Annotated in this window: 87 protein-coding genes, 4 tRNA genes and 2 pseudogenes (2 of these 93 cut by a window edge); 66 read left to right on the top strand and 27 right to left on the bottom strand. The window is 71.9% G+C overall.

Going from position 1 to position 115,343, the window contains the following annotated elements:
- The 5 genes from pepN (ABD371_RS06140) to pepN (ABD371_RS06120) form a co-directional block, all read right to left on the bottom strand.
- On the bottom strand, positions 1-1,674 hold the 5' portion of the coding sequence (gene pepN / locus ABD371_RS06140; RefSeq protein WP_344473562.1) for an aminopeptidase N. Its footprint begins 900 nt before the window's first position; only the first 1,674 of its 2,574 coding nucleotides appear in the window; the start codon lies at positions 1,672-1,674; its stop codon lies beyond the left edge, outside the window.
- Between the two features lie 164 nt (positions 1,675-1,838).
- A complete protein-coding gene (locus ABD371_RS06135) occupies positions 1,839-2,867 on the bottom strand; it encodes an aspartate-semialdehyde dehydrogenase (protein WP_344473560.1) in 1,029 nt (342 codons plus the stop codon).
- 220 nt (positions 2,868-3,087) lie between these two features.
- Positions 3,088-6,417 (bottom strand): S8 family serine peptidase, encoded by a 3,330-nt coding sequence (locus ABD371_RS06130; protein WP_344473558.1) that lies wholly within the window; start codon positions 6,415-6,417, stop codon positions 3,088-3,090.
- Positions 6,418-6,628: 211 nt separating this feature from the next.
- Positions 6,629-7,627, bottom strand: coding sequence for a hypothetical protein (locus tag ABD371_RS06125; protein ID WP_344473556.1), 999 nt, complete (start codon positions 7,625-7,627; stop codon positions 6,629-6,631).
- Between the two features lie 277 nt (positions 7,628-7,904).
- Positions 7,905-10,487: an aminopeptidase N gene (gene pepN / locus ABD371_RS06120; protein ID WP_344473554.1), complete on the bottom strand. Its 2,583-nt coding sequence runs from the start codon at positions 10,485-10,487 to the stop codon at positions 7,905-7,907.
- A gap of 244 nt (positions 10,488-10,731) precedes the next feature.
- On the opposite strand from pepN (ABD371_RS06120), the gene ABD371_RS06115 reads away from it, so the two are divergent.
- A complete protein-coding gene (locus tag ABD371_RS06115; RefSeq protein WP_344473552.1) occupies positions 10,732-11,373 on the top strand; it encodes a mycothiol-dependent nitroreductase Rv2466c family protein in 642 nt (213 codons plus the stop codon).
- Between the two features lie 169 nt (positions 11,374-11,542).
- On the opposite strand, the gene ABD371_RS06110 is transcribed toward ABD371_RS06115, so the two are convergent.
- From ABD371_RS06110 to ABD371_RS06100, 3 genes are all read right to left on the bottom strand, one after another.
- The gene (locus ABD371_RS06110; protein WP_344473550.1) at positions 11,543-12,178 is read right to left on the bottom strand and encodes a superoxide dismutase; all 636 of its coding nucleotides are present in this window, start codon (positions 12,176-12,178) and stop codon (positions 11,543-11,545) included.
- A 152-nt stretch (positions 12,179-12,330) separates the two neighbouring features.
- Entirely contained in the window at positions 12,331-13,764 is a 1,434-nt protein-coding gene (locus ABD371_RS06105; protein WP_344473547.1) for an FGGY family carbohydrate kinase, read from the bottom strand.
- Positions 13,765-13,842: 78 nt separating this feature from the next.
- On the bottom strand, positions 13,843-14,856 hold the full coding sequence (locus tag ABD371_RS06100) for a 2-hydroxyacid dehydrogenase (protein ID WP_344473545.1): 1,014 nt from the start codon (positions 14,854-14,856) through the stop codon (positions 13,843-13,845).
- Between the two features lie 301 nt (positions 14,857-15,157).
- Between ABD371_RS06100 and ABD371_RS06095 the strand changes: the two genes are divergently transcribed.
- Together ABD371_RS06095 and ABD371_RS06090 are read left to right on the top strand one after the other, a co-directional pair.
- Positions 15,158-16,534, top strand: a complete 1,377-nt coding sequence (locus ABD371_RS06095) for an FGGY-family carbohydrate kinase (RefSeq protein WP_344473544.1) — start codon at positions 15,158-15,160, stop codon at positions 16,532-16,534.
- Positions 16,531-17,142, top strand: coding sequence for a histidine phosphatase family protein (locus ABD371_RS06090; RefSeq protein WP_344473543.1), 612 nt, complete (start codon positions 16,531-16,533; stop codon positions 17,140-17,142). The genes ABD371_RS06095 and ABD371_RS06090 overlap by 4 nt, the downstream gene beginning before the upstream one ends.
- Before the next feature lie 23 nt (positions 17,143-17,165).
- On the opposite strand, the gene ABD371_RS06085 is transcribed toward ABD371_RS06090, so the two are convergent.
- Positions 17,166-18,596 carry an amino acid permease gene (locus ABD371_RS06085; protein WP_344473541.1) on the bottom strand — a complete coding sequence of 477 codons (1,431 nt, stop codon included), beginning with the start codon at positions 18,594-18,596 and terminating at the stop codon, positions 17,166-17,168.
- 389 nt (positions 18,597-18,985) lie between these two features.
- On the opposite strand from ABD371_RS06085, the gene ABD371_RS06080 reads away from it, so the two are divergent.
- The 3 genes from ABD371_RS06080 (at position 18,986) to ABD371_RS06070 (ending at position 21,195) form a co-directional block, all read left to right on the top strand.
- Positions 18,986-19,570, top strand: a complete 585-nt coding sequence (locus ABD371_RS06080) for a biotin transporter BioY (protein ID WP_344473539.1) — start codon at positions 18,986-18,988, stop codon at positions 19,568-19,570.
- A 127-nt stretch (positions 19,571-19,697) separates the two neighbouring features.
- Complete coding sequence (locus ABD371_RS06075) at positions 19,698-20,183, top strand: ribose-5-phosphate isomerase (protein ID WP_344473537.1); 486 nt, start codon at positions 19,698-19,700, stop codon at positions 20,181-20,183.
- 202 nt (positions 20,184-20,385) lie between these two features.
- On the top strand, positions 20,386-21,195 hold the full coding sequence (locus ABD371_RS06070) for an Fpg/Nei family DNA glycosylase (protein ID WP_344473535.1): 810 nt from the start codon (positions 20,386-20,388) through the stop codon (positions 21,193-21,195).
- 16 nt (positions 21,196-21,211) lie between these two features.
- On the opposite strand, the gene ABD371_RS06065 is transcribed toward ABD371_RS06070, so the two are convergent.
- On the bottom strand, positions 21,212-22,441 hold the full coding sequence (locus ABD371_RS06065; protein WP_344473533.1) for a GNAT family N-acetyltransferase: 1,230 nt from the start codon (positions 22,439-22,441) through the stop codon (positions 21,212-21,214).
- A gap of 220 nt (positions 22,442-22,661) precedes the next feature.
- Between ABD371_RS06065 and ABD371_RS06060 the strand changes: the two genes are divergently transcribed.
- Complete coding sequence (locus ABD371_RS06060) at positions 22,662-23,807, top strand: SpoIIE family protein phosphatase (RefSeq protein ID WP_344473531.1); 1,146 nt, start codon at positions 22,662-22,664, stop codon at positions 23,805-23,807.
- A 6-nt stretch (positions 23,808-23,813) separates the two neighbouring features.
- On the opposite strand, the gene ABD371_RS06055 is transcribed toward ABD371_RS06060, so the two are convergent.
- Entirely contained in the window at positions 23,814-24,914 is a 1,101-nt protein-coding gene (locus ABD371_RS06055) for a lytic polysaccharide monooxygenase (RefSeq protein ID WP_344473529.1), read from the bottom strand.
- 618 nt (positions 24,915-25,532) lie between these two features.
- On the opposite strand from ABD371_RS06055, the gene ABD371_RS06050 reads away from it, so the two are divergent.
- Positions 25,533-25,928 (top strand): ATP-binding protein, encoded by a 396-nt coding sequence (locus tag ABD371_RS06050; protein ID WP_344473527.1) that lies wholly within the window; start codon positions 25,533-25,535, stop codon positions 25,926-25,928.
- Between the two features lie 11 nt (positions 25,929-25,939).
- On the opposite strand, the gene ABD371_RS06045 is transcribed toward ABD371_RS06050, so the two are convergent.
- The 4 genes from ABD371_RS06045 to ABD371_RS06030 all read right to left on the bottom strand — a co-directional run bounded on the left by ABD371_RS06045 (position 25,940) and on the right by ABD371_RS06030 (position 28,908).
- Positions 25,940-26,572 carry a TetR/AcrR family transcriptional regulator gene (locus tag ABD371_RS06045; protein ID WP_344473525.1) on the bottom strand — a complete coding sequence of 211 codons (633 nt, stop codon included), beginning with the start codon at positions 26,570-26,572 and terminating at the stop codon, positions 25,940-25,942.
- A gap of 66 nt (positions 26,573-26,638) precedes the next feature.
- Positions 26,639-27,013, bottom strand: a complete 375-nt coding sequence (locus tag ABD371_RS06040) for a peptidase inhibitor family I36 protein (RefSeq protein WP_344473523.1) — start codon at positions 27,011-27,013, stop codon at positions 26,639-26,641.
- Positions 27,014-27,132: 119 nt separating this feature from the next.
- The gene (locus ABD371_RS06035) at positions 27,133-27,642 is read right to left on the bottom strand and encodes a GNAT family N-acetyltransferase (RefSeq protein WP_344473521.1); all 510 of its coding nucleotides are present in this window, start codon (positions 27,640-27,642) and stop codon (positions 27,133-27,135) included.
- Positions 27,643-27,747: 105 nt separating this feature from the next.
- Entirely contained in the window at positions 27,748-28,908 is a 1,161-nt protein-coding gene (locus ABD371_RS06030) for a cation:proton antiporter (protein ID WP_344473519.1), read from the bottom strand.
- A gap of 254 nt (positions 28,909-29,162) precedes the next feature.
- Between ABD371_RS06030 and ABD371_RS06025 the strand changes: the two genes are divergently transcribed.
- The 3 genes from ABD371_RS06025 to ABD371_RS06015 are packed head-to-tail and all read left to right on the top strand — an operon-like array spanning position 29,163 to position 32,956.
- Entirely contained in the window at positions 29,163-29,999 is an 837-nt protein-coding gene (locus ABD371_RS06025; RefSeq protein WP_344474089.1) for an ABC transporter ATP-binding protein, read from the top strand.
- Complete coding sequence (locus tag ABD371_RS06020; RefSeq protein WP_344473517.1) at positions 29,999-32,455, top strand: ABC transporter permease; 2,457 nt, start codon at positions 29,999-30,001, stop codon at positions 32,453-32,455. The genes ABD371_RS06025 and ABD371_RS06020 overlap by 1 nt, the downstream gene beginning before the upstream one ends.
- Before the next feature lie 48 nt (positions 32,456-32,503).
- Entirely contained in the window at positions 32,504-32,956 is a 453-nt protein-coding gene (locus tag ABD371_RS06015; RefSeq protein WP_344473515.1) for an HD domain-containing protein, read from the top strand.
- Here the strand turns inward: ABD371_RS06015 and ABD371_RS06010 are convergent.
- Positions 32,943-34,085, bottom strand: a complete 1,143-nt coding sequence (locus ABD371_RS06010) for an acyltransferase family protein (protein ID WP_344473513.1) — start codon at positions 34,083-34,085, stop codon at positions 32,943-32,945. The genes ABD371_RS06015 and ABD371_RS06010 overlap by 14 nt on opposite strands.
- Positions 34,086-34,551: 466 nt before the next feature.
- Between ABD371_RS06010 and ABD371_RS06005 the strand changes: the two genes are divergently transcribed.
- A complete protein-coding gene (locus ABD371_RS06005; RefSeq protein ID WP_190122663.1) occupies positions 34,552-34,746 on the top strand; it encodes a hypothetical protein in 195 nt (64 codons plus the stop codon).
- 163 nt (positions 34,747-34,909) lie between these two features.
- Here ABD371_RS06005 and ABD371_RS06000 read toward each other — a convergent pair.
- A tRNA-Gly gene (locus ABD371_RS06000) sits at positions 34,910-34,980 on the bottom strand.
- A 177-nt stretch (positions 34,981-35,157) separates the two neighbouring features.
- Here ABD371_RS06000 and ABD371_RS05995 point away from each other — a divergent pair.
- The 5 genes from ABD371_RS05995 to clpX all read left to right on the top strand — a co-directional run bounded on the left by ABD371_RS05995 (position 35,158) and on the right by clpX (position 40,030).
- A tRNA-Pro gene (locus tag ABD371_RS05995) sits at positions 35,158-35,234 on the top strand.
- 202 nt (positions 35,235-35,436) lie between these two features.
- Positions 35,437-36,849, top strand: a complete 1,413-nt coding sequence (tig, locus tag ABD371_RS05990; protein WP_344473511.1) for a trigger factor — start codon at positions 35,437-35,439, stop codon at positions 36,847-36,849.
- Between the two features lie 278 nt (positions 36,850-37,127).
- Positions 37,128-37,733 (top strand): ATP-dependent Clp protease proteolytic subunit, encoded by a 606-nt coding sequence (locus tag ABD371_RS05985; RefSeq protein WP_344474087.1) that lies wholly within the window; start codon positions 37,128-37,130, stop codon positions 37,731-37,733.
- A 181-nt stretch (positions 37,734-37,914) separates the two neighbouring features.
- A complete protein-coding gene (locus ABD371_RS05980; protein WP_190122665.1) occupies positions 37,915-38,574 on the top strand; it encodes an ATP-dependent Clp protease proteolytic subunit in 660 nt (219 codons plus the stop codon).
- A gap of 169 nt (positions 38,575-38,743) precedes the next feature.
- The gene (gene clpX, locus ABD371_RS05975) at positions 38,744-40,030 is read left to right on the top strand and encodes an ATP-dependent Clp protease ATP-binding subunit ClpX (protein ID WP_190122666.1); all 1,287 of its coding nucleotides are present in this window, start codon (positions 38,744-38,746) and stop codon (positions 40,028-40,030) included.
- A 74-nt stretch (positions 40,031-40,104) separates the two neighbouring features.
- Here the strand turns inward: clpX and ABD371_RS05970 are convergent, their stop codons facing one another.
- On the bottom strand, positions 40,105-41,184 hold the full coding sequence (locus ABD371_RS05970) for a hypothetical protein (RefSeq protein WP_344473507.1): 1,080 nt from the start codon (positions 41,182-41,184) through the stop codon (positions 40,105-40,107).
- Positions 41,185-41,322: 138 nt separating this feature from the next.
- Between ABD371_RS05970 and ABD371_RS05965 the strand changes: the two genes are divergently transcribed.
- The 11 genes from ABD371_RS05965 (at position 41,323) to ABD371_RS05915 (ending at position 56,741) form a co-directional block, all read left to right on the top strand.
- Complete coding sequence (locus ABD371_RS05965) at positions 41,323-43,944, top strand: valine--tRNA ligase (protein WP_344473505.1); 2,622 nt, start codon at positions 41,323-41,325, stop codon at positions 43,942-43,944.
- Between the two features lie 136 nt (positions 43,945-44,080).
- A complete protein-coding gene (gene folC / locus ABD371_RS05960; protein ID WP_344473503.1) occupies positions 44,081-45,592 on the top strand; it encodes a bifunctional tetrahydrofolate synthase/dihydrofolate synthase in 1,512 nt (503 codons plus the stop codon).
- A 1-nt stretch (position 45,593) separates the two neighbouring features.
- Positions 45,594-45,944 carry a DUF4233 domain-containing protein gene (locus tag ABD371_RS05955; RefSeq protein ID WP_344473501.1) on the top strand — a complete coding sequence of 117 codons (351 nt, stop codon included), beginning with the start codon at positions 45,594-45,596 and terminating at the stop codon, positions 45,942-45,944.
- A 103-nt stretch (positions 45,945-46,047) separates the two neighbouring features.
- Positions 46,048-46,461: a nucleoside-diphosphate kinase gene (gene ndk, locus ABD371_RS05950; RefSeq protein ID WP_344473499.1), complete on the top strand. Its 414-nt coding sequence runs from the start codon at positions 46,048-46,050 to the stop codon at positions 46,459-46,461.
- Between the two features lie 250 nt (positions 46,462-46,711).
- Complete coding sequence (locus ABD371_RS05945; RefSeq protein ID WP_190122856.1) at positions 46,712-47,731, top strand: rod shape-determining protein; 1,020 nt, start codon at positions 46,712-46,714, stop codon at positions 47,729-47,731.
- A gap of 165 nt (positions 47,732-47,896) precedes the next feature.
- Positions 47,897-49,000, top strand: a complete 1,104-nt coding sequence (gene mreC / locus ABD371_RS05940) for a rod shape-determining protein MreC (protein WP_344473497.1) — start codon at positions 47,897-47,899, stop codon at positions 48,998-49,000.
- Positions 49,001-49,013: 13 nt separating this feature from the next.
- Positions 49,014-49,682 carry a rod shape-determining protein MreD gene (gene mreD / locus ABD371_RS05935; RefSeq protein WP_344473495.1) on the top strand — a complete coding sequence of 223 codons (669 nt, stop codon included), beginning with the start codon at positions 49,014-49,016 and terminating at the stop codon, positions 49,680-49,682.
- The gene (mrdA, locus tag ABD371_RS05930) at positions 49,679-51,904 is read left to right on the top strand and encodes a penicillin-binding protein 2 (protein WP_344473492.1); all 2,226 of its coding nucleotides are present in this window, start codon (positions 49,679-49,681) and stop codon (positions 51,902-51,904) included. Before mreD ends, mrdA begins: the two co-directional genes overlap by 4 nt.
- A 9-nt stretch (positions 51,905-51,913) precedes the next feature.
- Complete coding sequence (gene rodA / locus ABD371_RS05925; protein WP_344473490.1) at positions 51,914-53,116, top strand: rod shape-determining protein RodA; 1,203 nt, start codon at positions 51,914-51,916, stop codon at positions 53,114-53,116.
- Positions 53,117-53,177: 61 nt separating this feature from the next.
- A complete protein-coding gene (locus tag ABD371_RS05920; RefSeq protein WP_344473488.1) occupies positions 53,178-54,704 on the top strand; it encodes a CYTH and CHAD domain-containing protein in 1,527 nt (508 codons plus the stop codon).
- 105 nt (positions 54,705-54,809) lie between these two features.
- On the top strand, positions 54,810-56,741 hold the full coding sequence (locus ABD371_RS05915) for a TIGR03960 family B12-binding radical SAM protein (protein ID WP_344473486.1): 1,932 nt from the start codon (positions 54,810-54,812) through the stop codon (positions 56,739-56,741).
- A 45-nt stretch (positions 56,742-56,786) separates the two neighbouring features.
- On the opposite strand, the gene ABD371_RS05910 is transcribed toward ABD371_RS05915, so the two are convergent.
- Positions 56,787-57,524: a recombinase family protein gene (locus ABD371_RS05910; protein WP_344473484.1), complete on the bottom strand. Its 738-nt coding sequence runs from the start codon at positions 57,522-57,524 to the stop codon at positions 56,787-56,789.
- Positions 57,525-57,920: 396 nt separating this feature from the next.
- Here ABD371_RS05910 and ABD371_RS05905 point away from each other — a divergent pair, with 396 nt between their 5' ends.
- The 8 genes from ABD371_RS05905 (at position 57,921) to ABD371_RS05870 (ending at position 72,139) form a co-directional block, all read left to right on the top strand.
- On the top strand, positions 57,921-58,550 hold the full coding sequence (locus tag ABD371_RS05905; RefSeq protein ID WP_344473482.1) for a hypothetical protein: 630 nt from the start codon (positions 57,921-57,923) through the stop codon (positions 58,548-58,550).
- A gap of 200 nt (positions 58,551-58,750) precedes the next feature.
- Positions 58,751-59,554, top strand: a complete 804-nt coding sequence (locus tag ABD371_RS05900) for a TIGR03936 family radical SAM-associated protein (protein ID WP_344474083.1) — start codon at positions 58,751-58,753, stop codon at positions 59,552-59,554.
- A 276-nt stretch (positions 59,555-59,830) separates the two neighbouring features.
- Positions 59,831-64,000: an Rne/Rng family ribonuclease gene (locus ABD371_RS05895; RefSeq protein ID WP_344473480.1), complete on the top strand. Its 4,170-nt coding sequence runs from the start codon at positions 59,831-59,833 to the stop codon at positions 63,998-64,000.
- A gap of 317 nt (positions 64,001-64,317) precedes the next feature.
- The gene (locus ABD371_RS05890) at positions 64,318-65,436 is read left to right on the top strand and encodes a DegT/DnrJ/EryC1/StrS family aminotransferase (protein ID WP_344473478.1); all 1,119 of its coding nucleotides are present in this window, start codon (positions 64,318-64,320) and stop codon (positions 65,434-65,436) included.
- A gap of 71 nt (positions 65,437-65,507) precedes the next feature.
- The gene (locus ABD371_RS05885) at positions 65,508-66,476 is read left to right on the top strand and encodes a Gfo/Idh/MocA family protein (RefSeq protein ID WP_381733366.1); all 969 of its coding nucleotides are present in this window, start codon (positions 65,508-65,510) and stop codon (positions 66,474-66,476) included.
- A gap of 109 nt (positions 66,477-66,585) precedes the next feature.
- Entirely contained in the window at positions 66,586-68,214 is a 1,629-nt protein-coding gene (locus tag ABD371_RS05880) for a glycosyltransferase family 2 protein (RefSeq protein WP_381733363.1), read from the top strand.
- Positions 68,215-68,218: 4 nt separating this feature from the next.
- Positions 68,219-69,502: a nucleotide sugar dehydrogenase gene (locus ABD371_RS05875; RefSeq protein ID WP_344473476.1), complete on the top strand. Its 1,284-nt coding sequence runs from the start codon at positions 68,219-68,221 to the stop codon at positions 69,500-69,502.
- Between the two features lie 36 nt (positions 69,503-69,538).
- Positions 69,539-72,139 (top strand): glycosyltransferase, encoded by a 2,601-nt coding sequence (locus ABD371_RS05870; RefSeq protein WP_344473474.1) that lies wholly within the window; start codon positions 69,539-69,541, stop codon positions 72,137-72,139.
- Positions 72,140-72,168: 29 nt separating this feature from the next.
- On the opposite strand, the gene wecB is transcribed toward ABD371_RS05870, so the two are convergent.
- On the bottom strand, positions 72,169-73,275 hold the full coding sequence (gene wecB, locus ABD371_RS05865; RefSeq protein WP_344473472.1) for a non-hydrolyzing UDP-N-acetylglucosamine 2-epimerase: 1,107 nt from the start codon (positions 73,273-73,275) through the stop codon (positions 72,169-72,171).
- Between the two features lie 166 nt (positions 73,276-73,441).
- On the opposite strand from wecB, the gene ABD371_RS05860 reads away from it, so the two are divergent.
- On the top strand, positions 73,442-75,055 hold the full coding sequence (locus ABD371_RS05860; RefSeq protein WP_344473470.1) for a glycosyltransferase family 4 protein: 1,614 nt from the start codon (positions 73,442-73,444) through the stop codon (positions 75,053-75,055).
- Here ABD371_RS05860 and ABD371_RS05855 read toward each other — a convergent pair.
- Complete coding sequence (locus ABD371_RS05855; RefSeq protein WP_344473468.1) at positions 74,959-75,636, bottom strand: acyltransferase; 678 nt, start codon at positions 75,634-75,636, stop codon at positions 74,959-74,961. The two genes, ABD371_RS05860 and ABD371_RS05855, sit on opposite strands and share 97 nt — an antisense overlap.
- Before the next feature lie 274 nt (positions 75,637-75,910).
- Between ABD371_RS05855 and rplU the strand changes: the two genes are divergently transcribed.
- The 11 genes and pseudogenes from rplU (at position 75,911) to ABD371_RS05800 (ending at position 89,905) form a co-directional block, all read left to right on the top strand.
- Complete coding sequence (rplU, locus tag ABD371_RS05850; protein ID WP_190122684.1) at positions 75,911-76,231, top strand: 50S ribosomal protein L21; 321 nt, start codon at positions 75,911-75,913, stop codon at positions 76,229-76,231.
- Between the two features lie 14 nt (positions 76,232-76,245).
- Positions 76,246-76,503 carry a 50S ribosomal protein L27 gene (gene rpmA / locus ABD371_RS05845; protein ID WP_190122685.1) on the top strand — a complete coding sequence of 86 codons (258 nt, stop codon included), beginning with the start codon at positions 76,246-76,248 and terminating at the stop codon, positions 76,501-76,503.
- A 157-nt stretch (positions 76,504-76,660) separates the two neighbouring features.
- The gene (gene obgE / locus ABD371_RS05840; RefSeq protein ID WP_344473465.1) at positions 76,661-78,100 is read left to right on the top strand and encodes a GTPase ObgE; all 1,440 of its coding nucleotides are present in this window, start codon (positions 76,661-76,663) and stop codon (positions 78,098-78,100) included.
- A 341-nt stretch (positions 78,101-78,441) separates the two neighbouring features.
- Positions 78,442-80,583: a glycosyltransferase family 4 protein gene (locus ABD371_RS05835; RefSeq protein ID WP_344473463.1), complete on the top strand. Its 2,142-nt coding sequence runs from the start codon at positions 78,442-78,444 to the stop codon at positions 80,581-80,583.
- A gap of 207 nt (positions 80,584-80,790) precedes the next feature.
- Entirely contained in the window at positions 80,791-82,293 is a 1,503-nt protein-coding gene (locus ABD371_RS05830) for a D-ribitol-5-phosphate cytidylyltransferase (protein WP_344473461.1), read from the top strand.
- A gap of 215 nt (positions 82,294-82,508) precedes the next feature.
- Positions 82,509-84,623, top strand: coding sequence for a hypothetical protein (locus ABD371_RS05825; protein ID WP_344473459.1), 2,115 nt, complete (start codon positions 82,509-82,511; stop codon positions 84,621-84,623).
- A 143-nt stretch (positions 84,624-84,766) separates the two neighbouring features.
- Positions 84,767-85,894 carry a glutamate 5-kinase gene (gene proB / locus ABD371_RS05820; protein ID WP_344473457.1) on the top strand — a complete coding sequence of 376 codons (1,128 nt, stop codon included), beginning with the start codon at positions 84,767-84,769 and terminating at the stop codon, positions 85,892-85,894.
- A 133-nt stretch (positions 85,895-86,027) separates the two neighbouring features.
- Positions 86,028-86,627, top strand: a complete 600-nt coding sequence (locus tag ABD371_RS05815) for a hypothetical protein (RefSeq protein ID WP_344473455.1) — start codon at positions 86,028-86,030, stop codon at positions 86,625-86,627.
- Positions 86,628-86,709: 82 nt separating this feature from the next.
- Positions 86,710-88,008 (top strand): glutamate-5-semialdehyde dehydrogenase, encoded by a 1,299-nt coding sequence (locus ABD371_RS05810; protein WP_344473453.1) that lies wholly within the window; start codon positions 86,710-86,712, stop codon positions 88,006-88,008.
- A gap of 117 nt (positions 88,009-88,125) precedes the next feature.
- Positions 88,126-88,655: pseudogene (locus ABD371_RS05805) on the top strand (SCO2584 family spore wall biosynthesis protein).
- Positions 88,656-88,771: 116 nt separating this feature from the next.
- Positions 88,772-89,905 (top strand): SCO2583 family membrane protein, encoded by a 1,134-nt coding sequence (locus tag ABD371_RS05800; protein ID WP_344473451.1) that lies wholly within the window; start codon positions 88,772-88,774, stop codon positions 89,903-89,905.
- A 23-nt stretch (positions 89,906-89,928) separates the two neighbouring features.
- Here the strand turns inward: ABD371_RS05800 and ABD371_RS05795 are convergent, their stop codons facing one another.
- A complete protein-coding gene (locus ABD371_RS05795) occupies positions 89,929-91,017 on the bottom strand; it encodes a M48 family metallopeptidase (RefSeq protein ID WP_344473449.1) in 1,089 nt (362 codons plus the stop codon).
- Positions 91,018-91,318: 301 nt separating this feature from the next.
- Between ABD371_RS05795 and ABD371_RS05790 the strand changes: the two genes are divergently transcribed.
- From ABD371_RS05790 to ABD371_RS05730, 13 genes and pseudogenes are all read left to right on the top strand, one after another.
- Positions 91,319-91,480, top strand: a complete 162-nt coding sequence (locus ABD371_RS05790) for a hypothetical protein (protein WP_190122696.1) — start codon at positions 91,319-91,321, stop codon at positions 91,478-91,480.
- Positions 91,481-91,527: 47 nt separating this feature from the next.
- Positions 91,528-92,151, top strand: a complete 624-nt coding sequence (gene nadD / locus ABD371_RS05785) for a nicotinate-nucleotide adenylyltransferase (RefSeq protein ID WP_344473447.1) — start codon at positions 91,528-91,530, stop codon at positions 92,149-92,151.
- Between the two features lie 19 nt (positions 92,152-92,170).
- A complete protein-coding gene (locus ABD371_RS05780) occupies positions 92,171-93,844 on the top strand; it encodes an LCP family protein (protein ID WP_344473445.1) in 1,674 nt (557 codons plus the stop codon).
- A 131-nt stretch (positions 93,845-93,975) separates the two neighbouring features.
- Positions 93,976-94,407 (top strand): ribosome silencing factor, encoded by a 432-nt coding sequence (gene rsfS, locus ABD371_RS05775; RefSeq protein ID WP_344473443.1) that lies wholly within the window; start codon positions 93,976-93,978, stop codon positions 94,405-94,407.
- Complete coding sequence (locus ABD371_RS05770; RefSeq protein WP_344474077.1) at positions 94,404-95,060, top strand: histidine phosphatase family protein; 657 nt, start codon at positions 94,404-94,406, stop codon at positions 95,058-95,060. The genes rsfS and ABD371_RS05770 overlap by 4 nt, the downstream gene beginning before the upstream one ends.
- A 150-nt stretch (positions 95,061-95,210) precedes the next feature.
- Positions 95,211-95,283 (top strand) — tRNA-Ala (locus ABD371_RS05765).
- 268 nt (positions 95,284-95,551) lie between these two features.
- Positions 95,552-95,785, top strand: coding sequence for a hypothetical protein (locus tag ABD371_RS05760; RefSeq protein WP_190122700.1), 234 nt, complete (start codon positions 95,552-95,554; stop codon positions 95,783-95,785).
- A gap of 204 nt (positions 95,786-95,989) precedes the next feature.
- Positions 95,990-96,062, top strand: a tRNA-Ala gene (locus tag ABD371_RS05755).
- Between the two features lie 339 nt (positions 96,063-96,401).
- Positions 96,402-99,269, top strand: coding sequence for a leucine--tRNA ligase (gene leuS, locus ABD371_RS05750; RefSeq protein WP_344473440.1), 2,868 nt, complete (start codon positions 96,402-96,404; stop codon positions 99,267-99,269).
- Positions 99,270-99,426: 157 nt separating this feature from the next.
- Entirely contained in the window at positions 99,427-100,194 is a 768-nt protein-coding gene (locus ABD371_RS05745; RefSeq protein ID WP_344473438.1) for a hypothetical protein, read from the top strand.
- 112 nt (positions 100,195-100,306) lie between these two features.
- Positions 100,307-101,152 (top strand): DegV family protein, encoded by an 846-nt coding sequence (locus ABD371_RS05740; protein WP_344473436.1) that lies wholly within the window; start codon positions 100,307-100,309, stop codon positions 101,150-101,152.
- Positions 101,153-101,283: 131 nt separating this feature from the next.
- Complete coding sequence (locus ABD371_RS05735; RefSeq protein ID WP_344473434.1) at positions 101,284-102,279, top strand: helix-hairpin-helix domain-containing protein; 996 nt, start codon at positions 101,284-101,286, stop codon at positions 102,277-102,279.
- Positions 102,276-104,837, top strand: a pseudogene (locus ABD371_RS05730) (ComEC/Rec2 family competence protein); the annotation flags it as partial. The gene ABD371_RS05735 and the pseudogene ABD371_RS05730, both read left to right, overlap by 4 nt.
- 36 nt (positions 104,838-104,873) lie before the next feature.
- On the opposite strand, the gene ABD371_RS05725 reads toward ABD371_RS05730, so the two are convergent.
- Positions 104,874-105,335 (bottom strand): pyridoxamine 5'-phosphate oxidase family protein, encoded by a 462-nt coding sequence (locus tag ABD371_RS05725; RefSeq protein ID WP_344473432.1) that lies wholly within the window; start codon positions 105,333-105,335, stop codon positions 104,874-104,876.
- Positions 105,336-105,436: 101 nt separating this feature from the next.
- Between ABD371_RS05725 and ABD371_RS05720 the strand changes: the two genes are divergently transcribed.
- Complete coding sequence (locus tag ABD371_RS05720) at positions 105,437-106,246, top strand: arylamine N-acetyltransferase family protein (RefSeq protein ID WP_344473430.1); 810 nt, start codon at positions 105,437-105,439, stop codon at positions 106,244-106,246.
- A 39-nt stretch (positions 106,247-106,285) separates the two neighbouring features.
- Here ABD371_RS05720 and ABD371_RS05715 read toward each other — a convergent pair whose 3' ends face one another.
- Complete coding sequence (locus tag ABD371_RS05715) at positions 106,286-106,531, bottom strand: hypothetical protein (protein ID WP_344473428.1); 246 nt, start codon at positions 106,529-106,531, stop codon at positions 106,286-106,288.
- 56 nt (positions 106,532-106,587) lie between these two features.
- Between ABD371_RS05715 and holA the strand changes: the two genes are divergently transcribed.
- Positions 106,588-107,574 carry a DNA polymerase III subunit delta gene (gene holA / locus ABD371_RS05710; protein WP_344473425.1) on the top strand — a complete coding sequence of 329 codons (987 nt, stop codon included), beginning with the start codon at positions 106,588-106,590 and terminating at the stop codon, positions 107,572-107,574.
- Positions 107,575-107,869: 295 nt separating this feature from the next.
- On the opposite strand, the gene rpsT is transcribed toward holA, so the two are convergent.
- The gene (rpsT, locus tag ABD371_RS05705) at positions 107,870-108,136 is read right to left on the bottom strand and encodes a 30S ribosomal protein S20 (protein ID WP_190122709.1); all 267 of its coding nucleotides are present in this window, start codon (positions 108,134-108,136) and stop codon (positions 107,870-107,872) included.
- A gap of 213 nt (positions 108,137-108,349) precedes the next feature.
- On the opposite strand from rpsT, the gene lepA reads away from it, so the two are divergent.
- From lepA to hemW, 3 genes are all read left to right on the top strand, one after another.
- On the top strand, positions 108,350-110,218 hold the full coding sequence (gene lepA / locus ABD371_RS05700) for a translation elongation factor 4 (protein WP_344473421.1): 1,869 nt from the start codon (positions 108,350-108,352) through the stop codon (positions 110,216-110,218).
- 365 nt (positions 110,219-110,583) lie between these two features.
- On the top strand, positions 110,584-112,473 hold the full coding sequence (locus ABD371_RS05695; RefSeq protein WP_344473418.1) for an AMP-dependent synthetase/ligase: 1,890 nt from the start codon (positions 110,584-110,586) through the stop codon (positions 112,471-112,473).
- A 114-nt stretch (positions 112,474-112,587) separates the two neighbouring features.
- A complete protein-coding gene (gene hemW / locus ABD371_RS05690; protein WP_344473417.1) occupies positions 112,588-113,820 on the top strand; it encodes a radical SAM family heme chaperone HemW in 1,233 nt (410 codons plus the stop codon).
- 45 nt (positions 113,821-113,865) lie between these two features.
- On the opposite strand, the gene ABD371_RS05685 is transcribed toward hemW, so the two are convergent.
- Positions 113,866-114,906 (bottom strand): PLL family lectin, encoded by a 1,041-nt coding sequence (locus ABD371_RS05685; RefSeq protein WP_344473416.1) that lies wholly within the window; start codon positions 114,904-114,906, stop codon positions 113,866-113,868.
- Between the two features lie 237 nt (positions 114,907-115,143).
- On the bottom strand, positions 115,144-115,343 hold the 3' portion of the coding sequence (locus ABD371_RS05680) for a DUF3097 domain-containing protein (protein WP_344473415.1). It continues 604 nt past the right edge of the window; the window shows 200 of its 804 coding nt (coding positions 605-804); its start codon lies off the right edge, out of view — the gene reads right to left on this strand; its stop codon occupies positions 115,144-115,146.

Below are 115,343 nucleotides of genomic sequence, written 5' to 3'. Positions count from 1 at the left end.
GGTGACGAAGGCCAGGGACTCCTCGTCGAGGCGGACCTTCGCGTACGAGAGGTCGTCGTCGTTCAGCAGGATCACCGCGGGCCGGCGGGTGTCCGCCGGGAACGGCACCTCGGTCAGCTCGCCGTCGACGTCCAGCTCGATCCGGTCGGTGCGGACCAGCTTGCCGCTCGCGTCGAGGTCGTAGCAGCCGATCGCGATCCGGTGCGGTCGCAGCGTGGGCTCGCCCTTGGCCCCGGCGGGGAGCGCGGGGGCCTCCTGGCGCACCGCGAAGGAGGTCACGAAGCCCTCGGCGGACACCTCGATCTCCGGCCGCAGCACATTGATGCCCGCCGTCTGGAGCCACTTCTGCGACCAGGTCGTCAGATCGCGGCCCGAGGTCTTCTCCAGCGCGCCCAGCAGATCGGTCAGCCGGGTGTTGCCGAAGGCGTGCGCCTTGAAGTACGCCTGGACGCCCCGGAAGAACTCGTCCTCGCCGACGTACGCCACCAGCTGCTTGAGCACGGACGCGCCCTTGGCGTAGGTGATCCCGTCGAAGTTCACCAGGACGTCGTCGATGTCCCGGATCTCGGCCATGATCGGGTGCGTGGACGGCAGCTGGTCCTGGCGGTAGGCCCAGGTCTTCATGGAGTTGGCGAACGTGGTCCACGAGTGCGGCCAGCGCGAGCCGGGGGCGGCGGCCTGGCAGGCGATCGAGGTGTAGGTGGCGAAGGACTCGTTCAGCCAGAGGTCGTTCCACCACTCCATGGTGACGAGGTCGCCGAACCACATGTGGGCCAGCTCGTGCAGGATCGTCTCCGCACGCACCTCGTACGCCGCGTCCGTCACCTTCGAGCGGAAGACGTACTGGTCGCGGATGGTCACCGCGCCCGCGTTCTCCATCGCCCCCGCGTTGAACTCCGGTACGAACAGCTGGTCGTACTTCTCGAAGGGGTACGCGTAGTCGAACTTCTCCTGGAACCAGTCGAAGCCCTGCCGGGTGACCTCGAAGATCGCGTCCGCGTCCAGGTACTCGGCGAGCGAGGGCCGGCAGTAGACGCCGAGCGGCACGGACTGGCCGTCCTTCTCGTACGAGCTGTGCACCGAGTGGTACGGGCCGACGATCAGGGCCGTGATGTACGTGGAGATCCGGGGCGTCGGCTCGAACCGCCAGAGGGTGCCCTCGGGCTCGGGGGTGGTGGAGTTCGAGATCACCGTCCAGCCCTCGGGGGCCTTCACGGTGAACTGGAACGTCGCCTTCAGGTCCGGCTGCTCGAAGTTCGCGAAGACCCGGCGCGCGTCCGGCACCTCGAACTGCGTATAGAGGTACGCCTGCTCGTCCACCGGGTCGACGAAGCGGTGCAGACCCTCGCCGGTGTTGGTGTACGCGCAGTCCGCGACCACCATCAGCGTGTTCTGCCCGTGGTGCAGATGGTTCAGCGCGATCCGCGAGTCCCGGAAGACGGCCGCGACGTCGAGCGACTTGCCGTTCAGCACGACCTCGTGGACGGCCGGGGCGACCAGGTCGATGAAGGTCTCCGCGCCCGCCTCGGCGGAGTCGAAGCGCACATGGGTCACCGAGCGGTAGAGACCGCCCTCCTGCGCGCCGCTCAGGTCGAGGTCGATCTCGTACGCGTGGGTGGTGATCAGGCGCGCCCGCTGCTGCGCCTCTTCGCGGGTCAGGTTCGTGCCAGGCACGCGGTCATCTCCTCGGGTTCGTGACGTTTGCCGCCATCCTTCCACGCGGCACGTCCCGAGGGCCTGCGGGTCATCGCGTCGGCACGGAGAAACCCCAGGTCCGTCCGGTGCGCCGGGCCCCCGGCCCGGAGCGGGCAGGGGGGGCACGGCGCACCGTGCCCCGGTCAGCCCCGAAGCTCGTCGGCCACCAGCTCGGCGATCTGGACGGCGTTCAGCGCGGCCCCCTTGCGGAGGTTGTCGTTGGAGAGGAAGAGCGCGATCCCGTGCTCCACCGTCTCGTCCGCCCGGACCCGCCCGACGTACGAGGCGTCCTTGCCGGCCGCCTGGAGCGGGGTCGGGATCTCGGAGAGCTCCACCCCGGGGGCGCCGGCGAGCAGCTCGTACACCCGCTCGACGCTCAGGGGGCGCTCGAAGCCGGCGTTCACCTGGAGCGAGTGGCCGGAGAAGACCGGTACCCGTACACAGGTTCCGGACACCTTCAGCTCCGGCAGCTCCAGGATCTTGCGGGACTCGTTGCGGAGCTTCTGCTCCTCGTCGGTCTCGAAGGAGCCGTCGTCCACCAGGTTGCCCGCCAGCGGCAGAACGTTGAAGGCGATGGGCCGCTTGTAGACGCCCGGCTCGGGGAAGTCCACCGCGGAGCCGTCGTGGGTCAGCTCGGTCGCCCGCTCGGCGGTCCCCCTGATCTGGCCGTCCAGCTCGGCCACGCCCGCCACACCGGATCCGGACACGGCCTGGTAGGTGGTGGCGACCAGGGTGATCAGCCCCGCCTCCAGCGACAGCGGCTTCAGCACCGGCATCGCGGCCATGGTGGTGCAGTTCGGGTTGGCGATGATCCCCTTCGGGCGGTCCTTGACCGCGTGCGGGTTCACCTCGGAGACCACCAGCGGCACCTCGGGGTCCATCCGCCACGCCGAGGAGTTGTCGATCACGACGGCGCCCTGTCCGGCGACCTTCTCCGCCAGCGCGCGGGAGGTCGCGCCGCCCGCCGAGAAGAGCACGATGTCCAGCCCCGAGTAGTCGGCCTCGGCCGCGTCCTCGACGGTGATCTCCCGGCCCTCCCACTCGATCGTGGACCCGGCGGACCGCGCCGAGGCGAAGAGCCGCAGCTCGGCGACGGGGAACTTCCGCTCGGCGAGGATGCTGCGCATGACTGTGCCGACCTGACCGGTCGCTCCGACGATTCCGACCCTCACCGATGTCTCCTCTGTGCGTTTTGTGCCAATTTTACGAGGCTGAGTGCACCCCATGATGCGTATGTCCCCGGCCGGATTGTCCAGTCCATTGTCCGAGGGACGGACGGTGTGACGCAGGACATGCCCGGCGGCGTCGGCGGGACGCGAGGAGAGGGCGGCTGAACAGGGGAAAAGGGGGGCGTCCGGCCTCGGACGCCCCCCTCGGTTCAGCGTGTCGCGGTTACGGCGTGACCTTCTCGATCACGACGCTGCCCGCGCCCGCGGCGGTGCCGCGCGCGTTGACCAGCCGGGCCTCGCCGAAGAACTGACGTCCCTCGGGCGCGGCACCGGCCACCACGACGTTCGCGCGGGCCCGGGCGGTCTCGCCGTAGCCCAGCTTGACCGTGCTCGCCGCGTCCACCTTCAGCTCGCCGAGCGACGGCGCGAAGAAGACGTCCTGGTAGGCGTACTCGGTGGTCCCGGCCGGGACCGAGTAGCCGTCGACCACGATGCGGTAGGTGCCGGCGGCCGGCCTGGCGAGGCTGACGGCCTCCTCCGAGTCGCCGTCCGCGGCCTGTCCGACCAGCGTGCTGCCCCGGTAGACCGCCAGGTCCAGGTCGGCCTTGGCGTCCGAGACCCCGCCGATCGCGACATCGAGGCGCTCGACGCCCTCGCCGATCACGACGGTCGTCTCCTGGATCTCACCCTGCTTGACCGTCGGCCGGGCGACCTTCGCGGAACCGAGCGAACCGCCCGCCAGCTTGCCGTCCACGGCCGCGCCGCGGTTGGTCACCGTCCACTCGACGGCGGTCGGCGTGCCGATCTTCGCCTCGGTGAGCTTCTGCGGCTCCGGCGCGAACTCCGCGCCCAGCACGGTGACGTCCAGCTTGTACGGGTTGTCCAGCAGCGGCGAGGTGCGACGCGACTCGACCTCGATCTCCCAGACGCCCGCCTGCGGGTTGGCGTACGAACGCAGGTCCGGACGGCACGTGTTCGCCGGGTTGTTGTAGTTCGGGTAGCAGTTGACCGTCGCGCTGTTCTCCATCTGCACCCCGTACGGGTGGAGGGAGATGAACCGCGTCTGGCTGCCCTCGGCGAGGGAGCCGAGCGCGACCTCAAGGGTCTTCGCGCCCTGCGGCACGGTGACGAAGTACGAGTGGTGGCTGTTGCGCTGCACGGTGTCGGAGGCCGACAGGGCGTACTGCGACTTCGCCAGCTCGGTGGAGACCACGACGGTCGACAGCACCTGCTTGTCGACGCCCTCGGTGCGCGCGTCGTCCAGCTCCAGGATGGCGCTGTGCACCCCGGCCGCCTTCGGCCGCGCCTGCACGGTCACGGTGACCGGCTGGTTCAGCGGCAGCCGCACCCGGTCGCCGTTGAGCAGCCGGAAGGTGTTGCCCGGGTTGTTCTTCCACGTCAGGTCGTGCCAGCGCGCGCCCGCCGGACCGGTGGTCCTGGTGACGGTGATGTCGTACGTCTTCGACTTGCCGGCCGTCAGACCGCCCTCGCGGTCGTAGAGACCGGTGCCGAAGCCCGGGGTCTTCAGCGCGCCGTCGATCGCGGTGTCGACCGGGGCCTTGACGCTGTACTCGTGCGCGGTCGCGCCGTCCAGGACGGACTTCCAGGCGTCCACCACGTCGATCATGCCCGCGCCCTGCTCATGGGCCTTCACACCGGGGATCCTGTTCGCGGTGCTGGTGACCGCGGTGCGCAGATCGGCCGGGGACAGCTCGATGCCGCGCTGCTTGGCGGCCGAGAGCAGCAGCGCGCCCGCGCCCGCCACCTGCGGCGAGGACATCGAGGTGCCCTGCATCATCGTGTAGCCGGGCGGCAGCGCGTAACCGGACTCGGCGACCGGTCCGCCGGCCTGCCAGGTCTGGGTGGTCTGGATCGCCGCGCCGGGACCGGTGATGGTCGGCGTGAAGCCGCCGTCCTCACGCGGGCCCCGGGAGGAGAACGGCATCATGGCGTTCTTCTTGGTGACCGCGGAGCCGTAGTTGGAGGCCCAGGTCTCCTTGGTGATCGACGCGCCGACGGAGATCGCCTTGTCGGCGACGCCGGGGTCGCCGATGGTGTTGACGCCCGGGCCGTCGTTGCCCGCCGAGATGACCAGCTGGACCCCGTAGAGGTCGATCAGCCGGTTGTACATCAGGGCGCGGGTGTTGTTGCCGTCGTTCAGCGCCGGCAGACCGCCGATGGAGATGTTGACGATGTCCACACCGCGCTCGATGACGAGGTCGGCCAGACCCTCGGTCATCGCGATGTTGGTGCAGCCGCCGGTCCAGGAGCAGGCGCGCGAGGAGACCAGCTTGGCCCCGGGCGCGGCGCCGTTCATCTTGCCGCCGAACAGCCCGTTGGCGGCGGTGATGCCGCCGACGTGGGAGCCGTGCGAGCCCTCGATGACACCGATGCTGACGAAGTCGGCCGTCGAACCGGCCGCGTTGTACACGACGTCCTCACGGACCTCGATCACGAACGGGATGCGCTCGGCGACCGGGGTGGCCGGGTCGTCCTTGCCGAAGTAGCCGATCTGGAAGCCGTTGCGGTACGGCTTCATCACCTTGTCGTTGGTGAAGTCGCCGTCGTTGTCCAGGTCGACACGGACGGTCCGGGTGCCGGCGTCGTACAGCGTCGCCCAGCTGTCGGTGGTGTCGCCGTCGCGGTTGAGGTCGCCGGCCATGTCGCCGCCGAGGGTGGCCCGCTCCGAGAAGACGCTGAAGCGGTACGAGCCCGCCGGGGCGGTGTAGGCGCGTCCGGCCTCGGTGAACGAGGGGCCGGTGACGCTCTTGTCCATCCGGAGCCAGGTGCCGTCGCGGTCCAGGACCGGGTCGGTCGCCGTCACCCAGTCGACGATCTTGCGCTCGCCGGTGGTGGTCTTCTGGAGCGCCGGGTGGGAGACGTCGATGCCCGAGTCGAGGATGCCGATGGTCACGCCGCGGCCGTCGTACTTCGGGTTCTTCTTGACGAAGTCCACCGCGCCCGTCTCGAAGGACGGGTTGTACGGGTTCTTCGCCGGGGTGTCCTTCCCGGGAGCCGGGTGGGCCGCCGCCTGCTTGCCCGCCTTGCGCGCCGACTTCGAGGCGTCGCCGCCGGGGGTCGGGTCCTCCAGCTCGATCTCGTGCTTGAGGTCGATGCCCTGCACACTGGAGAGCTTCGCGGCGGCCTTCAGCGCGCCCTCGGCCTTCGCGGTGGGGATCGTGGCGCGGACATAGCCGAGCTTGTCGTACGTCTTGCCGACGAACGCGCCCTCGATGGCGTCCAGCTGCCGGGACACCTGCTCGGTCGCGCCGGGCGCGGTGGCGACCATCACGGTGACGGTCTTGTCGCCCTCGGCCTGGGCCTCGGCGAGCAGCTCCTCGTCGGCGGAGCCGAGCTTGTCGGCCGGCTTCGCCGACTTGACGGGCGAGACGGCGGCGGGGTCTTCGCCCGGGGTGGCGGCGAACACCGGCACGGTGCCCGCGGCGACCAGCGCGGCGACCATGGAGGCCGCGGCCGCGATACGGCCCGCGCGTCTGGGACCTGGCACGGAGCGCCCGGATATGGAGCTCTGGGAATCGGGGGTCATCAGCATCCCTGGTTGTGAAAGAGACGTTTCCCTGGCGGTAATCAGTCAGTCCGGATTTCGGTGCCGGATGACCGCTCAGCCTCTCTTATGGGACCGGGTTTTGTGGAGAGCTGACGGATGTCTGATGTGGTCATGGCATAGATCCGCCACTGTGCAGGACCTGCCACAGAGAGTAAACGGGGACCTATCGGATGATTCCTTCTCGCCCGGGTCCTGTTCAGCGCGGCAGCACCACCACATACGCGGCGGGCTCCCGGTCGCAGGCGGCGGTCAGCGCGGTGCGTACGACCATCGCCTGCTGCTCGGGCGACTCCCGCAGCCGGTGCGGGGTGAGATGGACGACGGTGATTCCCAGCCGCTCCAGATGCTCGCGCTTACGGGCGTGCTCCGACCAGCCGGCGTCCTTGTCGCGGCGCGGGGCCCGGGTGTTCAGCTCGACCGCCACGGCGTGGTCGGGCCAGTAGGCGTCCACCCCGCCCAGCCGGGGGCCGCCGGGGATCCGCAGCTCCACATTCCACACCGGGTCGGGCAGCCCGTACTCGCGCACCAGCGTGTACAGCCGCTCCTCGGCGAGCGCGCGCCCCTCGGCGAGCAGCCGGTCGACCGCGTCCACCACATGGGGGCGGTCCAGCAGCCGCGCCCGGTTCAGTTCGGCGACGACCGCGCCGGGCTCGCAGTGACCGCGCCGGACCGCCTCGGTGAGCAGCGCGCGCACCGCGCCCGGGTCGGTGAGCCGCTCCACGGCGTCGGCGACGGCGCGCTCGACGGGGGCGACGGGCAGCCCGGTGACCTCCACCGGCTCCGGCATCTCCTGCGCCCGGACGATCCGGGCGCAGCCGGTGGACCGCAGCCGGCGGGTCCGGTCCACCAGGACGTCGATGTGCTCCAGGTCGAGCAGCGGGGGCGCGGCGGCGAACTGGTGGAGCGCCAGGGCGGCGAGGCCGGTGATCATCGCCGTGCCGTACGGGGGAGCGGTGCCGCCCTGCGAGGGAACCGCGGGCCGTCCGGCGTAGAGCAGCACCCCGTGCAGCCGCTCCTGGCTGGTGGCCGCCGAGCGGTGGAGCAGATAGACCCCGGGGAGCAGGGCCTGCCAGGGGCCGCCGGGCCGGACGCGGGCGGCGGCCTGGGCGGGGGTGAAGCCGTGCGCCCGGAGCTGTCCGGCGGAGAGCACACGGGGGAGGGCGACGGGGGCGGGGGCGCGGGTGTCGTGTCTCATGCACGGGGCATGCCCACGGCTCGCCGTACCGCTAACCTCCGTGACGAAGCTGTCGAGTGACTGGGACGCGCCCGCCCTCAACTCCCTTGGAATACGGGCCTCTCGGGCTCCGAAACCTTCTGGCGCGGATACGTCCGCCCGGGTGGCGCGCCCCGCTGAAACATCCCGCGGCCACTTTCGCGCGGCCTGTTTCCGGGCGCCCGTCCGCCCCGCCCGTGCCCGTCCCCGGACCTGCCGCCGGGGCGGGGGTCACGTCCCCCGCCCCGGCGCACGCGGGTCAGCGGGCCGAGGCCGCCTCGGCGTCCCGCGCCTGCCCGCGCAGCCCGCGCGCGAGGTCGTCACGGGCCTCCAGCACCAGCCGGCGCAGCGCGGGCGCGGCCGACTCGTGCGCGGTCAGCCAGGCGTCCGCCGCCGTCAGCGCGGGCTCCCCCTGGTACATGGGGAAGAGGCCGGAGACCACGTCCATGCCGATCTGGATGGACCGCTCCGCCCAGACCCGCTCGATCGCGGCGAAGAACCGGTCGGTGTACGGGGCGAGCAGCTCCCGCTGGCCCGACTTCGCGAACCCGGCGATCGTCGCGCCCGCCAGCGCGTTGGAGAGCGTGTCCGACTCCACCACCTGCGTCCAGGCCTCTTCCTTGACGGCGGCCGAGGGCCGGGCCGCCAGGCAGCGGAGCTGGTGGCGGCGGCCCGACGCGGTGTCGTCCCGGGAGAGTTCCGCCGCGATCGCCCGCTCGTCGGCGAGCCCGTGCGAGGCGAGCGGCTCCAGGAAGGCCCAGCGCAGCTCCTGGTCCACCTCCAGGCCGTCGATCCGCGCGGTGCCCGCCAGCAGTCCTTCGAGCAGTTGCAGATCGGCGGCCGATTCGGCGGCGGAGGCGAAGAACCGCGCCCAGGTCAGCTGGTGCTGACTGGCCGGCTCGGCCAGTCGCAGCTCCCGCAGCGCGCCCTCGGCGAGCAGCCGCCCGCCCTCCTCGCGCCACTGGGGGGCCGCGTAGTGGGTCAGCGCCGAGTGGGTCCAGGCGTGCAGCATCTGGAGGACGCCGATGTCGCTCTCGCGCCCGGAGAACCGGAGGACCAGGTCGACGAAGTCGCGGGCGGGCATCAGCGCGTCCCGTGTCATGTTCCACAGCGCCGACCAGGCGAGCGCGCGCGCCAGCGGGTCGGTGATGTTCCCCAGCGAACTCCGCAGGGCGGCCAGCGAGGTCTCGTCGAAACGGATCTTGCAGTAGGTCAGATCGTCGTCGTTGACCAGCACCAGCTCGGGCCGCTCGGCCCCGATCAGCTCCTGGACGTCGGTCCGCGCGCCGGTGACGTCGACCTCGGCCCTCGCGTACCGCACCAGCTCCGTGCCCTCGTGCCGGTAGAGCCCGACGGCCACCCGGTGCGGACGCGGCTCGTCCCCGTCCTGGACGACGGCCAGTTCGGTGATCCGGCCGCCCGCGTCGCAGGTCACCACCGGGGTCAGCGAATTGACGCCGGCCGTCTGGAGCCAGGAGCGCGACCAGGCGGCCATGTCCCGGCCGGAGGTCTCCTCCAGCACCGACAGCAGATCGCCGAGGCGGGTGTTCCCGTACGCGTGCCGCTTGAAGTACCGGCGCGCGCCCTCCAGGAAGGCCTCCTCGCCGACATAGGCGACCAGCTGCTTGAGCACGCTGGCGCCCTTGGCGTAGGTGATGCCGTCGAAGTTCAGCTTGGCGTCCTCCAGGTCACGGATGTCGGCCGTGACGGGGTGGGTGGAGGGCAGCTGGTCGGCGCGGTACGCCCAGGCCTTGCGGTTGTTGGCGAAGGTGACCCAGCCGTTGGTGAAGCGGGTCGCGCCGACCATCGAGTACGAGCCCATGAAGTCGGCGAAGGACTCCTTCAGCCAGAGGTCGTCCCACCAGACCATGGTCACGAGGTCGCCGAACCACATGTGCGCCATCTCGTGCAGGATGACGTTGGCCCGGCGCTCGTAGGACGCCTGGGTCACCTTGCCCCGGAAGACGAACTCCTCGCGGAAGGTGACGCAGCCCGGGTTCTCCATGGCCCCGATGTTGTACTCGGGGACAAACGCCTGGTCGTACTTGCCGAAGGGGTACGGGTAGTCGAAGCGGTCGTGGAAGAAGTCCAGGCCCTGCTTGGTGACGAGGAAGATGTCGTCGGCGTCGAAGTGCTTGGCGAGCCCCTTGCGGCACATCGCGCCGAGCGGGATCTCCAGCACCGTGGAGTCCTCGAAGGTCCGCCGGTAGACATCCGTCTCATAGTGGTACGGACCGGCCACGACGGCGGTGATGTACGTGGAGATCGGCTGGGTCTCGGCGAATCGCCAGACCCCGTCGGCCTCCCGCTCGCCCGCGCTGTTGCTCCAGACGGTCCACTCCTCGGGGGCGGTCACCGAGAAACGGAAGGGAGCCTTCAGGTCGGGCTGCTCGAAGTTGGCGAAGACCCGGCGGGCGTCGGCCGGCTCGTACTGCGTATAGAGGTAGACCTCGCCGTCCTCCGGGTCCACGAACCGGTGCAGCCCCTCGCCGGTGCGGCTGTAGGCGCACTGCGCGTCCACGACCAGCACATTGGACTCGGCGAGCGAGGGCAGGGCGATCCGGGTGCCGTCGAAGACCTCCGCCGGGTCCAGCTCCGTGCCGTTCAGCGTCACCGAGGTGACCTCGGGGGCGAGCAGATCGGCGAAGGACGGGGCCCCGGGGCTCGCGCAGCGGAACCGGAGCGTGGTCACCGAGCGGAAGGTGCGGGGACCGGAGCCCGCCGCGTCCCGAGGGTCGTCCCCGACGGCGGAGCGCAGATCGAGATGGACCTCGTACCCGTCGACGGACAGCAGTTCCGCCCGCTGGCGGGCCTCGTCGCGGGACAGATTCTCACCGGGCACGGGAGCACTCCTTCAGATCTCTTCGATGGACGCGGTTCTCCGGCAGGGCGGGCGTGCGATCGAACGAACGCCCGAACGCGGTGGTCGGCACAGCGCCGGGGACAGCGACAAACGCCCCGATACTCCCATGCGCGTCCGCTCACCGGTATCCCGGGAATCGGATCCCGACCGGCGGCGTTGCCCCGATGAGGCCCGGAGCGCGTTCCGGCGACGCACTCCGTCGACATTCCCGATGAGGAGAGAGATGTCCGACAACGGCAAGACTCCGGTGGACTTCTGGTTCGACCCCCTGTGCCCCTGGGCCTGGATGACCTCCCGCTGGGTGCTGGAGGTGGAGAAGGTCCGCGACATCGAGGTCAGCTGGCACGTGATGAGCCTCGCCGTGCTCAACGAGGGCCGGGAGGACGAGCTTCCCGAGCAGTACCGCGACAGCCTGAAGCGGGCCTGGGGCCCGGTCCGGGTCGCCGTCGCCGCCGCCGAGCAGCACGGCGCCCAGGTTCTCGGCCCGCTGTACACCGCGCTGGGCACCCGCTTCCACAACAAGGGCGAGGGGCCCACCCCCGAGGCGGTCGCCGGCGCGCTGGCCGACGCGGGCCTGCCCGCCTCGCTCATCGAGTACATGGAGCGGGGTGACTACGACACCGAGGTGCGCGCCTCCCACAAGGAGGGCATCGACAAGGTCGGCCAGGACGTCGGCACCCCGGTCATCGCGGTCCCCGGCGCGGACGGCGAGCAGATCGCCTTCTTCGGCCCGGTGGTGACCCCCACCCCGAAGGGCGAGGAGGCCGCCAAGCTGTGGGACGGCACCCTGCTGGTGGCCTCGGTCCCCGGATTCTTCGAGCTCAAGCGCACCCGTACCGCCGACCCCGACTTCTCCAACCTCTAACCCTTAAGCCCCAAAAGGCCTGAAACGGGAAGAACCCCCACGAGTCACATCCTCGTGGGGGTTCTTCCGTTCATCCGTCCGCACGTGAAGGCTGAGAAGACGATCACGAGCAGGACGCGGGGGGACGAGCGGGCCGCGCCCCGGTGTTCCGGGGACGCGGCCCGGCGCGTCACGGCGCGATGAGCGGGGTGCGCTCCTTGGCCTCGGCGTAGCGCTTGGCGACGTCCTGCCAGTTCACGACCTGCCACATGGCGTCGATGAAGTCGACCTTCTGGTTCTTGTACTGAAGGTAGAAGGCGTGCTCCCAGGCGTCGAAGACCAGGATCGGCACCGAGCCCTGGCCGACATTGCCCTGGTGGTCGTAGACCTGCTCCACGATCAGACGGCGGCTGACCGGCTCGTACGCCAGTACGCCCCAGCCCGAGCCCTGAGTCGTCGCGGACGCCTTGGTCAGCTGTGCCTTGAACTTGGCGAAGGAGCCGAAGGACTCGGCGATCGCGTCCGCCAGCTCTCCGACACCGTCCTTGTCCAGCGGCTCGCCGCCGCCGTCACCGGTCATGTTGTGCCAGTAGATGCTGTGGAGGATGTGGCCCGAGAGATGGAACGCGAGGTTCTTCTCCAGACCGTTGATCGCTCCCCACTGGTCCTTGTCCCTGGCTTCCGCGAGCTGCTCAAGCGTGTCGTTCGCGCCCTTGACGTAAGCGGCGTGGTGCTTGTCGTGGTGCAGCTCGATGATCTGCGGGTTGATGACCGGTTCGAGTTCGGCGTAGTCGTACGGCAGATCAGGAAGCGTGTAGATGGCCATGGTTGTCCGGTCCCTCCGACTGCTTATTGCGCATCCTATGCATCTGCACGTTAGCAGCAGAAGATGCCGGAGAGTGATCAGGCCTTGGTCCTAGGTCCCGCGCCGCCCGCGCCCGTTCGCAGGCCCTAGGCGTTCCGTCCGGGGCGGCCGGGTCAGACCGCGCGGGCCCGCGCACGGGCCGCCGCGAGGCGTTCGAGATGGTCGTCGTAGGCCTTGGCGTAGAAGTCCGCGCGCACCGGATCGGGCTCCACCACCGCCGTCGGAGCCGTCCATCCGGCGGTGTCCAGCCCCACCCCGTACCGCTCGGCCGCCGCCAGCACCGCGCCCCGCGCGCCCACCTCGCCCTCCACGATCCGCAGCGGACGGCCCAGCACATCGGCGAACAGCCGGGTCCACGCGGGCGAGCGGGTGCCGCCGCCGCAGATCGCGAGCGTTCCCGACAGGCCCGCCGCCGACAGACAGTGACGGGCGGCGAAGGCGATGCCCTCGCAGGTCGCGCGGATCAGATCGGCCTTGGAGGACTCCAGCGACACCCCGGTCAGCTCGGCGCGCAGCCGGGGCTCGACGAACGGCGCCCGCTCGCCCGAGGGCGCGAAGTACGGCAGCACCCGCACCCCGTGCGCACCGGGCGGGGTGGCGTCCAGCAGCCCGTCGACCTCCGTGTGCGGCACCCCGGTGGTCGCCAGCACCCAGTCCAGGGCCGCCGTCCCCACCATCGCGGGCATCGCCCTCAGCCAGTGCCCGGCCCGGTCGGTGGAGATGTGCAGCCCGGCCGGTTCGCCGTCCAGGGCGAGCGCGTCGACGGCGACCAGCGCCGCCAGACACGTCCCCACGATCAGCAGCCCGTCGCCCGCCGCGGTGACCCCCGCGCCCAGCGCGCAGGCGGGCAGATCGTACGGCCCGTTCGCGATCCGCGCCCCGCGCGCGCCCGTGCCCCGGGCCGTCACCTCCGCGACCGCGACCGGATCGCTGATCCCCGGCAGCAGCCCGCGCCGCCGCGCGAGCCCCAGCGACTCCAGCACCTCGTCCGCGTACGCCCGCTCCCGGGGATCCAGGAACGGCATGGAGGCGTCCGACACATCCGTCGCCCGCACCCCGGTCAGCCGCTGGAAGACCATGTCCTTGCAGTAGACCGCCGACGCCGCCGCGTCCAGGGCGGCGGGCTCATGACGGTCCAGCCAGGCCAGCACCGGACCCGGACAGCCGGGGAACATCGCGCTCCCGGTGCGCCGGAACACCGACTCCACCACCCCCGAGGAGTGCCAGGCGTCGAGCAGCTCGTGCGCCCGCCCGTCCATCCAGGAGATCGCGGACCGCACCGGACGGCCCTCGCCGTCCACCAGCCAGACGCCGTCGCCCTGCCCGGTCAGACCGATCAGCGCGACGGGCCCGCCGACCGCCCCGGTCAGCGCGGAGAGCACCTCGACCACCGCGCCGAACACCTCGTCCATGTCCTGCTCGGCACGGCCGTCGTGAAGATCGAGGGAGACCGGCCGCGACTCGACCCGCAGGGTGTGCCCCCGCTCGTCGAAGGCCGCCGCCTTGACCATCGACGTGCCCGCGTCGATCCCGATGTATGTCGTCAATGTCAGCACACTCCTCACTGCCCCGTGCGTACGGGAAACCGGGCCGGGAAGCCGGGCCGGGACCCGGCGGGAAACGGCTCAGGACAGGGCGTGCGCCAGGGGCTCGCCCCGGACCAGCCGGCCCACCTCGGCCGCCGCGATCTCCGCCGCCTTGCGCGCCACCGCCCGGCTCGCGCCCGCCACATGCGGCGTCAGCACCACGTTCGGCGTGGACCGCAGCCGCGAGGAGACCGGCAGCGGCTCCTGCTCGTAGGTGTCCAGCGCCGCCGCCGCCAGCCGTCCCGTCTCCAGCGCGTCGCACAGCGCCCCGGTGTCCAGCAGTGCGCCGCGCGCCGCGTTCACCACCACCGAGCCGTGCGGCAGCAGCGCCAGTTCACGCGCGCCGATCAGCCCCCGGGTCTCCGGCGTCAGCCGGGCGTGCAGACTCAGCACCCGGGAGCGGGTCAGCAGCGCCTCCAGCGAGCGCGCCCGCACCCCGAGCACATCGCCGCGCACATACGGGTCGTACACCTCCACCTCGGCCCCGAAGGCGGTCAGCACCCGGGCCACCCGGCTGCCCACCGCGCCGTAGCCCACCAGCCCCACCGGGGTGTCCTCCAGTTCGAGACCGCTCCGCTCGTACGTGTAGAAGGAGCCGTCCCAGTCGCCCTCCAGGGCGAGCGACTGATGCGCCGAGGGGATGCGGCGCAGCGCGCACAGCATCAGCCCGATCGTGAACTCCGCCGTCGACGCCGCGTTCCGCCCCGGCGCGAAACACACCCGCACCCCGCGCTCGGCCGCCGCCGCCGCGTTGACGTTGACCGGCCCGCCCCGGCACACCGCGATCATCCGCAGCGAGGGCGCGGCCGACAGCACCCGCTCCGTGAACGGGGCCATCTGGGTGACGCAGACCTCCACCCCGTCCAGCGCCTTGATCAGCTCGTCCTCGGCGTCGCTCGCCTCCGCCACCTCCGCCACCGGCCCGAACGGCTCCAGCGGCCACGGCAGGGTCAGCTCGGCCAGCTCGTACGGGGTGTCGCCGAGATGGCGGCGCAGCGCCCCGGCGATCAGATCGTTGCGGACGAAGTGGTCACCGGCAGCCAGGACTCTCATGCAGTTCCTCCGCGTCGTCGTCAACCCGGCCCGGGGCCGGTACGAGGCCGCCCGCCGGCCACCGCCAACCCCTGCCGGACACCGCCAGCGGATCGTAGTCCCCGCCGGGCCCACTCGGGCGGACGGCGCGCACGGCCGGTTCCGGTACGGTGACGCCGCCGGAACCGGGAGGGCCCGTCGCATCGCAACAGAGCTTGGAACCAGCGCCGGAGGCCGTCAATCCTCCGCGCACGGGTTTCTCCCGGCGGAGGATGAGAACGCATCGGAAGAGACCGGGACCCGACGAGCCGCGGGAGACGCCATGTGGATGGGGATCGATCTGGGCACCCAGAGCGTCCGCGCCGTGCTCGCCGACGACGACGGCGAGATCCTCGGCAGCGGCTCCGCGCCGCTGACCGGCCGCCGCGAGGGCCCGCTCCACGAACAGCTCCCCGGCGACTGGTGGACGGCCACCGCCGCCGCGGTCCGCTCCGCGCTGAGCGGCGGCCACCGCCCGCGCGCGCTCGCGATCTGCTCCACCTCCGGCACCGTGCTGCTCGCCGACGGCCGGGGCCGGGCGCTCACCCCCGCCGTGATGTACGACGACGGCCGCGCCCCCGGCCGGGGCCCGGGCCGCGCCCGGCTCCTCCTCGACGCGTACGGCCCCGGGCACATCGCCCACCAGGCGGACCACATCGCGGCCCGGCTGGCGGGCCGCCGGCTCCCCACCGACTCCAGCCACGCGCTCAAGACCGGCTACGACCCCGAGCGCGAGGTCTTCGACGCCCCCGGGGTGCCGGTGCTGCCCGAGGTGGTGCGGCCCGGCACCCTCGTCGGCGAGGTCGGCCGGGAGGCCGAGGCCGCCACCGGAATCCCCGCCGGCACCGCGATCGTGGCCGGGATGACCGACGGCTGCGCGGCGCAGATCGCCTCCGGCTCGCTCTCGGTGGGCTCCTGGAACTCGGTCCTCGGCACCACCCTCGTCCTCAAGGGGGTCACCGCCGAGCCCCTGCGCGACCCCTCCGGAGTGGTCTACAGCCACCGCTCCCCGGACGGCGGCTGGCTCCCCGGCGGCGCGTCCAACGTCGGCGGCGGCGCGCTGCGCACGGCCTTCCCGGGCGCCGATCCGGCCGCGCTCGACGCCCTCGCCCGCGCCCATGAACCGGCCGGCCCGATCGCCTATCCGCTGGGCGCGCGCGGCGAGCGCTTCCCCTTCCGCGCCCCGGACGCCACCGCGTTCCTGCTCGGCGAGCCCGCCTCCGAGGCCGAGCACTGGGCCGCCCTCCTCCAGGGCGTGGCCCTGGCCGAACGGCTCTGCCTGGACTATCTGGACCTCCTCGGGGCCCCCGTCGACGGCCCCCTCGCCTTCACCGGCGGCGCGGCCCGCAGCGCCCACTGGACCGGGCTGCGCGCCCGGGTCCTGGGCCGCGAGGTGCGCGTCCCGCTCTCCAGCGAGCCCGCCGTGGGGATGGCGGTCCTGGCGGCGTACGGGGCGGGCGCGGCGGGGTACGGGAGGGACGCGGCCACCCTCGCCGGGACGGCCGCGCGGATGGTCCGGCCGGGGACGAGGGTCGAGGGGGCGGGACCGGACCGGTTCGCCGGCCCCTATCTCACCCTCGTGGACGAACTCGAACGCCGCGGCTGGCTTCCGCCACAGGTCGCGTCGCACGCACACACCCGTACGGAGAGGCGAGAATGAGCGCGACACTGCTGCTGGCCCGCCACGGCCAGACCGTCTGGCACGCGGAGAACCGCTACGCCGGGGTGAGCGATGTCGCGCTCACCGACGAGGGACGCCGCCAGGCCGCACGGCTGGGCCGGTGGGCGGCCCGGAATCCGGTGGACGCGATCTGGACCTCCCCGCTCTCCCGCGCGATCGAGACGGCCGCCCCGGCCTGCGAGGCGCTCGGGCTCACCCCGCACCGCGAGCCCGGGCTGCGCGAGTGCGACTTCGGGGTGGTGGAGGGGCGCACCCTGGCCGAGTTCCGCCTGGAGCGCCCCGGGGCCGCGCGCGACTTCACCGAGGACCCGGTCGCGCACCCCTTCCCCGGGGCGGAGGACCCGAGGGCCGCCGCCGGGCGGGCGACCCGGGCCCTGCGCCGGGCCGCCGGGGCCCATGAGGGCGGGCGGGTCCTGGTGGTCGCGCACAACACCCTGCTGCGGCTGGCCCTGTGCGAGCTGCTCTCCATCCCGCTGGGCGAGTACCGCCGGGTCTTCCCCCGGCTGGGCAACGCGGCGGTCACCGAGCTGAGGCTCGGCCACGGCACCGCGTCGCTCCTCGCCCTCAACCTCCCCGCGGACGGCTGAGAGCGCCCCGGTCCGCCCCTGGTTCAGTCCTCGCGCCGGGCGGCGGACCGCTGGAGCCAGAACCCGGTCAGCGCCAGGGCCAGCGTCAGCAGCCCGGTGTAGTAGAGCTGGGTCCGGGTCTCCGCCTCCCGCGCCATCAGCGCGAAGACGGTCGCCATCCCGGCGAGCGCCACCCAGGTCAGCCCCGGGTACCACCACATCCGCACCACCAGCCGCGCCGGGTCCTCCCGCTCGGTGCGCCGCCGCAGGATCAGCTGCGAGACGCCCACGAAGAACCACACCACCAGGGTGATCGCGCCGATCATGTTCAGCAGCCACATGAAGACGTCGTCCGGCCGCCAGTAGCTGAGCAGCACACAGACGAATCCGAAGCCGGACGACATCACGACCGCCGCCCTCGGCACCCCCCGGCGGAGGCGTCCCAGCACCTTGGGTCCCTGCCCGCGCTCCACCAGGGAGCGGAGTATTCGCGAGGACGAGTAGATGTTCGCGTTCATCGCGGACAGCAGCGCGATCAGGATGACGACGTTCATGATCTCGCCGGCCGCCGGGATCCCCAGATGGTCGAGGGTGGCGACGTACGGCCCCTGCTGGGCCACCGTCGGGTGGTCCCACGGGACCAGGGTGACGACGACCGCCATGGAACCGACGTAGAAGATCGCGATACGCCACATGGCGGTGCGCACCGCCCGTGCGACGCCCTGGACCGGCTGCTCGGACTCGGCCGCCGCGATGGTGACCGTCTCCAGGCCGCCGTAGGCGAAGACCGAGGCCAGCAGGCCAAAGACCAGCCCCTCGGTCCCATTGGGCAGGAAGCCCTCCCCGCCGGTCAGATTCGAGGTCCCCGGAGAGTCGCCGCCGCCCGGCAGCAGACCGGCGATCGCGAGGACGCCGATCCCGAGGAAGAGCACGATCGCGCCGACCTTGAGCGCCGCGAACCAGAACTCGAACTCGCCGAAGTTCTTCACCCGGGTGAAGTTCGCGAGACAGAAGGCCACGGTGAAGAGGGCCACCCAGGCCCACTCGGGGGTGCCCGGCAGCCAGCCGGCCATGATCTTCGCCGCGCCGATGCCCTCCAGGCCGACGACCACGCAGAGCAGGAACCAGTAGAGCCAGCCGGAGGTGAATCCGGCCCAGGGGCCGATGGCCCGCTCGGCGTGGACGGAGAAGCTGCCGGAGGAGGGGTACGCCGCCGACAGCTCGCCGAGCATCCGCATCACCAGCATGACGAGCAGCCCGGAGAGGGCGTACGCGACGATGATCGAAGGGCCTGCCTTGGCGATGCCCGCGCCGGATCCGACGAAGAGGCCCGCGCCGATGACGCCGCCGAGGGCGATCATCGAGAGATGGCGCTGTTTCAGGCCGTTGCCCAGCCCCCGGCCCCCGGGATCACCGTCGGCGGGCAGCCCGGAACCGGAGACGGCGGAGGTCTTGGACGCCGAGATCTTGGACATGGGTGTGTCCTGTTTCCGTAGCAGGGGGAGAGAGCGGACTCACAAGTGAGCACGGGTGCCGATCACAGGGCAACGCATCTCCACCAAACGGCCACGATCGTCACCCAAAGTACACATGCGCGTACATGGCGCGGGCGACTTGCGTGCGCTCCGCGCTTTGGTAGAACCCTACAGTCCCATTCGTCCCCATCCTTGCGTCGAACCTGCCCCCGCCTCAGTGACGAGCATCACCCAGGGCGAGGCATGATCTCCGCGCTTTGTTTGATCTCCATGAAGGCGGCCCATCGCCCTTGTCGATGGCTGACGGTGAACCCCCGACCGGCCCTGGGCTACGGTCGCACTGATCCCCCGTAACCCCGCCACCCTCCCCTCGCCGCTGCGGAGTCCCGATGAGCACAGCCACTGCCACCTCCCGTCCGGGCGCGGTCCTCGCGGACCTGCTGCCCGCCTCCCGCACCCGGGAGATCGCCCTCGTCGTCGGCGGTGCGGCCCTCACCGGCCTCGCGGCCCAGATCGCCCTCCCGATCCCGGGCTCCCCGGTCCCCGTCTCCGGGCAGACCTTCGCCGCCCTGCTCGTCGGCACCGCCCTCGGCGCCCGGCGCGGCTTCCTCTCCCTCGGGCTCTACGCGATCGCGGGCATGGCGGGCATGCCGTGGTTCGCGGAGGGGCAGTCCGGCTGGTCCATGCCGTCCTTCGGGTACATCCTCGGCATGCTCCTCGCCTCCACGGTCGTCGGCGCACTGGCCCGCCGCGGCGCGGACCGCTCCGTACCGCGCATGGCGGGCGCGATGATCGTCGGCTCCGCGATCGTGTACGCGATCGGCGTCCCCTATCTGGCCCTCGCCACCGGGATGACCCTCTCCCAGGCGGTCGCGGCCGGCCTCACCCCCTTCCTGATCGGCGACGCGCTCAAGGCGGCCCTCGCGATGGGCGTGCTGCCCACCGCCTGGAAGCTGATCGGCCGCCGCGACTGACCCCGCCGACCCCGAAAGCCCCGGTCCAGCCCTTCGCGCGTACGGGCACAACCGGGGCTTTCGTCATGCCGCCGGCCGCCGACCCCGCTTGCGCCCACCCGGATCCGCGCGTGCCACACTCGGACCCATGCGCGTGTACCTCGGTTCCGACCATGCCGGATACGAACTCAAGAACCACCTCGTCGAGTGGCTCAAGGCCCAGGGCCACGACCCCGTCGACTGTGGTCCTCACATCTATGACGCACAGGACGACTACCCGCCCTTCTGCCTCCGCGCGGCCGAGCGGACCGCCGCCGACCCGGAGAGCCTCGGCATCGTGATCGGCGGCTCGGGCAACGGCGAGCAGATCGCCGCCAACAAGGTCAAGGGCGTCCGCGCGGCCCTGGCGTGGAGCGAGCAGACCGCCGCCCTCGGCCGCGAGCACAACAACGCCAACGTCATCGCCGTCGGCGGCCGCATGCACACGGTCGAGGAATCCACCAAGTTCATCGAGATCTTCCTCGCCACCCCCTACTCCGGCGAAGAGCGCCACACCCGCCGCATCGACATGCTCACCGCCTACGAGACCACCGGCACCCTTCCCCCCATCCCCCCTCACCACCCCCAGCCCTGACCCCTCCCGTCCTGTCGGCGGCCCCGCGACACCAGCGGGGCCGTCAATCCAAACGGGGGTCAGCACATTCGGCTCCGCCGGGCGATCGGGCCAAATTCAGCCCCTCCGGCGTTTGAGGAGCGGGGTTCGGGGCAGCGCCCCGACCGGGACCCGCACGGGCCGGGACCCGCACGAACCAGCACCCCGCAAACCTAGGACCCACGTGCCCGAAGGCCACACCCTCCACCGCCTCGCCTCCGACCACCGCACCCGCTTCCTCTCCCGCACCCTGCGCGTCACCAGCCCCCAGGGCAGATTCACCGCCTCCGCCGCCCTCCTCGACGGCCGGGTGATGACCGGTGCCGAGGCCCACGGCAAACACCTCTTCCTCGGCTTCGGCGAGAGGGGCTGGGTCCATGTACACCTGGGCCTCTTCGGCCGGTCCGACTTCGGCCCCGCCCCCGCCCCGCCGCCCGCCGACACCGTCCGGCTGCGCCTGGCCGCCCCCGAGGCCTACGCCGATCTGCGCGGCCCCACCACTTGCGCCCTGATCACCGACGGCGAGAAGGACGCGGTCCACGAGCGCCTCGGCCCCGACCCGCTGCGCGCGGCCGACGACCCGGACCGCGCCTGGGCCAGGATCTCCCGCTCCCGTACGACGATCGCCGCCCTGCTGATGGACCAGAAGATCATCGCCGGGGTGGGCAACGTCTACCGCGCGGAGGTCCTCTTCCGGCACGGCGTCGACCCCTACCGGGCCGGCCGGGACCTCGGCCGCGCGGAGTGGGACGCGATCTGGGCGGATCTGGTGGAGCTGATGCGCGAGGGGGTGCGGAACAACCGGATCGACACCGTCCGGCCGGAGCACACCCCCGAGGCGATGGGCCGCGCGCCGCGCGTGGACGACCACGGCGGCGAGGTCTACGTCTACCGCCGGGCCCGTATGCCCTGTCTGGTCTGCGGCGGCGAGATCCGCACCGAGGGCCTCGCCGCCCGCAATCTCTTCTGGTGCCCGGTCTGCCAGCCGCGCTGAGTGATCGGCCGGGGGATCAGAAGTTGTGCGGCCCCCACGGCGCGACATCGCTGCCGAACGCGAGCGAGGCCGCCGCCAGCGCCCCCGGCGACAGCTCCCGCACCCGGCCGGCGTCGGCCAGCCCGCGCAGCGGGAAGCCGCCCAGATAGACCGTGCCCAGCTCCCGTACGGAGAGCGCGAGATCGGCCCGGTCCGTCGTCCGCTCGCAGGACGCGCCGTCGGCGTCCCCGCTCAGCCGCCAGCGGCCCGCGTTCCAGGGACAGAAGGCGTCCTCGACCTCCAGCACCACGTCCACCGGGGCCCGGTAGGTCCGCGCCGCCAGGGCCGCGCCCACCTCCACCGGGCGGATGTACAGACCGTCCCACGACCGCAGGGCGCAGCGCCGGGGGTCCGAGACCAGATGCTGCCAGGGGTCGTCCACGGGCCTGCTGGACATGCTCACCGTCGAGGTGAGGTCGATCCCGAACAGGTACCGCATGAGCGCCGCGTGCCCCTGCGGCTCCACCGCCTGGAGATCCTGGAGGGCGACCGTGCCGTTCGGCCCGCTCTCCTCCCAGGAGGGTTTGACGCGGTAGAGCGCGTACCCGACGACCTCCCCGTCCCGCTCGGCGAGCACGCACTGCAAGGGGGAGGCGCCCGACCGGTCGGCGGGGGTGTCGAGGATCTGGAGCCGGTCCCACTCCGGCAGCCGGGCGATCAGCCCGGGACGGCCGGGGAGCTGCCGGGCGTAGACCGCCTCGATGTCCGCCAGCACCTCGTCCGGCTCCGCCTTCCGCAGCCGGATCGCGTCGGTGCCCTCGGGCACCGACAGCGTCACCCGTGCGGTGTCGATGTCGGCCCTGAGCTGCCTGCTCGCCGCCCCGTAGCCGAACCGGCCGTAGATCGCGGGCTCGGACGCCAGCAGCACGGCCAGCGGCTCGCCCCGCTCCCGTACGTCGTCGAGCTGGCTGCGCATCATCGCGGAAAGGATTCCGCGCCGCCGGTGCGTCGCGGCCACGCTCACCATCGAGACCCCGGCCGTCGGGGCGAGCGCCCCGCCGGGCACGCTCATCCGGAAGGAGAACGAGGCGGCGGTGGCCACGCACTCCGCGCCGTCCCAGACGCCGAGCGTCCGGTCGAACTCGGTGATCTCGCGGATCAGCTCGGTGTGCTCCGGGGCGGCGGCCACACCGCCGAAGGCCAGGACCACCTTCCCGTACCACTCGTCCCACTCGGAGGGTTCGACCACTCGTGGCTCAGTCTTCATGCCACCATCTCTACCAGGGGCGTTGCCCGGGCCGCGATCGAAATACGGCGGCCGGAGGAGTCGGCCGAAAGCTCCGCGCCGGACGGGACTCAGCGCGCGTAGAGCTGCTGTCATATGCCATGACTATCAAGCGTCAGCGTGCCGGAGTGACCCGATTTCCCCTGCAATGTCGCAGGGGTGCCCTGCACGGATGGCCGATGGATCGATAAGGTCACACGAAATGGCTCAAGGTGTCGGAGTGGATTCGTTCAGGGCCCGGTTGCGCAAGGCGGTGCACCGGGCTCGCATCGCGCTGCGCAAATCCGCCGTCGACTATTTCCGCGGCGACGGCTCCGACACGCTCGCCCTCTCCGGTCTGCTGCTGACCGTCCCGGCCCTCACCTGGGGCACCATCGAGATCCCCGAATGGATCTCGCCGGCCGCCCTCGTCCTGCCGATCGTGGCCGGCGCGCTGCTGCTGCGACCCGCGAGCCTGCTCGGGCTGTACGCGGCATGCGCGGCCGGTCTGATCGTGGAGACCTTCGTCCTCGGCCCCTACACCGACGGCCCGGCCAGGGTCACCCCCGGCACCGTCCTCGTGGTCGCCGCCGCCGGATTCTTCGGACTGCTGATCGCGCAGTTCCGGGCCCGCGTCGGCGTCCCCTGGCGGCGCGGCGGCACCATGCTCTTCGACCTGCGCGAACGCATCCGGGTCCAGAGCGCCCTGCCCCGGCTGCCCAAGGGCTGGCACCGGGAGATGGCGCTGCGCCCGGCCGGCGGCCAGTCCTTCTCCGGCGACTTCGTGGTCGCCGCCCGCACCAACGGGGGCCGCACCCTGGAGATCGTCCTCACCGACGTCTCCGGCAAGGGCATGGACGCCGCCTCCCGCGCGCTGCTGCTGTCCGGCGCGTTCGGCGGACTCCTCGGCTCGCTCCCGCCGCACAGCTTCCTGCACGCCGCCAACGGCTATCTGCTCCGCCAGGACTGGGACGAGGGCTTCGCCACCTCGATCCATCTCGTACTGGATCTGGAGTCCGGCGACTACGAACTCCTCTCGGCGGGCCACCTCCCCGCGCTCCAGCTGAGCGCGGGCACCGGCCGCTGGGAGGAGATGACCGGGGAGGGCCCCCTCCTGGGGGTGTACGACGGGGCCCAGTTCGACCCGGTCAAGGGCTCGCTGCGCCCCGGCGACGTGCTGATGCTCTTCACCGACGGTCTGGTGGAGTCCCCGGGCCGGGACCTCAGCGAGGGCATGGACCGGCTCACCGGCGAGGCCGACCGCTATGTCACGGCGGGCTTCGAGGGGGCCGCCTGGCATCTCATCGAGGCGGTCGCCAAGGACGTCAACGACGACCGCGCCCTGCTGATCCTCTGCCGGGAGCCATAGGCCCCCTCAGCGCCGGTACGGGTGGCCCTGCTCCGGCCCTCCCTGCTCCGGCCCGTACCCGTACCCCTGGTGGTCGGGCCCGTACCCGTAGCCGTATCCGTACCCCTGGTCCGGTCCCTGGTCCCGCCCCCGCTCGGGCGCGTACCCGTAGCCGTGACCCTGCTCCTGCCGGTACTCCTGTTCCCGCTCCTGGGCCGGCAGCCGCCCCCGGCCGTCGTGGGCGTGTGCCGTCTCCCGCTTCGGCGGCCGGAGCGTGGCCAGCGCCCCCAGGACGAGCAGCGCGAGCGCGGCGACCCCGCCCGCGACCATCGTGGCCGAGACCCCGCCCCCGCTCCCGCCCTCCTGGGCCGCCGCCGAGGGCTCGGCGTCGGCGGAGGCCGATGAGGTGTCCTTCGCGCCCGCCGTCTGCTTGCCGTGGAGGCCGAAGTTGCCGCTCTCCGGGACCTCGCCGGTCAGCACCACGTCCGAGCAGGAGTAGTACGTCTCCGACACGCCCTCCGTGCCCTCGTTCCGCCAGACCGTGTAGAGGACATGGGCCCCGGTCAGCTCCCCGGGAAGCGTTCCCTCGATCCGGTACGCCCCGTCCTTGAGGGCGGGGTCCTTCACCGTGGCGAACGGCTCGCTCGCCAGATCGGCCCAGCGCAGCGCCTTGGCGGGGTCGTACCCCTCCTTGGTCAGATAGAGGTCGAAGGTCCCCGGCCGCCGCACGGTCGCCCGGTACTCCAGGGTGAACCGCCCGCCCGCCGTCAGCTCGGTGGTGGGCCATTCGGTGTGGGCTATGTCCAGCCCCCGGTAGGCCTCCAGGCCGGCGCTGCACAGCCGGCCGTCCGGTATGCGCTCGCGGTCCCGGCCCTGGACCCCGGCGACCCGCACCCGGTCCCAGGCGTCGAACGCCACACCGCCGTTCGCGGCGACGGCGGCCAGGCAGGCCGCCGAGGTCTGTCTCGCGCCCGCCGTGCCACAGGCGGCCGACCGGCTCACCGGGTCGACCGGTGCGCCCTGGGCGTACGCGGTCCAGGGCGCCGCGGTGGCGAGCAGTACGGGTACGGCGACGAGGGTCGCGCGGCGCAGGGCGTGTCTGGCGGCGGTGCGGGGGTCGATCGTCATTGGCGGACCTCCTGTTCGGCCCGGTGCCTGCCGTCGACTGCGAGCGGGCGCGGCGAAGCGTTCACTCCGCAGGGGACGGGCCCGCTTCACTCACTGCGACGGCCTGTGCACCGGTGGGAGCATCCTTGTGGCCGGAAAGGCCACCCGCAATGCCCTGGTCAGTAGAAAATCCACCGATTTTGCTGGCACCGGAAAGAGAGGCGGAATGTCCTGATTCGACGGCGACGCCCGCCCGGGTCGATCCCCCTGGGAGGGCATGACCGAGAGCCCCGAAGGCCCGCGTCCGGGGCTGGGGAAGGGTGAAGGGCAGGAAGGGGCGGGGCCGTTGGGAACGGTCCGCGCCGCCCCGGTCCGCCGGGAGTTCGTCCCGGCTGGAGCGTGGCGTGATCCAGACTCTAGCGGGCTCAAAGTCGTTGTGGTGGCGTGTTCTCAACTTTTTCCTGAACCCCGGATTCCGCTGCTCGGCGGCCGGGCGTCAACGCCGGTCGAGGATCGGGCGGGATTGTAGCCATGAGTAATCACTAGAGCGTGCTCCGGCGGGGAAGGCACCCAATTAACCGTCCCTCACCTGGAGCTATCGTGCAATTGATCGACCCGGCATCCGCCTCAAGTTATCGGATGAGCTTTACGGTGGGTGAGCATTCCCCCCGTCATCTACGCCGTATCACCCGGGCGTATCTCCATCTCTGGTCCCTGGAAGAGGTGGTGGACGCCGCCGAGCTGGCCGTCACCGAGCTGCTCGCGAATGTCGTACGCCATGTCCCGGACCGGCAGTGCGCGTTGCTGCTGCTGCGCCTGGACCGGGGGGTGCGGATCGAGGTGAGCGACGGCTGGGGCCGGATGCCGAGGAACCCCGCCCCGCTCGACCGCTCGGGGGAGCCGGCCCTGGACGAGGGCGGCCGGGGGCTGATGCTGGTGGAGGCGGTGGCCGACCGCTGGGGGGTGGTGCCGCTGCCGCCCGGCGGCAAGACGGTGTGGTGCGAGTGCGACACGGGGAGACTCGCCGGGCGCTGAGCCCGCCGGGGTCAGCTTCCGGCCCCCGCCACGGACTTCGGCCCGGGGTCGGGGTCGGGGTCGGCGGCGCTCAGGCCGTGCACCATCCGGGCGACCAGGGTGCGGGTCCGGTCGAAGGGGGCCTCGCTCAGCGCGGGGGAGCCGACGACCGAGCGCAGCACCCCCATGCCGAGCAGCAGCGCTCCCATCAGCTCGGCCCGGAGTTCGGCGTCCTCCCCGTCGAGGCGGTCGGCGAAGTCGCGCAGATATCCCTCGCACAACTGGGTGCGCAGCTGGTCGCGGACGGCGGGCCGGCCGGAGGAGCGCAGCATCCCCAGCACCGGGTGCTCGCCGTCGAACTGCCGCCAGTCGCCGTAGACCACGTCATGGAGCAGTTCGTCCGCGAGACGGGCGAGCGGCCGGTGCGGATCCGCACCGGCGCTCTCGGGCGCGATCACGCGCACCGCCTCCGCGTACAGCTTCTCCTTGGAGCCGAAGTAGCGGAAGACCAGGGCCGCGTCGACGCCCGCGTCCCCGGCGATCTCGCGGACCCCGGTGCCGTCGAACCCCTGCCGGGAGAAGCGCAGCCGGGCGGCGTCGAGGAGCGCGGCGCGGGTGGCCGCGCGGTCGCGGCGGCGCGGGGGCCGGGGAGTGGGGCCGGTCATGGGGTCAGCGTAAGTCCCCGAACGCCGACCGGCACCGGGTCGGCGGCACGCGGTCGCCCCAATTCCTCACCAGCACTCGACGGACGACGCGGTGTCGTTCTCGGCGCGCGGGAGGTCGGCGCGGCGGCCGTCGCGCAGATCGTGGATCGTGCCGCCCCGGCCGTACTCGGTCCACCAGTCGCAGATCTGGCCGCTGTCGTTGGACCAGGACGACATCCGGTCGTCGAAGCCGTGGTCGGCGAGCCGCTCCACATAGGTGTCCGGCCCGATGGCGACGCCGCCGCCGGTGAAACCCCGGTGACGGTAGAGACAGAGGCTGTCCGCGGGGCAGTCCGAGCCGCTGAACAGGGTGACCGACCCGGCGGGTGTGGCCGCCGAGGGGGCGGCGGCGAGGCCGGTGAAGATCATCAGAGCGGCGGCGAGCAGCGCGACACGGCGCACGGAACCTCCGTAAGGACACGGGAACACGGGAACACGGGGATGCGGGGATGCGGCGGGGCCGTCGGCCCGACCCCGGGATACCCGGATTCCGCTCCCGCGTCCGCCTGCCCCGCCGGTCTTCACCCCAAGGTGTCGGACCCGTCCCCGGGCTGACGTACGGTCCGTACGGCCCCGGGCCTCCGGTAGAGCTGCCGGGAGCCGCCCTCCGGACCCGGCTCGGCGGCCTCGGCGGGGGTGAAGCCGAGCCGCTCGTAGAAGACCCGCGCGCCGCCGGCGACGGCCCCCGGGTGATCCGGGCCGAAGGTCACCACCTCGATGACTCCCGGCGTCCGGACGAACCGCCGCTCCGCCTCGGCCATCAGCACCCGGCCGACGCCCCGGCCGCGTACCCGCTCCGCGACGACCAGCCACTCCACGTGGTACGGCGGGCCGTCCGGCCCGAACAGCAGCCCGCCGGCCGGCGCTCCGCCCGGCGAGAGGGCCACGAGCGCCGAGCCCCGGCGCACATGGGTGTCCAGGGCCCGGTGGAAGCCGGGCTCGTCGGTCATCGGTCCGAACCAGTGCTCGACCTCGGCCGCGAGTTCGAGGATGCCGGGGATGTCGGCCGCCCGTGCCGGTCTGACGATCATCCGGGCAGTCTGCCATCGTGGGCTCCGGGTCCGAAGAGCCCGAAACGGGGAGGTCCGGGGATGTGGAATCCCCGGACCTCCCCGTTTCGGGCTCTTCGGACGGGGTCAGAGCCGGGACGGCTCCGCCTCCCGGGTCCCCGGCATGAACCGGGCCAGCAGCTGGGACCGGCCCGCCACCAGCGGGGCGAGGACGGCCAGGATCAGCACATACCCCGCGATGAAGGGCGAGAGCCGCTCGTCCAGGCCGGCCGCCGCCGCCATGGTGGCGAGGATCAGCGCGAACTCGCCGCGTGCCAGCAGCGTGGTGGAGATGTTCGCCGCCTGGCCGGGGCCGAAGGAGTGGATCCGTGCGGCGATGATTCCCGCCAGGACGTTCATCGCCAGCGTCACCACGACCGCCGCCAGTACCGGCCAGAGCACGGTGGGCAGGTCGCCCGGGTCGATCGAGAGGCCGAAGGCGAAGAAGAAGATCGCTCCGAAGGCGTCCCGCAGCGGGTGGACCAGCTTCCGGATGCGCTCGCCCGAGGTGGTGCTGCCGAGCATCAGACCGACCATGAACGCGCCGATGGCGTCCGCGACCCCGAACCACTCCGAGACGCCGGCCATGAAGACCGCGGCCCCGAGGAAGGAGATGACGAGGAGTTCGTCGTCGCGGGTGTTGATGAGCCGTCCGACGACCCTGGTCCCGAACCGGGCGGCGAGGGCCAGTGCCAGCAGGAAGCCGAAGGCCTTTCCGGCGTCCGTCGCGGCGGCGGAGAGGCTGTCCGCGCCGGACAGGATCGGCTGGAGCGCGGCGAGGTAGAGCGCGAGGAAGATGTCCTCGACCACGATGATGCCGAGGATGGGCTTGGTCTCGGGGTTCCCGATCCGGCCCAGGTCGACCAGCACCTTCGTCACGATGGCGGACGAGGAGATGCCGAGGACTCCGGCGAGGACCAGCGCCTCCGAGGTGCCCCAGCCGAGCGCGAAGCCGAAGCCGAGCCCCGCTCCCACGTTGAGGAGCAGATACGCCCCTCCGGCCAGCGCCATCCGCCGGCCACCGGCCTTCAGATCGTCGAGATGGAACTCCAGCCCCAGATAGAAGAGGAGCAGGACCAGCCCGAGGGCCGAGAGCATCTCCAGCTCGTGCGGGTCCGAGAGCAGCACGATGCCGGGGGTGTGCGGGCCGAGAAGGATTCCGGCCAGGATGAACAGAGGGATCGTGGGCAGGCCTATCCGGCCGCCGAGGCGGGCGAGGAGGGCGGCGGCGAGGAACGCGCCGCCCATGGCGATGAGAGTGTCCGCGTGTCCGATGGGGTCGTCCTCCGTTTGGGGTCAAGAGGGCGTCAAGGATCCGTCAGTAATTAGTTTACCAAAAGATTGACTCTCGCAACTATATGAGTCCCCGACAGGGCGGCCCCCAGCTCCGGGGTGGGGTTCTCCCCACCCCGGGTCCGCCGGTAGCCGCCATGGCCCAGGACTGCCGTCCCTCCGTAGCGTCAAGGCATTGACCTGCACGTTTACCGATGACGGAGGACACGATGGGGCTGCGGCGCCGCAACCGACGGGACACTGGGGACACGCGGGGGAGTGACTCGTACCCCGTCGGCCCACACCCCGCCGGCCCGGCCGCCGCCGTCGAACTCCGGGGCGTACGCCGCCGCTACGGAAAGGGCAGCGGCACGGTCCATGCCCTGCGGGGCATCGACCTCACCCTCCCGCACGGCAGCTTCACCGCCGTGATGGGCCCCTCCGGCTCCGGGAAGTCCACCTTCCTCCAGTGCGCCGCCGGACTCGACCGCCCCACCGAGGGCTCCGTCCGCCTCGGCGGCACCGAGATCACCGGCATGAACGAGAACAGGCTCACCGTGCTGCGCCGCACCCGGCTCGGCTTCGTCTTCCAGGCCTTCAACCTGCTGCCGTCGCTGACGGTCGAGCAGAATGTGCTGCTGCCCATGCGGCTCGCGGGCGACCGGCCCGACCGCCGCCGCGCCGCCGAAGTCCTCGCCCAGGTCGGCCTCCACGACAAGGGTGCCCGCCGCCCCTCCCAGCTCTCCGGCGGCCAGCAGCAGCGCGTCGCCCTCGCCCGCGCCCTGGTCACCCGGCCGGACGTGGTCTTCGCCGACGAACCCACCGGCGCGCTGGACACCACCACCGCCGCCGAGGTCCTCGCCCTGCTGCGCTCGGCCGTGGACGGCCTCGGAGCCACCGTCGTCATGGTCACCCACGACCCCGTCGCCGCCGGCTACGCGGACCGGGTCCTCTTCCTCGCGGACGGCTCGATCGCCGACAGCCTCAGCGGCGCGGGCCCCGAGCGGATCGCCGCCCGGATGCGGTCCCTGACCTCGCCCGCCGCCTTCGCGGGGACGGCCGCCTGATGTTCCGTCCCAACGGCCTGGCCCGCGCGGCCGTCCGCTTCAAGCCCTCCTCCTTCATCGGCACCTTCGTCGCCCTGCTGATGACCTCCGCGATCGTCGCCGCCTGCGGCATCATGCTGGAGACCGGACTGAGAGCCTCCGTCCCACCGCAGCGGTACGCGGGCGCTCCCGTCGTCGTCGAGGCCGACCAGCGCTCCCACCTCTGGATCGGCTCCGGCGAGGAGCGCCACGACAACCACGCCGAGATCCCCGACCGGGCCCGCCTGGACCAGACCCTGGTCCGGAAGGCCGCCTCGGTCCCCGGAGCCGCCGCCGCCATCGCCGACATCGCCTTCCCGGTACGGGACAAGGCCGCCGCGCTCACCGCCCACGGCTGGGGATCGGCCGCCTTCACCGGCACCGCGCTCCGCTCCGGCACCGCCCCGCGCACCGGCGAGGTGGTCCTCGGCGGCGGGGCGAGGATCGGCGAGACAGTGACCCTGGACACCCCCGCCGGCACCCGGCGGTTCACCGTCTCGGGCCTGGCGAAGGCCCCCGGGGCCTGGTTCGCCGACCCCGAGGCGATCCGGCTGTCGGGCCGCCCCGGCAAGGTCGACGCCATCGCCGTACTGCCCGAGAAGGGCACCACCGCCGCCGCGCTCGCCGGCCGGCTCACCGAGGTCTTCGGCACCGGCGACGACAAGCCCCGCGTCCGCACCGGCGACGACCGGGGAGCGGCCGAGAGCTCCGCCCTCGCCGGGGCCAAGGAGGTCCTCACCGGAATCGGCGGATCCTTCGGCGGCATCGCCACCCTCGTCGCGATCTTCACCGCCGCCGGCACCGTCGCGCTCTCGGTCGGACTGCGGCGGCGCGAGTTCGCCCTGCTGCGGGCGATCGGCGCGACCCCCGGCCAGGTGCGCCGCTCCATCGCGACCGAGGCCCTGCTGGTGGCCCCGGTCGCGGGAGCGCTCGGCTACGCGCCGGGGCTCGCCCTCGCCGCCTGGTGGTTCGGACAGCTCCGCGACAAGGGCGCGATCCCCGCCGCCGTCGAACTGAGCCTCTCGTGGATCGTGCCGGCCGCCGCCGCGGGCACCGCGATCGTCACCGCGCTTCTCGCCGGATTCCTGGCCGCCCGCCGCCCCTCGAAGATCAAGCCCGGCCAGGCCCTCGCCGACGCCTCCGTCGAGCGCGCCGGCTTCGGCTGGATCCGCACCCCGCTGGGCATCGCCGCACTGGCCGGCGGAGTGGCCTTCGCCGCGATCGCGGCCACCGAGACGGGAAGCGACGCGGCGAACGCCGCGCTCGGCGTCGTCATGACCTTCATGCTCGCGGTCGCCCTGCTCGGCCCGCTCATCGCACGGGCCTGCGCCGCGCTCCTCGGACTCCCGCTGCGCGCCGCCGGGGCCGCCGCCTCGCTGGCCGCCGCCAACTCCTCGGCCAACGCCCGCCGCCTCGCCTCCGCGATCACCCCGATCGTGCTGGCCACCGCCTTCTCCTCGGTCCTCGTCTTCCTCCAGACCAGCACCGAGCGCGCCACCGAACAGCAGCAGCGGGACGGGATCACCGCCGACCACGTGGTGACCGCCGACGACACCGGACTGCTCCCGCTCAACGCCTCCGAGCGCGCGGCGAAGACCCCCGGAGTGAGCGCCGCCGTCTCGCTGCTGCGCACCTCCGTCCTGGTCAGGACCGACTCCGGGCCCGAGGCCACACTGCTCAGCGCCTCCGCCCAGGGCGTCGACGGCCGCCCGGGAGACCTGGCGAAAGTGCAGGACCTGGAGGTCCGGAAGGGCTCCCTGAGCGACCTCGGCCCCGGCCGGATCGCACTGGACGCCTCCCTCGCCGACTCCGCCGGGGTGGGCGTCGGCGACCGGTTCGACTTCCTGCTGCCGGACGGCGTCCGCTCCTCCGCGGAGGTCGCGGCGGTCTACGGACGCGGGCTCGGCCTCGCCGAGGTCACCCTGCCCGCCGCCGCGCTCACCGGCCATGTGACCTCCCCGTACCCGAACACCCTGCTGGTCGGGGCGGAGACCGGGGCGGTCGCCGGACTGGCCGCGCTGGGCACCGTCCACGACCGGGAGGGATACGCGGCGGCACAGCACCTCGACCGTGAGCTGACCTCGTGGGCGAACATCACGATGGCCGCCATCCTGGGCGGATTCGCGGCGGTCGCCGCGGCGAACACCCTGGTGATGACCGTCCTCGACCGCCGCCGTGAACTCGGGATGCTGAGACTGATCGGCTCCACCCGCCGCCAGGTGATGGGCATGATCCGCTGGGAGGCACTGCTCGTCGCCCTCGCCGGGGTCGCGCTCGGCACCGGGATCGCCCTGGCCACCCTCGTCCCCATGACGAACGGCCTCACCGGCGAGCCTCCCCACATCCCCCCGCTGATCTACGGCTCCCTGGTCGCCGGAGTGCTCGCCCTCGCGCTTGCCTCCACCGCCCTCCCGGCCCGCGCCGCCCTGCGCCCCTGAGGGGCCGTCCGGGGGCCGCGGACGGGATGCGGCCGTAGAGTCGAACGCATGTCACAGTCGCTGACCCTCGCCGAGGTCGAATCCCTGGCCCGCGACGCCCACGCGGGCCGGACCGACAAGTCCGGCCGTCCCTACGCCGAACACATCGCGGCCGTCGCGGAAGGCGTCCGCGCCCGGGGCGGCAGCGAGGAGCAGATCGCCGCCGGCTGGCTCCACGACGCCGTCGAGGACCACGCCCTCTCCCTGGAGTGGCTCCAGACCGCCCCGCTCCACCAGTCCGTCAAGGACATCGTCCTCGCCCTCACCCGGGGCGAGGACGAGGAACTGGAGTCCTACACCCGGCGCATCCGCGCCACCCCCGGGGCCCTCCTGGTCAAGGAGGCCGACCTCGCGAGCAACACCGACCCGGCACGGCTCGCCGCCCTCGACCCGGCGACCCGCGAACGCCTCACCGCGAAGTACGCCAGAACCCGCGCCCTCCTCGGCCTCACGGACTCATAGGGCCCTCCGGGGGCACGGCGTCCCGGCGGAACGCCCACTCCATGTCCGGCTCGGTCGCCCAGCGCAGCGCCCGCCGGACCGGGGGAGTGCAGAGCAGCGTCACCATGACCGTGGTCACCAGTGTGAGCAGGATCTCCCCGGCGGGTTCGCTCAGCCAGGCGTTCGCCTCGAAGAAGCCGGTGTACTCGGCGGCCTTCAGCGGCAGCCCGTGCAGCAGATAGCCGCAGATCGTGCCCACGCCCAGCGCCGTGAACCAGGTCCGGCGGCCGGGCGTCCACGCCAGGAACCCGGCGGTCAGCAGCACCCCGAGCGCGAAGATCACAAGCGTCGCCAGCACCCCGGTCCACCAGGGCATCCCCAGCTCCTGGGCGCTGTCGGAACGGTAGAACCAGCCCAGCGGCACCTCGGGGGCCACCCAGTACGCGAGCCCCAGCACCGCCGCGAACAGCGGCACCGCCAGCACCCGGGCCTCCCGCCGCCGCACCAGCCGGAAGTGCTCGGGCCGCAGCACGAGCCCCAGCACGAAGAAGGGGAGGAACTGGAGCACCCGCTGGAGGTTCAGATCCTCCCCGATGCCCGGGGAGACCGACGCCAGCGCGGCGATCACGATCGCGACCGGCAGCGGACGGCGGATCTGCCGCCACAGCGGGGCCGTCAGCCGCCAGACGAAGAGCGCGGCCAGGAACCAGGTCAGATAGAAGGGGTCGAGCAGACTGATCGGCTGGTCGGAGCCCTGGTCGAGCCACCGCCGCTGAAGGGAGTAGACGACCTCGAAGACGGCGTACGGCAGGGCGATCCCGGTCAGCAGCCGTCTCACCTGGTGCGGGCGGCCGGAGTAGCTCCGGGAGAAGTAGCCGGAGATCACGATGAACGCGGGCATGTGGAAGGTGTAGACGACGAGGTACAGCGCCCGGGTGGCCCGGCTGCCCTCCATCACCGGCTCCCACGCGTGCGCCACCGCGACCAGCACGATGGCCAGGTACTTCGCGTTGTCGAAGAAGGGGTCCCGCTCGGGAGCGGGGCCGGCGGCGGGAGCAGCGGCGGGAGCGGCGGCGGGGGAGGCACGGGCGGCCGGCCCCAGGGCCTTGGGGCCGGGGGGTCGGCGATATCCCTGCGGAGCGTGGAGCATTCGAGGCACCTCAGCTGTGCGGAATGGAATTCGTAAAACCCCTCCGCGCCTTCCCCCTGAGATGTCCTTAAACCTGGGATGTGCCTTCGGATCCAAGAAATTTTTGCCAGCTATGCCCCAGTTAATCCCTATTAAATAGGGCATATCAATACGACTTTGTTACCCTCGGAAATATCGCTCCACCGTGTTTGAATTTCTTGTGACCGCCAAGTGGTCGCATGGCAACGATCGAGCCGAATTCTTTTCCGTATCCCCGGCCTCCCGCGCTCCCCGACCCGCCCGGAACCCCCGCGTACTGCGGCGATGGCGGCCACTGCCCGTCGGATGGCGTGATTCCGCCCCGGACGTTCCGTCAGCCGGCCGCATACAACGCGTGGTTGGTGGCACGATGGAGTTGAGGCGGGGGTGTGCAGGGCCGCATGTCCCCGGCCGGTGAGCGGGACCGACCGAGGGTGTGTGATCAGTTGTGGCCATTTCGCTGTCCGTTGTGGTGCTGTTGGGAATCATCCTCGTCATCATGATTCGCTCCGGGCAGCTCAAGGGCGGGCCGGTGATCGTCCCGATACTCTTCGGCTTCTTCCTCGCCTCGTCGGGCATGGCCCCGTCCATCGAGCGGTTCCTCAACTCGATAGCTTCGACGATCAACGACATCAGCTTCTGAGGGCCGCTGAGGCTTCCGGGCCTCCAGGACCTCCGGCACGGGCCGACCGGGTGTGATCACCGGTCGGCCCCTCCGTCGTCCGTGCGCCCTTCGTACATCCGGTACGCAAAAGACCTCGGGCCCGGTCGTCACGGATGACGACCGGGCCCGAGGCCATGAACAGAGCGGGCGACGGGAATCGAACCCGCGTAGCTAGTTTGGAAGACTAGGGCTCTACCATTGAGCTACGCCCGCAAGCGTCGCACCGCAGGTCACAGGCTGATCGCCCGACCGCGGTACGAGAAGCATCGTAGCGGGTCCCGGCCCCGTGCCGCACACCCCGTCCGGCCCCCGCCCGCCTTCCCCCGCGCACCGCCGCGAAAATCCGGCGCTCGCCCGGTCGGCGAGCATGTACCCTACGTGTCGCACCGGCGGGGTGTGGCGCAGCTTGGTAGCGCGTCCGCTTTGGGAGCGGAAGGTCGTCGGTTCGAATCCGGCCACCCCGACCACGTTTGTCATCGACCCCCCACAAGATCGCGTTGTGGGGCTCATCCTGCGTGCGGCTACTATGCAAGCTGCGTGCCCGTGTGTCCGGCGATGAGTCCGACCGAGTGAGACGACTGAGACGACGATCCGGGCCGATCAGCTCAGCCGCTGCCTGTGCGGCGGATGCGGCAGAACCCCAGAATCAGCCATCAAGGAGACCGAACCGTGAAGAGCGCCGTGGAGACCCTGAACCCGACCCGGGTTCGGCTCACTGTCGAGGTGCCCTTCGAGGAGCTCAAGGACAGCCTCGACGCGGCGTACAAGAAGATCAACCAGCAGGTCACGGTGAAGGGCTTCCGTAAGGGCAAGATCCCGGCCCGGATCATCGACCAGCGGTTCGGCCGTGGTGCGGTGCTGGAGGAGGCTGTCAACGACGCCCTCCCGAAGTTCTACACCGAGGCCGTCAATGAGGCGGAGATCAACCCGCTCGGCCAGCCCGAGGTCGACATCACGGAGCTGAAGGACGGCGAGACGCTGAACTTCACCGCCGAGGTCGACATCCGCCCCGTCATTGAGATCCCGGACTACTCCGGCATCGAGGTCACCGTCGACTCCATCGAGGTCACCGACGAGGACGTCGACAAGGCCGTGGAGGAGCTGCGCGAGCGCTTCGCCTCCACCACCCCCGTCGAGCGTGCCGCCGAGGACGGCGACATCGTCACCATCGACCTGGAGGCCAAGGTCGAGGGCGAGGTCCTGGAGGACGGCGTCGCGACCGCCGTCCAGTACACGATCGGCTCGGGCGAGCTGCTCGAAGGCATCGACGAGGCCGTGACGGGCCTGGAGGCCGGTGGCGAGGCCACCTTCACCTCCCAGCTCAAGGGCGGCTCGGCCGAGGGCAAGGACGCCGAGGTCACCGTCAAGGTCACCACGGTCGCCAAGCGTGAGCTGCCGGAGCTGGACGACGACTTCGCCCAGCTGGCGAGCGAGTTCGACACCCTCGAGGACCTCAGGGCCGACAGCCGCAAGCGGCTGACCGGCATCAAGCAGTACGACCAGGCCACCCAGGCGCAGGAGCGCGTCCTGGAGAAGCTGCTGGAGATCGCCGAGGTGCCGATCCCCGAGAAGCTGCTCGAGGACGAGATCAACACCCGCAAGCACAACCTGGAGCACCACCAGCTCGGCCAGATGGGCCTCGACCTCGCGAAGTACCTGGAGATCCAGGGCAAGACCGAGGACGAGTTCGTCGCCGAGACCAAGGAAGCCGCGGTCAAGGGCATCAAGACCCAGTTCATCCTTGACGAGCTGGTCTCCAAGGAGAAGCTCAACGTCAACCAGGAGGAGCTCACCGAGCACCTCATGCGCCGCGCGGCTTCCTCCGGCATGAGCCCGGACCAGTTCGCCCAGGCCGTCGTCGAGGGCAACCAGGTCCCGATGCTCGTGGGCGAGGTCGCCCGCGGCAAGGCGCTGGCCCTGGTCGTCGAGGCCTCCAAGGTCCTCGACACCAACGGTGACGTCGTCGACCTGGACGACGAGGACGAGACCGAGACCGCCGCCGAGACCGTCGAGGCCGTCACCGACGCCGACGCGGACGAGGCCAAGGCCGACGAGAAGGGCGAGGACAAGCCGGAGGCCTGAGCCTCCCGCTGAGCCCCGCTCACCGCACCGCCCGAGCACAGGGCCCGGACGCCGCCGCGTCCGGGCCCTGCGCCGTATCCGAACCCCCGTATTCCGCTCAACCCTCCCTTGCGCACCTTGCGCTCCGAGCGAACAGTTCGGGAACCGGGATGGCGTTGTCCGACCTGCGCGTTAGGGTCCATGAGTACGAGGGTTGGGGAGTACCCGCCCCCGGTTACGAAGACGCTGAGACGGCAGGCAGCCGTCAGAGACGAGCAGGTGGATACGTGACGAATCTGATGCCTTACGCCGCCGGTGAGCCGTCCTTCGGCGGTGGCCTCGGCGACCAGGTCTACAGCCGGCTGCTCGGCGAGCGCATCATCTTCCTCGGTCAGCAGGTCGACGATGACATCGCCAACAAGATCACCGCACAGCTGCTGCTCCTTGCCGCCGACCCCGACAAGGACATCTACCTCTACATCAACAGCCCCGGCGGCTCGGTGACGGCGGGCATGGCGGTCTACGACACCATGCAGTACATCCCGAACGACGTGGTGACCATCGGCATGGGCATGGCGGCCTCCATGGGCCAGTTCCTGCTGACCGGCGGCACCGCCGGCAAGCGCTTCGCGCTGCCCAACACCGACATCCTGATGCACCAGGGCTCGGCCGGTCTCGGCGGCACCGCCTCCGACATCAAGATCCAGGCCGAGTACCTGCTGCGCACCAAGCAGCGCATGGCGGAGATCACCGCCCGTCACTCCGGCCAGACCATCGAGGCGATCATCCGCGACGGCGACCGCGACCGCTGGTTCACCTCCGAGGAGGCCAAGGAGTACGGCCTCATCGACGAGATCATCACCGCCGCCTCCGGCGTCCCGGGCGGCGGCGGCACCGGCGCCTGAGCAGGCCCCGCACCCCCTCCGCGGCCCGACCGGCCGCGGGAGCGGGGCCCGCGCCCTCCGGGTGTGCGGGCCGCCGCTCCGCCCCGGGGCCCAGCGCCTCCCAAGCCACTCTCCAGCCCGCGAAACGCCGCGAACGCCCGCGCACGTTACGCAGAACGCCACCAGGACGGTGAACACCCACATGAGCATCAACTCCGCGAGCGGCCTCTACACCGGCCCGCAGCTGGACAACCGCTATGTCGTCCCGCGCTTCGTCGAGCGCACCTCCCAGGGCGTGCGCGAGTACGACCCGTACGCGAAGCTGTTCGAGGAGCGCGTCATCTTCCTCGGCGTGCAGATCGACGACGCCTCCGCCAACGACGTCATGGCGCAGCTGCTGTGCCTGGAGTCGATGGACCCCGACCGTGACATCTCCATCTACATCAACAGCCCCGGTGGCTCCTTCACCGCGCTGACCGCCATCTACGACACGATGCAGTTCGTGAAGCCGGACATCCAGACGGTCTGCATGGGCCAGGCGGCCTCCGCCGCGGCCGTGCTGCTCGCCGCTGGCACGCCCGGCAAGCGCATGGCGCTGCCGCACGCCCGGGTGCTGATCCACCAGCCGTCCTCGCAGACCGGCCGGGAGCAGCTCTCCGACCTGGAGATCGCCGCGAAGGAGATCCTCCGGATGCGTGAGCAGCTGGAGCAGATGCTGGCGAAGCACTCCACCACGCCGATCGAGAAGGTCCGCGACGACATCGAGCGGGACAAGATCCTGACCGCCGACGACGCCCTGGCGTACGGTCTGGTGGACCAGATCGTCTCGACCCGCAAGAGCACGGCCGGCGCGGCGGCCTGACCGGCGCGCAGCCCTTGGCGCGGGCGGTGGGGGCGGTCCCGAACGGGATCACTACCATGTGAACCGCGCCAAGGGGGGCCCGAACGAGGGCCTCGGCAAGGTACCGTCGGATATGAGGCACCAGGAGTCGGCCGAACCAAGCCGCTCCCAGGCGAAGGGGAAGCACCTCGTGGCACGCATCGGTGATGGCGGCGACCTGCTCAAGTGCTCGTTCTGCGGAAAGAGCCAGAAGCAGGTGAAGAAGCTCATCGCAGGTCCCGGTGTGTACATCTGCGACGAGTGTATTGATCTCTGCAACGAGATCATCGAAGAGGAGCTCGCCGAGACGTCCGAGGTGCGCTGGGAGGAACTGCCCAAGCCGCGCGAGATCTACGAGTTCCTCGAAGGCTATGTCGTCGGCCAGGAGCCCGCGAAGAAGGCCCTCTCCGTGGCGGTGTACAACCACTACAAGCGGGTCCAGGCCGGTGAGACCGGCGGTGCCCAGGGCCGTGACGACGGCATCGAGCTGTCGAAGTCCAACATCCTGCTGCTGGGCCCCACCGGCTCGGGCAAGACCCTGCTGGCGCAGACCCTCGCCCGGATGCTCAACGTCCCCTTCGCCATCGCCGACGCCACGGCGCTCACGGAGGCGGGCTATGTCGGCGAGGACGTCGAGAACATCCTGCTGAAGCTCATTCAGGCGGCCGACTATGACGTCAAGAAGGCCGAGACCGGGATCATCTACATCGATGAGATCGACAAGGTCGCCCGGAAGAGCGAGAACCCCTCGATCACCCGCGATGTGTCGGGCGAGGGCGTCCAGCAGGCGCTGCTGAAGATCCTGGAGGGCACCACCGCCTCCGTGCCGCCGCAGGGCGGACGGAAGCACCCGCACCAGGAGTTCATCCAGATCGACACGACCAATGTGCTCTTCATCGTGGGCGGCGCGTTCGCCGGCCTGGAGAAGATCATCGAGTCGCGGGCGGGGGCCAAGGGCATCGGCTTCGGCGCGACGATCCGCTCCAAGCGCGAGATCGAGGCGAGCGACCAGTTCCAGGAGGTCATGCCGGAGGACCTGGTGAAGTTCGGGATGATCCCCGAGTTCATCGGCCGGCTCCCCGTCATCACCTCCGTGCACAACCTCGACCGCGAAGCGCTGCTGAAGATCCTGGTGGAGCCGCGCAACGCGCTGGTGAAGCAGTACCAGCGGCTCTTCGAACTCGACGGCGTGGAGCTGGACTTCGACCGCCCGGCCCTGGAGGCCATCGCCGACCAGGCCATCCTGCGCGGCACCGGAGCCCGTGGGCTCCGCGCCATCATGGAGGAAGTCCTCCAGTCGGTGATGTACGAGGTCCCCTCCCGCAAGGACGTCGCCCGCGTCGTCATCACGGCCGATGTGGTGCGCAACAACGTCAACCCGACGCTGGTGCCCCGTATCGTGCCCAAGAGCGACGGCCGGCACGAGAAGTCCGCGTAGCCGTCCGGCACATGACGAAAGGGGCGCCCCGGCGGGGCGCCCCTTCGCGTGGTCGTACTCGGACCTTGCCGTGGTCAGACCTTGGCGCGCGAGGTGCCGTACGCCTTGGCGGCGAGTTCGGCGACCTTGTCCAGCGAGGTGGCCTTGCCGGTGCCCATCACATTGGCCATCTCCACGGACATGACGACGGCGACCGTGCTGTAGTCGGCCCAGACGCAGATCGGCATCTCCATCGCCTTCTGCGCGGCGCCCGCCCCCTTCAGCTTCGCGCTCTGGCACTTCATCAGCGCGCCCTCGAAGCCCGCCGGCTTGAAGGCCTTGGGCGTGCCGACCAGCTCCAGCTTCTGGGCCTTGTCCTCCAGGGAGCCCTTCTCGGCGGTCAGGAACATGCCGTCGATCGACTTCTCGGGATCGGCGATCTCCCCCCAGAGGCCGCTGACCGTCAGCATCTTCTGGGACATCGGGTCCTGCTTGGACCCCGCCTCGTACTGGGCCGCCGTCTCGTTGGGGTTCCGCACCCCGATCTTCTCGGCCATGGCCCTGCTGTCCTTCGCGGTGACCGGCTTGGAGTCCTCGGACTCGGTCTGCCGGTACTCGCCGACCGTGCCGGGCAGCTCCAGCCTGTGCCCCTTGGTGGCGGCGGAGACGGCACCGTCGCCGCCGCTCCCGCCCTCACTGCCCAGCAGGAAGTACGCGCCGCCGGCGATCACGGCCAGGGCCACGACACAGGCCCCGACGATCAGCCCGGTCTTCTTCTTCGGCGCGGGCGGCGGGGGCGGCACCTGCCCGGGGAAGGGCTGCTGCCCGTACCCCCCGGGCTGCTGGGGGAAGCCCTGCGGCTGCGGAGGCTGCTGCGGATAGCCGTACCCCGGCCCGCCCGGCCCGCCCGGCCCGCCCGGCCCGCCCGGCTGCTGCGGCGGATACCCGTAGCCGGGCTCCCCGCCCTGCGGCGGCTGCCCGTAGGGACCCGGCTGCGCATAAGGCCCCGGCTGCCCGTAGGGACCGGGCTGCCCCTGAGCGCCCGGCTGCCCCTGGGGCTCGGCGGGTCGGCCATAGGGACCAGGCTGCCCATAGGGACCCGGCTGGCCGTACGGGCCCGGCTGCGGAGGCTGCTGGGGCTGCTGCCCGTACGGGCCCGGCTGGTTGTGGCTCATTCCTGGGTTCCCCTCAAGACGCTCATGCGGTTCGGCGACATCCTCACTCAGCTCCCGGGCAGGAGGAGCGGCAGGGGTCACACCGTTACCGAACTCTCCCGTTTCAGTACGGCACCGTGACACCCCTAAACTGGGCCCGTGACCGAGAACACTCAGCAGACGCCAGCCAGCAACCCCGAACTGCCGACCCAGTACGCACCGGCCGAGGTAGAGGGGAAGTTGTACGAGCGCTGGGTAGAGCGGGGTTACTTCACGGCGGACGCCAAGAGTGAGAAGCCGCCGTACACCATCGTCATCCCGCCGCCGAACGTCACCGGGGCCCTTCACCTGGGCCACGCCTTCCAGGTCACCCTGATGGACGCGCTCACCCGCCGTAAGCGCATGCAGGGGTACGAGGCCCTCTGGCTGCCCGGCATGGACCACGCGGGCATCGCCACCCAGAACAAGGTCGAGCAGCAGCTCGCCGAGGAGGGCAAGTCCCGCCACGACCTCGGCCGCGAGCAGTTCACCGAGCGGGTGTGGCAGTGGAAGGAGGAGTACGGGGGCCGGATCCTCGGCCAGCTCCGCCGCCTCGGCGCAGGTCTCGACTGGAGCCGTGAGCGCTTCACCATGGACGAGGGCCTCTCCCGCGCCGTCCAGACGATCTTCAAGAACCTCTACGACGACGAGCTGATCTACCGCGCCGAGCGCATCATCAACTGGTGCCCGCGCTGTCTCACCGCGATCTCCGACATCGAGGTCGACTACCAGGACGACAACGGCGAGCTGGTCTCGCTGAAGTACGGCGAGGGCGAGGACACCCTCGTCGTGGCGACCACCCGTGTCGAGACGATGCTCGGCGACACCGCCGTCGCCGTCCACCCCGACGACGAGCGGTACGCCCATCTCATCGGCAAGCGGATCAAGCTGCCGCTGACCGACCGCACCATCCCGGTCGTCGCCGACACCCATGTCGACCCCGAGTTCGGCACCGGCGCGGTCAAGGTGACCCCCGCCCACGACCCGAACGACTTCGCCATCGGCCAGCGCCACGGCCTGGAGTCCCTCACCGTGATGGACGAGCGGGCCGTCATCACCGTCCCCGGCCCCTTCCAGGGCCTGGACCGCTTCGAGGCGCGCTCCGCGATCGTCGCCGCCCTGCGCGAGCAGGGCCGGGTCGTCGCCGAGAAGCGGCCGTACGTCCACTCCGTCGGCCACTGCTCCCGCTGCAAGACCACCATCGAGCCGAGGCTCTCGCTCCAGTGGTGGGTCAAGGTCGGCCCGCTGGCCCAGGCCGCCGGCGACGCCGTCCGCGACGGACAGGTGAAGATCCACCCGGCCGAGCTGTCGAAGCGCTACTTCGACTGGGTCGACAACATGCACGACTGGTGCATCTCGCGCCAGCTGTGGTGGGGCCACCGCATCCCCGTCTGGTACGGCCCGAACGGCGAGACCGTCTGCGTCGGCCCCGACGAGCAGCCGCCGAGCGGCGAGGGCTGGACCCAGGACGAGGACGTCCTCGACACCTGGTTCTCCTCGGGCCTGTGGCCCTTCTCCACCCTCGGCTGGCCGGAGCAGACCCCGGACCTGGAGAAGTTCTACGCCACCGACGTCCTGGTCACCGGCCACGACATCATCTTCTTCTGGGTCGCCCGGATGATGATGTTCGGTCTGTACGCGATGGACGGCGAGGCCCCCTTCCACACCGTCGCCCTCACCGGCCTCGTCCGCGACGAGACCGGCAAGAAGATGTCGAAGTCCAACCCGAACTCGGTGGACCCGCTGGACTGGATGGACGCGTACGGCTCCGACGCCGTCCGCTTCACCCTCGCCAACGGCGCCAACCCGGGCGCGGACGTCCCGATCGGCGAGGACTGGGTCAAGGCCTCCCGCAACTTCGCCAACAAGATCTGGAACGCCACCCGCTTCGCGCTGATGAACGGCGCGACCGTGGAGGGTCCGCTGCCGGACGCCTCCGCGATGTCGGCGGCCGACCGCTGGATCCTGTCCCGGCTGAACAAGGTCGTGGCCGAGGTCGACGCGCACTACGACGACTACCAGTTCGCCAAGCTGGCCGACGCCCTCTACCACTTCGCGTGGGACGAGGTCTTCGACTGGTACGTCGAGCTGTCGAAGACGACGTACTTCGCCGGCGGCGAGCAGGCCAAGGTCTCCGCCCGCGTCCTGGGCGAGGTCCTCGACGTCACCCTCCGGCTGCTCCACCCGATCACCCCCTTCGTCACCGAGACGCTGTGGACCACGCTCACCGGCAAGGAGTCGCTGGTCGTCGCCGACTGGCCGGCCGACAGCGGATTCCGCGACGAGGCCGCCGAGCGCGAGATCGAGCTGGTCCAGCGGGTCGTCACCGAGGTCCGCAGGTTCCGCTCCGACCAGGGCCTCCAGCCCGGCCAGAAGGTCCCCGCCCGCCTCGGCCTCGACGGCACCGCGCTCGCCCCGCACGAGGCCGCCATCCGCCAGCTGCTGCGCCTCCAGCCGGAGGGCGAGGACTTCAGCGCGACGGCGACCCTGCCGGTGGCGGGGGCGACGGTGGCGCTCGACCTCTCGGGCACCATCGACGTCGCGGCCGAGCGCAAGCGCCTCGCCAAGGACCTGGCCGCCGCCCAGAAGGAGAAGGCCCAGGCCGAGGGGAAGCTCGGCAACGAGGCGTTCCTCGCCAAGGCCCCCGATCAGGTGGTGGAGAAGATCCGGGGCCGGCTCGCCGCCGCCGAGGAGGACATCGCCCGGATCACCGCGCAGCTGGAGAGCCTCCCGCAGGCGTGACCCGTCCGCGGTGAGGCGACGGGAGGCCCCGGGATTTCCCCCGGGGCCTCCTTCCGTCCACCCGGCCGCGCGGCCCCGGACCCCGGTGCGGTGAGCCCGGGGATGTGGGCGGGCCCCCGGACCATAGACTGGACCCGTGAGTGAGCATCCGGCCGACCGTCCCGCAGAGCCCGACCCCTTTGACGAGATCGTCGACGCAGAGACCGACCGTGACCCCGACCTGGCGGTGATCGAGGCCGGCAGCCGCACCCTGCGCGCCCAGTCCGGTGCCCCGTCGCAGGACGCCGTCCCCGCCCGGCCCGCCGACCCCGAGACCGACCGCGCCCTGCGCACCGTCGAGACCGAGCTGGCCGGCCGCTGGGGCGAGACCAAGCTCGAACCCTCGGTGACCAGGATCGCCGCGCTGATGGACGTCCTCGGCGAGCCCCAGCGCGCCTACCCCTCCATCCACATCACCGGCACCAACGGCAAGACCTCCACGGCCCGCATGATCGAGGCCCTGCTCTCCGCCTTCGAGCTGCGCACCGGCCGCTACACCTCCCCGCACGTCCAGTCGATCACCGAGCGGATCAGCCTCGACGGCGCGCCGGTCGACCCCGAGCGCTTCATCTCCACCTACGAGGACGTCAAGCCGTACGTCGAGATGGTCGACGCCTCGCAGGAGTACCGGCTCTCCTTCTTCGAGGTGCTCACCGGCATGGCGTACGCGGCCTTCGCGGACGCCCCCGTGGACGTCGCCGTGGTCGAGGTCGGCATGGGCGGCGCGTGGGACGCCACCAATGTGATCGACGGATCCGTCGCCGTGATCACCCCGATCGCGCTGGACCACACCGACCGGCTCGGCTCCACCACCGGCGAGATCGCCGCGGAGAAGGCCGGCGTCATCAAGCAGGACGCGACGGTGATCCTGGCCCAGCAGCCGGTGGACGCGGCGCAGGTGATCCTGAAGAAGGCCGTCGAGGTCGACGCCACCGTCGCCCGCGAGGGCATGGAGTTCGGCGTGGTCTCCCGCGAGATCGCCGTCGGCGGCCAGCTGCTGACCCTGCGCGGTCTCGGCGGCGAGTACGGCGAGATCTTCCTCCCGCTCTACGGGGCCCACCAGGCGCACAACGCGGCGGTGGCGCTCGCGGCGGTCGAGGCGTTCTTCGGCATCGGCGCGGACCACGCGCGCACGCTGGACGCGGACACCGTCCGCAAGGCGTTCGCCGCGGTCTCCTCGCCGGGCCGGCTCGAAGTCGTCCGGCGCAGCCCCACGGTGGTCCTGGACGCGGCGCACAACCCGGCGGGCGCGCTCGCCGCCGCCGAGGCCGTGACCGAGGCCTTCGGCTTCTCCCGGCTGATCGGTGTGGTCGGCGCGAGCGGCGACAAGGACGTCCGGGGGCTGCTCGAAGCCTTCGAGCCGGTCTTCGCCGAGGTCGTCGTCACCCAGAACTCCACCCCCCGCGCGATGGACGCGGACGCGCTCGCGGCGGTCGCGGTGGAGGTCTTCGGCGACGAGCGGGTGGTGGTCGAGCCCCGGCTCGACGAGGCCATCGAGGCGGCGATCACGCTGGCCGAGGAGGAGGCCGAGTACGCGGGCGCGGGCGTCCTGGTGACCGGTTCCGTGATCACGGTCGGCGAGGCCCGGCTGCTGCTGGGGAGGGGCTGACATGCGTACGCTCTGCGCGTCCACGCTGATCGGCGAGTTCTTCGTCATCGGGTTCGCCGGACTGGTCGCCATGAAGGACCCGGAGCTGTCCACGGGACTGGTGTGGACGGTCTGCGCCGTCGGCATGGTGCTCTCGGTGCTGCTCTGCGGGATGCTCTCCCGCCCCTTCGGGGTGCAGCTGGGCTGGGCGCTCCAGATCGGTCTGGTCCTCAGCGGCCTGGTGGTCCCGATGATGTTCCCGCTGGGCCTGTGCTTCGCCGGACTGTGGTGGGCCTCCGTCCACTACGGCCGCAAGATCGACGAGACCAAGGCGCGCTGGGCGGCGCAGGCCGGGGCCGAGCCCCAGGCCTGAGCCCGGGGCCGTCCGGCCGGTCCCAGGTCCGGGTGCGGGTGGCGCCGGGGCCCCCTGTAGCCTCGGCTCACCGCACACGTATGCCTGCAAGGAGCCCTGCACCATGACTCAGCGCACCCTCGTCCTCCTCAAGCCCGACGCGGTCCGGCGCAAGCTGGTCGGCGAGATCCTCGGCCGGATCGAGGCCAAGGCCGGCTGGACCATCAGCGCTCTGGAACTGCGCACCCTGGACCAGGAGACCCTGGAGCAGCACTACGGCGAGCACAAGGGCAAGCCGTTCTACGAGCCCCTGGTCGCGTTCATGGCCTCCGGTCCGGTCGTCGCGCTCGTCGTGGACGGCGAGCGGGTCATCGAGGGCGTTCGGCAGCTCGCCGGCCCCACCGACCCCATCGCCGCCGCACCCGGCTCGATCCGCGGCGATTTCGGCACCATCGTCCGTGAGAACCTCATCCACGCCTCAGACTCGGAAGAGTCCGCCATTCGGGAACTGAAGATTTTCTTTCCGGGACTTTCCTGACCCCACATCAGCCATACAGCGCTCATGACCTGGGGCGACCGAAGGAATTCGGTCGCCCTTCGGCATATGCGAACGCAATGCGGGAACGGATCGCCGCGACACTTCGTCACCTAAAGAGAGGCGTACCACCGCGCCGTCTCCGTGCGGGCGGCATTACGATGTAGCCCTCACGCCACAGCACCCAACCTGCCGTCCTGAAAAGCTGTCAGCTCGATTCGGGAAGGCCAGACGCATCCTCATGGGGAACAACATGTCGTTCATCGGCCGTGACATGGCTGTCGACCTCGGGACCGCCAACACGCTGGTGTACGTCAGGGGCCGGGGGATCGTTCTCAACGAGCCGTCCGTCGTCGCCATCAACACCAACACGGGCGGCATTCTCGCGGTCGGCTCCGAGGCGAAGAAGATGATCGGACGGACGCCGGGCAACATCGTGGCCGTCCGGCCGCTGAAGGACGGCGTCATCGCCGACTTCGAGATCACCGAGCGGATGCTCCGCTACTTCATTCTGAAGATCCACAAGCGTCGTTATCTCGCCCGTCCGAGGGTCGTCGTCTGTGTGCCCTCCGGCATCACGGGAGTCGAGCGCCGCGCGGTCATCGAGGCGTCGACGCAGGCGGGCGCGCGCCAGGTGCACATCATCGAGGAGCCCATGGCCGCCGCCATCGGCTCCGGACTCCCGGTCCACGAGGCCACCGGCAATATGGTGGTGGACATCGGCGGCGGAACCACCGAAGTCGCCGTCATCTCCCTCGGCGGAATCGTCACGGCCCAGTCCATCAGGGTCGCCGGCGACGAACTGGACAACGCGATCATTCAGCACATCAAGAAGGAGTACTCACTCCTCCTCGGTGAGCGGACCGCCGAACAGATCAAGATCACTATTGGCTCCGCATACGACATGGGCCAGGACGAGCACACCGAGATCCGCGGCCGTGACCTCGTCTCCGGTCTGCCGAAGACCGTCGTCATCTCGGCCGCCGAAGTCCGCAAGGCGATCGAGGAGCCGGTCAACTCGATCGTCGACGCGGTCAAGACCACCCTCGACAAGTGCCCGCCCGAGCTGTCGGGCGATGTGATGGACCGGGGCATCGTCCTCACCGGCGGCGGCGCGCTGCTGCGCGGCCTCGACGAGCGCCTCCGCGTCGAGACCGGCATGCCCATCCACATCGCCGAGAACCCGCTGGACTCGGTCGCGCTCGGCTCCGGCAAGTGCGTGGAGGAGTTCGAGGCGCTCCAGCAGGTGCTGGACGCCCAGCCGCGCCGATAGCCCCGGCCCGAGGCGGACGCCGCCGGTGACACGTGCCGCCGGCCCACTGGCCCCCGGATCCCGCGAGGGGCCCGGGGGTCCCGGTACGGGGGCCTGCCAACCCGTACGGCAGATCGTTGATATACAGACATCTCCATTCCTACGAGGAAGGCACGGCCGCCGCACGTGAGGGACACACGAGAGAGCCGGCTGCTCCTGGTGCTGCTGATCGCCATCGCGTTCGCTTTGATCACGGTGGACATCCGGGGCGGCGAGGACTCACCGATCGACGGCGCCCGGCAGGCCGCCGCCACGGTCTTCGGGCCGGTGGAGAACGGCGTCGCCTCCGCGGTCGACCCGGTCGGCAACGCGATCGGAGCCGTCCGTGACTCCGGCGAGCGCCACGACCGCATCAGCGTGCTGGAGCGGGAGAACGCCCAACTCAAGGCCAGACTGGGCAGCGACGACCGCAACCGCAGCCGGGCGCGCGAGCTGGACCGGATGCTGCGCACGGCCGGGGCCGGGCAGTACGGCATCAAGGGCGCGGAGGTCATCGCCATAGGAGCGGCCCAGGGCTTCTCCTGGACGATCACCATCGACATCGGCTCCCTCGACGGCATCCGCCGCGACATGACCGTGCTCAACGGAGACGGACTCGTCGGCCGGGTCACCACCGTCGGCCCGCACACCGCGACCGTCCTGCTGGCCAACGACCCCGGCTTCACCGTCGGCACCCGGATGGAGAAGACCGACGAGCTGGGCTTCGCCACCGGCCAGGGCGACCGCCCGCTCTCCGTCCAGCTGTTGAACGGAAAGCACAAGGTCAAGAAGGGCGACCGGCTGGTCACCTTCGGCTCCCGGGCCGACAAGCCCTTCGTGCCCGGCGTCCCCATCGGCCAGGTGGTCCGCGTGGACCCCGCCGGCGGCGATCTGACCCGCACCGTCCATGTCGAGCCCTACGTCGGCTTCAGCAAGCTCGACATCGTCGGCGTGGTCGTCCAGGCCCCCCGTACCGACCCCCGGGACACCGTGCTGCCCGCCAAGCCCGCGGGCCCCAGGCCCACCCCGACCGTCACCGTGACGGTCACCCCCAGCGCTCCCGGCGCCGGCGGCGAACTGCCGCAGGGCGACGCCGCCGAACGGGTGCCCGGCGACGCCCTGGCCCCCGCGACCACCCCGTCCCCCGGCGCGAGCCGGGCCCCCGCCGCCACCGGGTCCCCGGACGGCGGAACGCCCCAGGGCGACCCCGATCCGGACCCGGCCGGCGGCCGGGACGACGAGCAGCAGTAGGAGCTGATCCGTCATGCGTGTCAACCGGACGCTTCTCTCCGCGGCCCTCGTCGTGGTCGCGCTCGTCCTCCAGGTCTCCGTCCTCTCCCGGCTCCAGCTCCCCGGCGCGGTCCCCGATCTGCTGCTGCTGACCGTCCTCGGCCTCGCCCTCGTCTACGGGCACCTCGCCGGCGCGTTCATCGGCTTCGGCGCCGGACTCCTCGCCGACCTCGCACCCCCCGCCGACCACGCGGCCGGACAGTACGCCCTGGTCCTCTGCGTCATCGGCTATCTCGCGGGCCTCGCCCGCCCCGAGAACGGCAAGCTGAAGTCCGCCACCGGCCCGATGCTCGTGGTCGTCGCCGCCGCCGTCGCCTCCACCCTGCTGTACGCGGGAGTCGGCGCGCTCGTCGGCGACAGCCCCGTCCGCCATGTCGGCCTCGGCGATCTGCTCTTCACCGCCGCCGTCTACGATCTGCTGCTCGCGCCGTTCACCGTGCCGCTCATCATGGCGCTGGCCCGCCGCACCGAGAACGACCCGCTCTCCGACAGCCAGAACGCCGGCGCGGGCGATGTCTCCTCGGGCTGGCTCGCCTCCGGCACCGGACTGCGCATCGGCTCCCAGCGCGGGGGACTGCGCGTCAAGGCCGCCCGCAACAGAGCCACCCGCGCCGGACGGATCAAGGGGGTCAAGCGACTGTGAGCAACATCCCGGAGACCGGCCGGACCCCACGGGTCCAGATCCGGCTCGTCGTCATCCAGGTACTGGTCTTCTCCCTCCTCCTCACCCTCGGCGGACGGCTCTGGTACCTCCAGATCCGCAACGGCCAGGAGTACACCGACGAGGCGAAGAACAACGGCGTCCAGCGCGTCGTCCAGCCCGCCGTCCGGGGCTCCATCCTCGACGCGCGCGGCGTGCCGCTGGCCGACAACGAGACCCGTCTCGTCGTCTCCGCCTCCCGCACCGAGCTGATGAAGATGCGCGACGACGGCAAGGGCGTCCTCACCCGGCTCGCCGAAGTCCTCGACATGAAGCCCAAGGACGTCCAGGACAAGGTCCGGCTCTGCGACTCCAAGACCGGGAAGCCCTGCTGGAACGGCTCCCCCTACCAGCCGATCCCCGTCACCGACGAGGCCACCACCCAGCAGGCCCTCCAGATCCGCGAGCGCGCCGAGGACTTCCCCGGCATCACCGCCGAGCCCACCGCCGTACGCCGCTACACCGCCCCCGGCAAGGCCAACACCGCCCAGGTCCTCGGCTATCTCTCCCCCGTCACCGACGGCGAGATCGAGGAGGCCAAGGACACCGAGTCCCCCTTCCTCCGCTCCGACCAGGTCGGCCGCTCCGGCCTGGAGCGCACCTACGACAACGCGCTGCGCGGCAAGGCCGGCATCACCCGCTACGAGGTGGACAACCTCGGCCGGGTCATCGGCGAGGCCGAGCGCGACAAGGCCCAGCCCGGCGCGAACCTCGTCACCTCCATCGACGCCCGCGTCCAGGCCGTCGCCGAGTACGAGCTGAACGAGGCCATGAAGGCCGCCCGCAAGGAAATCGACAAGAACAACACCGGCAAGAACTACAAGGCCGACGCGGGCGCGGTCGTGGTGATGGAGAACAAGACCGGCCGCGTCATCTCCATGGCCTCCCTGCCGACGTACGACCCCAACGCCTGGGTCGGCGGCATCTCCGGCAAGGACTACGCGCGGCTCACCGACAAGCGCTCCAACTACCCGCTGCTCAACCGGGGCATCCAGAGCCAGGCCGCCCCCGGCTCCATCTTCAAGGTGATCTCCTCCACCGCCGCCGTCAACGCCGGGTACGACTTCGACGGCAACTACCCCTGCCCCTCCTCGCTCTCCTTCGGCGGCCGGGAGTTCAAGAACTTTGAATCCCGGGGATACGGGATCATCGACCTCGGCCGCGCGCTCGAAGTCTCCTGCGACACCGTCTACTACGGCCTCGCCCACCAGGAGTGGCTGAACGACGGCGGCATCAACCCCAAGAAGAAGCCCGACGACTGGTTCTACAAGACCGCGCACCAGTTCGGCCTCGGCGCGAAGACCGGCATCGACCTCCCCAACGAGGTCGGCGGCCGGGTCCCCGACCGCCAGTGGAAGCAGAGCTACTGGGAGCAGCTCAAGGACACCTGGTGCAAGGAGGGCAAGAAGGGCGGCACCTACGTCGAGCAGATCGCCTTCGAGAACTGCCTCGAAGGCAACCGGATGCGCGCGGGCGACTCGGTCAACTACTCCATCGGGCAGGGAGACACCCTCGTCACCCCGATACAGATGGCGTCGATCTACGCGGCCATCTCCAACGGCGGCACGATGTACCGGCCCACCGTCGGCAAGGCCGTCATCAGCGCCGACGGCAAGTCCGTCCGGGAGATCAAGCCCGAGCGGGCCGCCAAGCTCCCCATGGACGCCGCGACCAACAAGAAGATAAACGATGCCCTCGCGGGAGTCGCGACCCGCGGTTCCGCCGCCTGGCGATTCGGCGGCTGGCCGCAGGACAGGATCCCGATGCACGCCAAGACGGGCACCGCCGAGGTCTACGGCAAGCAGACCACCTCGTGGTTCGCCTCCTACACCGACGACTACACCATCGTGATGACGATCTCCCAGGGCGGCACCGGCTCCGGCGCCTCGGGACCCGCCGTCCGGAAGATCTACGAAGCGATGTACGGACTCGACGAGAAGGGCGGCCAGGACCTCAAGCGCGCCCTGCTGCCCGCCCCCCAGAAGGCCCTGCCGAGGATCGGGGCCGACGGCTCCATCGACGCGCCCGGGATCAAGCCGTACAAGCCGCGCAAGCCGCTGCCGCCGCAGACCCAGCAGGCAGCCGCCACCACCGGCGACCGCCGCCCCGGCACCCTGCCGGACACCAGCCTGCGGCTCGCGGCGGCGACCGCGCGAAGGGACTGAGGCTGAGGCATGGCCGGCACCAATGGCTTCTCCGTCTCCGGATACGGACCCCAGCGCGGCGGACTCTGGTCCCAGCTCTCCGCCCGCGACTCGGTGGTCCGGCGGCTCGACTGGCCGCTCCTCCTCTGCGCCTTCCTGCTCTCCGGCATCGGCGCGCTGCTCGTCTGGTCGGCCACCCGCGGCCGGACCGAGCTGACCGGGGGAGACCCGTACGACTTCCTCTTCCGGCACATACTGAACACCGGCATCGGCATCGCGCTGATGATCGCCACCATCTGGCTCGGCCACCGCACCCTGCGCGGCGCGGTCCCGGTGCTCTACGGCATCTCCGTGCTGCTCATCGTCCTCGTCCTCACCCCCCTCGGCGCGACGATCAACGGCGCGCACGCCTGGATCGTCATCGGCGGCGGCTTCTCCATCCAGCCCTCGGAGTTCGTGAAGATCACGATCATCCTGGGCATGGCGATGCTGCTCGCCTCCCGCGTCGACGCGGGCGACCTCGCCCACCCGGACCACCGCACCGTCGCCAAGTCGCTCGGCATCGCCGTGCTGCCGATGGCGATCGTCATGCTGATGCCCGACCTCGGCTCGGTCATGGTCATGGTCGTCATCATGCTCGGCGTCCTGCTCGCCTCCGGCGCGCCCAACCGCTGGATCCTCGGGCTGATCGGCAGCGGAGTGGCCGGCGCGGTCCTCGTCACCGCGCTCGGACTGCTGGACGAGTACCAGATCAACCGCTTCGCCGCCTTCGCCAACCCCGAGCTGGACCCGGCGGGCGTCGGCTACAACACCAACCAGGCCCGGATCGCCATCGGCTCCGGCGGACTGCTGGGCACCGGCCTCTTCAAGGGCTCCCAGACCACCGGCCAGTTCGTCCCCGAGCAGCAGACCGACTTCGTCTTCACCGTCGCGGGCGAGGAGCTGGGCTTCGTCGGGGCCGGGCTGATCCTGGTGCTGCTCGGCGTGGTCCTCTGGCGCGCCTGCCGGATCGCCCGCGAGACCACCGAGCTGTACGGGACGATCGTCGCCGCCGGCATCATCGCCTGGTTCGCCTTCCAGTCCTTCGAGAACATCGGGATGACCCTCGGGATCATGCCGGTGGCCGGGCTGCCGCTGCCCTTCGTCTCCTACGGAGGCTCGTCCATGTTCGCCGTCTGGGTGGCGATCGGACTCCTCCAGTCCATCCGGGTGCAGCGGCCGATGTCGGCCTGACCGCCCGATCGGTCCTGGCGCGGGTCTGCCGCTTCGCGTGTTCGCGAACTAGATTCGGTTCATGGCGGACACCAAGCGAGAAATCGAGCGGAAGTACGAAGCCACCCCCGAGACCCGGCTGCCCGAGCTGACCCGAGTGGCCGGGGTCGCGGCCGTCGCCGACCACGGCACGGCCGAGCTGGACGCGGTCTACTACGACACGGCCGATCTGCGGCTCGCCGCGGCCTCCATCACCCTCCGCAGGCGCACGGGCGGCGCCGACGCGGGCTGGCACCTCAAACTGCCCGTCGCCCCCGGCGTACGGGACGAGATCGGCGTCCCCCTCTCCGACGACATCCCGCGCACCCTGCGGGCGCTGGTGCGGGCCCGGGTCCGGGGGGCGGAGCCCGTCCCCGTGGTCCGGCTGCTCTCCTCCCGGCACCTCCAACTGCTCACCGACGCCGACGGGCGTCTCCTCGCCGAGGTGAGCCGGGACGCCGTCCGCGCCCGGCGGCTGCTCGGCGAGGGCGAGGGCGCCGGGCGTGAGGCGGCCTGGGACGAGATCGAGGTCGAACTCGGCGACGACGCCGACCCCGCCGTACTGGACCGGGTCCACAAGAAGCTCACCAAGGCCGGGCTGCGGCCCGCCGCCGCCCCCTCGAAGCTGGCCAGGGCCCTCGCCGAGACCGGCCTGGAGGTCCCCGGCCACCGCCCGGCCGAGCCCACCGACGCGGGCGGCCACCTCCTCGTCCATCTGCGCGAACACATCGAGGCCCTCCTCGCGTACGACCCCGCCGTACGCCGGAACCTCCCCGACTCCGTCCATCAGGCCCGGGTCTCCACCCGGCGGCTGCGCAGCGCCTTCCGCAGCTACGGCAAGGTCCTCGACCGAGCGGTGACCGACCCCATCGGCGAGGAGCTGAAATGGCTCGCGGGCGAGCTGGGGGTCGCCCGCGACCAGGAGGTCCTCGCCGAACGGCTCCGCTCCCGCATCGACGGACTGCCCCGCGCCCTGCTGCTCGGCCCGGTCCGCGGCCGGCTGCGGATCTGGACGACCGCCCAGGGCTCGGGGGCCCGCCGCCGGGCCCTGACCACCCTGGACAGCAGGCGCTACCTCGCCCTGCTGGACTCCCTGGACGCCCTCCTCGCGGACCCGCCGCTGCTCAGGGCTGCCGCCCGGCCGCCGAAGCCCGTGTTCGCCAAGGCCCTGGTCAAGGAGTACGCCCGGCTGGCCACCCGGGTCGAACACGCCCTGGGGCTGCCGCCGGGACCCGAGCGCGATCTCGCCCTCCACGACGCCCGCAAGGCCGCCAAACGCGCCCGGTACGCCGGGGAGGCCGCCAAACCCGCCCTCGGCGGCCCCGCCAAGCGGTTCGCCCGGCGGACCAAGGCCGTGCAGACCGTCCTCGGCGACCACCAGGACAGCGTGGTGGCCCGCGACGCCCTGCGGAATCTCGCGATCCAGGCCCATGCGGCGGGGGAGTCCGCCTTCACCTGGGGACTGCTGTACGGCCAGGAGCAGCGCTCCGCCTCGGACCGCGAACGCGAGCTGCCCGGGGTCTGGGCCGAGGCCTCGGACCAGGAGGTGCGCGAGCTGCTCGACGGCTGACCGGCCCGGTCCCCCCGGCCTCCCGGCCCCGGGGCCGTAAGGCGGCGGCTCTCCAGCGCGTTACGCTAGAGAGTCGCCCCCTTGCCAGCTCACGAAAGTCCCGAGATGTCTGCTGCTGAGTCGGTCTTCCCACAGCTCGAAGCGCTGCTCCCGCATGTGCAGAAGCCCATCCAGTACGTGGGCGGTGAGCTGAACTCCACCGTCAAGAACTGGGACGAGTGCGATGTGACCTGGGCGCTCATGTACCCGGACGCCTACGAGGTCGGGCTGCCCAACCAGGGCGTCATGATCCTTTACGAGGTACTGAACGAGCGCGAGGGCGTGCTCGCCGAGCGGACCTACAGCGTCTGGCCCGACCTCGAAGAGCTGATGCGCGAGCACGGCGTCCCCCAGTTCACCGTGGACAGCCACCGGCCCGTCGGCGCCTTCGACGTCTTCGGCCTCAGCTTCTCCACCGAGCTGGGCTACACCAACATGCTCACCGCCCTCGATCTCGCGGGCATCCCGCTGGCGGCGCGCGACCGCACCGTCGACGACCCGATCGTGCTCGCGGGCGGCCACGCGGCCTTCAACCCCGAGCCGATCGCCGAGTTCATCGACTGCGCCGTCATCGGCGACGGCGAGCAGGCCGTCCTCGACATCACCGAGATCGTCCGCGCCTGGAAGGCGGAGGGCCGCCCCGGCGGCCGCGAGGAGGTGCTCTTCCGGCTCGCCAAGACCGGCGGGGTCTACGTCCCCGGCTTCTACGACGTCGAGTATCTGCCGGACGGCCGGATCGCCCGAGTGGTCCCCAACAAGTCCGGCGTCCCGTGGCGGGTCTCCAAGCACACCGTCATGGACCTCGACGAGTGGCCCTACCCCAAGCAGCCCCTCGTCCCCCTCGCCGAGACCGTCCACGAGCGGATGTCCGTCGAGATCTTCCGCGGCTGCACCCGCGGCTGCCGTTTCTGCCAGGCCGGCATGATCACGCGTCCCGTGCGGGAGCGAAGCATCACCGGCATCGGCGAGATGGTCGAGAAGGGTCTCAAGGCCACCGGCTTCGAGGAGGTCGGCCTCCTCTCCCTCTCCAGCGCCGACCACACCGAGATCGCCGACGTCGCCAAGGGCCTCGCGGACCGCTACGAGAAGGACAAGATCGGCCTCTCGCTGCCCTCCACCCGCGTCGACGCCTTCAACGTCGACCTCGCCAACGAGCTGACCCGCAACGGCCGCCGCTCCGGCCTCACCTTCGCCCCCGAGGGCGGCTCCGAGCGCCTGCGCAAGGTCATCAACAAGATGGTCTCCGAAGAGGACCTGATCCGCACCGTCGCCACCGCCTACGGCAACGGCTGGCGCCAGGTCAAGCTCTACTTCATGTGCGGCCTCCCCACCGAGACCGACGAGGACGTCCTCCAGATCGGCGACATGGCCGTCAACGTCATCGCCAAGGGCCGCGAGGTCTCCGGCTCCCAGGACATCCGCTGCACCGTCTCCATCGGCGGCTTCGTCCCCAAGCCCCACACCCCCTTCCAATGGGCCGCCCAGCTCAGCGCCGAGGAAACCGACGCCCGCCTCACCAAGCTCCGCGACAAGATCCGCGGCGACAAGAAGTACGGCCGCTCCATCGGCTTCCGCTACCACGACGGCAAACCCGGCATCGTCGAAGGCCTCCTCTCCCGCGGCGACCGCCGCATCGCCGCCGTCATCCGCGCCGTCTACGAGGACGGCGGCCGCTTCGACGGCTGGCGCGAACACTTCTCCTACGACCGCTGGATGGCCTGCGCCGACAAGACCCTCCCCCAGGCCGGCGTCGACGTCGACTGGTACACCACCCGCGAGCGCACCTACGAAGAGGTCCTCCCCTGGGACCACCTCGACTCCGGCCTCGACAAGGACTGGCTCTGGGAGGACTGGCAGGACGCCCTCGACGAGACCGAGGTCGAGGACTGCCGCTGGACGCCGTGCTTCGACTGCGGTGTCTGTCCTCAGATGGACACCCAGATCCAGATCGGCCCGACGGGCAAGAAGCTGCTGCCGCTGTCGGTCGTCAACCAGTAGCGGATTTCCGACGGCCCCGTCCTGGCGGGCGGGGCCGTCGGACACTCAAGGGGCCCGCCCGCGAAAGCGTCCCCCTTGATGACCGGGCGCTCCCTGGCATCCTCCGGAACAATCAGCTCCAGGCGTACCTCCGGGGCCCGGACTCAGTGAACCTTCTGCCCGCTCCCAGCGCGCGCGAAATCCCCAGGAACTCGGTCGCACCCCCTGCCTCCTGGTCGGCTGAGCTTTCGCCCTCTTGTCCAGTGCGGCCTGGAGCGCCAGCCACTCCGGCTCAGTGAGGATCGGAGCGGCGACCTCGATCGGATCGCTGTCCGCCCCCAGCACGGTCCGGGAGCGTCTGACACCGCCGTTTCTGCACTCCTCGACGCGAACCCCCATGAGCGCCGGATTTCGCAGCCTTCGCAGCAGAGTGCTGGTGGTCCACCGGCCGCCACCGCCGGTTGGGACGTTGGCGCGGATGAGCACGGCGGTCATCCGACGGGCCGAGACCCCGCGCAAGGCGGCGCGTAAGCACCAGCGCTGCACGCGCTGTTCCTGCGGGCTGATGACGAGCCTGCCTCGGTCGTCAATGGCGTAACCGTAGGGCGGCTTTCCGACGAGCCAGTCGGGCTGATTCCTGGTGTATTCCCACAGGCTCGTCACACGGGTGCTCATGGCTGCCGCCTCGATCTCGGCGACGCCGCCGATGGCCTTCGTCATCACGCTTCCGGCGATGGTGGACAGATCGATGGTGTCGTGTCGGGAAACAAGGTCCTTCCCGTGGCGGAGGCACCACTCGATCATGGTGTGGAGATCCGTGAGCCGGCGGACGTGAGTGTCGAGAGCCTTATGGACAGGAGTGCCCTTGGCGCGTCCCGGGGCAGAGCTGTCTCCGCAGCCATGAGCGCGTTCAGAAGGGCCAGATCCGCTTTGCGCCACCGAAGGGCGGCTATGTGAGGCTCTGGCCGATTTCTTGTGACCTTCTTCATTCCGCTCGTGAGGGGCCGTACCCCAGCGCCCTGCTCCCGCACGAGGTCGAGGAGTTCGGGGCGGGTCGGCATCGGCCCGAGGTGTTCGCGGAGTACGCGAAGTTGCGGCGGTGCTGGTCACGTGTGGGGTGGGAAACGCCGGTATGGGATCCGAACGGGTGTCTGAGGCGTCATGAGCGGCATGGATGATCCGAAGCGGGACCGATCGAGGATGTCCGCTCATGAGGGGCGGGAGGGCGGCTGCCTGGCGGCTGCCGTGCGGCTGCCCGTGCGGATGGTGGTGCTGGTCGTCGTCGTGCCCGTACGGGTGCTCTGGGAGCTGCTGGCTCCGCTGAGGCCGGTGGTGGGACGGGTGCTGGTCTTCATCGGGAAGCTGATCTTCGTGTGGCCCTGGGTGGGGCTCTGGAGATATGTGCTGGTGCCGGTGTGGAGGTACGGCGTCGAGTGGCCGGCGGTCCGGCTGCACCGGTATGTGCTGCGGTACGTGGTGGTGATTCCGCTGGTGTGGCTGTGGAGGAGGGTGTTGCTGCCGGCGCTCCGGGGGCTGGGCCGGGGGATGGCGTGGGTTTTCGTCCGGCTGGTGTGGCGGCCGTTGTGCTGGGTGGTGGCGCGGGTGGTCGCGCCGCCGCTGAAGCTGTTGTGGAGGTATGTGCTCGCGCCGGTGGGCAGGGAGGTCCTGGCCGCGCTGGCGCTGGCGGGCCGGATCGGCGTGCGGCTCGCCCGGGTGGTCGCGGCGGCTCTGGTGTGGTGCTTCGGGCCGGTGTGGCGGTCGGCGGTGCGGACGGCCCGGGAGACGGCGGAGCAGATCCGCAGGGCGCTGGGGGCGGGGTCGGGGCGTTGACGGGCCCCGGAAACGGGCTCGGGGGAACCGGGCGGGCCCATGGCGCGTACTCTGGGTAGTACAACGACTGTCCCCGGCGCGGCGGCCGGGCCCGAGATCTCCCTCCATCAGCGGGGGTGAGCCGGGCGAGGCCCGCACGGGGCGCCCCGCATTCCGAGGGCGGCGTCACCCGCGCCGTCCCGCACCGAGGAGAAGAACCACTGGGCAAGCGACAGCCCGAAGGCCCGCCGCCCGCGCCTGCGGTCCAGCGGATCAGACTGCGCTACACCAAGCGCGGCCGCCTCCGGTTCACCAGCCACCGTGACTTCCAGCGCGCTTTCGAGCGGGCGTTGAGGCGTTCCGAGGTGCCCATGGCGTACTCGGCCGGCTTCACCCCGCACCCGAAGGTGTCGTACGCCAATGCCGCACCCACCGGCACGGGCAGCGAGGCCGAGTATCTGGAGATCGCCCTCACCGAGCACCGTGACCCCGCGATTCTGCGGGATCTGCTCAATGAGTCGCTGCCGAGCGGACTCGACGTCACCGACGCCGTCGAGGCCCGCACGTCCGGACTCGCCGACCGGCTCACCGCCTCCGAATGGGAACTGCGGCTGGACAAGGTGGCGGCCGAGGACGCGGAGAGGGCGGTCGCCCTCTTCCTCGCGGCCGAGACCGTGGACGTCCAGCGCCGTGCCAAGAACGGCATGCGCACCTTTGACGCGCGTGCCGCCGTGGTGCGGCTTCAGGTGGTCTCTCCACAGCCTGATAGGCCCGTGGACGGCCCCTGTGCGATACTGCGGCTGGTTGTTCGGCACGTAACGCCTGCCGTGCGACCCGACGACGTCCTGTCCGGTCTCCGCGCTGTGGCCGACCTGGCGCCGCCGGTCCCCGCAGCGGTGACCAGGCTGGCGCAGGGGCTCTTCGACGAGGAGTCCGGCACGGTGACCGACCCGCTCGCACTCGATCGCGAGGCAGTTCCGACCGCCCCACCCACGGCCGTCGGGACGTCCTCCCCCCAGCTCTGACCGGGGGGTCCACGCGGCGAAACGGGTGTTTTGGTCCCGCCGCGCTCACAGGCAGTCGTTGCAGCACGGCCCTGGTACTCGGGAGCCACCTGAGTCGGGCCGCGCGCCACCACACAAGACTTTCGCCAGGCCGTGCGTACATCGCGTAGGGAACCGGCGAGCCAGACATTGAGCTCCCGTGCGGCGCCCGCGCCCCGGACGACACCACCGCGCCCCGCGCGGTTCGTGGACGTACGGCAAGCCGGCGCCCGGGAGCGTGACGGGAGAACCGCCCGCATGCTCGAGCGATCCGAAACCGGCACCGCCGGAGACCACACCGAGGCCAACGGCGACAGCCCCAGCGACACGCTGCCGCCCCGCCGCCGTCGCCGCGCCGCGTCCCGCCCGGCGGGACCGCCCGGCGGGACCGCCGCCGAGGCCGCGCCCGCCGAGAGCGCCGGGAGCACCGAGAGTGCCGCCCCGGAGGCCGCCGCCGAGGAGACCCCCGCGCCGCGTGCCCGCCGCCGGGCCACCCGCAAGGCCACCGCGCCCGCCGGAGCGCCGGAGGCCGTCGAGGCCCCTGCCGCCGAGGAGGCCCCTGCGCCGCGTGCGCGTCGTGCTACCCGTAAGGCCACTGCTCCGGTGGTCGAGGCCGTTGAGACGGCTGAGGTCGTGGAGGAGGCTCCGGCCGCGCCGAAGCGCCGTCGTGCGACTCGTGCGGTGAGCACCCCGGAGCCGGAGGCCGTCGAGGCCCCTGCCGCCGAGGAGGCTCCCGCGCCGCGTGCGCGCCGTGCCACTCGTAAGGCCACTGCTCCGGTGGTCGAGGCCGTTGAGACGGCTGAGGTCGTGGAGGAGGCTCCGGCCGCGCCGAAGCGCCGTCGTGCGACTCGTGCGGTGAGCACCCCGGAGCCGGAGGCCGTCGAGGCCCCTGCCGCCGAGGAGGCTCCCGCGCCGCGTGCGCGCCGTGCCACTCGTAAGGCCACTGCTCCGGTGGTCGAGGCCGTTGAGACGGCTGAGGTCGTGGAGGAGGCTCCGGCCGCGCCGAAGCGCCGCCGCGCCACCCGTGCGGTGAGCACCCCCGAGACCGCCGCCGCCGAGCCGGTCGCCGAGAGCGCCCCGGTGGCCCCCGAGGCCCCCGCCGCCGAGCCCGCACCGGAGCCCGAGGCCGCGCCCGCCGCCCCGGCCGGCCGCGCCCGCCGCCGGGCCACCCGTGGGGCCTCCGCCCCCGCGACGGCGACCGAGGCCCCTGTGACCGTCGAGGCCGTCGAGGCTCCCAAGGCCCCGGAGGCCGTCGAGGCCGCCGAGCCGGTCGCCGCCGAGGAGGTTTCCGCGCCGCGTGCCCGCCGCCGGGCCACCCGTGGCGCGTCCGCCCCCGCCGCCGCGCCGCAGGCCGCCGAGCCCGCCGCCGAGGAGGTCGAGGAGGCCGCCCCCGACTCCCGCCGCCGCCGTCGTGCCACCCGTGCGGTGAGCACCCCCGAGGCCCCCGCCGCCGCCGAGCCGACCCCGACCCCGGCCCAGGCCCCGGTCCAGGCCCCGGTCCAGCGTCAGCCCGTACAGTCCGCCGAGCAGCCCGCCCCCCGGGGCCGTGGCCGCAGGCGCGCCTCCTCGCCCGAGTTCACCGCGCAGTCGGACGCCTCCCCGGCGCGCCGCGCCGCCCGGCCCGCCGTCGCGGTCTTCCAGGCCCCGGTCTTCGCCGAGCCCGTGTTCCAGACGCCGGAGACGGCCGCCGCCGCTGCCGCCGCCGCGACCCTCGACCTCGACGAGGAGGAGGAGCTGATCGAGCCGGAGGAGGCGCCCGTCGCCGTCGCCGAGCCGGTCGCCGAGCCCGCCGGACGTCGCCGTCGCCGTCGTCGCGGTGAGAGCGCCGAGGCCCCCGCGCCGGTCGAGAAGGCCGCGGCCAAGGCCGTCGAGCAGCAGCCCGAGGAGCAGATCGCCGAGCCCGCCGAAGAGCCCGAGGCCGAGGCCGAGGCCGCCGGCGAGGAGCACGACGAGTTCGAGGACCGCCCCTCGCGCCGCCGCCGCCGGGGCGGCCGTCGCCGTCGTCGCGGTGAGCTTGCCGACGCCGACGAGGCCGCCGACGAGCAGCAGCAGGACGAGCGGGCCGACGAGGCCGCCGCCGTCGACGAGGAGGCGGAGGACGAGGACGAGCACACCGGGTCCGGCAGCTCCAGCAGCCGTCGCCGCCGCCGTCGCCGTCGTCGCAGTGGTGACGCCCTGAGCGAGGAGGAGACGGCCGCCGGCGACCCCGAGCGCACGGTCGTCAAGGTCCGCGAGCCGCGTGCCGCCCGCTCCCGCAGCAGCGAGGAGCCGTCGGACGAGGTGCAGTCCATCAAGGGCTCCACCCGTCTGGAGGCCAAGAAGCAGCGCCGCCGCGAGGGCCGTGAGCAGGGCCGCCGCCGGGTGCCGATCATCACCGAGGCCGAGTTCCTGGCCCGCCGCGAGGCCGTCGAGCGCGTGATGGTCGTCCGCCAGAGCGGCGAGCGCACCCAGATCGGCGTCCTTGAGGACAACGTGCTGGTCGAGCACTACGTCAACAAGGAGCAGGCGACCTCGTACGTCGGCAATGTCTACCTGGGCAAGGTGCAGAACGTCCTGCCGTCCATGGAGGCCGCCTTCGTCGACATCGGCAAGGGCCGCAACGCGGTCCTGTACGCCGGCGAGGTCAACTTCGAGGCGCTCGGCATGGCACACGGACCGCGCCGGATCGAGGCCGCGCTCAAGTCCGGCCAGTCGGTGCTCGTCCAGGTGACGAAGGACCCGATCGGCCACAAGGGCGCGCGGCTGACCAGCCAGGTCTCCCTGCCCGGCCGCTACCTGGTCTATGTGCCCGAGGGCTCGATGACCGGCATCAGCCGCAAGCTGCCCGACACCGAGCGCGCCCGGCTGAAGACCATCCTCAAGAAGATCGTCCCCGAGGACGCGGGCGTCATCGTGCGCACCGCCGCCGAGGGCGCGAGCGAGGACGAGCTGCGCCGTGACGTCGAGCGTCTCCAGGGCCAGTGGGAGGAGATCCAGCAGAAGGCGAAGAGCGGCAACGCCCCGACGCTGCTCTACGGCGAGCCGGACATGACCGTCCGGGTCGTCCGCGACATCTTCAACGAGGACTTCTCCAAGGTCATCGTCAGCGGTGACGAGGCCTGGGGGACCATCCACAGCTATGTCAACCAGGTCGCGCCGGACCTCTCGGACCGGCTCCAGCGGTGGACCAGCGAGGTGGACGTCTTCGCGACGTACCGCATCGACGAGCAGCTGATGAAGGCGCTGGACCGCAAGGTCTGGCTGCCCTCCGGCGGTTCGCTGGTCATCGACAAGACCGAGGCCATGATCGTGGTCGACGTCAACACCGGGAAGTTCACCGGCCAGGGCGGCAACCTGGAGGAGACCGTCACCAGGAACAACCTGGAGGCGGCCGAGGAGATCGTGCGTCAGCTGCGGCTGCGCGACCTCGGCGGGATCGTGGTGGTCGACTTCATCGACATGGTCCTGGAGTCCAACCGCGATCTGGTCATGCGCCGGCTGCTGGAGTGCCTGGGCCGCGACCGTACGAAGCACCAGGTCGCCGAGGTCACCTCGCTGGGCCTGGTCCAGATGACCCGCAAGCGGGTGGGCCAGGGTCTGCTGGAGTCCTTCTCCGAGACCTGTGTCCACTGCAACGGGCGCGGTGTGATCGTGCACATGGAGCAGCCGACCTCCGTCGGTGGCGGCGGTGGCGGCAAGCGTGCCAAGAAGCGCGGCCGGGGCGGTGCCGAGCACGTTCACGAGCACGAGACGGAGACGGCCGGCGGCCGTGAGGCCGAGCACGAGCCGGAGACCGAGACGGAGGCGGAGGTCGCGGCCGAGGTGGCCGAGCCCACCGCGCTGCCCGAGCCCGCGTTCGCGCCCGACGAGGATCTGTACAGCAGCGCCGCCGAGGCGGAGGCGGCTGCCCTGCGCGGCCGTGGCCGCCGCCGGGCGACCCGCAGGGCGTCGGCTCCGGCCGGCGCGCCCAGGGCCGCCGCGCCGGAGGTCGTGGTCGAGGCGAAGGCGAAGGCGGAGGTCGTGCCGGAGCCCGTGGCGGTTCCCGAGCCCGAGCCCCGGCCCGAGCCGGCCGCCGTGCCCGCCGCTGTCGTGCCCGACGCCGCTCCGCCGAGGGCCCGCCGCCGGGTGACCCGCAAGGTCACCGCGCCGGCCGGTTCCCCCTCGGGCGGCGAGGACGCCGCCGTGGTCGTGGTCGAGAACCCGTCGGCTCCCGCCGTCGAGGCGGTCGAGGCGGAGGAGCCCGCAGCCCCGGCCCCGGCCAAGAAGGCGGTCCGCAAGACGGCCGCCAAGAAGGCCCCCGCGAAGCAGGCCGCCGCCAAGAAGACGGCGGCCAAGACCACGGCCAAGAAGGCGGCGGTCAAGAAGACCACCGCCAAGAAGGCCACGAAGAAGACGGCCGCGGCCGAGCAGCAGTCCCCGGCGTCGGTCACGGCGTCGACCGACGGCTGACCGACCGACTGCTGACCGACCGACAGCGCCGACCGACAGCGCTGACCGGCCGACCGGCCCGGCCTCCGGGCCGTACAGAGCGCGCCGTGCCCCCGTCCCGTACTCCGGGCCGGGGGCACGGCGCTTTCCGTACCCGCGAAGCTCCCCCGTGAGGGGGACTTGGGGACCGAATGGTTGACGCGCCGGGTTGACGGTCCGTTCGTATTGCGCCGGACGGGTGTTCCCCGCCTCGCGGGTCCCTCGTGGGACCCCGGCCCCGCCCTCCCCTCCTGCACGATGGCACTGCCGCGGCACTGCCGCGATCAAGGAGGGCGTCCATGACGACCAGCAGTCGGCACCCCATTCCCGCCGCTCGCCCGGTCATCGACGAGGAGGAGATCGAGGCCGCCGTCCGGGTCCTGCGCAGCGGCCGGGTGGTGCAGGGCCCCGAGGTCGCCGCGTTCGAGGAGGGCTTCTCGGAGCTGGTCGACGGACGGCACTGCGTCGCGGTCAACTCCGGCACCTCCGCGCTCTATCTGGTCCTGCTGGCGCTGGGTCTCGGCCGCGGCGACGAGGTCGTCGTGCCGTCGTTCTCGTTCGCCGCCACCGCCAATGTGGTCAGACTGGCCGGCGCGGAGCCCGTCTTCGCCGACATCGACCCCGCCAGTTACTGCCTCGACCCGGCCGCCGTCGAGGCGGCGATCACCCCGCGCACCGCCGCGGTCATCCCGGTGCATCTGTACGGGCACCCGGCGGCCATGGACCGCATCATGCCCATCGCCGCCGCCCACGGCCTCGCCGTGGTCGAGGACGCCTGCCAGGCGCACGCGGCGGCGCTGCACGGCACCCCCGTGGGGGCGTTCGGCGACGCCGGGACCTTCAGCTTCTATCCGACGAAGAACATGCACTCGCTCGAAGGCGGCATGGTCTCCACCGCCGACGCCGGGCTCGCCAGGACCCTGCGGCTGCTGCGCAACCAGGGCATGGAGCAGCGGTACGCCAACGAGATCATCGGCGTCAACATGCGGCTGACGGACGTCGCCGCCGCCGTGGGCCGGGTGCAGCTGGCGAAGCTGCCCGCGTGGACCGAGCGCCGGATCGCCAACGCCGCCTGTCTCAGCGAGCACATCACCTCGCCCCGGGTGGTCAAGCCGTCCGTGGCGAAGGGGGCGCGGCACAGCTGCCACCAGTACACGATCCGGGTCCCCGGCGACCGGGAGGCGGCGGTGGCGAGGCTGGCCGAGGCGGGGGTGGGCAGCGCGGTCTACTACCCGACGCCGATCCACCGGCTGAAACCCTTCTGGGAACCGGATCAGCTGGCCGGCCGCCGCTGGGAGCTGCCGGAGACCGAGCGCGCGGCGGCGGAGGTCGTCTCGCTGCCGGTGCACCCCTCGCTGACCCGGCCGGAGCTGGCGCGCATCGCCGCCGCCGTCAATGAACTGGGGGAGCGGTGGTGACCGCCGCGCCCCCCGGGGTGACCGCCGCGCCCCGGGGCCCGCTGCGGGTCGGGCTCACCGGCCTGGGCTCGATGGGCCGGCACCACGCCCGGGTGCTCGCCTCGCTGGAGGGGGTGCGGCTGGTCGGCGTGGTGGACCCGCTGGGCGACCGGGAGGGCTGGGCGCAGGGCGTTCCCGTGCTGCGCACGCTGGGGGAGCTGATCGCCCTCGGCATCGACTACGCGGTGGTGGCCTGCCCGACCGCGCTCCATGTGGACGTCGGTCTGGAGCTGGCCGGGGCCGGGATCTGCGCGCTGATCGAGAAGCCGGTCGCCGACAGCGTGGAGGGTGCCCGCGCCCTGGTGGCGGCGTTCGAGTCGCGCTCCCTGGTGGCGGGCGTCGGCCACATCGAGCGCTGCAATCCGGCGCTGCGCTCGCTGCGGCGGCGGCTGGAGGAGGGCGAGCTGGGCGATGTCTACCAGGTGGTGACCCGGCGTCAGGGCCCCTTCCCGCACCGGATCGCCGATGTGGGGGTGGTCAAGGACCTCGCCACCCATGACATCGACCTCACCGGCTGGGTGACCGGCCAGGAGTACGTCTCGATCGCGGCGCGCACGGTCTCCAAGTCGGGCCGCCCGCACGAGGACATGGTCTCGGCGGTCGGCCGGCTCTCGGCCGGCGCCACGGTCAACCACCTGGTCAACTGGCTGAGCCCGCTGAAGGAGAGGTTCACCTCGGTCACCGGCGAGAAGGGCTGTTTCGTCGCCGACACCCTCACCGCCGACCTCACCTTCTACTCCAACGCGGCGCAGGCCACCGAGTGGGAGGCGCTCCAGGCCTTCCGGGGGGTCTCCGAGGGGGACATGGTCCGGTACGCCATTCCCAAGCGGGAGCCGCTGCTGGTCGAGCACGAGCTGTTCCGGGACGCGGTGCTCGGCGGGCCCGCCGACATCTGCACCCTCCGCCAGGGGCTGCGGACGGTGGAGGTGGCGGCGGCGGTGCTGGAGTCGGCCGCCGGCGGCCACACGGTGGAGCTGCCCGCGCCCGCCGTGGTCCGGTAGGGCGGTGCGTGCCGTGACCGTGCCGCAGCGTCCGCCGGGAGCACCCCGTACCGCCGTCGCGGTGGCCGGGCGGCCCGATGTCACGGTGATCCTCGCCGTGTACAACACGATGCCGTATCTGACCGGCTGTCTGGACTCGCTGCTGGCGCAGTCCATCGGTCTGGACCGGCTGCGGATCGTGGCGGTGGACGACGGTTCGACCGACGGCGGCGGGGCCGAGCTGGACCGGTACGCCCGTGCGCACCCGGGCACCGTGACGGTGGTCCACCAGCCCAACTCGGGCGGTCCGGCGGCCCCCAGCAACCGGGCGCTGGAGGCGGCCACCGGCCGGTACGTGTACTTCATGGGCTCGGACGACCGGCTCGGGCCGGAGGCGCTGGCCCGGCTGGTGGCCTGCGCCGACGAGTACGGCTCCGACATCGTGGTCGGGAAGATGACCGGGGTGGGCGGCCGTTATGTCCATCAGGCGCTCTTCGCCGAGAGCGGGCCGAGCGCGCCGGACGTGGGGCTGTACGACTCGGCGCTGCCGTTCACGCTCTCCAACGCGAAGCTGTTCCGGCGTGAGCTGGTGGAGCGGCACGGGCTGCGCTTCCCCGAGGACATGCCGGTCGGCAGCGACCAGCCGTTCACCATCGAGGCCTGTGTCCGGGCCCGCAGGATCTCGGTGCTCGCGGACTACACGTACTACTACGCCCTCAAGCGCCGGGACGCCGGGAACATCACCTACCGGGCCGGTCATACGGACCGGCTGCGCTGCACCGCGCGGATCATGGACCACACCGCCGGGCTGATCCCGCCCGGCCCCGAGCGGGACAGCGTCCTGCACCGCCATTTCACCTGGGAGCTGGCGAAACTCCTCCAGTCGGACTTCCCGGCGCTGGCCGCGCCGGTCCGCGCCCGGGTCTGCGAGGGGATCGGCGCGCTCGCCGACGCCTATCTCACCGATCCGCTGCGCGATCTGCTGCCGGTCCGCCGCCGGGTGCGGATCGAGCTGGCGCGCCGCGGGGCGGCCGAGGTCCTGGTCCGGGCGATCGAGGACGAGGAGCGGAACGGTCCGGTGTTCGCGCTGGCGGGCGACGGACGGGCGCATCTGCGCTGCCCCGGCTTCCGGGATCCGGCGCTCGGCCTTCCCGACCGGGTCTTCGAGGTCCTGGGCGAATCGATTCTCCCCGCGCTGGCCTCCGGCACCGAGCTGCTGGAATCCGCCTGGGAGCAGCACGGCGACGATCTCGCGCTCACTCTCGCGGTGCGCACCCCGCTGACCGGCGACACCTCGTCCGCCGTCGTCCGGCTGCTGCCCGGAGCCCTGCCGAAGAGCGCCGACGGGCCCGGCGGCCGGCAGCTGCCCCCCGGCCACGATCCGCCGCCCGCCGCCGGCCGGTTCACCCGCGAGGAGCTGCCCGGCGGTACGGTCCTCCGCGCCAGGATCCCGGTCGAGGCGCGCACGGCCTCCCTCGCCGTGCGCCTCCATGTCCGGGTCGCGGGGCGGTGGTACGAGATCCCCGTACGGGGACGGGGCAAGCCGATGCCGCTCGCCCGGCGCTGGCGGCTGGACGACTCCTACCGGGTCTCCGCCCGCGTCGACGCCAGGGGCCGCATGGTCGTCCGCACCGGCCCGATGTTCCCGCCGCGCGTGCCCTGGCCGACGCGGGTGCGCCGCCGGCTGGCCGCGCTGCTGCCCGGGGGCCCGTCCGCCCGCTCGTCCGCCCGTTCGTCCGCCCGCGCGAAGAGGAAGTGATCCGATGGACATCTGTGTGGTGGCGCTCGGCAAGATCGGTCTCCCGCTCGCCGTCCAGTTCGCGGCCAAGGGCCACCGGGTCATCGGCGCGGACACCGACGAGCGGGTCGTGGAGCTGGTCAACGCGGGCACCGAACCCTTCCCCGGCGAAGCGGGCCTGGACCGCCTCCTCAAGGACGCCGTCGGCGCCGGGCTGCTCACCGCCACCGCCGACACGGCCGCCGCCGTCGCCCGCTCGGAGGCCGTCGTCATCGTCGTACCGCTGGTTACCGACGCGGCGGGCGTCCCCGACTTCACGGCGCTGGACTCCGCCACCCGCGCCGTCGCCCGGGGCCTCGCCCCCGGAACCCTCGTCTCCTACGAGACGACCCTGCCCGTCGGCACCACCCGCACCCGCTGGGGGCCGCTGCTCGCCGAGGGCTCCGGACTCGCCCCCGGCGAGGGCTTCTTCCTCGTCTTCTCGCCCGAACGCGTCCTCACCGGCCGCGTCTTCGCCGATCTGCGCCGCTACCCCAAGCTCGTCGGCGGCGTCGACGCGGCGTCCGCCCGGCGCGGGACCGACTTCTACACCCGGGTGCTCGACTTCGACCCGCGCCCCGACCTGCCCCGCCCCAACGGCGTCTGGGACCTTCGCACCGCCGAGGCCGCCGAGCTGGCGAAGCTCGCCGAGACCACCTACCGCGATGTGAACATCGCCCTCGTCAACCAGTTCGCCCGCTTCGCCGACCGGCAGGGCATCGACATCGACGAGGTCGTCGAGGCCTGCAACTCCCAGCCCTACAGCCGGCTGCACCGGCCCGGCATCGCGGTCGGCGGCCACTGCATCCCGGTCTACCCCCGGATGTATCTGTGGAACGACCCGGACGCCACCGTCGTACGCGCCGCCCGCGAGGCCAACGCCGCCATGCCCGGGTACGCGGTCGAGCTGCTCGCCGAGGCCTACGGCGAGCTGCGCGGGGCCCCGGTCCTGGTGCTCGGCGCGGCCTACCGGGGCGGAGTGAGGGAGACCGCCTTCTCCGGAGTCTTCCCGACCGTGGCGGCGCTCACGGCACGCGGCGCGATCCCCTATGTGTCCGACCCCCTGTACACCGCCGCCGAACTCACCGCGCACGGACTCACCCCGCACCGGGGCGAGCCGGTCACCGCCGCGATCCTCCAGGCCGACCACGCCGAATACCGCGAGCTGACCCCCGCCGACCTGCCCGGGGTGCGCGTCCTGGTCGACGGCCGCCGCACCACCGACCCCGCCCGCTGGGCGGGCGTACGCCGGGTCGTCATCGGCGGCTGACCGCCCCGCCCCACCACAGCGAAGGACTCGATGCGCATGCCCCCGTCCCCCACCCCGCCCAAGCTGGCCGTCGTCGTCGCCAACGGCATCACCGGGGACTCCCGGGTGCAGAAGACCGCGCTCGCCGCCGCGCACGCGGGCTGGGACGTCACCCTGGTCGGCCGGGCCGCCGGGAAGAAGCCCGAACACTCCTGGCTCGGCCCCGTCAAAGTCGTCCGCCTGCCCGTCGGCAACCGGATGGAACGCCTGGTCAACGCCAGGAAGAGCCGGGGCGGACCGCGCGCCCGACTCACCCAGTGGGGCATCCGCGACCGCGCCGCCCTCGACCAGATCCGCGACGCCCACCGCGTCTGGGTCCGCGAGCAGACCACCCGGATCGGCCATCTCGCCGCCACCCCGCTCGGCGGGGCCGCCGCCGTCGGGCTGCGCGCCCTGGTCCGCGCCCGGCGCGGCGCGCACCGGCTCCGGCTCCGCGCCTACCGCTGGGAGCAGCGCCGCAAGACCACCGGGACGACCACCGGCGACTGGCGGCGCGACTGGCCCGCCCTCCTCGATCTCGACCTCGCCTTCGGACCGTTCATCGAGGAACTCGCCCCCGACGTCGTCCACGCCAACGACATCACCACCATCCACACCGCCGCCCGCGCCGCCTCCCGGCTGCGCGCCCGGGGCCGCCGCTGCGCCTGGCTGTACGACTCCCACGAGTACGTCGCCGGCATCGCCTGGGCCAAGGCGGCGATGCGCAGCGCCTTCCCGGCGGTGGAGCGGGAGTACATCCACCGGGCCGACGCCGTGGTGACCGTGTCGCCCGAGCTGGCCGCCCTGATCCGCGCCGACCACCGGCTCCCCGAGACCCCGGCCGTGGTCCGCAACGCCCCCGTCCGCGCGGTCGTCGGGGCGGCGGCCGGCCGGGTCTGCGTCCGCGCCGCCTGCGGTCTGCGACCGGGCGTTCCGCTGCTGGTGTACGCGGGATGGCTCGCCCCCGACCGGGGCGTGGGCACCGCCGTCGAGGCCCTGCCGCTGCTGCCGGAGCACCATCTGGCGCTGGTCGCGGGACGGCCGGGGGCCGGGCTGACCGCGCTGCTGGACCGGGCGGCGGAGCTGAGGGTGCGCCACCGGGTGCATGTGGTGCCCTATGTGCCCCAGCACCAGGTGGCGGACTATCTCGGCAGTGCCGATCTGGGTCTGGTGCCCTTCCACCGGATGCCCAACGCGGAGCACTCGCTGCCCACCAAGGCCGCCGAGTATCTGCACGCCGGGCTGCCCCTGGTCTCCAGCGACATCCGGACCACGAGCGAGTTCGTCCGCACCCACGGGGTGGGGGAGGTGTTCACCGCCGAGGACGCCGGCTCCTTCGCGGCGGCGGTGCTGCGCGCCACCGCCGACCGGGACGGGCTGCGGAAGAACATCACGGACGAGCTGCTGGACGGGCTCTCCTGGGAGCGCGAGGCGAAGACCCTGCTGCGGCTCTACAGCCGGATCTCCGGGAAGACGCCCGCCCGGGGGACGGGCGGCGGGCCGTACTGGGACGCCGAGGAGCGGGCGGCGGCCCGGGGCGGCCCCGCCCCCGAGGGCGGCGGCTGGCGACCGCTGGGGGCCACCCCCGTACGGCTCGGTCTCGCCCCGGCAAACCACGCGGGACAGCTCGCCGCCTTCGCGACCGCGATCACCCACCGCCGCGAGGGCGTCTCCGCCGAGGTCGTCAAACACCGCTCGGCGGGCCGCCTCCACGACTACCCCGCCGATGTGCTGGTCGACGGCGCGGCCCTGAAGAATCTGGACGTCCAGCTCGAACAGGTCCGGCGGACCCTGCGCCGCTACACCCATCTGCTCGCCGACGCCTTCCGCCCGGTCTTCGGCCCGCTCAACGGCACCAGCATCGAGGGCGACCTCCCGGCGCTCGCCCAGGCCGGCGTCAAAGTGGCCCTCCTCGCCCACGGCGGCGAGGTCCGCGACCCCGGGCGCCACCGCGCGCGCCACCCGTACTCCCTCTTCCGCGACGCCCCCGAGGGGTACGAGGCCGCCCTGACCCGGCTGGCCGCCCGCAACCGGCGCATCGCCGAGGAGTCGGGGCTGCCGGTCTACGTCACCACCCCGGACCTCCTGCTCGATCTGCCGGGCGCGGTCTGGGCCCCGCTGGTGGTCGACGCCGGGGCCTGGACCGGCACCCGCCCGGTGATGACCCGGCGCAGACCGCTGGTGGTGCACGCGCCCTCCGCGCGCTGGACCAAGGGCACCGAACGGGTGCTGCCGCTGCTCCAGGAGTACGACCGGCGCGGCCTCATCGACTTCCGCCTCGCCGAGGGACTGCCCCCGGCCGAGGTGCGCGCACTGGTGCGCGGCGCGGACGTGGTGGTCGACCAGTTCGCGATCGGCACCTACGGGGCCTTCGCCTGCGAGGGAATGGCGGCGGGCCGGCCCGTCGTCGCCCATGTCGACGAGGAGTCCGTCGCGGCCTGCGGAATCCGCCCGCCGATCGTCAGCGCCACCCCGGACACCCTGGGCGCGGCGCTGGAGCGCCTCCTGGACGACCGGGAGTTCGCCGTCCGCACCGGCCACGACTCCGCCGCCTTCGTCCGCGAGCACCACGACGGCACGGCGACGGCCGCCGCGCTCGACGCCTTCCTCAGCTCCTGAACCGGCCTCGGCCGCAGCCACCCCGAGCCTCAGCCGCCCACCGCCGCCCGCGCCGGCACGGCCTCCTCCTCCAGCAGCCGCACGACCCGCCCGGCGGCCGTCCCGTCCCCGTACGGCTCCCCGCGCGGCGACCGGGGCGCGGGCCGGGCCGCCAGGGCGGACCACCGCTCGGACGGCAGCTCGTGCGGATCCGGTACGAGGACGTTCCAGCCGCCGTCCAGCGTCTCCACCCACTCCGTCTCCGGGCGGAGCGTGGTGCAGGGCCGGCCGAGGAGGAACGCCTCCTTCTGGAGCCCGCCCGAGTCCGTCACCACCCCCGCCGAGGCCAGGACGGCGGCGACCAGCTCCGCGTACGGCAGCGGTCGGCACACCCGCACCGAGCCGCGCGCCAGCTCGACGCCGTACTCCCCGGCGCGGGCGACCAGCCGGGGATGGGCGAGCAGCGCCACCGGCAGCGGCAGCGCCGCCAGCGCGCCGATCAGCGAGGCCAGCCTGACCGGGTCGTCGGTGTTGGCCGGGCGGTGCAGGGTGGCCAGCAGAAACGGCCGCCCGGCGGGGATCCGCGCGGGCGGTACGGGTACCCCGGCCGCGAGCACCCGGTCCCGCACCCGCAGACAGATGTCCACCATCACGTCCCCGGCCAGCCGGGTGCGGCCGGCCAGCCCCTCCCGGGCGAGATGGCGCACCGCCTCCTCGGTGGGGGCGAGCAGCAGATCGGCGCAGTGGTCGGTGAGCACCCGGTTGTGCTCCTCGGGCATCCCCCGGTTGAAGGAGCGCAGCCCCGCCTCCAGATGCGCCACCGGCAGCCGCGACTTCACCGCCGAGAGCGCGCCCGCCAGGGTCGAGTTGGTGTCCCCGTACACCAGCACCCAGTCCGGCCGCTCCCGGGCGAAGACCTCGTCCAGGGCGGCCAGCGCCGCCCCCGTCTGCACCCCGTGGCTGCCGGAGCCGATGCCGAGACGGACGTCCGGGGCGGGGATGGAGAGCCCGGAGAAGAAGACGTCGGAGAGATCGGCGTCGTAGTGCTGCCCGGTGTGGACGATGACATGCCGGTGCCCGGTGCCCGCGAAGGCCGCCGCGACCGGAGCGAGTTTGACCAGCTGGGGGCGGGCCCCGACCACACTCAGAACCTTCACGCTGCCCCTGTTCCTGGGTTCGTACCGCGATCGCCGGGCTGATCCCGCACCGGCCGCGCGTGGCGAATGCACCGGAAAACCGATCAAACCATGACGATGGTGCGGCCGGCGGGAATACCGGGCGGGATCACCGCCCGGCGTCGCATCGGATCGGAAAGGCGTGCGCATGGAGCCCTCGAACGGCGCCCGGGGCCGGGTCGTCATGCTCGTCGACAACGGCGTCAAGGCCGACTCACGCGTCCAGAAGACCGCCCGCTCCGCCGCCGAGGCGGGGTGGGACGTCATCCTGCTCGGGGTGTCGCCCACCTCGAAGATCCAGAGCTGGCGGCTCGGCGGGGCCCGCGTACGGCTGATCCCCAAACCCGCCCATCTGGAGCCGCGCCGCCACGAGCTGCGCCGTCCGCTGCTGCGCCGCCCGCTGGCGTACCGCTCCCAGCGGATCGCCCGCTACCGGGTGCAGACCGCCAAGGCCTGGCGCTCCGACCTGGCCTTCCGCCGGGCGGCGGCGAAGGCCGCGCGCGGCGGCCACCCCGGCACCAGCGCCGGCGGCTCCCCGGCCCGGCTGCTGCTGCCGAGGGCGGCGGCCAGGGCGCTCGCCGCCTGGGTCGGGCTGCGGGCCCGCGAGACCGACCGGCTCCAGCGGCTGCGCGGTCCGCTGACCGCGCCGCTGGACCGCACCTCGACGGCCCTGTGGTCGAAGCTGATGGGCGAGCGCGCCTGGCGGCGGCTGATGCCCGGCCTCTGGGACTACGAGCTGGCCTTCGCCGCCCACATCGACGCCTTCGAACCCGATCTGATCCACGCCCACGACTTCCGGATGCTCGGCGTCGGGGCCCGCGCGGCGGTCCGGGCCAGGGCCCGGGGGCGGGCGGCCAGGCTGGTCTGGGACGCGCACGAGTACGTGCCCGGACTCCCCGCCTTCCACGGCCGCTGGCTGCCGGGCCACATCGCCTGGGAGAAGGAGCACGCGCCCTTCGCGGACGCCGTGATCACCGTCTCGCCGCCGCTGGCCCGGCTGCTCCAGGAGGAGCACCGCCTCCCCGAGCCGCCCGCCGTCGTCCTGAACGCGCCGGTGACCCGCCCGGCGGCGGACGAGCTGGCGGACGCCCCGCCGCCGGGCGATCTGCGCGCCCTGTGCCGGATCGGCCCGGACACCCCGCTGCTGGTGTACGCCGGGGGCATCAGCCCGGTGCGCGGGGTGGAGACCGTCGTCGAGGCGCTGACCGCGCTGCCCGGCGTCCATCTCGCCCTGGTGTCGGTCACCCCGAGGAAGATGAAGGCCGTCGCGAGCACCAAGGTGGCCGCCGCCCGCGCGGGCGTCGCCGACCGGGTCCACTTCCTGCCGTACGTCCCGCACTGGCAGGTGCCCGAATTCCTGGCCCCGGCGGACGCCGCCGTCAGCCCGCTGCGCCATCTCGCCAATCACGAGCTGGCCCTGAGCAATAAATTCTTCGAGTACGCGCGGGCCGGGCTGCCGCTGCTGGTGAGCGACATCCGGACGATGGCCGAGGTGGTCACCGAGACCGGGACGGGCGAGGTCTTCCGGGCCGGGGACACCGAGGACTTCGCCCGGGCGGCCCGGACCGTGCTCGCCGACCCGGAGCGCTACCGCGCCGCGTACCGCGCGCCGGGGCTGCTCGACGGCTGGACCTGGGAGGCGCAGGCCGAGATCCTGGAGGCGCTCTACAGCCGGCTGCTGCCGAACCGGCCGCCCTCGCCGCCACCGCCCCCGCCGCCGTCGTCGCTCTCGGCGAGCGTGCCGTCCGGGGACTCGCGGTAGTGCGCGCCGGTGCTGGGGCACTCCCACACCCCCGGCTCCCCGCCGGGCCCCCCGCCGCGCCCGGCCGGCCGCACCAGCCGCACCCCGGCCCGGCCCACCCAGCCCACCCGCTTCGCCGGGACCCCGGCGACCAGCGCGAAGTCGGGCACGTCCCGGGTGACCACGGCCCCGGCGGCGACCATCGCCCACCGGCCGATCCGCAGCGGGGCCACGCAGACCGAGCGCGCGCCGACCGACGCGCCCTCCGCGACGCTCACCCCCACCGGCTCCCAGTCGCCCGCGCCCTTCGGCCGGCCGTCCGGGTCCACGGCGCGCGGATGGCGGTCGTTGGTGAGGACCGCCGCCGGGCCGATGAAGACGCCGCGCCCCAGCTCGGCGGGCTCGTAGACCAGGGCGTGGTTCTGGAGCTTGCAGTGGTCGCCGATGCGCACGCCCGCGCCGACATAGGCCCCGCGCCCGATCACACACCCCTCGCCCAGCCGGGCCCCCTCCCGGATCTGGGCCAGCTCCCAGACCCGGGTGCCCGCGCCGATCTCGGCGCTCTCGTCCACCTGCGCGGTGGGCAGGACCGTACAGCTCACCGTGTCACTCCTCGCGCACCCGGGGTCGGACGTGCGCCGAGCATAGGCCCGGTTTGACCCTCCGGAGCGGTTCCCCGTACCCTTGACCCTCGGTGTGTTTCCCTACGCACCCATCCCCTGAGCACCCACCTCCCGTCGGTCTCCCCGGCCCGGTTCTCCCGGTCCGGTACACCAGTGCGGGGGAGGCCGCTCGTCCTTCCGGATCGTCACTGGCCCCCGGGCCCGTGTGAGCGGCTGGCATCAGGGGTCCGATCCGAGCGAAAGAGAGATCCGCGTGTACGCCATCGTGCGCAGCGGTGGTCGCCAGCACAAGGTTGCTGTCGGCGACATCGTTGAGGTTGACAAGATTCCCACCGCCAAGGTTGGCGACACGGTAGAGCTCTCTACCCTGCTCGTGGTCGACGGCGAAGCCGTCACCAGCGACCCGTGGGTCCTGGCCGGGATCAAGGTCACCGCCGAGATCGTGGACCACCACAAGGGCGTCAAGATCGACATCCTGCGCTACAAGAACAAGACCGGCTACCGCCGTCGCCAGGGTCACCGTCAGCAGTACACGGCGATCAAGGTCACCGGCATCCCCACGGCCGCGAAGTAAGGGACTGAGGAGACATGGCACATAAGAAGGGCGCATCGTCCACTCGGAACGGTCGCGATTCCAATGCTCAGCGGCTCGGCGTGAAGCGCTTCGGCGGTCAGGTCGTCAACGCCGGTGAGATCCTGGTCCGCCAGCGCGGCACCCACTTCCACCCGGGCTCGGGCGTCGGTCGCGGCAGCGACGACACCCTGTTCGCGCTGAGCGCCGGAGCGGTCGAGTTCGGCCGTCACCGTGGCCGCAAGGTCGTGAACATCGTTCCGGTCGCCGGCTGATCGATTCACTCGATTTTCCGGAACCGTAGAACGGTTTTGGCCGCGGAGTATTCCGTGAGTTTTGTGTGGAGGCGGATCTCACTTCCCTTATCGGGAAGCGGGTCCGCCTCCGCTGTGTTACAGCTAGGAAAGTTCCGTAAGCAATGGAGGCACACCCATGACCACCTTCGTGGACCGCGTCGAACTGCATGTCGCCGCGGGTAACGGAGGCCACGGCTGCGCCTCCGTCCACCGGGAGAAGTTCAAGCCGCTCGGCGGCCCCGACGGCGGAAACGGCGGTCGCGGCGGCGATGTGATCCTGGTGGTGGAGCAGTCGGTGACCACCCTGCTCGACTACCACCACAGCCCGCACCGCAAGGCCACCAACGGCCAGCCCGGAGCCGGTGACAACCGCTCCGGCAAGGACGGCCAGGACCTGGTCCTGCCGGTCCCGGACGGCACCGTCATCCTCGACAAGCAGGGCAATGTCCTCGCCGACCTGGTCGGCCAGGGCACCACCTTCGTCGCGGGCCAGGGCGGGCGCGGCGGCCTCGGCAACGCGGCGCTCTCCTCCGCCCGCCGCAAGGCCCCCGGCTTCGCGCTGCTCGGCGAGCCGGGCGAGTTCCGCGATGTCGTGATGGAGCTGAAGACCGTCGCCGACGTGGCGCTGGTCGGCTACCCGAGCGCGGGCAAGTCCTCGCTGATCTCGGTGCTCAGCGCCGCCAAGCCGAAGATCGCGGACTACCCCTTCACCACCCTGGTGCCCAACCTGGGCGTCGTCACCGCCGGCTCCACCGTCTACACCATCGCGGACGTCCCCGGTCTGATCCCCGGGGCCAGCCAGGGCAAGGGCCTCGGCCTGGAGTTCCTGCGCCATGTCGAGCGCTGCTCGGTGCTGGTGCACGTGCTGGACACCGCGACGCTGGAGTCCGACCGCGACCCCGTCTCCGACCTCGATGTCATCGAGGCCGAGCTGAAGCAGTACGGCGGCCTGGACGACCGGCCCCGGATCGTCGTCCTCAACAAGGTCGACATCCCCGACGGCCAGGACCTCGCGGAGATGATCCGCCCCGAGCTGCTCGCCCGCGGCTACCAGGTCTTCGAGGTGTCGGCCGTCGCCCGCACCGGGCTGAAGGAGCTGTCCTTCGCCCTCGCCGGGATCATCGCCGAGGCCCGCGCGGCCAAGCCCGCCGAGGAGGCCACCCGTATCGTCATCCGCCCCAAGGCGGTCGACGACACCGGCTTCACCGTCGTCCGCGAGGAGGACGACCTCTACCGGGTGCGCGGCGAGAAGCCCGAGCGCTGGGTCCGCCAGACCGACTTCAGCAACGACGAGGCCGTGGGCTATCTGGCCGACCGGCTCAGCCGCCTCGGCGTCGAGGAGAAGCTGATGAAGGCCGGCGCGCGCGCCGGTGACGGCGTCGCCATCGGCCCCGAGGACAACGCGGTCGTCTTCGACTGGGAGCCGACCATGATGGCGGGCGCGGAGATGCTCGGCCGCCGTGGCGAGGACCACCGTCTGGAGGCCCCCCGGCCCGCCGCCCAGCGCCGCCGCGACCGCGAGGCCGAGCGGGACGACCCGCAGCGCGAGTACGACGAGTTCCACCCGTTCCAGTGACGGAACCGATCCGGTGAGGAACCGATCCGGTGACGGGAGCGATCCCGTCCCGGACCGTTTCCGTCACCGGCGGTCCCCGCCGATCCCCGCGACCAAAGGCCCGAGCGCTCCGCCGGGCCTTTTCGCCGTCCCCCGCCCCCGCCGGCCGGGGGCGGTCCCCGTCCCCCCGGCGGTCCACTCTGGTCAGCACGGCTGCCCGTACCGCTCTCGCGGGCCGGGTCTCCTCGGCGTGTCCCGATGCGCCGCGAGCGGCACGGCACGCTGATGCCGTAAGTGTTCTGAAGAGCGGTAAAAGCGGTAGAAATCGCTCAAAAAGGACTGGGCGGACGAGCGGAGCACCTGTGAAGATCTCTTTCCTCATCCACACCATCTACGGAATCGGCGGGACCATCCGGACCACGCTCAATCTGGCGGAGGAACTCGCCGCCGAGCACGAGATCGAGATCGTCTCGGTCTTCCGCCACCGCAACGTGCCCCTCTTCGACATCGACCCCCGCATCGCCGTCGTCCCCCTGGTCGACACCCGCCCCGGCTCACCGGCCCAGGAGAAGGACCACCCCGAGCACCGCACCCCGGCCGGGCTCTTCCCCCGCTCGGAGGCGCGGTACGAGGAGTACAGCGCCCTCACCGACCGGCGGGTGCGCGAGCACTACGCCGCCTCCACCGCCGGCGTCGTCATCGGCACCCGCCCCGGCCTGGTCGTCTACGCCGCCCGCTGCGCGCCCCCGGGCGCGGTGGTCATCGGCCAGGAGCACATGAGCCACAACCACCACAGCGAGGCCCTCCGCGAGGAGATGCGCCCGCACCTCGCCGCGCTCGACGCCTTCGTGACCGTCTCCGAGGGCGACGCGGCCGTCTGGCGGGCCCGGATGCCCCTCCCGGACACCCGGGTCCTCGCCATCCCCAACAGCGTCCCCCGGCCCGTCGTGGCCCCTTCCGCGCTGACGGCCCCCGTCGTCGTCGCCGCGGGCCGGCTCTCCCGCGAGAAGCAGTACGAGGTGCTGATCCGCGCCTTCGCCAAGGTCGTCGCCGAACACCCGGAGTGGACCCTGCGGATCTGCGGCTCGGGCGCGGAGAAGGACCGGCTCCGCCGCTGCGTCCAGAAGCATCTGATGAGCAACCACGTCCTGCTGATGGGCCCGCGCTCGCCGATCGACCCGGAGTGGGTCAAGGGCTCCGTCGCCGTCTCCACCTCCCGCCACGAGTCCTTCGGCATGACCCTCGTCGAGGCGATGCGCAACGGCCTGCCCGTCGTCTCCACCGACTGCGACTACGGCCCCCGCGAGATCCTCAAGGACGGCGAGGACGGACTGCTCACACCGGTCGGCAAGGCCGACGCGGTCGCCGCCGCGCTGCTCACGCTCATCGAGGACGAGGGGCTGCGCCGCAAGATGGGGGCCGCCGCCGCCCGCAACTCCCGCCGGTTCGACCCCTCCGCCGTCGCCCGGCGGTACGCGGACCTCTTCGCCGAACTCGGCGCGGGCGACCGCGCCTCCTCCCCCCGGCCCTCCGCCCTCCCGGAAGGCCCCGGCCCCGGCGCCGCGCCGGACGCCGCCTTCGAACCGGTGGCGGACTGCGTCGCGGAGGACGACGGCTCGCTGACCGTCACCCTCGTCACCCCGCCGGACGCCGTGCTCGCCCACCCCGGACTGCGCCTGGTCTGCGTCCGCACCGGCGGCTCCGGCGCGGCGGACGAGCGGATCTACCCCTTCCGCGCGGACGGCACCGCGACCGTCCCGGCCGGCGACGAGTTCGCCGAGGGCCAGTGGCTCTGCACCGCCGACCGCCCCGGCGGCGGTCGCCGCACCGTGCTGCTGAGCCGCTCGGTCGACCAGCGCGGCTCGCTCCTCGCCCCCGCCCGGCTCGCCCCCGGCTCCGGGGTGCGCCACCGGGTGCCCCACCGGCGCGGCCCCCGCCACCAGCTCGCGCTGCGCTCCTGGGTACGGCCCGTGCACGCCGAGGCCGGCGACATCAGCCGCTCCGGCACCCGGCTCACCCTCCAGGGGCGGCTGCTGGGCCCCGCCCTGCCCGCGGGCCGGCCCGAGCTGGCCCTGCGCCGCCGGGGCGGCCCCGAGGAGGAGATCGTCCTCCCCGCCGACCGGGAGGGCCCGCACGGCTTCCGGGCCGTCATCGACGGCGAGACGCCCGCCGCACGCCAGCTGACCCCGAACGACGTCTGGGAGGTCTGGCTGCGCCCGGCCCCCGGCCGGGAGCCGGTGCGGGTCGCCCGGCTCCTGGACGACGTCGTCGACAAGAGCGGCGTCTTCGTCTATCCGGACGCCCTCACCCACAAGCGCCGTCCGCTGCTGCTGCCGCGCCGGGTGCTGCGCAGGCTCCTCGGCAGGCCCCAGCGGCTGGTGAAGGTGTCACTCGGCTACGACGGGGACAATGGACTCGTCCTGAGACTCACCGACCGGATCACCGACCGGAACACCGGCCGGCCCGCGGACCGGCCCGCCGACCGGGCCGCCGCCAGGCGATGACGGCGACCCGCCCCCGGAGGGGCGCAAACCCGCCTCGTCTGTGGCGTCCGTCACGGCCCGATCGGGGGTCCCCGGCCCCAACCTCCCTGGCCACCGAGTGAACGCGCGGTGGACCCGGGGGAAGTGTCCCCCCATACCCGCCTTGCGATGCGGTCACACAGAGTGCGACCATCGCACCGTCTCACTCGTCTGAAGGTAGGTCGTTCTGTGTCTGTGCCGCACGAAGCCAAGCCCCGTACCACGGCCGTCGTCCTCGCCGGGGGTACCGGCCAGCGCGTGGGTCTGTCGATCCCGAAGCAGCTGCTGAAGATCGCCGGCAAGGCTGTCATCGAGCACACACTGACGATCTTCCAGCAGGCCGACTCCATCGACGACGTGATCGTGCTGATGGCCCCCGGGTTCGTACCCGACGTCGAGAAGATCGTCGCCAAGGCCGGACTGACCAAGGTCACCAAGGTCATCGAGGGCGGCTCCACCCGCAACGAGACCACCGAGCGCGCCATCGCCGCCCTCGGCGAGGGCCTGGCCGAGGGCGAGGACCGCAATGTCCTCTTCCACGACGCCGTCCGCCCGCTGCTGTCACAGCGAGTGATCCAGGACTGTGTGGACGCGCTGGAGCGCTACCAGGCCGTCGACGTCGCCATCCCCTCCGCGGACACCATCATCGTGACCCGCACCCACGGCGAGGACGGCGAGTTCATCACCGACGTGCCGGACCGCTCCCGGCTGCGCCGCGGCCAGACCCCGCAGGCGTTCAAGCTCTCCACCATCCGCCGGGCGTACGAGGTCGCCGCCGGCGACCCGAACTTCCAGGCCACCGACGACTGCTCGGTGGTCCTGAAGTACCTGCCCGACGTGCCGATCCACGTGGTCGCGGGCGACGAGTACAACATGAAGGTCACCCAGCCCGTCGACGTCTTCATCACGGACAAGCTCTTCCAGCTGGCCTCCACCGCCGCCCCCCGCCAGGCCGACGAGGCCGCCTACCGCGAGCTGCTGGAAGGCCGCACGCTGGTCGTCTTCGGCGGCTCCTACGGCATCGGCGCGGACATCGCCGAGCTGGCCAGGACCTACGGCGCCCAGGTCTACGCGCTGGGCCGCTCCACCACCGGCACCCATGTCGAGAACCCGGAGCACGTGGACGACGCCCTCTCCAAGGCGTACTCCGAGACCGGCCGGATCGACTACGTCATCAACACCGCGGGCGTCCTGCGCATCGGCAAGCTCGCCGAGACGGACAACAGCACCATCCAGGAAGCGCTGAACGTCAATTACCTGGCCCCGGTGCAGATCGCCCGTGCCTCGTACAAGTACCTGGCGGAGACCAAGGGGCAGCTGCTGCTCTACACATCCTCCAGCTATACCCGAGGCCGCGCCGAGTACAGCCTTTACTCCTCCACCAAGGCCGCCATGGTGAATCTGACCCAGGCGCTCTCCGACGAGTGGGCGAATGACGGGATCCGCGTCAACTGCGTCAATCCCGAGCGGACCGCGACCCCGATGCGCACCAAGGCCTTCGGCACCGAGCCCGCGGGCAGCCTGCTCTCCTCCGAGGCCGTGGCGCGCACCTCCCTCGACGTGCTGCTCTCGGAGCTGACCGGTCACGTCATCGACGTGCGCCAGCAGGACCCGACCCGGGGCGCGAGCGAGGCGTCCGGCTTTGAGCAGGCGCTCGCCGCGGTCCTGACCCGCGAAGAAGATATGCAATAATTCGCTGTTAAAGCGATGAATGCTGCCACAGCAGTTTCACAGCAGTTTTGCGGGCCTCCATGCCCCCTCCCTGTGTGCGAAATGCCGGGGATACAGGGGGCGCGGGGGCCCGGCCGTGCGCTGTGTGAAGTCCTGACTCCGCCTTCGGGTTGCGAAGTTCCGGATTCGCAATTCTCGCAAAGAGGATCAAATCACACCCTTGGAGCAGGTTCTTCGTGATTTCCACAGCCATTCGTCTGGCGCGCGTCGGCAGCCTGTCCGAGCTGGCCGCCGCGGTTCTCCTCGGACTCGGCTATCCCTGCGTCATGATCGCCGCACTGCTGCCGAACGTCTGGATGTTCGCCGCCGCGGCGACCGCCACCTACGTGGCCGACTGGTATCTGCACCGCAAGGGCAGCTATCTGATCAACCGCCTCGGCAAGGTGCGCGTCGGCATCACCATCCGCTTCCTGCTGCGCCAGGTGATGCTGGTCCTGCTGCTCGCCCGTGAGGGCCTCGCCGAGACCACGCTCTTCTACGTGGCCGTCGCCGGCTTCCTGGTCTTCTACGGCATCCAGGCCCCGCACGGCGCGCTGGTGACCCTGATCCGGCTCCGCCGCGGCATGCCGGTCGTCACCCGCAACGTCGACCTCCAGGCCCTCGGGATCCCCGACGCGCCGCCGGCCGCACTCCGGGTCCGCGCCGCCGAGAAGATACTGCACATGGACATCCCGGCGGTCCTGGGCGTGCTGCTCGCCACCGCCCTGAACCGGGACGCCATCGGCTACGCGGGCCTCGCCGCCAGCCTCGGCCTCGCCGTCCTCTACATCCTGGCGCTCGCCCCGTATCTGCGCCGCAAGCGCCGGGTCCCGGCCGCCCCGGAGGTCCTCGAAGCGGTCAGCGACTGGCTGCGCGAGTACCGGCCCACCGTGGTCCTGTACTTCTCCGGCTCCAAGGAGTCCGCCTACCAGGCCAACATGTGGCTGGAGACGATGGAGAACGTCGACGGCCGGCCGCTGATCATCATGCGCGAGCGCGGACTGGTCAACAAGCTCCACCCGACCACCGTCCCCGTCATCTGCGTCCCCGGCGCGACCCACCTGATGAACATGGACCTCTCCTCGGTCCGGGTGGCGCTCTACGCGGCCAACGTCGGCAAGAACATCCACCTGCTGCGCGTGCCCACCATCCAGCACGTCTTCATCGGCCACGGCGACAGCGACAAGCTCGCCAGCGTCAACCCGTACAGCAAGGTCTACGACGAGGTCTGGACCGCCGGCCGGGCCGGCCGCGACCGCTACGCCCTCGCCGACGTCGGTGTCCGCGACGACGACATCGTCGAGGTCGGACGCCCCCAGCTCGCGCCCATCAAGTCCTGGACCGGCACCCCCAAGAACCCCATCCCGACGGTGCTCTACGCGCCCACCTGGGAGGGCTGGGACGACAACCCGGGCAACACCTCGCTGCTGCTCGCCGGCGAGAACATCATCAGCCGGCTGCTGACCGCCGAGCGCCCGGTGCGCGTGATCTACAAGCCGCACCCCTTCACCGGCATCCGCGACAAGGAGGCCAAGGTCGTCCACCAGCGGATCCGGGAGATGATCGCGGAGTCCAACGAGGCCCGTCTCACCGACCCCCGCTGGTCGGGACAGGCCGAGGCCGCCAAGCCCGCCCAGGAGGCCGCCCGCGAGGAGATGGCCCGCATCACGGCCGAGCTGACCGCGCTCGCCAAGCCGGGCCGCGCGCGCCGCGACTCCGCCGAGGAGTCGCGCGACTCGCTCGCCGACCCGCAGCGACTGGAGCGGATCAAGGCGCTCCGGGCCGAGTGGAACGAGGCCTACTGGCTCTCCAAGGGCTGGTGGGAGCACCTGGTCGTGACCGGTGCCGAGCCCAAGCTGTACGACTGCTTCAACGAGTCCGACGCGATGGTCTCCGACATCTCCAGCGTGGTCTCGGACTTCATGGCCAGCGGCAAGCCGTACGCCCTGACCGACTCCGCCGAGCTGGGCGCGGCCGAGTTCCAGCGCCAGAACACCGCAGCCCGCGCGGCGGTCGTCCTGACCAACAGCGCGGAGGAGCTGGACGTGCTGCTGGCTGCCGTCGCGTCGCCGGAGCGCGATCTGCTGGCGGCGGGCCGCCGGGAGCTGAAGGAGTACCTCCTCGGCCCCGACAGCCCCTCCTCCATGGAGCGCTTCAACGCCGCCGTACAGGCCCTCGCGGCCGAGTCCGAGGCCCGCAACCTGGGCGTCGAGCAGCGGCTGAACGAAGAGGCGCAGTTCGAGCTGAACCTTCAGCCCGACGCCGGACCGGAGGCCGTCCCGGCCGAGGCCGAGTCCCTCGACCGGGCCTGAGCCCCACCAGCCCCACCAGCGCGGCCAGGGCCCGCACGGCATCCGCCGTGCGGGCCCTCGGCGTTCCGGCCCCGGGCCCGGCCGGCTGTCCAGCCGGTGAAATGCCGGGGCGTCCGGAGCCCGCCCTGACATAGATTCCCTCTGTGACAGTGGCAAGACAGCAGGTAACCCAGGCCCGCAGGATCGTCGTCAAGGTCGGCTCCTCCTCGCTGACCACCGCTTCGGGCGGCCTCGACGCCGACCGGGTGGACGCGCTCGTGGACGTGCTCGCGACGGTCCGGTCGGGAGGCGAGAAGGAGATCGTGCTGGTCTCCTCCGGCGCGATCGCGGCCGGGCTCGCGCCCCTGGGCCTGGCCCGCCGCCCCAAGGACCTCGCCCGCCAGCAGGCCGCCGCCAGCGTCGGCCAGGGCCTTCTGGTCGCCCGCTACACCGCCTCCTTCGCCCGCTACGGCGTACGGGTCGGCCAGGTGCTGCTCACCGGCGACGACACCAGCCGCCGCGCCCACTACCGCAACGCCTACCGGACCCTGGACCAGCTGCTCGCCATGGGCGCCGTCCCCGTGGTCAACGAGAACGACACCGTCGCCACCGACGAGATCCGCTTCGGCGACAACGACCGGCTCGCCGCCCTGGTCGCCCATCTCGTCCGCGCCGATCTGCTGGTCCTCCTCTCGGACGTGGACGGGCTGTACGACGGGGACCCGGCCAGGCCCGGCAGCTCCCGCATCGACGAGGTGCGCGGCCCCGCCGACATCGCCCATGTCGAGACCGGCGGCGCGGGCAAGGCGGGCGTCGGCACCGGAGGCATGGCCACCAAGGTGGAGGCCGCCAGGATCGCGGCCGCGGCCGGCGTCCCGGTCGTCCTCACCTCCGCCGTGCACGCCGCCGACGCGCTCGCCGGGCGGAGCACCGGCACCTTCTTCCACCGCACCGGACGCCGCTCGGCGGACCGGCTGCTCTGGCTCGCCCACGCCTCCACCCCGCAGGGCGCGCTGATCCTCGACGACGGCGCGGTGGACGCGGTCGTCCACGGCCGCAAGTCGCTGCTGCCGGCCGGGATCGCCTCGGTCGAGGGCGAGTTCAGCGCCGGGGACCCGGTGGAGCTGCGCGACGCCCGGGGCGGCGCGGTCGCCCGGGGACTGGTCAACTTCGACGCCAAGGAGCTCCCCCAGCTCCTCGGCCGCTCCACCCGGGACCTCGCCAGGGAGCTGGGTCCCGAGTACGAGAGGGAAGTCGTACACAGGGACGATCTGGTCGTCCTGCACCCCTGAAACGGCTGAAAGTCCCGCCAACCAACAGGGACCTTTACCAAAACCACCCCATGTTCCGTCCAGGACTGGTCAACTTTGTTGCGGGGGATGCCGGGGTACAAGCAGGACCACACATGCAAACAGGAGGCCGCCGGTGAGACGAGCGCGCCCAGGGGATGTGCCCCGAGGAACCGGGGGCGTCCCGAACATCCGCAGGACCGCGGGCGACCACACCCGAAGGACGGCGGGTGAGAAACGACCCCTGACGAGCGTCGAGGCGGGCGCCGACTTCGAGGGCGCGGACTTCGACGACTCCGAGGAGGGGCACGAACAGGAGCGGGCGGATCGGCCGCCGCGTTCCCGAGGCGAGGGCCGGACGGGAGAGGCACAGGCCCGCGCCGAGGAGCGAACGCAGTCGAAGCTCTGGCACATCACCCTCAGCGTCGCCGGCGCCGAGGCACCGCTCAAGGAGGTCAGACGCGGCCTTGAACAGCTGGCCCACGACCACCCCTTCCTGCTGACCAGCCGGTACGCGGTCGACCACGCCGAGATCCGGTACTGGGAGGAGGCACGGGACCTGCACGACGCGGCGGCCGTCGCGCTCCGGCTGTGGGGCGAGCACCGCTCCACGTCGAAGCTGCCGCCGTGGAAGATCGTGGGGCTGGAGGTCATCGACCGGCAGACCTACCACCAGCGGATCGCGGAGGGCTACGGCCCGCCGCCCGCGTCCCCGGTGGGGGTCCATCCCTTCTGAGCACCCGGGGTCTCCATCTCGCAGTGCGGGACATGTCGGAATACGGATCGGACGGCTGCGGCGAGCGCACTACCCTGCGGGTATGACCACGCCCTCGCCGCTTTCGCCGTACGACAACCTCACCCCGGTCACCCGGGCCGCCTACCGGGCCCGCTCGGCCGCCGCCGACCTCGCGCCCCTGCCGCGCTCGGCGAAGGACGACGCGCTGCTGGCGATCGCCGACGCGCTCGAGGTCCGTACGAGTGAAGTCGTCTCGGCCAATGCCGAGGACATCGCCCGCGCCAGGGAGGCGGGCACCAGCGAGTCGATCATCGACCGGCTCACCCTCACCCCGGAGCGGGTGCGGGCCATCGCCGCCGACGTCCGCCATGTCGCCGCCCTGCCCGACCCGGTCGGCGAGGTGGTGCGCGGCTCGACCCTGCCCAACGGCATCGATCTGCGGCAGATCCGGGTGCCCCTCGGCGTGGTCGGCATCATCTACGAGGCCCGGCCCAATGTCACCGTCGACGCCGCCGCCCTCTGCCTCAAGTCGGGCAACGCGGTCCTGCTGCGCGGCTCCTCCTCCGCGTACTCCTCCAACACGGCGCTGGTGCGGGTGCTCCGCGACGCGATCGGCGGGGCGGGGCTGCCCGCCGACGCGATCCAGCTGGTGCCCGGCGAGTCCCGCGACTCGGTCCAGGAGCTGATGCGCGCCCGGGGCCTGGTGGACGTGCTGATCCCGCGCGGCGGCGCCGGTCTGATCCGCACGGTGGTCGAGCAGTCCACCGTCCCCGTGATCGAGACCGGCACCGGCAACTGCCATGTGTATGTGGACGCCGAGACCGACATCGACATGGCCGTCGACATCCTGATCAACTCCAAGGCCCAGCGCCCCAGCGTCTGCAACGCGGCCGAGAGCCTCCTCGTCCACCAGGACGTCGCCGCCGCCTTCCTGCCGCGCGCCCTGGACGCCCTGGCGGAGGCCGGGGTCACCGTCCACGGCGACGAGCGGGTGCGGGCGCACGCCGCCGAGGCCGGCACCAAGGCCACCGTCGTGGCGGCCACCCCGGAGGACTGGGAGACCGAGTACCTCTCCTACGACATCGCCGCCGCGGTGGTGGACTCGCTGGACGCGGCGGTGGCCCACATCCGGCTCTGGTCCTCCGGCCACACCGAGGCGATCGTCACCACCTCGCAGGCGGCGGCCCGCCGCTTCACCCAATTGGTGGACTCCACCACGGTCGCGGTGAACGCCTCCACCCGCTTCACCGACGGCGGCCAGTTCGGCTTCGGCGCGGAGATCGGCATCTCCACCCAGAAGCTGCACGCCCGGGGCCCCATGGGGCTGCCCGAGCTGACCTCCACGAAGTACATCGTCACCGGCGACGGTCATATCCGCTGAACCTCCTTCCGCCCCCTCCGCCCCCTCCGTCCGCCCGGCGCGCGACCGGTCGCGCGGGCGGAGGGAGAGTTCTTCCCCGCTCTGCCCAAACCCGGCGGCCGGGTCTACTCTGATGGCGTGCCGGACGACGTGGGGGGCAGGCCGTTCCCGGACGGCTGGGAGCCCGACGACGACCGCGGAGGCGCGGACGAGGACTTCGCCCCCGTGGTGTTCGACGAGGACTTCGTCAAGGCCGCCCTGATCCGCGAACCCAGCGCCGTCGAACGCCTGCTGGCCGCCGCCCAGGCCCGCGCCGAGGCCGAGGCGTCACGGGCCGCCGCGGCGGCCCGTGACGACGGACCCGACCCCTACGCCGCGACCTGCTCCCCGACGACGAGGACGGCCCCTACGGCAGCCACGGCGGCGCTCTGCGCCCCTACCGGGGCACCGCCCGCTGGCACCGCCCGGTGGCCTGGGTGCTCGCCCTGCTGATGGGCATCGGGATGGTCGCGCTCGCCTTCACCGCCGTGTACCGGGGAGCCTCCGGCAGCCGCCAGGACCAGGTGCCCGCGCCCGCCACCAGCGGCGTCGACGCCACCACCTCCACCGGCTCCACCGCCGACCGGCTCGTCGTCCCCTCCCTCTCCACCGACCCCGGAGCGCCCTGAGCCCCCCTCGCCGCGCTCGCCGCGCGCCCGCCCCATGAACACCTTCGTGGGAACTCGTCAGAGTTTGTCGCCCCCTGTGGTGTTTAGCGGAGCCCCGTCAGACCGAGCCTCAAGGTATGGCCGGTCGCGGAGACCCGCCTGAGGGAACACCCGAGGGAACACCCGAAGGGCTTCCCGGGGGCGGAGAGGACGAATACCGGTTCGTCGTCTTCGACGAATCGTTCGTACAGGCTGCGCGGCTTCAGGAGTTCTCCGCGACGGAGCGGATGGGTCCCCACGCGCCCGCCGTGCGCTCGCTCCCCGTCTGGCGTCTCGGAGCCGGTCCCACACCGGCCCTCCTCCTGGTCCTGGTCGTGGCCGTCGCCGTCGTCTTCGGCACGGCGATCTATCTGAGCATCCGCCCGCCGCACCAGACCTCGCCCGCCAAACGGGCCGAACCCCTGCGTGTCACCCTGATACCTCTCGCCCCCTCGGGCCCCGTCCCCGGCGGCGCTCCCGCCGATCTCCACGCCACCGGCCCCGCCGCGCGATTCCGCGCCGGCGCCGCGGGGATCACCCTGCCCGGCGTCCGCCCCACCGAGAACTTCTCCGTGAGCCAGGTGACGGCCGCGCTCACCACCGCCAAGGACTATCTGGTGGAGTCCTCGCTCGACCCCGACGTGCTCACCGGCGGCGCGGTCCGGCCGGTGCGGGTGCTGCTCGACCCCGACCAGCTGGAGCAGTTCGACCGCAGCATGGCCAAACCCGCCGCGGACGGCCGCCACGCCGCCACCGGCTGGCTGGTCCGCTACGACCCGGCCGAGGTCGCCCTCGCCGACCCGGAGGTGCGCGTCGGGGGCACTCTGCATGTCACCGAGACGAGCCCCGACACCCTGGAAGTGACCTCGGACCACACCTTCGCCTATGTCCTGCGCCCCGCCGGCGGCACCGCTCCCGCCGCCCGGAGCCGTGCGGGCGGGGCCTCGCTGTTCACCGTCCGCCGGGAGCTGCGCTTCCGGTTCGACCGGGAGGATCTCCTGCGGCACCGGACGGAGCTGCTGGCCAGCTCGGTGCAGGCCGGACCGCAGAGCTGCTCGGCCGAGACCGCCGGGGTACTGCGCCCGCTGCTCGCGGGCCGCAGCCCGTCCACCCGCGCCCCGGCCGGCACCGACCCGTACGCGCTGGGCGACACCGCCCCGGCGCTCTGCGGCTCCCTGGCCCCCGGGGCCCAGCCCCGCCACCCGGTCCGGCCCCGGGCCCCCGGCCGCTGACCGGGCGGCCCCGGCCGGCCGCCTCAGCCCGCGGTGCCGTTGCTGTTCCCGCTGCCGTTTCCGGTGCCGCTGCCGTTTCCGGTGCCGCTGCCGTTTCCGGTGAACTTGTCGCGCAGCTTGCCGCCCAGGTCGCCCGCGCCGCCGGCTATGTCGCCGACCAGCTTCATCAGCGGATCCTTGCTGGTGCGCACGGTGTCCGCGTAGTGCGAGGCGGACTCGCGGAACGAGTCGGTGACCGAGGTGTCCCGGTCCTCCGAGCGCTTGGGGTAGTGGCCGTCCATGATCCGCTGGTAGTCGCGGCTCTCGGCCCACTTCTTCAGCTCGGCCGCCCGCACGGTGGTGAACGGGTGCGAACGCGGCAGCACATTGAGGATCTTCAGCACGGAGTCACGGAGATCGCCCGCCGCCTCGTACTCCTCGGCCTGCTCCAGGAACGCGTCCACGTTCATCTCATGGAGGTGATTGCCGCCGGCGATCTTCATCAGCCCGCGCATCGAGGCCTGGAGATCCTGTCCCACCAGCAGCCCCGCCCGGTCCGCCGACAGCTCCGACTTGCGGAACCACTCCCGGAGCGCGGTGACGATCGCCATGATCGCCACATTGCCGAGCGGGATCCAGGCGACCTTGAGCGCCAGATTGGTGAGGAAGAGCAGGACCGTGCGGTAGACGGAGTGCCCGGAGAGGGCGTGACCCACCTCGTGGCCCACGACCGCCCGCATCTCCTCCTCGTCCAGCAGCTCCACCAGACCGGTGGAGACCACGATGATCGGCTCGTCGAGGCCGATGCACATGGCGTTGGGACGCGGATCCTGGGTGACGTACATCGCCGGGACCTTCTCCAGGTCCAGGATGTAACAGGCGTCCCTCAGCATGGAGTGGAGATGGGCGAACTGCCGCTCTCCGACCCGTACCGAGTCGGAGAGGAAGAGCAGCCGCAGACTGCGCTCCGGCAGCAGCCCGCTCAGCGCCTTGAAGACGGTGTCGAACCCGGTGAGCTTGCGCAGCGCGATCAGCGCCGAGCGGTCCGCGGGATGTTCGTACGCCCGGGAGGAGATGCCGGGGAAGCGCTTCCGCTGCCGACTCGGCACATTCTCCTGATTGCTTTCGGTCATTCCTGCCCCCTGTGTGACCCGGATGGTGCTTGGTGGTTCATGGTGCGGTGATGGTGTGGCTGACGTGCTCGTCCCCCTGACAGACCCCAGCGTAGGCGGTGGGCCCAGTGGCCGTCGGAGCCTGTGGATAACCCCGGAACGGCCAGGCGTCGCAAGCCCTGTGCCGACTCGGTGCCACCGCCGGAACGGCGTCGTGATCACCACAACGACCGAGTCGGCGTGAGCGTGCCCGAGCCGCCCGCATACGATGTGGGCGAAGTCTCTCCGCTTTGTTTCTCCGATCGATAAGGGCCCGCCGAAGATGAGCCTCACCAGCACCGCCACCCACCTGGTCACTCTCGCCGAGGGCGCCGAGGGCGGGGGCCGCCACCAGAGCCTCGAACCGATCGTCACCGGCGCCGGCGCGCTGGCCGTGCTCCTGCTGCTGCTGTGGATCACCACCCGCTTCAACCGCGACCGCTGACGGCCGGGGGGTCGGGCCGGGCCGCCGTGCCAGTAGGCTCTGCACGCATGGGAGAGCAGGAAGTACCGGTGGGCTCGGTGCCCGGCCGGCGGCGACTCGGCGTGATGGGCGGGACGTTCGACCCGATCCACCACGGACACCTGGTGGCCGCCAGTGAGGTGGCCGCCCTGTTCCACCTCGACGAGGTGGTGTTCGTGCCGACCGGGCAGCCGTGGCAGAAGAGCGAGAAAGCGGTCTCGCCCGCCGAGGACCGCTATCTGATGACGGTCATCGCCACGGCGTCCAACCCGCAGTTCTCGGTCAGCCGGATCGACATCGACCGCCCGGGGCCGACGTACACCATCGACACCCTGCGGGATCTGCGCTCCCTCAACACGAACGCGGACCTGTTCTTCATCACCGGAGCCGACGCGCTCTCGCAGATCCTCGGCTGGCGGGACGCCACCGAGCTGTTCTCGCTGGCGCACTTCGTCGGTGTGACCCGGCCGGGTCACGATCTGACGGACGACGGACTGCCCGAGGGGAAGGTCTCCCTGGTGGAGGTCCCCGCGCTGGCGATCTCCTCGACCGACTGCCGGGGGAGGGTCGCCCAGGACGACCCGGTCTGGTATCTCGTGCCCGACGGTGTGGTGCGCTACATCGACAAGCGGCAGTTGTACCGCGGCGAGTGAGCCGCGGAGAGGGGCACCGGTGAACGACCAGCAGAACCCGTACGACCCGTATTACCCGCAGCCGGGGATCGTCGGCTACGACGAGTACGGGCAGCCGGTCTATGAACAGCCCCAGCAGCCCCAGCAGTACGACCCGTACGCCCAGCAGCAACAACAACCGCAGCAGCAGCCGGACCCTGGCCAGAGCCAGGGCCGGCTGTACGGCTACGACCCGTACGCGCAGCCGCAGCCCGTGTCGTACCAGCAGCCCCAGCAGTACGACCCGTACGCCCAACAGCAGCCGGACCCGGGGCACACGCAGGGATACGGCCAGGGATACGAGCCCTCCGCGCAGCAGTCGCAGCAGCAGCAGCCGCCGCAGCAACCGCCGCCCGCCCCCGCGGAGGCGGAGCGGAGCCGGGGCGAAGCCGTCGTCCCCGGTCAGCGGCGGCCCGAGGGCGAACGCGACTACCGCACCGAACAGTTCTCCTTCATAGAAGAGCCGGACGCCGACTCCGAAGACGTCATCGACTGGCTGAAGTTCACCGAGAGCCGTTCCGAGCGCCGCGAGGAGGCCAAGCGCCGCGGTCGCGTCCGGAACATCGCCCTCATCGTGGTCCTGGCGCTTCTCGTCGTGGGCGCGGGCGGCTACCTCTGGTACGCGCAGACACGGCCCGGCCAGTCGTCGGCGGGCGGCTCCTCCGCCGCCGGCCCGCAGAAGCGGGACGTGATCGTGCTGCATCTGCACAACACCAAGAAGAAGGGCACCTCCACGGCCCTCCTCGTGGACAACGTCACCACCCGGCAGGCCGCCACCGTCCTGCTGCCTGGCGCGCTCACCGTCGCCAATGACGACGGCACCGTGACCACCCTCGCCAAGTCCGTCGAGGACGACGGCTCGGACGGCACCCGGGAGGCGGTCGGCACCCTCCTCGGCGCGAAGATCACCGGCACCTGGCGGCTGGACACCCCCTTCCTGGAGAACCTGGTGGAACTGGTCGGCGGCATCGACCTGACCACCGACACCGCCGTCCCCGGGGCCAAGAGCGGCGACGCCCCGCTGGTCGGGAAGGGCGAGAACCAGACCCTGAACGGCCGCGCGGCCGTCGCGTACGCCACCCACCGCGCGCCCGGCGAGGCCGAGCCCCGCCAGCTGGCCCGGTTCGGCCAGGTCATGCAGGCCGTGCTGAAGAAGCTCCCGAGCGACGCCAGGTCGGCCACCGTCACCGTGGAGACCCTCGCGCAGATCCTCGACCCCTCCCTCACCGAGAGTGACCTGGGTGCTTCGCTGGCGAAGCTGGCCGAGCGGGCCAAGGGCGGCGACCACAAGACCGAGCTGCTCCCCGTGCAGCAGGACGGCACCCTCACCGCACAGGCCTCCGGCACGGTCGTCAAGGACATCCTCGGCGGCTCGGTCAGCGCACCCGACAAGGGGGACGCCGTCCGCGTCGGCATCAGGAACGCCACCGGCGCCACCACGGCCACCGAGACCGCCCGGGTCTCCCTGGTCAACGGCGGCTACGCGGTCGTCGACGGCGGCAAGGCCGACCCCGCGACCGCCTCACAGGTCACCTACGGTGACGAGGCGCGCAAGGAGGAGGCGATCGAGGTCGCCAAGACCCTGGGCCTGCCCGCCGGCGCGGTGAAGAAGGGCGACACAGCCCCCAACGCCGACGTCAGCGTGGTGCTCGGCCAGGACTTCAAGACGGGGTGATGAGGCCGACAGGCACCGTGTGACCTGCACGGACGGCATAACGACGATCATGGACAGGTAATCGCCGCGAGGAGTGTCGGCGGTACGTGAGACCCTGGTGGGGTCATCCGACCGCCGACGAAAGCCTGCTTGTGACCGCTACGGACCGCTCCATCGAGCTCGTCAGCACCGCCGCCCAGGCGGCTGCCGACCTGCTCGCCCACGACATCATCGCGTACGACGTCAGCGATGTGCTGTCGATCACCGACGCCTTCCTGCTCGCCTCCGCCCCCAACGACCGTCAGGTCAAGTCGATCGTCGACGAGATCGAGGAGCGGCTGAACAAGGAGCTGGGCGTCAAGCCGGTGCGCCGCGAAGGCGACCGCGACGCCCGCTGGATCCTTCTCGACTACGTCGACATCGTCGTCCACGTCCAGCACAGCGAGGAGCGTGTCTTCTACGCCCTGGAGCGGCTCTGGAAGGACTGCCCCGAGCTGCCGCTGCCCGAGGACGCCCTGAAGACCCGTGGCAAGGGACAGGAGCACGCCCGGCTGACCGGCAACCCGGACGGTGAGTTGAGCTGAACGAGGACGCCTACAAGAAGACCGGCCGCCGGATAGTCCTGTGGCGGCACGGTCAGACGTCGTGGAACCTGGAGCGCCGCTTCCAGGGCACCACGGACATCGCGCTGACCGAGACCGGTGTCGCCCAGGCGCGCCGGGCGGCCCGGCTGCTCGCCTCCCTCAAGCCGGACGCGATCATCGCCTCCGACCTGAAGCGGGCCTCGGCCACGGCCGAGGAGCTGGCCGGGCTGACCGGCCTCCCCGTCCAGTACGACCAGGCCCTGCGCGAGACCTACGCGGGCGTCTGGCAGGGGCTGAGCCACCAGGAGATCATCAAGCGGTACGGCGACGAGTACTCCGCGTGGAAGCGCGGCGAGCCGGTGCGCCGGGGCGGTGGCGAACTGGAGAGCGAGGTCGCCGACCGGGCCGCTCCCGTGGTGCTGCGCCACGCGGAGAAGCTCCCCGAGGACGGCACCCTCGTCGTGGCCAGCCACGGCGGCACCATACGCACCACCATCGGCCGTCTCCTCGGCCTGGAGTCCCAGCACTGGGAGAGCCTGGGCGGGCTCTCCAACTGCTGCTGGTCGGTGCTGGGCGAGGGCGCGCGCGGCTGGCGGCTGCTGGAGCACAACGCCGGCACCCTCCCGGAACCGGTCCTCGGCGACGACGACTGACTCCGGCCCGGCCTCCGGGACCGGCCCGTACACGGCCGGCCCGGCCGGACCGGAGTGGTCCGGCCAGGGCCCGTACCCCCGGATTTCGCTTTCGGGCAGGTCGCAGGCTAAAGTTCTTCTTGTTCGCAGCGCAGAGCGCGAAGAACACAAGGGGCTATAGCTCAGTTGGTAGAGCGCCTGCATGGCATGCAGGAGGTCAGGAGTTCAATTCTCCTTAGCTCCACAGAATGAAACGCACGGATCCCGTCCTCGATAGAGGGCGGGATTCGGCGTTTCACGCATCCCTTCGTGTCAACGCCGCTGACCTGCTTGCGTGGTCATGGCAGAATCGGACGGCCGGAAGGGACCACCGGCCAGAGCGGGAAGGGAACGCCATGTCGGCTCTCCTCGGCTGCCCGTCCTGCGGATCCGTGCATGTCGCCCAGGTCCTCGGCGACAACGGCGGAGTTTCTTACGTGTGTACGTCCTGCGGTCACAGCTGGAGCTGAGCGATGGGGGCACACAGGCGTAAATGCGACTGGTGCGGCAGCGGTACGCCGATTGTCCGCGACATGGATCCCATCAACCCCGAGTACCAGTACTGGTGCGAGGAGTGCGCTCGGGCGCTGATCATAAAAGGCGACCCGATCGAGACCTACCGTGAGCTGGAGGGCGAGCCGATCTACGGCCGCCTCCTCGACGAGCACTGCACCCTGAAGCGCTTCTACTCGTTCGCCACCGACTGAGAGCCGTCCGCCGCGCGGCCCGGGGGCAGCCCCGGGAGGCCCTCCGCGACAGTCGTTTTCCGGCCTTCCTCGGTGGTCGGGTCCCCCCGCGCGCCGGGTTCCTCGCGGGGTCGCGGGAACGGATTTGGTGAAGCGCGCGAGGGGGCGTTAATGTTGTCCACGTCGCCGCAACGGAGAAAAGTTCGGAACGGCGGCATCTCGCAAGGGGCTATAGCTCAGTTGGTAGAGCGCCTGCATGGCATGCAGGAGGTCAGGAGTTCAATTCTCCTTAGCTCCACAGTGAAGAAGCGGTGGGTCACCCGGTCGGGTGCCCACCGCTTCCGCGTTGCCCGCCGGCCGGACCCCTCGCCTCCCCGGGCGGCCCGCGAAGCCCCCGGGCCGTCGCGCCCGAGCCCCGGCGGTGCCCGTCCCCGCGCCCGGAACGCCCGCTGCGGTACCCTGAAGCCATGCGTGCCGTACGCCTTCTGCTTAGCGAGCCGCGCTGATCAGTCCCGGCGGATGAAGAGATCCGGTCGGAATCGGCGCGGCGTCCCCTCCTGTGTGAGGGGTCCTTTTGTTTCCGGGACACGCCCCCCGTGAACCGCTGGCAGAGACGATCGATGGAGCTTTAAGGATCATGAGCGAGACGAATTCTGCTGCTTCCGCCGCCGAGGTGGCCGCACCTCACCGCTACACGGCCGCCATGGCCGCCGATGTGGAGGCGCGCTGGCAGGACTTCTGGGACGCCGACGGCACGTACGAGGCGCCCAACCCGAGCGGGGACCTGGCCGGGGACCCCTCGGCGGTGGCCAGGCCCAAGAAGTTCATCATGGACATGTTCCCGTACCCCTCGGGCGCGGGTCTGCACGTCGGACACCCCCTGGGCTACATCGCCACGGACGTCTTCGCCCGCCATCAGCGCATGACCGGGCACAATGTGCTCCACACCCTGGGCTTCGACGCCTTCGGCCTGCCCGCCGAGCAGCACGCCGTCGCCACCGGCACCCACCCCCGGGTGTCGACCGAAGAGGCCATGGCGAACATGAAGCGCCAGCTGCGCAGGCTGGGCCTGGGCCACGACCAGCGCCGGTCGATCGCGACGATCGACCCGGAGTACTACAAGTGGACCCAGTGGATCTTCCTCCAGATCTTCAACTCCTGGTACGACGAGACCGCCCGGAAGGCCCGCCCGATCGCGGAGCTGGTGGCGCAGTTCGAGAGCGGCGAGCGCGCGGTCGAGGGCACCACGCGCCCCTGGAGTGAACTGAGCGCCGTCGAGCGCGCCGAAGCGCTGGGCCGCTACCGCCTGGCGTACGCCTCCGACGCTCCCGTCAACTGGTCCCCCGGTCTGGGCACCGTGCTGGCGAACGAGGAGGTCACCGCCGACGGCCGGTCCGAGCGCGGCAACTTCCCGGTCTTCAAGGCCAAGCTGCGCCAGTGGAACATGCGGATCACCGCCTACGCCGACCGGCTGCTGGACGATCTGGACGCCCTGGACTGGCCCGAGGCGATCAAGCTCCAGCAGCGCAACTGGATCGGCCGCTCCGAGGGCGCGCGGGTCGACTTCGCCGTGGAAGGCCACGACGACGCCAAGGTCACCGTCTTCACCACCCGCCCCGACACCCTGTTCGGCGCGACGTACATGGTGCTGGCGCCCGAGCACGGCCTGATCGACTCGATCCTGCCCGCCGAGTGGCCCCAGGGCGTCAAGGAGACGTGGACCGGCGGTGCCGCCACCCCGGCGGAGGCCGTGGCCGCGTACCGCAAGCAGGCGCAGACCAAGAGCGACGTCGAGCGCCAGACCGAGCACAAGAACAAGACCGGCGTCTTCAGCGGCGCGTACGCCGTCAACCCGGTCACCGGCACCCGTATCCCGGTCTTCGTCGCCGACTACGTCCTGATGGGCTACGGCACCGGCGCGATCATGGCCGTACCCGGCCAGGACGAGCGCGACTGGGAGTTCGCCGAGGCGTTCAGCCTGCCGATCATCCGTACCGTACGGCCGCCGGAGGGCTGGGAGGGCGAGGCCTTCACCGGCCAGGGCCCGGCGATCAACTCCTCCAACGACGAGATCTCGCTGGACGGCCTGGAGGTCGCCGAGGCCAAGGCGCGCATCACCGGCTGGCTGAACGAGCGCGGCATCGGCGAGGGCACGATCAACTTCCGGCTGCGCGACTGGCTGTTCAGCCGGCAGCGGTACTGGGGCGAGCCCTTCCCGATCGTCTACGACGAGGACGGCGTCGCGCACCCGCTGCCCGAGTCGATGCTGCCGCTGGAGCTGCCGGAGGTCGACGACTACTCGCCGCGCACCTTCGACCCCGAGGACGCCGACAGCCGGCCCGAGACCCCGCTCTCCCGCAACGCCGAGTGGGTCAATGTCACCCTCGACCTGGGCGACGGCCCCCGGCGGTACCGCCGCGAGACCAACACCATGCCCAACTGGGCCGGGTCGTGCTGGTACGAGCTGCGCTATCTGGACCCGCACAACAGCGAGCAGCTGGTCGCGCCCGACATCGAGCGCTACTGGATGGGCCCGCGCGACGGCATGCCGCACGGCGGCGTCGATCTGTACGTCGGCGGTGCCGAGCACGCCGTACTGCACCTGCTGTACGCGCGGTTCTGGTCCAAGGTCCTGTTCGACCTGGGCCACGTCTCCTCCGCCGAGCCCTTCCACAAGCTGTACAACCAGGGCATGATCCAGGCCTATGTCTACCGGGACGCCCGGGGCTTCCCGGTCCCGGCCGCCGAGGTCGAGGAGCTGCCCGACGGGACGTTCGCGTACCAGGGCGAGCCGGTCAGGCGCGAGCTGGGCAAGATGGGCAAGTCCCTGAAGAACGCCGTCACTCCGGACGAGATCGCCGCCGAGTACGGCGCGGACACCCTGCGTCTGTACGAGATGGCGATGGGCCCGCTGGACGTCTCCCGGCCCTGGGACACCCGTGCCGTCGTCGGCCAGTACCGGCTGCTCCAGCGGCTCTGGCGCAACATCGTCGACGAGTCGACCGGTGAGGTCACCGTCGTCGACGGCGAGGCGGACGTGACCGTGCTGCGCGCGCTGCACAAGGCGATCGACGGCGTCGGACAGGACATGGCGGCGCTCCGCTTCAACACGGCGATCGCCAAGATCACCGAGCTGAACAACCATCTGACGAAGGCGGGCGGTCCGCTGACCCGCGGCGTCGCCGAGAGCCTGGTGCTGCTGGTCGCGCCGCTGGCACCGCACATCGCCGAGGAGCTGTGGCGCAAGCTGGGCCACACCGACTCCGTGGTGCACCAGGACTTCCCGGTCGCCGACCCGGCGTATGTCGTGGACGAGTCCGTGATCTGCGTGGTGCAGATCAAGGGCAAGGTCAAGGCGCGGCTCGAAGTCTCCCCGTCGATCTCCGACGCGGAGCTGGAGGCGCTGGCGCTGGGCGACGCGGGAGTGGTCGCGGCGCTCGCCGGCGCGGGCATCCGCAAGGTGATCGTGCGCGCGCCCAAGCTGGTCAACATCGTCCCCGAGTAGTCCTGCCGGGTCTCCCCGGCGGCGATCCCCCGGGGTTACCCCTACGGGCAGGTTGGGGGTTCTGGTGGAACCCCCGGCCTGCCCGTTGCGTTTACGGTGGAGGAAGCACAATCGACGTACGCAGCCGGCGCACACAGCCGACGCCGAAAGGGTCCGCATGGATGTCGTGATCACGATACTGGCGCTGCTCGCCATCGCCTTGGTGGCGCTGGGGGTGTACGCCACAGTGAAGGCGGTCGGCGTCGCCAAGCGCGGTGTGGAGCGCACGGTCACGCAGGCCCGCCGCACGGTCGAGGACACCACGCTGCGTGCCAAGAGCCTGGGCCAGGTCGGTGTCGCCGGAGAGCTGGCGCAGCTGCGGCTGTCGCTGCGCACCTCGATGAGGGCCACTCAGGACGCCCTTCAGGCGGGGGCGTCGGAAGACGCCTCGCTCTCCGAGACCATCGTCCTCTTCGAGCGGCTGAGTGTGCACGGCCGTGAGCTGGACGACGAGCTGAAGCGCCTGGAGCGCGAGCCCGACCGGTCGACGGTGGCCTCCCGGCTGCCCGACCTCCGTGAGCGCACGGAGCGGATCACGCACTCCGCGGAGTCTCTGCGCTGGGCGGCGCGGGACCGCGCGCGGAAGTTCGCCGACGACGATCTGGACCTGCTCAGCTCCGAGATCGACATGGAGGCCGGGGCGCTGCGCCACTGGTCGGAGACCGAGAGCGGAACTGGAACCGGAACTGGGACCACTGGAACCGGGGGGAGCCGGCCGCAGGCGGGGTCCGCCGGTACGGCGGGCTTCGACGCGGCTGCGGAGACCCCTGCCGGGGCCCCCGGACCGGCCGCGGAGCCTCAGGCGATCACCGCGCGTGACCCCCGGCAGCGGACCGTGTACTCCTGGGAGAAGACCGACCGCCCCGAGCCCGAGACCAGGAACTGACCGGGCGGACGGCGGGCCGGGGCCGTGGCGGCGATGCGGGCCGGGGCGGCGGCGGTGGCCCGGTCCGGACCCAGGCTGCCGTGCGGTGCCCGTGACCGGTAACCTCCCGCTCATGTCCCGCCATGTCGCGATCGTCACCGATTCCACGGCCTACCTGCCGCCGCCGGCGATGGAACGCCACGGCATCGTGGCGGTGCCGTTGACCGTCGTCCTCGGCGGCCGCCCCTTCGAAGAGGGCACCGAGATCTCGGCCCGTTCGCTCGCGCAGGCGTTGCAGAAACGACGCTCGGTGACCACATCGCGGCCGAGCCCCGAAACCTTCGCCGAGGTCTACCGTGCCGCCGCGACGGCCGGGGCGACCGGAATCGTCTCGCTGCATCTCTCCGCGGAGATGTCCGGCACCTATGACGCCGCGGTGCTCGCCGCCAAGGACGCACCCGTGCCCGTGCATGTCGTGGACACAGGGATGGTCGCGATGGCCCTCGGGTTCTGCGCGCTCGCGGCGGCCGAGACCGCAGAGAGCGGCGGCTCCCCCGACGAGGTGGTGGCCACCGCGGAGAAACGCGCCTCGGGCACCTCCGCCCACTTCTACGTCGACAGCCTGGACTATCTGCGGCGCGGCGGCCGGATCGGGGCCGCGCAGGCCCTGCTGGGCTCGGCGCTGGCGGTGAAGCCGCTGCTGCGGCTGGACGGCGGGCGGATCGAACTGCTGGAGAAGGTGCGCACCGCGTCCAAGGCGATCGCCCGGCTGGAGGAGCTCGCCGTCGAGCAGGCGGGCGCGAGCGGCGTGGACATCGCGGTGCACCATCTGGCCGCCCCCGAGCGGGCCGAGGCGCTCGCGGACCGGCTGCGGGAGCGGGTGCCGGGGCTGGTCGATCTCCATGTCAGCGAGGTGGGCGCGGTGATCGGGGCGCACACCGGGCCGGGGCTGCTGGGCGCGGTGGTCTCGCCGCGCTGAAGCCGGCGCCACCGGTCGGAACACCCGCCCAGGGCCCCGGAAGGGTGACGGAGTTTTCCACAACGCCGTTGTTCTCCACCGGAATCCGGCCTGCTCGGCGGGTTCCGGCGCGGGACCCTACCGTCCTGTTCATGGCTCCTCGATCACGATCCGCGACCAGCGGGCCGGGCCGCGCCCCGGCCTCCGACAGCCGTGCCCGTGCCAGACGCGGCGCGGCTCCCGGACCGGGCCGCACGGCCCGGGGACCGGCCCGTGCGCTCTCCCGCGTACGGGGCGGCCGGATCGCCGCCGGGCCGCCCCGGCCGTGGGGGCCCGCAGGGCTCTGGTCCGCGGCCGACGGTGCCACCGGCACCCCCACCGATCCCCGTCCGCATCCCCGCGCGGACGCGGACGCCGAGGCACCGAAGGGCCCGGCTCCGGAGCCGAAGGCGGCCTCCGCGACCGGTGGGCGGTGGCGGCCGGGCCCGGCGCTGCGGGAGCGGCTGCCGCTGTGGATCCAGCTCCACTGCGGACTCAGGCCCAGGACCCTGGCCGCCCTGTCCGTCCTCCTCGTCGCGGCCGTCCTCCTCGCCCTCCAGCACTTCTGGGCCGGCCGGCCGCAGAGCGTACGAGCCCCGGAGCAGGTCCGCCCCGGAGTGTCGGCCTCGCTGCCGCAGGCGCGCGCGACACCGACGGCCGGGCCCGGTGGGGCCGGGCGGGTCGTCGTCGACGTCGGGGGCGAGGTCCGGCGGCCGGGAGTGCTCCGGCTGCCCGCAGGCTCCCGGGTCGCCGACGCGCTGCGGGCCGCCGGGGGAGTCACCCCGGGCGCGGATCTGACCGGGCTCAACCGGGCCCGGGTGCTCATCGACGGCGAGCAGGTCGTCGTGGGCGCGCCGCCCGCCCAGACGGCCCCGCCGGCTCCCGGCACGGGCACGGCGGCCCCCGGGACGTCCCCCGGTCCGCTGAGCCTCAGCACCGCCACCGCCGACCAGCTGGACGCGCTGCCGGGGGTGGGCCCGGTGCTGGCGCGGCACATCATCGACTACCGCACCCGCCAGGGCGGATTCCGTTCCGTCGACCAACTGCGGGAGGTGGAGGGGATCGGCGACCGCCGGTTCACGGACCTTCAGCCGCTGGTACGGCCATGAGCGGCCGCGACCCGGTGACGCCCGCCGCGCCGCGCCCCCGCCGGGCGGTGCACGCCGCGTCGGGCCGCCGACTGGGCGCGGCGGACCCGCGCCAGGAGGGGCCGGCCGATCTCCGGCTGGTGCCCCCTGCCCTGGCCGCGTGGGCGGCCTCCGCCGTGGCCGTGGGCGCCCCGGGACGGTGGACGGCGGTCGCCGTGACGCTCTGCGTCGTCCTCGCCGCCGCGGCGCTCCGGCGGGCACGCCAGGCCCCTCCCGCCGGTTCACCGGACCCGGGGGGCCGACGGCCGCGCGCGAGGGCCAACGCCACCGCGCTCGCGGCGGTCCTGCTCTGCGCCGCCGCCGGAGCCACCACCGCCGGGCTGTACGGGGCGGATCTGCGGCGCGGCCCGCTGCCCGCCCTGGCCCAGCGGTACGCCCACGCCACCGTGGAGCTGACGGTCGACTCCGACCCCCGCCTCACCCGCCCCCGGGCCGTCGGCGGCCAGGGCGCGGCGAGAGCCCTGGTCTTCGACGCGCGGGCGACCAGGGTCACCGCCTCCGACGGGACGGCCACCCGCGTCCGGACGCCCGTGCTGGCGGTGGTGCGGCCGGGGCTCTCCCGGAAAGACCTCGCCCGCTGGCAGCGGCTGCTGCCCTCGACCCGGCTGCGCCTGGCCGGCCGGCTCGCGCCCCCGCTCGACGGGGACGACCGGTTCGCCGCCGTCCTGAGAGTGAGAGGAGACCGCCCGGAGATCACCGGAGGACCCACCGCCGCGCAGCGCGCCGCCGGAGAACTCAGAGCCGGGCTGCGCCGCGCCTCCGACGGGCTCTCCCCGGACGCCCGCGCCCTGTTGCCCGGACTGGTCGTCGGAGACACCTCCCGGATCGCCCCGGACCTCCAGCGGGCCTTCGAGGCCACCGATCTGACACATCTGCTCGCCGTCTCCGGAAGCAACCTCACCATCCTCCTCATGGTGCTCGTCGGACCACCGGGCAGAGCGCTCCGCGCCGAGCGGGGCGGGCTCGCGCCCCGGCTGGGCATCACCCTGCGCGGGACAGCCCTCGCCGGAGGGGCGCTGACGCTCGCCTTCGTGGTCGTGTGCAGACCCGAGCCGAGCGTCCTCAGAGCAGCCGCCTGCGGGGCGCTCACCCTGCTCGCGATCGGCACCGGCCGCCGCCGCTCCCTTATTCCCGCGCTCGCCGCAGCCGTGCTCCTGCTGGTCCTCTGCCTCCCGGAGCTGTCCCGCAGCTACGGCTTCCTGCTCTCCGTGCTGGCCACCGGCGCGCTGCTCACCGTCGCACCCGGCTGGAGCGCGGCCCTGTGCCGCCGGGGCGTGCCGCCGAGGCTCGCGGAGGCGCTGGCGGCCGCCGGGGCGGCACAGGCGGTGTGCGCCCCCGTGGTCGCGGTCTTCGCCGCCCGGGTCAGCCTGGTCGCGATCCCCAGCAATCTGATCGCCGAGTTCGCCGTGGCCCCGGCCACCGTCCTGGGCTTCGCCGCGCTCGCCGCCGCCACGGTGTCCATGCCGGCGGCCGAGGCGCTCGCCCGTCTCGCGGGCTGGCCCGCCGACTGGATCGCCTCGGTCGCCCGGGCCGGGGCGTCACTGCCGGGAGCCGAGCTGGCCTGGCCGGACGGCTGGCGCGGCGGGCTGCTGCTCGCGGCGGTCACCGCGCTGGGATTGCTCACCGTCCGCCGGCTGCGGCATCACCCCTGGACGGCCGTCGGCTGCGCCTTGCTGCTCCTGCTCGCGATCCTCCGCCCGGCCCCGCTGACCAGGGCCGTCACCGGCTGGCCGCCGCCCGGCTGGACATTCGCCCTGTGCGATGTGGGTCAGGGCGACGCCGCGGTGCTCGCGGCGGGCGACGGCACGGCGGTGGTGGTGGACGTGGGGCCCGACCCGGAGCTGATGGATCGCTGTCTGCGTGATCTGGGGGTCAGGGCGATCCCGCTGATCGTGCTGACGCACTTCCACGCCGACCATGTCAGAGGGCTGCCCGGAGCGCTGCGGGGCCGGGCGGTCGGCGCGGTGCAGACCACGACGCTCGAAGAGCCCAGGGAGCAGAGCGCGTTCGTCCGCAGGGTCGCGGCGGGGGCGGGAGTGCCGCTGGTACGGGCGGCGGCGGGGGAGCGGCGGCGCGCCGGGCGGCTGGAGTGGCGGGTGCTCTGGCCGGATCCCGGTCCCGCCCCGGACCTGACGACACCCGGCGGACCGCCGGTGGTGGAGCCCAACGACGCCAGCGTCACCATGCTCGCGCGGATCGACGACGGCCCGACCCTGCTGCTCCTCGGGGACCTGGAACCGCCGGCCCAGCGGGAGCTGCTGCTCGCCCATCCCGCGCTGCCGCCGGTGGACGTCCTCAAGGTGGCTCACCACGGATCCGCTCAGCAGCACCCCGCCCTGCTGCACGCCGTGCGCCCGAGGATGGCTCTGATCTCGGCGGGCCGGGACAACACCTACGGCCATCCCTCTCCGCTCACCGTGGCCGCCCTCCAGGCCCGGGGAGCCGTGGTGCTGAGCACCGACCGGTCCGGGCCGATCGCGGTCACCGGAGCGGGCCCGGGGCTGCGGGCGCATCCGCGCCGGGAGAGCCCGGGAGGGGATGCCGGGGCTGTTCGGTCAGACCAGCCAGACACCGTCCCGCATCAGGTCCCGGCCGGCGATCTCGTTCACCTCGCGCCAGGCCTTCACAGTCGACGGAGTCACCCGGAGGAAGACCCAGGGCTTCTGCAGACGGGGGTCCCACCCCTGCTGCTTGACCGTGAACGCCTCGGCCGACTCGGGCTCCAGGTCCGCCCCCTCCACCACCTCGGCGGTGCCCTCGATCAGCACCACGTCCCTGGTGTGCCCCAGAGTGAGGACCATCCGTCCGGTCGGGGTCACATTGCGCGCGGTCGGGTTCGTCCGCCGGGTGGACATCAGCAGCGTCTGCCGGTCCCAGACGAACGACAGCGGCACCAGGGTGGGCTCACCCGCCCCCGCCGCGGTGGCCACCCAGACGTCCTCCTCCGTCTCCAGCTTCGCCAGTACGTCCCGCTTGCGCTGCTCCGGCGTGCGCGCCGGCTCCCTCTCAACGGTCATTCCCCGCACGGTAGTCGGCCCGGCCCCCCTCGCGCCTCCGACGCAGGTCCTAAGACCGGAAGACCATGGTGCGCGGCGCGCCCCGGGCGCAGACTGATCACATGGACGCATACCTTCGCCGTATCGGGGCCGAGCGCCCCCGCCGTGCCGACCTCGAAGCCCTCCGCGATCTCCAAGTGCGGCACCTGCTGGCCGTCCCCTTCGAGAATCTCTCGGTCCATTTACGCGAGGAGATCGTGCTGGAGGAGGCGGCGCTCGTCGCCAAGGTGGTGGAGCGGCGGCGCGGCGGCTTCTGCTACGAACTCAACGGGGCGTTCGCCGCGCTGCTGCGCGACCTCGGGTTCGGGGTCGGTCTGTTGCAGGCCCAGGTCTACGACGAGAACGGTCTGCTCGGCATCCCCTACGACCATCTCGCCCTGCTGGTGGAGACGGAGGACGGCGGGCGGTGGCTCGTCGACGTGGGGTTCGGCGACAACTCGCACCACCCGCTGGCGTTCGACGAGCGGGGGGACCAGAAGGACCCCGCCGGGACCTTCAGGATCATCGCCACCGACGAGGGCGACCTCGATGTGCACCGGGACGGGAAGCCCCAGTACCGACTGGAGACCAGGCCGCACCCGCTCCAGGACTTCCGGGGCGGTGCCTGGTGGCACAGCACATCGCCCCGGTCGCCCTTCCTCAAGTCCCTGGTCTGCTCCAGGCTCACCGCCGACGGCCGGGTCACCCTCAGCGGGCGCGAGCTGGTCCGCACCGTGCGCGGCGAGCGCGGGCGGGAGCGGCTGGCCGACGACGCGGCGGTCCTGGCCGCCTACCGCGACCACTTCGGGCTGCTGCTCGACCGGCTTCCGCCCGATCCGCGCGAGTCCGGCGGGCAGAGCCCGTGGGACGAGCTGGGCGGCCCGGGCGCCTAGAAGGCCGGGAGCGGCCGGGCCCGCGCCGGGCCCGGCCGCTCAGGGGGCCTCCAGCCACCCGTCGTACTCGGCGACGAGCGCGTCGAGGGCGGCGGGGTCCAGCCGGGCTGCGGGGTCCTCCACCACGACCAGCCACTGGGCGTCCTCGGCGTCGTCCTCGCCGGCCAGCGCGTCCCGCACCAGCTGGGGTTCCTCGGCCACACCGAAGCCGTCGGCCAGCTCCCGCGCCACCTCCTCGGCGGCGTCGCGGTCGGGCAGCACCAGTACATGTCGTCCATCGCTCACCCCCGTATTCTCCGGCACGCCGGAGGGTGTCAGTGGCCCGTGGGATGCTGGACGCGATGGCCACCAGGAAGAATTCGACCGACGATCCGCTCGCCCCCGTCACGCTCGCCGTGGGCCAGGAGGATCTGCTTCTCGACCGCGCGGTGCGACAGGTGGTGGCGGCGGCGCGCGCCGCCGACGCCGACACCGATGTGCGCGACCTCACCGCCGACCAGCTTCAGCCGGGCACCCTCGCCGAGCTGACGAGCCCGTCGCTCTTCGCCGAGCGCAAAGTCGTGATCGTGCGGAACGCCCAGGATCTGTCCGCCGACACGATCAAGGACATCAAGGGGTATCTCTCCGCTCCGGTGGAGGAGATCACCCTGGTCCTGCTCCACCCCGGGGGCGCGAAGGGCAAGGGGCTGCTGGACGCCGCCCGCAAGGCCGGGGCGCGCGAGGTCGCCTGTCCCAAGACGACCAAGCCCGCCGAGCGGCTCTCCTTCGTGCGGTCCGAGTTCCGGACCCTGGGCCGGTCGGCGACGCCGGAGGCGTGCCAGGCGCTGGTGGACTCCATCGGGAGCGATCTCCGGGAGCTGGCCAGCGCGGTGTCACAGCTGGTGGCGGATGTCGAGGGCACGATCGACGAGGCCGTCGTCGGCCGCTACTACACGGGCCGGGCCGAGGCCTCCAGCTTCACCGTCGCCGACCGGGCGGTGGAGGGGCGGGCGGCCGAGGCGCTGGAGGCGCTGCGGTGGTCGCTCTCGACCGGGGTCGCGCCCGTGCTGATCACCAGTGCGCTGGCCCAGGGGGTGCGGGCGATCGGGAAGCTCTCCTCCGCGCGGGGCGGCCGGCCGGCCGATCTGGCCCGGGAGCTGGGGATGCCGCCCTGGAAGATCGACAGGGTGCGTCAGCAGATGCGGGGATGGACGCCGGACGGGGTGGCGGTGGCGCTGCGGGCGGTCGCGGAGGCGGACGCGGGGGTGAAGGGCGGCGGGGACGATCCGGAGTACGCGCTGGAGAAGGCCGTCGTGGCCATCGCCCGCGCCGCCCGGGCCCGCGCCTGACCCCTGGCGCGGCGGCCGGGCACGGCCCGGGACCCACAGCGGGCCCCGGGCATGCCGAAGGCCCCCGGTCCCGGTTCCTCCGTCCTGGGGAAGGACGGGAGAAGAAGGGATCAGGGGCCTTGGCGAGGTCTTGCGGTGGACTCGCACCCGCGTGGCGAACGCAGGTCCAAGTGCGAGTCCGGGGGGATGCCGGTCGGGGAGCGGATGAGAGAGGGCCCGCTCGGGTCCGTCCGGCGATCAAGTCGTCCGGCGATTCACCCCGGAGGGCGCCGCGCCGGAGTCACAGCAAGAGTGCTCAGCCCTGCAGGGAGACCAGCTTGGACGCCAGCGCCGACTTCTTGTTGGCGGCGGCGTTCTTGTGGATGACACCCTTGGAGACAGCCTTGTCGAGCTTGCGGGTGGCCTCGCGAGTGGCCGCAGTGGCCTTCTCGACGTCGCCCGCGGCAGCGGCCTCACGGGCCTTGCGGATAGCGGTCTTGAGCGAAGACTTGACGGCCTTGTTGCGCAGGCGCGCCTTCTCGTTCGTCTTGTTCCGCTTGATCTGGGACTTGATGTTCGCCACGAAAGAGCCTTCTCAGGTTCGATTGATCTTCGATGAGCGTCTCGTGCGCCATGGAATACACCAGGGAATGAGACACAGCTAGCCAGGCTACCAGCAGCATCAGCGGCGGCCCAAACCGGCCGCAGTCCCTCACCCGTGGGACGATGGGGGCTACGTATCGATCCGCCATCGCCCGAGACGAGACGCCCCGCGTCTCAAGAATCAGGACCCTGCGTGCCCGCGACTCCTTCCAACGTGCCCGAGCCGAGCCGTACAGACCCGGCGCTGATCCGCAATTTCTGCATCATCGCGCACATCGACCACGGCAAGTCCACGCTTGCCGACCGGATGCTTCAGCTGACCGGTGTGGTCGACCAGCGGCAGATGCGTGCTCAGTATCTCGACCGGATGGACATCGAGCGCGAGCGCGGCATCACGATCAAGTCCCAGGCCGTCCGGCTGCCCTGGGCCCCCAAGGAGGGCGAAGGCCAGGGCACGACCCACATCCTCAACATGATCGACACCCCGGGGCACGTGGACTTCACCTATGAGGTCTCCCGTTCCCTGGCCGCCTGTGAAGGCACGATCCTGCTGGTGGACGCGGCCCAGGGCATCGAGGCGCAGACCCTCGCCAACCTCTATCTGGCGATGGAGAACGATCTCGCCATCGTTCCCGTCCTCAACAAGATCGACCTTCCGGCCGCCCAGCCGGAGAAGTTCGCCGAGGAGCTGGCCAACCTGGTCGGCTGCGACCCGGACGATGTGCTGAAGGTCTCGGCGAAGACCGGTCTCGGCGTCGAGGCGCTGCTCGACCGTGTGGTGCGCGAGGTCCCCGCCCCCGTCGGGGTCGTCGACGCCCCCGCCCGCGCCATGATCTTCGACTCGGTCTATGACTCCTACCGGGGCGTCGTCACCTATGTGCGAGTCATCGACGGCCAGCTCGGCAAGCGCGAGCGGATCCGGATGATGTCCACCGGCGCGACCCACGAGCTGCTGGAGATCGGCACCAACTCGCCCGAGATGCTCCCGGCCGACGGCCTCGGCGTCGGCGAGGTCGGCTATCTGATCACCGGTGTGAAGGACGTCCGGCAGTCCAAGGTCGGCGACACCATCACGCAGCAGCACAAGGGAGCCACCGAGGCGCTCGGCGGCTACAAGGATCCCAAGCCGATGGTGTTCTCCGGCCTCTACCCGCTGGACGGCTCCGACTACCCGGAGCTGCGCGACGCCCTCGACAAGCTCCAGCTCAACGACGCCGCGCTGGTCTACGAGCCGGAGACCTCCGCCGCGCTCGGCTTCGGCTTCCGCGTCGGCTTCCTCGGTCTGCTGCACCTGGATGTGATCCGGGAGCGGCTGGAGCGCGAGTTCGGCCTCGATCTGATCGCCACCGCGCCCAACGTGGTCTACCGCGTCCTCATGGAGGACGGGACCGAGCACACGGTCACCAACCCGAGCGAGTTCCCCGAGGGCAAGATCTCGGACGTGTACGAGCCCGTCGTCCGGGCCACCATCCTCGCGCCCAGCGAGTTCATCGGCGCGATCATGGAGCTGTGCCAGACCCGCCGGGGCACCCTCATCGGCATGGACTATCTCTCCGAGGACCGGGTCGAGATCCGCTACACCCTCCCCCTCGCCGAGATCGTCTTCGACTTCTTCGACCAGCTGAAGTCCAAGACCCGCGGCTATGCCTCGCTCGACTACGAGCCCACCGGCGAGCAGGCCTCCAGCCTGGTCAAGGTGGACATCCTGCTCCACGGCGACAAGGTCGACGCGTTCTCCGCGGTCACCCACAAGGACGCCGCGTACGCCTATGGCGTGCGGCTCGTCGCCAAGCTGCGCGAGCTGATCCCCCGGCAGGCCTTCGAGGTGCCGATCCAGGCCGCCATCGGCTCGCGGGTCATCGCCCGTGAGACCATCCGCGCCATCCGCAAGGACGTCCTCGCCAAGTGCTACGGCGGTGACATCTCCCGTAAGCGGAAGCTGCTGGAGAAGCAGAAGGAGGGCAAGAAGCGGATGAAGATGGTCGGCAGCGTGGAGGTTCCGCAGGACGCCTTCATCGCCGTCCTCTCCAGTGACGAGAGCGGCGGCAAGAGCAAGAAGTAGCCACCGCTGCTCACCCGTCACGGGCCCGTCACGCACCCACGACGCGCCCGCGACTCACCCGGGACACGCCCCGGGCAGGACCGGAGTAATTCGTTCCGCAGAGGGTCGCCCCTTTCCCGCAGCGGCGGGGAGAAGCGTGGGGAAAGCGTCCGTCCCATCCCCGGGGCGGGCGCTTTCGCCGTCTCCGGAGCCGTCCGGACAGCCCCCTCCGTCCCCCGCCGGGCCGTGTTCTTCGTTATCAAGCGGCAGCCCGCATCCCCTTACGCACCGGCAGAGTGCGCTCTACTCTGATCACGGCTCGTTGGTTACTCGCCAGTTAAAGAGCCAGCCCGTCGTGCAGTGCTGCCGCAGGCCCGGAGGACGTCGTGAGCGACACACAGACCCAGATCGAGAACCGGCCGCCATCGGTGGCCGCCCTCTTCGCCGAACGCGTCGCGGCGACCCCGGACGCCGAGGCCTTCCGCCATCCCGTGCCCGCCGCGTCCGGGCGCGGCCCCGATGGCTGGAAATCGCTCAGCTGGAGCGGGGCCGCCGAACGGGTCTACGCCGTCGCCGCCGGTCTGATCGGTCTCGGTATCGAACCGGAGGAGCGGGTCGCCCTGCTCTCCGCCACCCGTATCGAGTGGATCGTCGCCGACCTCGGGGTGATGTGCGCGGGCGGCGCCACCACGACCGTCTACCCCTCCACCAACGCCGAGCAGTCGGCGTACATCCTCGCCGACTCCGGCAGCCGCGTCCTCATCGCCGAGGACGCCGTCCAGCTGGCCAAGGCGCGCGAGCGGCGCGCCGAGCTGCCCGAGCTGCGGCATGTCGTCGTCATCGACGGCACGGGGGTGACGGCCGAGGAGGACGACCCCGACGGCTGGGTGCTCACCCTCGCCGAGCTGGAGGCGCGCGGAGCCGCGTATCTGCGACAGCACCCCGAAGCCGTCAGGAAGCGCATCGAGGCGATCACCGCCGATCAGCTGGCGACCGTGATCTACACCTCCGGCACCACCGGCCCGCCCAAGGGCGTACGGCTGCCGCACGACAACTGGTCGTACATGGCGAAGGCGATCGCCGCGACCGGGCTGCTTTCCAAGGACGATCTCCAGTACCTCTGGCTGCCCCTCGCCCATGTCTTCGGCAAGGTGCTGCTCTCGGGGCAGATCGAACTCGGTCATGTGATCGCCGTGGACGGCCGTATCGACAAGATCGTCGAGAATCTGCCGGTCGTCCGGCCGACCTACATGGCCGCCGTGCCGCGCATCTTCGAGAAGGTCTACAACGGCGTCGCCGCCAAGGCCCGGGCCGGCGGCCCCGCCAAGTACAAGATCTTCCAGTGGGCGGCCGAGGTCTCCCGCGAGTACTCCAAAGCCACCCAGGACAATTTCCGCCGCACCGGCACCGTCTCCGCGCCCTTCGCCCTGACCGCCAAGCACAAGGTCGCCGACAAGCTCGTCTACGCCAAGCTCCGCGCGGCCTTCGGCGGCCGGCTGCGCGCCGCCGTCTCCGGCTCCGCCGCCCTCTCGCCCGAGCTGGGCCACTTCTTCGGCGGCGCGGGGATCCACATCCTGGAGGGGTACGGACTCACCGAGTCCAGCGCCGCGTCCTTCGTCAACCCCGGCGAGGCCTACCGCACCGGCACGGTCGGCAAGCCGCTGCCCGGCACCGAGGTGCGGATCGCCGACGACGGCGAGATCCTGCTGCGCGGCCCCGGGATCATGGAGGGCTACCACGGGCTCCCCGAGAAGACCGGGGAAGTGCTGGAGCCGGACGGCTGGCTGCACACCGGGGACATCGGCGAACTCTCCCCGGACGGCTATCTGAGCATCACCGACCGCAAGAAGGACCTGATCAAGACCTCCGGCGGGAAGTACATCGCCCCCACCGAGCTGGAGATCCAGTTCAAGGCCCTCTGCCCGTTCGTCTCCAACATGATCGTCGTCGGAGCCAACCGCAACTACTGCACCGCGCTGATCGCCCTGGACGAGCCGACCCTTCTGAACTGGGCGAAGGAACACGGCCTCGACGGCAAGACCTACGCCGAGGTGCTCGCCGCCCCCGCCGCCCGCGAGCTGCTCCAGGGCTATGTCGACCGGCTCAACGAAGGGCTCCAGCGCTGGCAGACGATCAAGAAGTTCCGGCTGCTGCCCCGGGACCTCGATGTGGAGCACGGCGACCTCACCCCCAGCCTCAAGCTGAGGCGGCCGGTGGTCGAGCGTGAGTTCCAGCACCTGATCGAGGAGATGTACGCCGGGGAACGGGAGGCGTAGCACCGCGGACAGCCCCCGGACCGCCCCCCCCGGCGGGCCCTCGCGCCCGCTCCGGGGGCCGTCCGTCACCGGCCGCGGCACCGCTCGCCGCGCCGGTGACGGACAATGGAGGACATGCCTTCCGTACTGCCCGACGGCGAGACCATGCCCGAGGACGGGTCGCTCCCCGCTTCCGCCCTCGCCGGGGCCGGTGACCGGCCGCTCGCCTTCTATCTGCATGTTCCGTACTGCGCCACGCGCTGCGGCTACTGCGACTTCAACACCTACACGGCCACCGAGCTGCGCGGCTCGGGCGGTGTGCTGGCCTCCCGCGACAATTACGCCGACACTCTCGCCGACGAGATCCGGCTCGCCCGCAAGGTCCTCGGCGACGACCCCCGCCGGGCCCGCACGGTGTTCGTCGGAGGGGGTACGCCGACGCTGCTGGCCGCCGCCGATCTGGTGGCGATGCTCGGCGTCGTACGGGAGGAGTTCGGCCTCGCCGACGACGCGGAGATCACCACCGAGGCCAATCCGGACTCGGTGAACCCGGAGTATCTGGCCGAGCTGCGGGCCGGGGGGTTCAACCGGATCTCCTTCGGGATGCAGAGCGCCCGGCAGCATGTGCTGAAGGTCCTCGACCGCACCCACACGCCCGGCAGGCCCGAGGCGTGTGTGGCCGAGGCCCGGGCGGCCGGGTTCGAGCATGTGAACCTGGATCTGATCTACGGCACCCCGGGGGAGAGCGACGAGGACTGGCGCGCCACCCTGGCGGCGGCGGTGGAGGCGGGGCCCGACCACATCTCGGCGTACGCGCTGATCGTGGAGGAGGGCACCCAGCTGGCGCGCCGCATCAGGCGCGGCGAGGTGCCGATGACCGACGACGACATCCACGCCGACCGCTATCTGATCGCCGACTCCGTCCTCGCCGACGCGGGCTACTCCTGGTACGAGGTCTCCAACTGGGCGACCTCCGAGGCCGGCCGCTGCCTGCACAACGAGCTGTACTGGCGGGGCGCGGACTGGTGGGGCGCGGGCCCCGGCGCGCACAGCCATGTCGGCGGGGTGCGCTGGTGGAATGTGAAGCACCCCGGCGCCTACGCGGCGGCGCTGGCCGGGGGCCGCTCGCCCGGCGCGGCCCGGGAACTGCTGCCGAACGAGGACCGCAGGGTGGAGCGGATCATGCTGGAGCTGCGGCTGCGGGACGGGGTGCCGCTGTCGCTGCTGAAGCCGGACGGCCTGGCGGCCTCCCGCAAGGCGCTCGCGGACGGGCTGCTGGAGGAGACGGCGTACGAGCGGGGGCTCGGGGTGCTGACCCTGCGCGGCCGGCTGCTGGCCGACGCCGTCGTCCGCGACCTGGTGGACTGAGTGGTCTGAAGGGGCCGGGGGAGTCCGGGGAGTCCGGGCCGGGGCTCAGAGGGCCGCCAGACTCCCGCCGCGCGCCGCCCAGCTGGCGGTCCAGCCGTTGTTGGGCGAGGTCTGCCACTTGTGCCAGAGGGCGTTGTCGAAGCTGAGGTGGAGCGATTCCAGCCGGCCGTCGGCGTTGCGCCCGAGCACGGGATCGGTGGCGAGCAGCCCGCCGTGCGCCTGCCAGTCGCTCCAGCTGCCGCCCGGCACCTGCTGCGCCGCCCGCCACGCGCCCAGATCGGTCCCCCGGGCGAAGACCACCAGCCGCCCGTCGGCCTCCTGGGAGACGGCGGGCACCCCGATCCTGGGCCCGCCGCGATTGGCCCAGCTCTGGTGCCAGGAGCCGCCGGGCACGGTCTGCCAGATGTGGCGCAGCGTGTTGTCGGGGGCCTTGGCGAAGACCTCCAGCCGGCCGTCCCTGTTGGGGAAGACCGCGGGATCGGCCCGCAGATCGCCGCCGCGCGAGACCCAGCCGGGGTTCCAGGGGCCGTTCGGAGCGGTCTGCCACCGGTGCCACAGGGCGTCGTCGCCGCCGCGCACGAAGACCTCCAGCCGCCCGTCGTGGTTCTGGAAGACGGCGGGGCAGCCGCGCAGCACCCCGCCCCGGGAGATCCACCGGTCGTGCCACCGGCCGCCGGGCGAGGTCTGCCAGATGTGCCAGAGCGCGCTGTCCTCGCCCCGGACGAAGACCTCCAGCCGGCCGTCGGCGCTCTGGAAGACGGCGATGCGCCGCCCCAGCACCCGCTGCTCGCCCAGCGGTCGCCAGGCCGTCGTCCAGCCGCCGCCGGGCGCGGTCTGCCAGAGGTGCCACACCCGGCCGTCGGGGCCGCCCGCGAAGACCTCCAGCCGGCCGTCGGCGTTGCGGAAGACCGTGGGGTCGGTGGTGAGCGAGCCTCCCCGGCCGACCCACTCGGTGGCCCAGGAGCCGCCGGGTCCGCTCTGCCGGATGTGCCGGAGCGTGCCGTCCGAGCCGGTGGCGAACGCTTCGAGGCGGTCGTCCGCGTCCCGCGCGGCGCGGAGACTCGCGAGGCCGGGGTCGAGAGCCATGGCTGTCCTCCTCAGTCTGCGGCGTGTACTGGCTACCCAGAGTGTGCGCGCTGTCGCAGGGAGGAGTTGTCCACGGTCGGCGGTTATTACACGACAGGAGTGATTAACGGCTCAAAGTCGCAATACTGACCTGAAGGAGACTTATTCACATATTCATCCCGTCAACCCGCCCTCATCCGGTGATCAATCCAGGGCTGATCCAGGGCTGATCCAGGGCCTTTCGCCGTCATTCCGCCGTCATTCCGCGGTCACGAAGTCGATCAGCTCCTCGACCCGCCCCAGCAGCGCCGGCTCCAGATCCCGGTACGAACCCACCCTCGACAGAATGTGCTGCCAGGCCGCGCCCGTGTTCTCCGGCCAGCCCAGGGCCCGGCACACCCCCGTCTTCCAGTCCTCGCCGCGCGGCACCACCGGCCATGCCGCGATCCCCAGCGAGG

The sequence above is a fragment of the Streptomyces amakusaensis genome, from assembly GCF_039532665.1.
GTDB classification, from domain to species: domain Bacteria; phylum Actinomycetota; class Actinomycetes; order Streptomycetales; family Streptomycetaceae; genus Streptomyces; species Streptomyces amakusaensis.
Note: the sequence above shows the minus strand (reverse complement) of the source record. Positions and strands in the feature narration are given on the sequence as shown.

Excerpts from the sequence above, each read along its gene's own strand:
- ABD371_RS06130 (WP_344473558.1), bottom strand. The coding sequence starts at position 6,417 with ATGCTGATGACCCCCGATTCCCAGAGCTCCATATCCGGGCGCTCCGTG.
- ABD371_RS06125 (WP_344473556.1), bottom strand. The coding sequence starts at position 7,627 with ATGAGACACGACACCCGCGCCCCCGCCCCCGTCGCCCTCCCCCGTGTG.
- ABD371_RS06115 (WP_344473552.1), top strand. The coding sequence starts at position 10,732 with ATGTCCGACAACGGCAAGACTCCGGTGGACTTCTGGTTCGACCCCCTG.
- ABD371_RS06110 (WP_344473550.1), bottom strand. The coding sequence starts at position 12,178 with ATGGCCATCTACACGCTTCCTGATCTGCCGTACGACTACGCCGAACTC.
- ABD371_RS06100 (WP_344473545.1), bottom strand. The coding sequence starts at position 14,856 with ATGAGAGTCCTGGCTGCCGGTGACCACTTCGTCCGCAACGATCTGATC.
- ABD371_RS06095 (WP_344473544.1), top strand. The coding sequence starts at position 15,158 with ATGTGGATGGGGATCGATCTGGGCACCCAGAGCGTCCGCGCCGTGCTC.
- ABD371_RS06090 (WP_344473543.1), top strand. The coding sequence starts at position 16,531 with ATGAGCGCGACACTGCTGCTGGCCCGCCACGGCCAGACCGTCTGGCAC.
- ABD371_RS06085 (WP_344473541.1), bottom strand. The coding sequence starts at position 18,596 with ATGTCCAAGATCTCGGCGTCCAAGACCTCCGCCGTCTCCGGTTCCGGG.
- ABD371_RS06080 (WP_344473539.1), top strand. The coding sequence starts at position 18,986 with ATGAGCACAGCCACTGCCACCTCCCGTCCGGGCGCGGTCCTCGCGGAC.
- ABD371_RS06075 (WP_344473537.1), top strand. The coding sequence starts at position 19,698 with ATGCGCGTGTACCTCGGTTCCGACCATGCCGGATACGAACTCAAGAAC.
- ABD371_RS06065 (WP_344473533.1), bottom strand. The coding sequence starts at position 22,441 with ATGAAGACTGAGCCACGAGTGGTCGAACCCTCCGAGTGGGACGAGTGG.
- ABD371_RS06060 (WP_344473531.1), top strand. The coding sequence starts at position 22,662 with ATGGCTCAAGGTGTCGGAGTGGATTCGTTCAGGGCCCGGTTGCGCAAG.
- ABD371_RS06055 (WP_344473529.1), bottom strand. The coding sequence starts at position 24,914 with ATGACGATCGACCCCCGCACCGCCGCCAGACACGCCCTGCGCCGCGCG.
- ABD371_RS06050 (WP_344473527.1), top strand. The coding sequence starts at position 25,533 with ATGAGCTTTACGGTGGGTGAGCATTCCCCCCGTCATCTACGCCGTATC.
- ABD371_RS06045 (WP_344473525.1), bottom strand. The coding sequence starts at position 26,572 with ATGACCGGCCCCACTCCCCGGCCCCCGCGCCGCCGCGACCGCGCGGCC.
- ABD371_RS06035 (WP_344473521.1), bottom strand. The coding sequence starts at position 27,642 with ATGATCGTCAGACCGGCACGGGCGGCCGACATCCCCGGCATCCTCGAA.
- ABD371_RS06030 (WP_344473519.1), bottom strand. The coding sequence starts at position 28,908 with ATGGGCGGCGCGTTCCTCGCCGCCGCCCTCCTCGCCCGCCTCGGCGGC.
- ABD371_RS06025 (WP_344474089.1), top strand. The coding sequence starts at position 29,163 with ATGGGGCTGCGGCGCCGCAACCGACGGGACACTGGGGACACGCGGGGG.
- ABD371_RS06020 (WP_344473517.1), top strand. The coding sequence starts at position 29,999 with ATGTTCCGTCCCAACGGCCTGGCCCGCGCGGCCGTCCGCTTCAAGCCC.
- ABD371_RS06015 (WP_344473515.1), top strand. The coding sequence starts at position 32,504 with ATGTCACAGTCGCTGACCCTCGCCGAGGTCGAATCCCTGGCCCGCGAC.
- ABD371_RS06010 (WP_344473513.1), bottom strand. The coding sequence starts at position 34,085 with ATGCTCCACGCTCCGCAGGGATATCGCCGACCCCCCGGCCCCAAGGCC.
- ABD371_RS05985 (WP_344474087.1), top strand. The coding sequence starts at position 37,128 with ATGCCTTACGCCGCCGGTGAGCCGTCCTTCGGCGGTGGCCTCGGCGAC.
- ABD371_RS05980 (WP_190122665.1), top strand. The coding sequence starts at position 37,915 with ATGAGCATCAACTCCGCGAGCGGCCTCTACACCGGCCCGCAGCTGGAC.
- ABD371_RS05970 (WP_344473507.1), bottom strand. The coding sequence starts at position 41,184 with ATGAGCCACAACCAGCCGGGCCCGTACGGGCAGCAGCCCCAGCAGCCT.
- ABD371_RS05955 (WP_344473501.1), top strand. The coding sequence starts at position 45,594 with ATGCGTACGCTCTGCGCGTCCACGCTGATCGGCGAGTTCTTCGTCATC.
- ndk (WP_344473499.1), top strand. The coding sequence starts at position 46,048 with ATGACTCAGCGCACCCTCGTCCTCCTCAAGCCCGACGCGGTCCGGCGC.
- ABD371_RS05945 (WP_190122856.1), top strand. The coding sequence starts at position 46,712 with ATGTCGTTCATCGGCCGTGACATGGCTGTCGACCTCGGGACCGCCAAC.
- mreD (WP_344473495.1), top strand. The coding sequence starts at position 49,014 with ATGCGTGTCAACCGGACGCTTCTCTCCGCGGCCCTCGTCGTGGTCGCG.
- rodA (WP_344473490.1), top strand. The coding sequence starts at position 51,914 with ATGGCCGGCACCAATGGCTTCTCCGTCTCCGGATACGGACCCCAGCGC.
- ABD371_RS05920 (WP_344473488.1), top strand. The coding sequence starts at position 53,178 with ATGGCGGACACCAAGCGAGAAATCGAGCGGAAGTACGAAGCCACCCCC.
- ABD371_RS05915 (WP_344473486.1), top strand. The coding sequence starts at position 54,810 with ATGTCTGCTGCTGAGTCGGTCTTCCCACAGCTCGAAGCGCTGCTCCCG.
- ABD371_RS05910 (WP_344473484.1), bottom strand. The coding sequence starts at position 57,524 with ATGATCGAGTGGTGCCTCCGCCACGGGAAGGACCTTGTTTCCCGACAC.
- ABD371_RS05905 (WP_344473482.1), top strand. The coding sequence starts at position 57,921 with ATGTCCGCTCATGAGGGGCGGGAGGGCGGCTGCCTGGCGGCTGCCGTG.
- ABD371_RS05895 (WP_344473480.1), top strand. The coding sequence starts at position 59,831 with ATGCTCGAGCGATCCGAAACCGGCACCGCCGGAGACCACACCGAGGCC.
- ABD371_RS05890 (WP_344473478.1), top strand. The coding sequence starts at position 64,318 with ATGACGACCAGCAGTCGGCACCCCATTCCCGCCGCTCGCCCGGTCATC.
- ABD371_RS05885 (WP_381733366.1), top strand. The coding sequence starts at position 65,508 with ATGGGCCGGCACCACGCCCGGGTGCTCGCCTCGCTGGAGGGGGTGCGG.
- ABD371_RS05880 (WP_381733363.1), top strand. The coding sequence starts at position 66,586 with ATGCCGTATCTGACCGGCTGTCTGGACTCGCTGCTGGCGCAGTCCATC.
- ABD371_RS05875 (WP_344473476.1), top strand. The coding sequence starts at position 68,219 with ATGGACATCTGTGTGGTGGCGCTCGGCAAGATCGGTCTCCCGCTCGCC.
- ABD371_RS05870 (WP_344473474.1), top strand. The coding sequence starts at position 69,539 with ATGCCCCCGTCCCCCACCCCGCCCAAGCTGGCCGTCGTCGTCGCCAAC.
- ABD371_RS05860 (WP_344473470.1), top strand. The coding sequence starts at position 73,442 with ATGGAGCCCTCGAACGGCGCCCGGGGCCGGGTCGTCATGCTCGTCGAC.
- rpmA (WP_190122685.1), top strand. The coding sequence starts at position 76,246 with ATGGCACATAAGAAGGGCGCATCGTCCACTCGGAACGGTCGCGATTCC.
- obgE (WP_344473465.1), top strand. The coding sequence starts at position 76,661 with ATGACCACCTTCGTGGACCGCGTCGAACTGCATGTCGCCGCGGGTAAC.
- ABD371_RS05810 (WP_344473453.1), top strand. The coding sequence starts at position 86,710 with ATGACCACGCCCTCGCCGCTTTCGCCGTACGACAACCTCACCCCGGTC.
- ABD371_RS05800 (WP_344473451.1), top strand. The coding sequence starts at position 88,772 with ATGGCCGGTCGCGGAGACCCGCCTGAGGGAACACCCGAGGGAACACCC.
- ABD371_RS05795 (WP_344473449.1), bottom strand. The coding sequence starts at position 91,017 with ATGACCGAAAGCAATCAGGAGAATGTGCCGAGTCGGCAGCGGAAGCGC.
- ABD371_RS05790 (WP_190122696.1), top strand. The coding sequence starts at position 91,319 with ATGAGCCTCACCAGCACCGCCACCCACCTGGTCACTCTCGCCGAGGGC.
- nadD (WP_344473447.1), top strand. The coding sequence starts at position 91,528 with ATGGGAGAGCAGGAAGTACCGGTGGGCTCGGTGCCCGGCCGGCGGCGA.
- ABD371_RS05760 (WP_190122700.1), top strand. The coding sequence starts at position 95,552 with ATGGGGGCACACAGGCGTAAATGCGACTGGTGCGGCAGCGGTACGCCG.
- leuS (WP_344473440.1), top strand. The coding sequence starts at position 96,402 with ATGAGCGAGACGAATTCTGCTGCTTCCGCCGCCGAGGTGGCCGCACCT.
- ABD371_RS05745 (WP_344473438.1), top strand. The coding sequence starts at position 99,427 with ATGGATGTCGTGATCACGATACTGGCGCTGCTCGCCATCGCCTTGGTG.
- ABD371_RS05740 (WP_344473436.1), top strand. The coding sequence starts at position 100,307 with ATGTCCCGCCATGTCGCGATCGTCACCGATTCCACGGCCTACCTGCCG.
- ABD371_RS05735 (WP_344473434.1), top strand. The coding sequence starts at position 101,284 with ATGGCTCCTCGATCACGATCCGCGACCAGCGGGCCGGGCCGCGCCCCG.
- ABD371_RS05725 (WP_344473432.1), bottom strand. The coding sequence starts at position 105,335 with ATGACCGTTGAGAGGGAGCCGGCGCGCACGCCGGAGCAGCGCAAGCGG.
- ABD371_RS05720 (WP_344473430.1), top strand. The coding sequence starts at position 105,437 with ATGGACGCATACCTTCGCCGTATCGGGGCCGAGCGCCCCCGCCGTGCC.
- holA (WP_344473425.1), top strand. The coding sequence starts at position 106,588 with ATGGCCACCAGGAAGAATTCGACCGACGATCCGCTCGCCCCCGTCACG.
- hemW (WP_344473417.1), top strand. The coding sequence starts at position 112,588 with ATGCCTTCCGTACTGCCCGACGGCGAGACCATGCCCGAGGACGGGTCG.
- ABD371_RS05685 (WP_344473416.1), bottom strand. The coding sequence starts at position 114,906 with ATGGCTCTCGACCCCGGCCTCGCGAGTCTCCGCGCCGCGCGGGACGCG.